Here is a 107,427-nt window from a genome sequence, read left to right as displayed (position 1 = left end):
AGCGCAAGCTGCCATCGCAGATCACCGAGATGGGCTTGAGCGACCTGCGTGTCACAGACTTCATCAAGCCAACGAATTGGCCGACGATTGATGCCCTGCCCTCTTGCGCGAATGCCGCCTTTGTGGAGTTCGCCTCCGCACAGTACCGGCATCTAAATCCTGAATGGTCGTTCTTCGCGGCAGTGTCGCGGTATCTCGATTCACTTCCCGATGATGCCTACGACATGATCATTTTTGATTGCCCGCCTGCCATTGGCTACCAGTCGATGAACGCGGTCTTTGCGGCGGATGTCCTCTATATTCCGTCCGGCCCGGGATACTGGGAGTACGATTCCACCACCTCCTTTATCGGTCAGTTGTCCGAAGCACTGGAGGATCTTGAACGGTTTGGTGGAGCGGTTCCCGGAGGGACATTCACCTTGCCAAAGGTGTTTGCCGATGTGCGTTTTCTGATCACGAGGTTCGAGGCCAACAACGATTTGCACCGTGCGATGCAGCAGGCCTTTGGTAAGGTCTTTGGCGATAGGCTTGCCGAACACCCGATAGAGATGACCCGCGCGGTAGAGCAGTCAGGCCGGTTTCTTAGCTCGATCTACGAGACAGATTACCGCGACATGACACGCGAAACATGGCGGCGGGCACGGGCATCATTCGATCAGGCGTATGACGAATTCAAAGGGCATCTGATTACAGCGTGGGACACCATCTGAGCAAGGTTGGGGAGTATAAGGCATGAGCAAGAAAAAACGCGTTTTCGACATTGATTTTGAAGAAGTCGATGTCACCAAAGAAGCAACTGTCCCCGCGGGGACAGAGCGGCGCGGCCCGATGGCGGCGGCGATCACAGAGAATGCAGAAGCGTTGAATGCCCGCCAATCGGCGGAGGCTGCCATCCGGCAGGAAAACGACGCGCTGGCGCACGAGCATGTAAGGTTAAAGAAGGCGGGTTTGATCACCGATCTTGTACCGCTTGATGCCATCCGGACCGACAAGCTGGTGCGCGACCGTGCACCCGGCCGTGACCCCGAGATTGACGAGCTCAAGCAGTCGATCAAAGAGATCGGGCTGAGCAACCCCATCAGGGTTGAGCAGGTCGGCGATGTTTTTGAACTGATCCAGGGTTTTCGCCGTTTCACCGCCTACGCAGAACTGTTCGAAGAAACCGGCGACGAGGCATTTGCGCGCATCCCTGCGGGGATCAACGCCAAAGGCGAAAACCTGCTGCGTCTTTACCGCAGGATGGTCGATGAAAACCTGGTGCGGCGCGGTGTTTCCTTTGGGGAGATGGCACAGCTCGCGATCAATTACCGCAAACAGGCATCCGATATTGAAGGCTACGATCACGCGGTTGAGCTTTTGTTCGCCTCATCAGGCAGGCAGAAGCGAAGCTATATCAAGCATTTTGTACGGCTGCTTTCAGCGACCGAAGGGCGGATCCGACACGTTGACGCGATCCCCCGCGCGTTGGGGCTTCAGCTTGTCCGGCGGCTGGATGAAGATGCGGATGCCGGCAGCATGCTCAACCGGATGCTCGGTGCGGAGGAGGGACGCACGGCAGAGCAGGAGCAGGCATTGCTGTCGGACTTCGCGGCGCGGTATGCAGCACCGGCGGCAAAGAAAGTTTCGCTGACCCCGAAGGCGCGTGCGGCCAAAACAACTTTCCGGCTCAACCGTCCCGGTGGGGACGCGAAATGCACGGTCGCTGATGGCCGGATAGAGCTGCGGCTTGAGCAGGATTTCAGCGGTGTTGAGCGCAAAAAGCTCGAAGCGGCGGTTGAGGCATTTCTGAAGGCTCTGGATTGAGTATCTGCTCTGTCCCCGCGGGGACAGAGCAGCTTTCCTAATTTATTTCAATATCTTAGCGAATTTTCTGCTGAAGAAACGCCAAGATCGGGGTCAGGACGGTCCCTGCGTCCTCTTCATGGGCGAGGTGGCCCAGTTCCGGCAGGGTCACAACCTCGGCGGCAGGCATGATCCCCGCACATTCCAACGACGTGGAGGGGGGAACCGCTTTGTCCCTATCGCCAACGATTAGCAGAGTTTCAGAGGGGTGCTGATGCAGCTTCCGCAATAGGGGATCGAGGTTCCATTGCGCCATCATGCCAAGGGTCCCGTCGACATGTCCGGCGTCACCGATCAACGCTTGATACCAAATCAGGTCTTCATCCGGTAACGTTGAGCCGGTTCCCTCAATCAGTCGTTTGATTGACCCGCTACGGGAGGTGGATGCCGTGAAAAACCGTGCCACCATGGGCGTCATCGCAAGAGCCTTGGCAATAAGCGGAAATAGAAGTCCCGCAAGGCCTTTGAAATTTCCCAGAGCCGCGTTGATGCCGATAACTGGAGGGGCAGGGGTCATGTCTTGTGCCATTTGCAGCGCCAGTGCACCCCCAGCGGAATGCCCTATGATCGCTGCCGGAACCCACTCCTGATCTGCACAAAGTTTTGAAATGTCCTGAGCTATTGGAATGAGCCCCAGTCGTTGTTGTGCGCCACATTTTGTGAACCCCTGACCCGGTAAATCCATCGCAATCACGCGATAGTTCTTCGCAAGGAGCGGCATCAGGTGTCGCCAGCTCTGCACGCCTCCGCCCGCACCATGCAAAAGCAACAACAGCGGACCTTCGCCCATCTCTTGCACGTGCCAGCGGTGCGGTTTGCACAGGATGAATTTGGAGTGTTGCGCGTGGGGCCAATGGCCCGAATGTTTGTCCCAGTCCATGGGTCAGCTATCGAGAGCGCGGTTAACCGTCGCGGAGAGGCTTTGCGCATCTGCACGGGGTAAAGATACATACCGTCCCCGCAGGGACAGGGCTAAATCGTTCAGGCTGCGGTCAGGTCGTTTGCCGGTATCAATCACGATGCTGTCGATGTTCTGTGCCGCAATTTGTGCAGCGATCGTTTTCGCGTCCAGACCAGCCTTGTGGCGGTCGGGGGTTCCATCAAGCGCGACGTTGGCCCGGCCGTCCGTAAGTAAAACGATCACCGGGCTCAGCCCCTTGCGCTTTACAGTCATAGCAGTCTCTAATCCGCACTTCAGACCGTTTGCGAGGGGCGTTCCGCCCCCGCCAGGCAACGCCGCCAAACGTCGCTTTGTCTGTACTAAAGATCGCGTAGGCGGCAAAAGAACTTCTGCGCTATCGCCACGGAAAGATATCAGCGCAACGTGATCCCGGCGGGCGTATGCTTCGGCCAGCAATAGCTCAACGGCCCCTTTCGCTTCTGAAAGACGGGCGAGGGCGGCTGATCCGGACGCATCCACAGCAAAAACAAGGACCCTGTCAGACAGGTCTTCGTATCGTTTGAAGCGTAGGTCAGTTGGGAAAATGATCGGCCCCAGACGTTCGGGCTGGTTTTTGCGGCGTAGCATCTGCCAAGGAATGCAAGCCCGCAGTGTTGACACAAGATCAATCCGCGCATCGGGTGGCCGTGTTCCTGCATCACGGGCGGGGAGGGGTCGTCCGCGTCTGTTGCCTATCTGCTTGTTTCCGGAACCGCTTCCTGTGCCGCTTTTAGTCTGATTAGAGCCTGCTTTTTTCAGGATGTCAGGGGGTAGTGCCGCGAGTACAGCCTGCAAGATGATGTCTTGCGGAATTGTCGCGCTGCCCGACTGATCGGTCGTTGCATCATCCTCCGGTTGCTCTGACCGAGCTGTGTCTTGGATTGCTTCTTCCTGTGGCTGTTCAGGAAAGCGGGTGGCGCGGGGTGCAAGGACCAGTTCAGCCGCGACCGCAATATCTTCTGGCGCTACAAAATTCCGCCTGTTTAGAGCCGCATTTGCCTTCGCGGCAGAAAGTGCAAATGAGGGCGCGCGCAGGCTTGTGATGCCAAGGCTGACAGCAAGGGTTACCAAGTCTTCGACAATATGATCCGACGCGTGGACCGTGATCCTTCGCGAAGGCAGTTTGATGTCTTGTATCTCGGATATCTCTCGCAGGCTCGTATCTTGCAACGAGACGGAAAACGCGAGCCTGTCAGTCAATGCAGCAGGCGGTGGGTCCTCGCCTTCGGTATGCTCGTCCAGGGCGACAACCCAGTTTCCGCTGCCACAATCCAACGTACCAGCCAGAACGTTTGACAAAAGCGGGGAGGCGCGTTCAGCCATGGTCAATACAAATCCGGAATGTGATCTGTCCAGCAGGCCTCGTTGACGGGCAAGTGTGCCATCCGTGAGGCTTGCAGCCACATCGATGCCGCCGGTGAGTGTCTCTTGCGACATTGAGGGGTGCAGGCGCATGGATGTGGCGGGTAGCAGCGCAACAAATGCGTCCCTAACAGGGCCGGCGCGGGCGTGCAGGACAATGCCGCCAAGACCTTCGGGATCAATCCTGAGCAGCGTGAGGGCAAGGGTGGCGCGTTCCCATGGGGTCACCCCAACACATCCTCGACAATGCGCACCACGCGTGTACCCGAACCAGCCTCGTCCAGCGGATCGCGGCGCAACCTGTGGCGCAGAGCCATGGGGGCGATATCGCGAATATGGGCGCGGGTCAGAGCGGTATCGTTTCGCAGGGCCGCGTAAGCTCTGGCAGTCTTCAGGAGTGTCAGCTCCCCCCTGAGCCCATCAGAGCCGAGTTTTATGCACAACTTGGCCACATCATGCAGAGTGGTTTCCGGCGTCTTCAGCTTTTTCAGGGCCTTTCGGGCGGCCAGTATCTGGTCGCGCAAGGCGGCGTCCTCGGCTTGCCAGCGCAGCATGAAGGCTGCGTTGTCATTCTCGAATGCATCGCGCCGTTTGATGACCTCTACCCGCTCTGAAATATCGTTGGGGGAGGTCACATCTACAGAAAGACCGAACCGGTCGAGCAATTGCGGCCGTAGCTCACCCTCCTCGGGATTGCCGGAGCCAACGAGCACAAAGCGCGCAGCATGGCGGATAGACAAGCCTTCACGCTCAATGACGTTCTCGCCTGATTGGGCGACATCGAGCAGCAGATCAACGATGTGATCCTCAAGCAGGTTCACCTCATCGATATAAAGATATCCACGATTGGCAGCCGCTAGCAAACCGGGTTGAAACGCCTTTTCGCCCCGTGTCAGAGCCTTTTCTATGTCCAATGCGCCGGTCACGCGGTCTTCGGAGGCACCCAGCGGCAAATCGACAACAGGCGTTGGAATTTTGTGGGTTGCGTTGCCGGTGACGTTCGCCCAGTCGGGGCAGTCTTTGAACGTTTCGCTGTTCACCGGGCAAGCTTTGACCGCCTTGATCGGGGGGAGCAGGGCGGCAAGGGCGCGGACGGCGGTTGATTTGCCGGTACCACGATCGCCAAACACCAGCACACCGCCGATTGACGGATCAATTGCAGTCAAGAGCATAGCTTGTTTCATCTCGGTCTGGCCGACAATCGCGGAGAAAGGGAAGGGGTTTTTCATAAGACCTCTATCGGTTTGAGAGGGGATTCACCGCCCCACGTGCCTTCATCGTCAATGAGCGTGAAGCGGGCGTAGAGTTCTTCGCGGAACCAGTCTTCTTGCCGTACGCTTCGGATAGCGTCCGCATGTGGCCCCGTCCGCGCGAATGCACTCATACTAGCGGCGTCCGGCCAGATCGAAAACGTGACCTGATGCAAAAGCGGCACGTCGCCGATACCAATCTTGAACAAAACGTTCGGATCATTCCCGATGACGTTGGAAATGTCGGGTACGCGCCCCCAAAAGCGCGCCATTGTTCGCGGCTTCACGCTTGCCCGCGTTAGGATTGCGAGTGGGCCTTTGTGGGTATCGGGTGCTGCATTGAAAGGCATGGTGCCTGACCATTGGCCCCGGACGCTGTCGGTGTTGAGATAGACGGTCCAGCTTTCGGCGGCGCACTTGCGGTAACGTGCAAACAGATTGTGGGTACCTTGAATACGCTGGGCGATTTCGAGATCAGGCCAGGTTGTGAGGATGGCAAATACGTTGATGTTCGGCCTGAGATTAAAGCCCTCACCGGACCCCGATCCGCAAAGTTTCCAAAAACCGATCTCGGGGATACGTGCCAGGACGGGCCGCGCAAGCCCCATCATCGCGAAGGCCCACGTCCGCGCCATCACGCTGTCAAAGCGGTAAAAACTTAGGCTGACCACCTGATTCACTGAAAACGAGTCCCCTTGGCTGTCAGATCAAGCTTACACTTTGGGCCGCATTTGGGAAGGGGTTCGACAGGAATGTTGTAAACTAAACTAGACAGTAGTACGCTTAATTCACCTGACAGGATGAGTCTCATGCAAAACCTATCCCACGCGATTGTTATTGGTGCCGGCCTTGGCGGGCTGGCCGCGGCGATGCGATTGGGTGCTAAGGGCTATAGCGTTACGGTATTGGACCGACTTGATCGCGCGGGCGGGCGCGGTTCTTCAATTACGCAAAACGGACACCGGTTTGATTTAGGCCCGACAATCGTGACGGTCCCGCACGTTTTCGAGGGTCTTTGGAAAGCCTGCGGGCGTGACTTTCATAAGGATGTTGATCTGCGACCGCTTGATCCGTTCTACGAGGTGCGATGGCCGGACGGTACATCCTTCAAGGCGTCGTGTGACGATGAAAAGATGTTTGCCGAGGTCAGTAAAGTCAGTCCGACCGATCTGAAAGGATACAAGCGGTTCCTGAAGGATTCCCGCGCCCGATATGTTGTCGGGTTCGAGGGTATGGTCGCCAAACCGATGCATCGGTTGTGGGAGACGATAAAGGTCCTGCCAAAATTTGCCGCCCTGCGGGCTGACAGATCGATCTACGGGTTGGCAGCGGCGCGTGTGAAAGACGAACGCTTGCGGATGGCGTTGTCGTTTCATCCGCTGTTCATAGGTGGCGACCCTGCGCATGTCACTTCTATGTACGCGCTCGTCGCGCATCTCGAAAAAGAGTACGGCGTGCATTATGCCATGGGCGGTGTACAGGCGATTGCCGATGCGATGGCCGATGTCGTCCGCGGGCAAGGCGGCGTTATCCGGCATGAGACGAATGTTGATGAGATCCTGGTCGAGGACGGTGCCGCAAAAGGTGTACGCCTGAGCGACGGCACACAGCTGGATGCTGACGTCGTCATCAGCAATGCGGATGCGGGATACACCTATGACCATTTGCTACGCAACCATGCCAAACGCCGCTGGACGGTGCAAAAGCTCCGCAAGCGGCGGTGGTCGATGGGTCTGTATGTCTGGTATTTCGGGACGAAAGGCACCGCTGAAATGTGGCCTGATCTAGGGCATCACACGATCCAGAACGGTCCACGATTCAAAGGTCTGCTGCGGGACATTTTCATCAAGGGAAAGCTATCTGATGATATGAGCCTTTATGTGCATCGCCCCTCTGTGACGGACCCGACAGCTGCGCCAGAAGGTGATGATACATTTTATATTCTGTCGCCGGTTCCGCATCTGGGATGGAAAGATGCGGTGGACTGGGAGCGTGAGGAAGCAATTTACCGCGAGAAAGTGGCGGCGGTTCTTGAGGGCATGATGCCGGGCTTTCGGGAGCGGATCACAACCGAGCTTGTCTTTACTCCGGAAACCTTTCGGGATCGTTATCTGTCGCCTCATGGCGCGGGGTTTTCGCTTGAGCCGCGCATACTGCAATCGGCCTGGTTCAGACCGCACAACGTCAGCGAAGAGGCGCGGGGGCTTTATCTGGTTGGCGCAGGAACCCATCCCGGTGCGGGGTTGCCGGGGGTCGTATCAAGTGCCGAAGTTCTGGGGAAGCTCGTGCCTGATGCGCCTGTTCGCGCAGCACAATCACGCATGGCCGCAGAATGATCCGCGCTGACGATATGGACCATTGCCGGTCGGTGATCCGAACAGGGTCGCTTTCGTTTCATACGGCGTCTAGATTGCTGCCTGCCAAAGTGCGTGATCCTGCGCTGGCACTTTATGCGTTCTGCCGGCTTGCCGATGACGAAGTCGATGAAGGCAATCACAAAGCGCGGGCTGTTCTGTCATTGCGCGACCGGCTCGATGACGCTTATGCTGGCCGTCCGCGCAACGCGCCGGAAGATCGCGCTTTTGCCGCCATCATAGAAGAATTCGAAATGCCGCGCGCCTTGCCCGAAGCGCTTTTGGAAGGGTTGGCTTGGGATGCGGCAGAGCGGCGCTATCAGACCCTGTCAGGCGTTACAGACTATAGCGCGCGCGTTGCCTCTGCGGTTGGGGCGATGATGTGTGTGCTGATGCGGGTGCGCGATGCGGATGCACTGGCGCGTGCCTGTGATCTGGGCGTCGCCATGCAACTGACCAACATCGCGCGGGATGTAGGAGAGGACGCAAGGGCAGGGCGGCTCTATCTGCCGCTCGACTGGATTGCCCAAGCAGGTCTCTCGCCGGATGAGTTTTTGCAGCAGGACAGCGCGACGATCGAGACACGGCGGATGGTGCGCCGGTTGCTTGCGGAAGCGCGCAGGCTTTATCTGCGTTCGGAGGCCGGTATTTCGGCGCTGCCACTGCAGGCGCGGTCAGGTATCTATGCTGCGCGTTACGTCTATTCGGGGATTGGCGGTTGTGTGCGGCGCAATGGCTACGATTCAATCACCCTTCGGGCGCATACATCCAAATGGCAAAAGCTCGGGTGGGTCATGCAGGCAGGATTGCGTGCGGCCGGTACAATGGTCCTGCCGCAATCGCCGGTGATCTATGCGGCCCCTTTGCCTGAAGTCCGCTTTCTGGTAGAGGCGGCAGCGAACGTGCAAAGAGGCGCAACTCAAGGGCGCACGGCGGCGCTTCTGGATGTGTTGTCTGATTTGGACGCGCGGTCTCAGTCTTCTCAAATAGCGGCTGAATAGAGCCGCGTCAGGATGCGGTTATGAACTTCTACTTGTTTGCACTCTTCCTTCTGGCGTGTTGCGCTGCGGGCGCGACCGGTGCGGTGTTTCAGCCGGGCGCATGGTATCGGCGCCTTGAGAAACCTGACTGGACCCCGCCGGACTGGATGTTTCCGGTGGTCTGGACCTCAATCTATTTGCTGATCTCCTTTGCGGGTGCACGTGTTGCTGTGTTGGAGGGCAACGCCTACGCGATGGCGTTCTGGGCGATGCAGACGTCCTTTGCGACATTGTGGACGCCGGTTTTTTTCGGGCTTCGGCGGCTGAAGGGGGCACTGGCTGTGATGGCTCCGCTCTGGATTGCTGTTGCGGGGTGCACATGGACGCATTTTCAGCTCGACTTTTGGGCCGGTGCCGCATTCGTGCCGTACCTTGTTTGGGTCACTGTCGCCGCCGCTCTCAACTTCTCTGTCTGGCGTCTGAACCCTAATGAAGCGCCGCTGATCCCCTCGGACACCTGACGGAAGTATAACTGGCCGTAGGTATGTCGCGTCAAAAGCGCCACTTGGCGCGGCGCGGGACGCGTACAGCAAGCATCGGTTTCAACAAGGGTGACGCATAGCGTTCGAGATCGAGTGCCTCATGCACGCCTTGTGTCTTTTCGCCGTTGATAGACGTCTCAACGACAGACCGGGAATAAAATGGCGCATCCAGCATCGGTTTGACCTGACGCGGAGTGGTGCCGTGGTCGGCGCGGGTCTCGCGGCGCAGCGCCCAAAGCGTGCGTTTGAAGCCGGTACGCGGCGGGGCTCCCGTGACAGAAGCATGGCCGTTTGTGTCAAAGGCAATGGCGGCGTCCAGTGTAGTGCCGTCACGCCGGTCTGCATCGTAAAAGCATGTAGCGCCAGCCTTGGTGGGATATCGGCCCCACGTCCAATAGCTGAAGTCGGTTTCCAGCGGGCGGGTGCCGAAGTTACTGTCGAAATATCCATGGCCGTCGAATTGCCACCCTTTGGCTTCGAGGTCGACTTTGATGCGGCTAACCGGCGCAAAGGGGCGCCAAATGTGAGCGCCATCCGGGGTCAGGGGAAGCTCAACCGACGTGATGGCAGACGGGGTGACGGTTATCCGTCCCCGCACACGTGACACCAGCGGGAGCGATGAAATTTCATTGATGTCGATGATCAGGTCGTTGCCTGTCCATGTCATGGAAGACGGGCCAACGGTGAATTGGTCGGGGGACGTGCGCAGAGCAGAGGTTCCTCTGTCGGTCATCGTGAACCGCCCGCCTTTCCCGTAGGTTGCGACGTTGATACAGCAATGATTGGCGGGGGTGTGGCGCCCTGACCATGCGTACCAAGGCGAGAATACCGAGCCTATGAAACCGATCACCGAAACCGCGCGTTTTCCGTCATCAGAAAGGCCATCGACATACCACCAAGCATACCCGCCTGCGGGGACGTCTAAGTCAAAGAATGGTCTTTCAAGATCGCCTCTGCCGCATGCATCGCGCAAAGGGTTGCCATCGGAATGCCCGCCCCCGGATGTATCCCACCGCCGACCAGATACAGGCCTGTGATCTTGCTGCGTACGGTCGGCCGGTGGAAGGCCGCCATCATCCCGTGCGGGGATCGCCCGTAGAGTGCGCCGTTCGAGGCGGGAAACAGAGCCGCGAAATTCTGGGGCATCGTCAGATTGTTTGCAGGCGGTCGCGGGCTGAAGTGCAGACCGAAATGCAGCAGGCGTTCCATTATCGACGTATGGCATTCTTGTCGCTCCTCTTGTGAGATGGCCGCTGTATCCGCGACCGGTGGCGCGTTCATGATAAGCTCGAACCGTTCCGGCCCTTCGGGGATGGCACCGCCGAACCTGTCTTGTGCGCAGACATAAAGGGTTGCCTGGCGCGGTGTGTTCCCTTGCGAAAGCGGGCCGAATTCTTCGTGTGGATCATCGCAGAAAAATACGTTGTGTCCGGCAAGCGGTATGCCGGTGGCGGTTGCTGCAAAACTGTGGACATAGGCCGAAAGGCTGCGTGGTTCCGTACCGCTATCGGAAACAGCATGGCGGATGTCATTTCCCAGCATACCCTTTTGCAAGGCGCGGGGGTCGCCATTGAATAACACCGCGTCTACCCTGACCCGACCTTTGTCGGTGACGACAGCAACCGGTTTGCCGGCTTCTACGTCTATCCGTTCGATATGGTGGTTATAGTGGAACACTGCGCCACATTCTTTGGCGCGGTCGGCGATTGCCACGGCCAGCTTGTGCATGCCCCCTTTGACGTACCAGACACCCTGTGCTTCGGCCTGCCAGATCAGGCTAAGCAGGGCAGGGGATGCATCGGGAATGCCGCCCACGTAAGTCGCGTAGCGGCCAAACAGCTGGACAAGCTTCGGCTCCCTGAACTGATGGGTGAGGTTGGTATCGAGACTGCGAAACACATCCATCTGGCGGATCAGGGAGGGGCGGCGCATGGTTTGCGCAGAGAGCGTCACGAGGGACGGCGCGGCCGTGCGCATCATCGGCCCTTCAAATGCGCTAAATAGATTTCTGGTCTTTTCCGTGAATGCGGCGAAGGCCGATGCGGCATCCTTGCCAAAAACCTGCGCGACATTTTGCTGGCTTTCGGACGGGTCCCGCATCAGATCAAGGGTCGTGCCATCAGACCAGAAGTGCCGCGCCAGAATATTCTCTTCTTCAAGCGTTACGTGGTTCTCGATCCGGCTACCTGTATCGGCAAACAGATCTTCGAATACACGCTTCATGGTCAGGACGGTCGGTCCTGCATCAACTGGCCCCGCGACCGAAGGTGCGGTGCGCATCTTGCCGCCCGGCTCTGCGTGGCGCTCAAACACACTGACTTTTGCGCCGCTATGAGCGAGCCTTAGCGCTGCGGCAAGCCCCCCGATGCCGGCACCGATAACGGCAATATGAGGACGTTCTTCTGTCATAGCGATCAGACGTTGAGTGATTCCATGTGTCAAGTTTAGTTGACACATGGCCCGTCATCAATAGACTACACTGAAAGCAGCATGGAGAGTCGCGCATGGATTTTGCCTTACGGATCGATACGGCCATCACAAAAGCCATCCGTCAGGGGCAGGCGTCTCCCTCCCCCGCCAAGCTCGCATCGGCGCTGCATTACACGGTCACGCCGGGCGGTGCGCGGATCAGGCCGTCGATCCTGATGGCGGTCGCCGCAGCTTGCGGAGACAGGACGCCGGCATTGTCCGATGCCGCGGCAGCAGCGCTTGAATTGATGCACTGCGCTTCGCTGGTTCACGACGACCTCCCCTGTTTTGACGATGCTGACACCAGACGTGGCAAGCCGTCGGTGCACAAAGCGTTTGGCGAGCCGCTGGCCGTGCTCGCGGGTGATAGCTTGATCATCATGGCGTTTGAAGTTCTGGCGAAGGCCGCGCTGCACGATCCGGAGCAGGCGGCGAAGCTTATCGGAATTCTGTCTAACCGGTCCGGCATGCCAAATGGTATCTGTGCGGGGCAGGGGTGGGAAAGCGAAGATGACGTCGACTTGCGCGCCTACCACCGTGCCAAGACCGGCGCATTGTTTATGGCGGCGACACAAATGGGCGCGGTCGCGGCTGGCGAAGATGCGGAACCTTGGGAAGAGTTGGGTGCGCGTATTGGCGAAGCGTTTCAGGTCGCCGATGATTTGCGCGATGCGCTTTATGACGAGGATACTCTGGGTAAACCTGTCGGGCAGGACGATCTGCATGGCCGTCCCAATGCAGTCACCGAATTCGGCATTCAGGGCGCGATTGCCCACATGCGCGAAATTCTGACGGGTGCGATTGCCTCCATCCCGAAATGCCCCGGTGAAGAGATGTTGGCAAATCTTGTGAGGGCGCAGGCCGAAGTTCTGACCCCGATCAAGTGGCGTGCCGGTCAGCAGCCCAACGACACACCGAATGGCTGACAGCCCGGCCCCCGAGGAACAGGCTACTGGCACTGGGCTGCTTCCTTCTCTCAACAATCTGATTGCAAAGCGCGGTTTCCAAAAATGGGCTGCGCGGTTTCCGTTCACGCGCAGACGGGTGCGGCGTGAGGGCGAAGCGCTGTTCGATCTGCTCGCGGGGTTTTGCCATTCGCAGGTTTTGCTGGCAGTGGTCAAGCTGGATATACCCGCGCGCCTGATGCGGGGGCCGATGGACTGTGGTGCCCTTTCGGCTGTCACTGATGTACCGGTTGCGCGGATGGAGGTATTGCTGCGGGCAGCGACTGCGCTAGGGCTGGTGAGGAGAAAGCGAAACAAGAGATATGCGCTGACACAACGCGGTGCGGCGCTTGTCGGCGCGCCGGGATTGCAGGAAATGATCCGTCACCATGATGTGCTTTATCGTGACCTTGCGGATCCCGTTGCCTTCTTCCGAGGTGAGACGTCACCCGAACTTGCGGGGTTTTGGCCCTATGTGTTTGGAGGTGATGTAGATCCGGCGCTGGCGCGTACCTATTCGGAACTGATGGCGCAAAGCCAGTTGCTGGTCGCAGATGACACGCTTGATGCTGTTTCATTAAAGGGCGTGCGCCGTTTGATGGACATCGGCGGGGGAACGGGTGCTTTCCTTGCTGAAGTGGCCAAGCGGTACGACACGCTTGAACTGACGCTGTTCGATCTGCCGCCTGTGGTGCCCGAGGCGACCGAGCGGTTTGCGAAGAATGGATTGACGGCCAGAACCAAAATCGAGGCAGGCTCGTTCCGAACCGATTCTCTTCCCATGGGCGCTGATACGATATCTCTGATACGGGTTTTATACGATCACGCGGACGAAACCGTGGCCCGCTTGTTGACTAAAATATTCGAGGCGCTGCCAGCTGGCGGGCGGCTGATTATTTCTGAGCCAATGAGTGGCGGTGAGACACCGACAAAGGCCGGAGATGCCTATTTCGCGCTGTATACACTCGCGATGGGAACCGGCAAGACACGTAGCGCCGCGCAGATCAAAGCGCTTTGTCTGACCGCTGGTTTTCAATCGGTCGACCTTGTTCGGACGCGTCGTTCTTTCATTACGTCCTGCGTGGTGGCGCACAAAGCCCAAGAATAAGTGTCCATTTTAGTTGACACAATATACTGTCAGTTTTAGCTTACATTAAGACGCCACCTGCTGAGCGAGTCCCTTCGGGCCGCATTGCAGGCGGGTGATGAGGGGGAGCTTGATGGAAACCACCGCAGTTATTCTGAACGGACCTCACGACCTGAGCCTTGATTGTCTCAAGGTGGTTGCTCCGTCAAAGAATGACATTGTGGTTGCTGTTGCCCACTCGGGGATCTCTACCGGTACTGAAAAGCTGTTATGGTCCGGCGACATGCCGCCCTTCCCCGGAATGGGGTATCCGCTGGTGCCGGGATACGAGGCCGCAGGCGAAGTGGTCGAGGCGGGTGCCGCAACCGGATACAAACCCGGCGACCGCGTCTTTGTGCCGGGGGCGAATTGTTTTGATGGTGCGTTTGGATTGTTCGGCGGGGCGGCATCCTTGCTGGTGTCGGACGCAGACCGCGTCACCCGCATTGATCCAGAATTGAAAGCCGAAGGCGCGCTGCTTGCGCTGGCCGCAACCGCGCGTCACGCAATGGCCGGACAGGGCAAGGCTGTGCCGGATCTGATTGTCGGTCACGGTGTTCTGGGTCGCCTGCTGGCGCGTCTTACGATTGCTGCGGGTGCGCCTTCGCCCACGGTCTGGGAGATTGATCCGCAGCGCAGTGCCGGCGCCGAAGGTTACGAAGTGATCCACCCCGATGCTGACACGCGCCGCGACTATACTTCTGTCTACGATGCTTCGGGTTCCGTGCCCGTGATCGCCGATCTGATTGGCCGCATCGTAAAAGGTGGCGAGATTGTTCTGGCGGGGTTCTACGCACAGCCGATCAGCTTTGCCTTTCCACCTGCCTTTATGAAGGAAGCCCGTTTTCGTGTGGCCGCCGAGTGGACCCGCGATGACCTGATTGCCACGCGGTCGTTGGTGGAATGCGGTGCGCTGAGCCTTGCAGGGCTGATCACCCATCGGATGGACGCGAAAGAAGCACCCCGAGCCTACGAGACCGCATTTAGCGACGGCGATTGCCTTAAAATGATACTCGACTGGAAAGGTCACGCATGACACTTGATATCCCCAACCTGAAGGACGGCGGCACGATCAAGGATTTTGATCAGCGCTTGCGTGACGAGGCGAACGAAGACTTCGCGGACATCGTCACCGAAGAGCCGAAGTCGAAAACCCAGATTATCGCGATCTACGGCAAGGGGGGCATCGGCAAATCCTTCACGCTGGCGAACCTCAGCCACATGATGGCAGAGCAGGGGAAACGCGTACTGCTGATCGGATGTGATCCGAAATCGGATACCACATCGCTGCTGTTCGGGGGCAAGGCATGCCCAACGATCATCGAAACGTCGACCCGCAAAAAGCTGGCGGGCGAGGAAGTTCAGATCGGTGACGTCTGTTTCAAACGCGGTGGCGTGTTCGCGATGGAGCTTGGTGGCCCCGAAGTTGGTCGCGGCTGCGGCGGGCGCGGCATCATTCACGGTTTCGAGCTGTTGGAGAAACTTGGATTTCATGATTGGGATTTTGATTATGTACTCCTCGATTTTCTCGGCGATGTTGTCTGCGGCGGGTTCGGCCTGCCGATTGCCCGCGACATGGCGCAGAAGGTTATCCTTGTCGCGTCAAACGATCTTCAATCGCTTTATGTGGCGAACAACGTCTGCTCGGCAGTTGAATATTTTCGCAAGCTTGGCGGGAACGTGGGCGTCGCGGGGCTGGTAATCAACAAGGACGACGGGTCTGGTGAGGCAGCGGCTTTTGCCAAGGCGGTCGATATTCCGGTGCTGGCGGCGATCCCGCAAGACGATGACCTGCGCAAGAAATCCGCAAATTATCAGATTGTCGGCACGATGGAGAGCCAGTGGGGTGCGCTGTTCGCAGAGCTGGGGTTGCAAGTGCATGAAGCACCGCCCGTACGGCCAACGCCGCTTGATCAGGACGGGTTGCTGGGATTGTTCGACGCGTCGGAAACCGGCGGCGATGTCGTGCTGGAACCTGCGACCGATGCCGACATGCGCGGCAAATTCAACAAGCCCAAAGTTTCGCTTGAGGTTATATACGAAGATGTCTGAGCGCGTGGGATATCATGTGTCTTATGATGATGCGGGGGCGGTCGTGATCGATGACGCCTCAAGCGGTGTTGATCTTGAGCCGGTAACCTCCGATGCGCCGCAGGACGGGACGGGCTGTCATTCGGGAACCACGATGGCGCAGGCAGCGCGCGATGCGGGCCAATCCGAAATGATGGACCAATTCGCCAAGGATTATCCTACCGGCCCGCACGACAAGCCGCAGTCCATGTGTCCCGCGTTCGGGTCATTGCGCGTGGGTCTTCGGATGAAACGGGTGGCAACAATCCTCAGCGGCTCCGCCTGTTGTGTTTTCGGTCTGACGTTTGTGTCGCATTTCTACGGGGCGCGGCGGTCGGTCGGTTATGTGCCGTTTAATTCCGAGACGTTGGTAACAGGAAAGCTGTTCGAGGATATCCGCGAAGCCGTCCATGACGTGGCCGACCCTGAAAAGCTCGACGCGATTGTGGTGACGAACCTTTGTGTGCCGACGGCGTCGGGTGTGCCGTTGCGGTTGTTACCGGACGAGATTGACGGCGTGCGTGTTGTTGGGATCGACGTGCCCGGATTTGGTGTGCCGACCCACGCAGAGGCCAAGGATGTTCTGGCTGGTGCGATGCTGAACTATGCCCGCCGTGAGATTGAAGCAGGCCCGGTGGCCATGCCCGCAAGCGGGACCTCTGATCGACCGACAGTGAGTTTGCTGGGTGAGATGTTTCCGGCAGACCCGATGATGATCGGCGCGATGCTGGCACCTTTGGGTCTGGCCGCTGGTCCGGTTGTGCCGTGCCGCGAATGGCGCGAGTTATATGCCGCACTTGATTGCAGTGCGGTTGCTGCGATCCATCCCTTCTATACCGCTTCGGTACGAGAGTTTCAGGCCGCAGGTCGCCCCGTCATCGGATCTGCTCCTGTTGGTCATGATGGCACGGCGGCGTGGCTCGCCAACATCGGGGATGCGTTCAACATCGGAAAAGACCGGATCGCGGCGGCGCAAAACGCGTTCCTGCCTGCGATAAGGGGCGCGCTTGCGGCAACACCGATCAACGGAACGATTACGCTGTCGGGCTACGAAGGATCGGAATTGCTGGTTGCACGGTTGCTTATCGAAAGCGGCGCGGACGTTCCTTATGTCGGCACGGCGTGTGCGAAATCTTCTTGGTCTGCGGATGATGCGGCATGGCTTGAGGCCAAGGGCGTGAAGGTGAAATTTCGCGCATCGCTTGAAGACGATTGCGCCGCGATGGAAGCGATACGGCCTGATCTGGCTATCGGCACTACGCCTGTTGTGCAAAAGGGCAAGGAGCTGGGCATCCCGTCGTTGTACTTTACCAACCTGATTTCCGCACGGCCCCTTATGGGGCCAGCCGGTGCCGGTTCTTTGCAAGAGGTCGTGAACGCGGCCATCGGCAACAAGGACCGCATGGGCCGAATGAGAGCGTTTTTTGAAGGTGTGGGTGCGGGCGACACAGCCGGTGTCTGGGAGAGGTCGCCGAATCTGCAACCTTCGTTCCGTGCCCAGAACCTCAAAAAGCTGGAGCGTCAGGCCAAGGCTGCCAAAGCGAGCCAGATGATATGAAGACCGCATGGGTTCATAAATGCGATCACTGCCCGATGGAGGTCGCGTCATGCTAGTGCAGGACCACGACCGCGCTGGCGGATACTGGGGTGCGATCTATGCTTTCTGCGCCGTCAAAGGGTTGCAATGTGTAATCGACGGTCCGGTGGGTTGCGAGAACCTACCGGTGACTTCGGTCCTGCATTATACCGATGCGCTGCCACCGCACGAATTGCCGATTGTTGTCACCGGACTTGGCGAAGGTGAAATGGGATCGGGCACCGAGGAGGCGATGAAACGCGCCTGGGAGGTGCTGGACCCTGCGCTGCCCGCAGTCGTTGTGACCGGGTCAATTGCCGAGATGATCGGCGGCGGTGTCACGCCCATGGGCACAAACATCCAGCGATTCCTGCCGCGCACGATTGATGAGGACCAGTGGGAAGCCGCAGATCGGGCGATGACATGGATCTTTACCGAATTCGGGATGACCAAAGGCCGGATGCCACCCGAGAAGAAACGCGAGGAAGGGGCCAAGCCACGCATCAACATTTTGGGTCCGATGTATGGCACGTTCAATATGCCATCCGATTTGCACGAAATCCGTCGTCTGGTCGAAGGGATCGGGGCAGAAGTGAATATGGTCATGCCGCTAGGCAGCCATGTGGGCGAGATGCGCAATCTGGTAAATGCGGATGTAAACATCTGCATGTACCGCGAATTCGGACGCGGCCTGTGCGAAGTGCTTGGCAAGCCCTATCTGCAAGCGCCGGTTGGCGTCGATAGCACGACGAAGTTTCTGCGCACGCTGGGTGAGATGCTCGACCTCGATCCGGAACCCTTCATCGAGCAGGAAAAGCATTCAACGATCAAACCTGTCTGGGATTTGTGGCGGTCTGTTACGCAGGATTTCTTTGCCACTGCCTCTTTCGGGATTGTGGCAAACGAGACCTACGCGCGTGGCATCCGGAATTTTCTTGAGAATGACCTGGGGTTGCCCTGCGCTTTTGCGGTCGCCCGTACGCGCGGGAAGAAGACCGATAATGATCAGGTGCGTGCGATGGTGCATGAAAAGCGCCCGCTGATCCTGATGGGGTCCATCAACGAAAAGATGTATCTGGCCGAAATGAAAACGGGCTTTGGTCCGGCTCCTACGTTCATTCCGGCGAGCTTTCCCGGTGCCGCTATTCGCCGTGCAACCGGCACGCCGTTTATGGGCTACGCAGGGGCGACATATATTGTGCAGGAAGTGTGCAACGGTCTGTTTGACGCGCTCTTTCACATCCTGCCGCTGGCTTCTGAAATGGATGCCACGCCCGCCACACCGACCCCACTCAGACGTGATTTTCCATGGGACGCCGATGCACAGGCGAAGCTGGACGAGATCGTCGCAAGCCATCCGATCCTGACACGGATTTCCGCCGCCAAAACCCTGCGCGATGCCGCTGAAAAGCGTGCACTTGATGCCGGGGAAGAGCGGGTTGTTCTGGAAACGGTGCAAGGACTGCAACCTGCTTCGGGAGGAGCCAAACCATGACTGACATGACAACTGATACCCACGTCGCATCCAGTGGCCGCGCCAAACACGCCGCCCCTATCCGCGAGTATTACGTCTATTTCGCAGTGATCTTTGCAGCGACGCTGCCTTTGACCTGCCTGACATGGACCCTGACCGCATTGCGCCGGATGGAGTTGCCTGCACGCGGCCCCGTCAAGGCGGCGTGGTCACAGGCCCGTATCATAACGCCACGCATCTTTTCCGCGTGAGCCCGTTGCCTGCGCACTAGCCCCGCGCAGGCAACCGAAATTCGGGAGCCTCCCCGAGAAAGAGGTTCATCACTCCCCCCCGGGGTGGTGGATTAGAGCAGGGGATGAGCCCCTGTTGTAACCCCGCCGCGGGGGGTACGCGGCGTCGGCACTTTTTCTAAGGAGAAAAACATGGCTGATAAAAATGACCTGTCCTTCACAGGTTTGACAGACGAGCAAGCGCAGGAACTGCACTCGGTCTATATGAGCGGCTTTATGATCTTCACGATCGTAGCTTTGGTTGCCCATTTGCTGACGTATTTCAAACTGCCTTGGTTCGCTTGGTAAACGAGGAGATCTGAAAAATGGCACAGTTTTACAAAATCTGGCTGATCTTCGACCCACGTCGCGTTTTCGTGGCGCAGGGCGTTTTCCTGTTTCTGCTTGCAGCGATGATTCACCTCGTCCTGCTCTCGAACCCAGAGACGAATTGGTTCAACCGCGCCTTTGGCACGGAAGCAGCAGAGTAAGCGATCGGCTTTACGACAAAGCAGTGGGCAACGGTACCGCCGTTGCCCGCCGCAAACCAACACATTCACGTGCTGCGTTTGCGTAGCGCAAAAGGAGAAAGAAGATGGCACAGCTCAGCTTCGAAAGAAAATACCGGGTCCGGGGCGGGACGCTGGTTGGCGGAGATCTGTTCGACTTCTGGGTGGGGCCTTTTTACGTCGGCTTTTTTGGCGTCACGACGTTCTTTTTCGCCGCACTCGGCACGATACTGATTTTCTACGGCGCGGCCCTTGGGGATACCTGGAACCCATGGCTGATATCGATCAATCCCCCTTCGCTTGAGGTGGGGCTGGGGATGGCACCACTGGCCGAAGGCGGTTTGTGGCAAATCATCACCATGTGTGCGACGCTGGCCTTTGTCAGCTGGGCACTGCGCGAGGTCGAGATTTGTCGCAAACTTGGCATGGGGTTTCATGTGCCCGTCGCCTTTGGCGTGGCCATTCTGGCCTATGTCACGCTGGTAATTATCCGCCCCTTGTTGATGGGGGCCTGGGGTCATGGATTCCCTTACGGGATTTTCAGCCACCTCGATTGGGTGAACAACGTCGGATATGCCTACGGCAACTTCCATTACAATCCTGCGCATATGGTCGCGATCACTTTCTTCTTCACGACCTGTCTGGCGCTTGCGCTGCACGGTTCGCTTGTTCTGTCAGCGGTCAACACAGGTGGCAAACAAAACAACATCGTCACACCTGATCACGAAGACACCTATTTCCGCGATCTTATCGGCTATTCAATCGGGCCGCTCGGCATCCATCGCCTCGGATTGCTCTTGGCGCTGAACGCGGGGCTATGGAGCGCGATCTGTATCGTGATCTCGGGCACGATCTGGTTCGACCAGTGGTCTGCTTGGTGGGATTGGTACGCTGATTTGCCCTGGTGGGCTGACCTGTAAGGAGGGTATGAAAAATGGCTGAATATCAGAACATCTTCACACAGGTCCAGGTGCAGGGACCGCCCGAAATGGGGGTAGACCCGCACGGGCTGCTGAACCGGGAGCGCACCAAGAACGCCAGCTTTTCTTCGCTGGCGGGATTGTTCGGCAACGCACAACTGGGCCCGATCTATCTGGGCACCTTTGGTGTGGTGTCGCTGGCAACGGGGTTCTTGTGGTTCTTTATCGTCGGCATGAACTTCTGGTGGCAGGTAGATTATTCGCCCGCCCTGTTCATGCGCGAACTTTTCTGGCTGGCGCTGGAGCCACCCGCCGAAGAATACGGGCTTGGCATTCCGCCGCTGATGGAAGGCGGGTGGTTCCTGATTGCCTCGTTCTTCTTGTTGGTGTCGGTCATCAGCTGGTGGATCCGCACCTACCTGCGTGCCGAAGAGTTGGGGATGGGCAAACATGTTGCTTGGGCCTTTGCCTCTGCCATCTGGTTGTTCCTTGTACTGGGCCTGTTCCGTCCGATCCTCATGGGCAGCTGGTCACATGCGGTGCCCTACGGGATTTTCCCGCACCTTGACTGGACCAACCTGTTCTCGTTGACCTACGGCAACCTGTTCTACAACCCGTTCCACGCGTTGAGCATTGTATTCCTTTATGGCTCTGCACTGCTGTTTGCGATGCATGGCGCGACGATCCTCGCGGTCAGCCGTTATGGCGGTGAGCGTGAGATCGAACAGATCGTGGACCGCGGCACAGCATCCGAGCGTGCGGCCCTGTTCTGGAGATGGACCATGGGGTTCAACGCCACGATGGAAGGCATTCACCGCTGGGCTTGGTGGTTTGCGGTTCTGACAACGCTTACAGGCGGCATCGGAATTTTGCTGACCGGCACGGTCGTGGACAACTGGTTTGTCTGGGCACAAGAGCACGGCTACGCGCCGCTTGATTGATAGGAGAGAGACTATGACGGACAACAACGACTATCTCCGCACCGGCGACAGCACCTTCCGGCTTCGGGCTGATGTCCTTGCGCTGATGCTGAAAGGGGCGGGATATGCTGCGCTTTTCTGCTTCGTGGTCGGGTTCTTTATCTGGGTGATTTATGCGGTCGGATTGCTGCTACCAGAGGAATCAAAGGAAGCCGACGATCCTACGCCCTATTCCTACAACCTGACGGTCGGAACTGACCAGCAGGCCTGAGAATTGGCAGGGCCGTGCGCGGCCTTGCCCACCCGTTCCGATCTGGTCATGTCCCTTGACCCTATCGGATACCGTCGAGAAGAGGCTTTCTCGACATGTCCTGTTGGCTACGGGAACCGGGGGAGACAACGTCGTACCCGATGCTGTCTCCCTCAATCCCGGGCCAACGGGCACCTTGCATTCAAAAGGAGCCTGCACATGTCACATTCCGCTACCCCTTTGCTCGACCGCATTCGTGATCCGAGTGACCTTAAGGGCCTGTCGATTAGCGAGCTGCGCAGCCTTGCGGATGAATTGCGTCACGAGGTGATTGGCGCAGTGGCGCAGACTGGCGGCCATCTGGGATCTTCACTTGGCGTGGTTGAACTGACGGTTGCGCTGCATGCGGTGTTTGACACGCCTCGTGACAAGCTGGTCTGGGACGTCGGCCACCAGTGTTACCCGCATAAGGTGCTGACGGGGCGCCGCGACCGGATGCACACGCTGCGGCAGGAAGGTGGGCTTTCCGGTTTCACCAAACGCAGCGAGTCTGAATATGACCCGTTCGGTGCCGCGCACAGCTCTACATCGATATCTGCCGCGCTGGGATTCACCGTGGGGCGTGATATGGCGCAGCCGACAGGTGATGCGATTGCCGTGATCGGTGACGGCTCCATCAGCGCTGGCATGGCCTATGAAGCGATGAACAACGCAGGAGCCGAGGGGCGGCGGATGTTCGTGATCCTGAATGACAATGAAATGAGCATCGCGCCGCCGGTCGGGGCCATGTCGAAATACCTCAGCGGCCTTTACGGCTCGCCCTTTGGCGGCCTGCAGCAGGTTGCCGAAGGGTTCGAGGCGGCATTGCCCGGCCCGCTGCGCGATCATGCAAGACGGGCGCGCCAGATGGTGACAGGTGCGGTTGGTGCACAAAGCACGCTTTTTGAGGAACTAGGCTTTCAATATGTTGGTCCGATCAACGGGCATGACATGGAGCAATTGATGACCGTTCTGCGTGCATCGCGTGCGCGGGCGACGGGGCCGGTCCTGATCCATTGCTGCACGGTCAAGGGCAAGGGATATGCCCCGGCAGAGCAATCGGCAGACAAGTATCACGGCGTTGGCAAGTTTGAAGTCGCAACTGGCACGCAGGCCAAGAAGCGGCCAAACGCCCCGAGTTATACAAAAGTGTTCGGCGATGCGCTGAGCCGGATGGCTGAGGATGATCCGAAAATTGTGGGCATAACAGCAGCGATGCCGGGTGGTACGGGGATGGATATCTTTGCCAAGGCGCACCCCAAACGGATGTTTGATGTCGGTATCGCCGAGCAGCACGGCGTCACCTTTGCCGCAGGTATGGCAGCTTCGGGTCTGAAGCCTTTCTGTGCGATCTACTCTACGTTTCTACAACGCGGCTACGACCAGATTGTACATGACGTTGCCTTGCAAAACCTGCCTGTGCGCTTTGCGATTGACCGCGCGGGTCTTGTCGGTGCCGACGGGGCAACCCATGCGGGTGCCTTTGACATCGGGTATTTGTCACCGCTGCCGAATATGACGGTGATGGCGGCAGCGGATGAAGCGGAGTTAGTGCATATGGTCGCCACTGCTGCTGCTCACGATAGCGGTCCGATTGCCTTTCGCTATCCGCGCGGCGAAGGCGAGGGGGTTCCACTGCCGCAGGTGGGAGAGGTCCTTGAGATTGGCAAAGGTCGGGTATTGCAGCTGGGGGCCGATGTGGCGATCCTGTCGTTCGGTGCCCATCTGGGAGAGAGCCATAAAGCAGTGAAGGTTCTTGAAGGTGAGGGCCTTACAGTTACCCTGGCCGACGCGCGCTTTGCCAAGCCGCTGGACCGCGATCTTTTGCACAAGCTGGCCCGCAACCACCGCGCGTTAATCACGGTGGAGCAGGGCGCACGCGGCGGATTTGGCGCGATGGTGCTGCATGATCTGGCGCAGGAAGGATTGCTGGACGGCACGCTTGCCATTCGCACGATGACCCTGCCGGACCGCTTTATCGATCAGGCAGCGCCCGATGCGATGTACGCGGATGCCGGTCTGACTGCGACAGATATAGCGGCAACGGCTTTGCAGGCGATGGGCCGTGCAAAGGTATCAGGCCGCGTGATCTGAAGGGGGATCATTGTGATCCGAGGATCATATCCGCGTGTTGTGCCAGATAGATGCGCAGCCATGGCGTAAAGACATCGGGGTGGGCTGCAATCTCGGCAGCGAGGGCATCCGGCGCGATCCAACGCGTATCCATAACTTCATCCGGGTTCGGCACCAGCGGCATGTCTGATGGCGCGTCGGCAAGGTAGACTTCGACCACCTCGTGTTCGGTTAGACCGTTGCCGACATCGGCGCGGTATTCGACTTGCCCGCGGTGGGATAATGCAAGACCGGTGATCCCAAGCTCTTCGTTCAGGCGCCGGTCTGCACAGGCAAGTGGGTCTTCGCCCCAGGCGGGATGGGTGCAGCAGGTATTCGCCCACAGCCCCGGCGTGTGATATTTGCCAAGGGCACGTTGCTGGATCAGGATCATGCCGTCGCGGATCACGAAAACCGACACGGCCAGATGCCGCAGCCCCCGCTGGTGTGCGGCAAGCTTTTCAACAGGCGTCAGCGCGCCGTCGACCCATGCAGGGATCATGATGTCAGTGGGGATCATCCCGCCGTCCATTGCCGTTCCTCAGACGTGGTTTTCTGACACAAGCCCTGACAGATGCGCAAGGTTCTTGATGCCGATTTTGAGGTGCGCCATGGGCCGCGCCTTGACCAGCCTTTTGTTCATATAGGCCTCGAACGTCAGGGTTTGAACATCGACGTCATGACAAAGCGAGACAAAGCGTTCGCGGCGCATGTCCGATTTGTAGTAGGCGTTCTGCATTGCGCCGAGAACTTTGAAGACCTGACCGTGTTCGCCCATGAACATCTTGCGCGCGAGTTTCAGGTCCTTTGCCATACCGGTGCGCAGATGGCGGGCTGTGGCAAGTGCGACCGCGGTGCCGCAGGCCATTGCGTAATAAATCCCTTCGCCGGAGGACGGTGCCACGACGCCCGCCGCATCACCGGTCAGGATCACGTCTTTGCCGTTGTCCCAGCGGTCCAGCGGTTTGAGTGGAATGGGCGCACCTTCGCGCCGGATGGTTTTGCACGCCGCAAGGCCCGAGGCTTCGCGCAGATCTGCCGTGGCTTTTTTCAGGTCGACACCATCAACGCAGGTGCCCATGCCCACGCTTGCGGATTTGCCGTGGGGAAAAACCCAGCCGTAAAAGTCCGGACTGATCCTGCCGTCATAGATCACATCGCAGCGCAGGGGATTGTAGTTTTCGGTTGTCGCTTCAGGCGCTTCGATGATCTCGTGATAGGCGATGACATAAGGGATCTTCTCGCCACCGGGGACTTCTGCCGCCGCAATCTTTGAACGGGCACCATCGGCACCAATCACCATGCGACAGCAGAGCGAAAGTGTCTCTCCGCTTGTCTTGTCACGGTAGTGCACATGGGTGCCCTGCGCGTCGCGGGTTATTTTGGTATAGGTGCCGGTCAGGCGCGTGGCTCCGCTTTGGGCGGCACGGACGCGCAGATATTCGTCAAAGTTTTCGCGGTCGACCATGCCGACATATCCATTTTCGATCGGGATATCGACGTGGCGACCGGTGGGGGAGATCATGCGGGCGGTTCTGATGCGGGCGACGATCTGCGTATCGGGAATATCGTAGTCCTGGATCATACGCGGCGGCACTGCACCGCCGCAGGGTTTGATCCGGCCATCGCGGTCCAGAAGCGCTACAGCATAGCCGCGCGTGGCAAGGTCAGCTGCTGCCGTTGCACCCGACGGGCCGCCACCAACAACAACAACGTCATAAGTTGTGTCCGACATAATTATTCTCCGGGAACGAGGGCAGCGGTGTTGCTGCGTTTGGTATCCATGATGTGCAAGGCCATGAAAGCGGCAGCGATGAACAGCGCGGCTTCGGCGGCAAAGACGATGCCAAAGGCGGTCGCATCCGGTTGAAAACTGCGCATGATATCGACAGCGGCGGCACCGGTCAGACCGCCAAAACCGGCAGCGATGGCTTGCGCGGCACCCCATAGACCCATGCGGGTGCCTTCGCGCTGTCCGCGACCCTCGGCGGCAAGGGCCATCATCGAGCCGATGGCCGCCACCGCAAACATGCCGTTGAAAAAGCCCAAGGCGATAACCAGTGGTGTCAGGGAGAAGGCTGCGGAAGATATGGCGATGAGACAAAGGGCCGACCCCAAGCATCCCGCGATTATCCAACTGCGCAGGGCACCACGTTTGAATCCGGTTGCCACAATGCCGACAGTCAGCATGCCCAGAAAGACGCCGCCGTTCTGTGCACCCGAAAGTGAGGTCGATTGTCCGGGCGTGAAGTCCCAAACGAGACCGGCGAACGGCTCCAGTATCAGTTCCTGCATGAAATAGGCATTCATCGAGAGAAAGACGAAGATGGTGAAGTTACGTGCTTTGCGTTCGGCCCAGACTTCGGCAAGCCCTTGCATAAAGGGCATAGGATCGGGGGAACGTCTAACCGTGACCCGCGCTTCGATGCCGCGCACGGCAATGACGGTAAGCAGGCAGGCTAGCGTCACGACGATTGCCACAATGGTCAGCAGGCGGGCGGGTGAATAGGGGTCGAGAAAGCTGCCCGCGATACCTGCGGTCAGTGCGATGCCAAAGATCATCATCAGCCAGGTGATCGTAGCGGCGGCTGCACGGCGTTCGGGCGCGGTTGCCGTAGCGAGTAGCGCAAGCAGCGATGTGCCCGAGGCACCGACACCGATACCGATAAGAGTATAGGCTATGACCGATAGGAGGAGACCACCCCAGAAGCTGGTAGCAAAAAGTGTGACGCCGAAGGCAGCGAGGAAGCCGCCAAGGCCAAGAATGAACATTCCTGCGATTATCCATTTGGTGCGATTGCCGCCGGTATCGGACAGAAACCCCCAGCGGGGTCTGGACAGTTGTATGCCGTAGTGCAAACCGACCAGCATACCCGGCAAGACAGCGGGCAGCGCGAATTCCACAACCATCAGGCGATTGAGTGTTGACGTCGTGAGCACGACAATTGCACCCAATGCCATTTGAACAAGACCCATGCGGGCGATTTGTGACCACGACAGGGTCATGCGAATGCCCTTAGGGCAAAAGCAGCGATCATCATGCCACTGACATAAAGGGCAACGCCTGTACCGTTGTACCATGGCGTGTTCGCTTTAGGGTCGCGCAGCAGCACACGCATGGCGGCGAATTGAAGTGCGAGGACAGCGACAATGCCCAATGCGTGCAGGGGTTGGCCCCACGTGGTCAGCAACAGAATGACAATGATCTGAGGGACGGACATTCCCCAGCAGGCAACGCGCGCGGCGCGTTCGGGGCCAAGTGTGACCGGCAGTGAGTTGATGCCGGTTTTCCTGTCGCCCTCCAGCGCCTTGAAGTCATTCAAGGTCATAATGCCATGTGCACCCAAAGCGTAGAGGGTCGCGATGACAATGGTTTGCCATGCGGGCGCACCTGCCGCAAGAACTGCGGCACCGGTAATCCACGGTAATCCCTCGTAGCACAAGCCGACAAGCCCCGGCCCCCACCAGCCGGATTTCTTCAGGCGGACCGGTTCGGCAGAATAGGCCCACGCGGCGAGGACACCCACGACCGTGGCACCAAATCCCCAAGACCCAAGCTGGGTGCCGACGATAAGAGCCAAAGCAGACATGGCGAGGGCGATCCAAAGACCCCAGCGGCCTGGAATACGTCCCGAAGGGATCGGGCGGTGGGGTTCGTTGATGGCGTCCACATGCCGGTCGCACCAGTCATTCGCGGCCTGCGACATGCCACACACAATCGGTCCGGCCAGAAGAACCCCAAGCAGGATCAGGGGCCATTGGCCCGACAGCGCCATGCCGGATGAAACGACGCCGCACATATATGCCCACATCGGAGGAAACCATGTTATCGGTTTAATGAGGCGCAGCATTGCCGAAAGCTCGGGCAGCCGTCGTGGTGTAATATCAATCGCTGTGCTCATAATGTAAACCTAGCCTGACAGTACGCGAGTCGACAAGTGTAATGTTTAGTGGACATAGTGCCGACAGGCGTGCGACAAGATGGCATATGCGCAAGTTTTTCGTCCTAAGGCTTTTTCTTTCAGCGGGACGGGCTACGTGTGCAGTCGATCAAGACAAAACGGGAGAATAATATGAATACGTTGAAAGCTGCCGCAGTTGGTTTTGCTCTGGTTGCTGGTCCGGCGTTCGCCGATGGTCACGCAACCGGCGACGCGGAAGCGGGCGAAGGTGTCTTTAAGAAGTGTAAGGCATGCCATTCGATCGTTGATGGCGAAGGTGAAGTAGTCGTCAAAGGTGGACGGAACGGGCCGAACCTTTACGGCCTCTATACCCGTGTAGCCGGCAGCGACGAAGATTTCGCCAAGAAGTATGGTGATTCACTTGTCGAAGCAGGCGAAAACGGTCTGGAGTGGGACGAAGGAAACTTCGTATCCTATGTTGCTGATCCACGTGCATTCCTGCGCGAATACAACGACGACAAAAAAGCGCGTTCAAAGATGTCATTCAAACTGGGTGACGAAGAAGATGCCAAAAACGTCTGGTCTTACATCGTGTCGGTCGGACCGGCACCTGAGTAAGTTTCTCAGCGTCTGACAAAAGTTAAATTACGGAAGGCAGTTGCGAGAGAAACGCAGCTGCCTTTTACTTTTCGGACGGCAGCAGGGTATCCCACATGGCGTCCAGCGCTTCCATCGCCTCGTCAAAATCCGATACAGCCGCGTCGACGTGCATCAGCTTGATATCTTCTGTCTGAATGGCCGCGGGATTGCCGCTTACCAAAATCCGCGCGTTTGGCACACTGATGCGGAGTGCCAAAACCAGACGGGCGAGTTGTGGCACCGTGTGTAACCCACCGCAGGACAAGCCGATAAGCAAGTGACCGCTTTTCTGGATCGATTCAATGAGCGTGTCGTGATCCTGATTCAGTTCGACCTGAACCTGCCACCCCGCTTTGCGAGCAAGATCGGCAGCCATTCTTACGCCTAGCGTGTGATCTTCTCCGGGTAGGGCGGCAAAAACTGCCGATTTCTGTTCCGGTAGAAAAGCGGGCTTTTGCTTGCTCGCGAGCGTGCGCATGATCGCATAGATGCGGCCCGTGCCAATTGTGACTGTGGTAAAGTGGATCTCGTCGCTTTCCCACATCTCACCCAACTTTCGAGCAGCCGGGCCAAGCAGATCGAGGTATAGCTCTTCGATCTGGGCACCTCTTTGCAGGTGCTGTTCGATCAGCCGGGGGGCCGCTTTGGGGTCCGGCCCGATCAGCGCGTTACTCATGGCATCCACAGATTCGCTATCCTGTTTTGAGGCCTGTTCCGTCTTGGCCAATCGGGTAATCACCTCGCGAGCGAGAGCGGCGACAGCCTCTTCGGGCAATCGCGTTTGAAGGCGACTGAGATCATTAAATGCCTGATCAAACAAGGTGTTGCTGAGTGACGGCATCATTCCTCCAAACAATGAGCGCAAGAATTCTGTGAACACAAAGGTAAACCGTTAACCCTACGTTACATAGCACAGTCAGGTATTTGTACAAAGTTTAGGCAGAAATTCCACATAAATTTCAATGACTTAGTGTAATATACCGCTGACACTTTAACTGTCAGAAAATACTGACATGCCGATTTTTCTCTGCACTCTCAGATTGTTGACCCCATATTTTTTCATCTTTGGAATGTGAATATGGGGTGTGGATGTTTCGGCAGGGCGACAACTTGGCGCACGCCGGAGTGAACCATACGAATCAAATCGGTCCTCACATCCGTTATCTTCAAGCCCAAAATATTTGAGCTTGAAATAAAAGAGCCGCTCAAGTAGCGTTTTTGACAAATAGACGTTCCATTCAGCGACACAGCGTCACAAGATGGACCAAGAGGTGCGGCCAATCGCACCCATCAACTGGGAGACGATACATGGAAGTAGGTTTTACTAGAAAATCATTCGGCTTGCTTGGCGCGACAGCGGCTGTTGCCCTCGCTCTGGCAGGCGGTGCTTTGGCAGAAGGCCACAGCAAGCTGAAGGTTGGTTTGATCACAACGCTCACGGGCGGTGGTGCTGCCCTTGGTGTCGATATTCGCGACGGGTTCCTGTTAGGCATCAAGCAGGCGGGCGATGTCGGGATCGACGTGGTTGTAGAGGACGATCAGCGCAAACCGGACGTGGCCGTAAAGGTCGCGGACAAGATGTTGCAGTCAGAGAAGGTCGATATCATGACCGGTATCGTTTGGTCGAACCTTGCGCTGGCTGTGGCGCCTGCAACCACGGCACAGGGTAAATTCTATATCTCGCCCAACGCGGGACCTGCGCAGCTTGCGGGGCGTGGCTGTCACGAGAATTACTTCAACGTCGCATGGCAGAATGACGGCCTGCACGAGGCGGCCGGTGCCCACGCCAAAGAGCTCGGGTTCGAAAAGCCTTTTATCCTCGCGCCGAACTATCCTGCGGGCACGGATGCTCTGACAGGGTTCAAACGCACCTATGAGGGTGAGCTTGCCGGAGAGTTGTTCACGCAGTTGGGGCAGACCGACTATGCCGCCGAGATCGCACAGATCCGTGCGTCCGGTGCTGACGGGATCTTTTTCTTCCTGCCCGGCGGCATGGGGATTTCATTTCTAAAGCAATATGCGGATAGCGGCATCGGCCTTCCGGTTGTTGGCCCCGCCTTCAGCTTTGACCAGACCATCGTGGGTGCTGTCGGCGATGCGGCTTTGGGTATTCACAACACCGCCCAGTGGAGCCCCGATCTGGATAATGAAGCCAGCAAGGCGTTTGTTGAAACCTTCAAGGCAGAGTACGGACGCATTCCGTCCATCTATGCACAACAGGCGTTTGATACAGCCAACCTGATCGTGTCTGCATCTGCCAAGGCGGACATCAAAGACAGCGATGCATTCCGCGAAGCACTGCGCGCGGCTGACTTTGTATCGACCCGCGGCGATTTTGAATTCGGCAACAACCAGCATCCGATTCAAGATTTCTATGTGCGCGAAGTGGTCAAGGACGGTGACGTCTATACCAACAAGATCATCGGCATCGCGATGGAAGACCGTCAGGACGTCTATGCAGCAGAGTGCAAGCTCTAAGCACTACTTCAGTCTCCGGCAGCGTTTGTTGCCGGAGGACACCTGAAAGGGGTGCTCGATGACGACAATTCTACTGTTCGAGCAGATCCTTAACGGGCTGCAATTCGGCGTAATGCTGTTTCTGATGGCAGCGGGGCTGACCCTGATCTTCGGGGTGATGGGGTTGATCAACCTCGCACATGGCTCGCTTTACATGGTCGGTGCGTTTGCGGCGGCATCAGTTGCAGGCTGGACCGGAAACTTCTTTCTGGCGCTGGTGGCAAGCCTGATGGCGGCGGCCATCGTGGGGGCCATTGTGGAGCTGACGGTGATACGCCGTCTCTATAAACGCGACCATCTGGATCAGGTACTGGCGACCTTTGCGCTGATCCTGATCTTTTCCGAAGGGACGCGTTGGATCTTTGGATCTTTCCCGCTGTTTTTGAATATTCCCGACGCGCTGAAGGGCTCGATCATGCTGCCTGGTGGCATCCAGTATTCGCTTTACCGGCTCACTATCATCGGTATCGGTCTGGCTGTGGCTGTAGGATTGTTCCTGCTGATCTCGAAAACCCGCGTTGGCATGCGCATCCGCGCCGGTGAAAACGACCGGGAGATGATCGGCGCATTGGGTGTCGATATTTCGGTTCTGTACACGATGGTGTTTGCCCTGGGGGCGGCACTTGCCGGATTGTCGGGTGCCTTGGTCGGCGCGATCCAGTCAGTTGAAGTGGGAATGGGCGAGCCGGTGCTGATCCTTGCATTTGTGGTAATCGTCATCGGCGGGATCGGGTCAATCAAGGGGGCGCTTGCGGGTGCTATTCTGGTAGGTCTCACAGATACCTTGGGCAGAACCTTGCTGCCCGTCCTTTTCGGCACATTCATGGAACCGTCAACCGCTACCACCATCGGTTCTGCGCTGGCTTCCATGCTGATTTATATTCTGATGGCGGGGGTTTTGATCTTCAAACCCACCGGCCTTTTCGGGGCAGCTTGAGATGATGCAGGAACGTACCCTTAATCTGATCGTGCTGGTTTTGCTGGTCCTTGTCCCGGTCTATGCGGTTTTCACGGATGAACCTTTCACCATCACGCTTGCCACCCGCGCTGTGATATTTGCCTTGGCTGGTGTCGGGTTGAATATCGCGCTGGGACAGGGTGGTTTGGTCAGTTTTGGCCACGCCGCGTTTTTTGGCATGGGCGGTTATGCCATGGGCATTCTTGCCAGCCACGCGCAAAGCTATACGCCGATTATGCAGTCCCCCTTCCTGATTGAAGGGACCAATTCAATGCCGGTGATTTGGCTGGTGGCAAGCATCGCCAGCGCCTTGCTGGCGCTTTTGATCGGGGCGCTAAGCCTGCGAACCAGTGGCGTCTACTTCATAATGGTGACGCTCGCTTTCGGGCAGATGTTCTATTACTTCACCATCAGCTGGCCCGCATATGGCGGTGAGGACGGGCTGTCGATCTATGTGCGCAACCAGTTTCCGGGGCTGAACACACTTGATCCAATCCAGTTCTTCGGTATCTGTTTCGTGATCTTGTGCGCGGTGCTGTTTCTGGTCGACCGCTTGAACAAGTCACCCTTCGGTCTGGCCCTGAATGGTGCCCACCAGAACGAGGAACGCGCACTGACTGTCGGTATCAATGTACCCCGCGTGCGACTGGTCGCTTTTGTCATTTCAGGGGCTATTACCGGTCTTGCCGGTGCGCTTTTTGCCGACCTCAACCGGTTTGTCAGCCCGACCATGTTCAGCTGGCAAATCTCGGGCGAAATTATGATCTTTATCATTCTGGGTGGCGTGGCACGGTTGTTCGGACCCGTTGTCGGAGCAGCGGTCTATATCATGCTAGAGCATTTTCTGGGCGGATTGTCGGATTACTGGTTCATCTATCTTGGGGCGATCTTGCTGTTTGTGGTGTTGTTTGCAAAGGGCGGCATCATCGGTGCGCTGAGCAAGAAGGAGCATGGTCGTGCCGGATAGCATTCTGACAGTGACGGACATTCACAAGAGTTTCGGTGCGCTAAAAGCCAGCGACGGGATATCTCTTGATCTGCGTGAGGGCGAAATTCACGCGCTGATCGGCCCGAACGGTGCTGGTAAATCAACGCTCATCAAGCAGATTGCTGGCGGACTGAAACCTGACATGGGCAGTGTCCACTTTGAAGGGCGCGATGTGACAGCCTTGTCCGTGGCGCAGCGCGCACGTTTGGGATTGGCCCGCACCTTCCAGATATCCGCGCTGGCAATGGATTTCACAGTGCTGGAAAATGTCGTGCTGGGAGCGGTTGGTCAAAGCGGTGGAGCCTTTAGATTTTTCAAGCCGGCGATGAAAGATACCGCGTTTTTGGCACGGGCCACAGATGCGCTGGCGCGTGTTGGACTGGATGCTGCCCGAGATACTAAGACGGCCGAACTGTCCCACGGACAGCGGCGCCAGCTGGAAGTGGCGGTTGCGCTGACCCTGACGCCCAAGGCATTCTTGATGGATGAACCAATGGCGGGCATGGGCGCGGAAGGCTCAAAAGAGCTGACCGGTTTTCTGAATGATCTAAAGCAGGAAGCACCGATCCTTTTGGTCGAGCATGACATGGACGCGGTCTTCGCGCTCGCCGACAGGATCAGTGTGTTGGTTTACGGCAAGATCATCGCAAGCGGCAGTGTCGAAGATATTCGGAGCAATCCCGAAGTGCGCACCGCTTATCTGGGTGAGGAGGACGCGGCATGAGCCTGTTGGCCCTCAAACAAATCACCGCAAGTTACGGCGCCTCGCAAGCGCTGTTCGGTGTAGATCTGACCATAGAAGAAGGGCAGGTGCTGGCGCTGATGGGGCGCAACGGCATGGGCAAATCCACAACGATCAAAGTGATTTGCCGGCTGCTCCAGCATAGCGAAGGATCGGTGGAGTTTGCCGGAAAGGACATCGGCGGCTTGCCTGCGCACAAGGCTGCGCGCTTGGGTTTGGGACTGGTGCCAGAAGGACGTCGCTGTTTCACAAACCTGAGCGTTTACGAAAACCTCTATGCCTCTGCGCGGCCCGGTCTGTGGGATTTTGACAAGGTGCATGCATTGTTCCCGCGTTTGGCGGAACGGCATGACCAACTGGCCGGATCGCTTTCGGGTGGAGAGCAGCAGATGCTTGCCATCGGGCGTGCGTTGATGACGAACCCGCGCCTGCTGATCCTTGATGAGGCGACAGAGGGGCTTGCCCCTGTGGTGCGCCAGGAAATCTGGGCAGCGATATCGACGCTCAAGAAGTCGGGTGATCTGTCCATTCTGGTGGTCGACAAAACATTGAGTGAACTGCGCCAGATTGCAGATCAAGTCGTCGTGCTTGAGCGTGGCGTGTCGGTCTGGAGCGGCACAATCGACGCGCTGAGCGGTGATATCAGGGACCGATATCTGGGTGTGTAAACAGGTGAGGCATCGTGACGCCCCACAAAAAAGAAGGAAGTAAGATGCCACATGACGTAATTCAGCCCGAAGGCTGGGCCAAGGCAAAAGGTTATGCCAACGGGGTCAAAACAGATGACAACCAGTTGTTTATCGGCGGGCAGATCGGCTGGACGGCAGAGCAAAAATTCGAAACCCATGATTTTATCGGTCAGATGGAACAAGCCCTGCGCAACATCGTCGATGTGCTTGAGGCCGCGGGCGGCAAGATCGAGGATCTGGTGCGGCTGACTTGGTATGTGGTGGACAAGAAAGAATATGTTGCGCGACAGCGCGAAGTCGGAGAAGTCTATCGCCGCGTTTTGGGGCGGCATTTCCCAGCGATGACCATGGTGGTCGTTGCAGGCCTGGTCGAGGATGAAGCTTTGCTTGAAATCGAGGCAACTGCGGTGCTTTGACGCGGTTGTTATAGCGACACGCAGGCTATCTCAATTCCAACCCCGGGGGGCGTTTTGACCAAGGAGAAGACAATGCGTTTCGTTATGCCGCAGAAGGTGAAGTTCAAACACTGCGATCCGGCAGGCATCGTATTCTATCCGCGTTATTTCGAGATGATTAACGATTGTGTCGAGGCGTTCTTTGATGACGCCCTCAATTGCCCGTTCGAGACGCTGCACGAAGATGGGGGTGTGCCGACAGCAGAGATTTCGGTGCAGTTCACTGCACCAAGCCGGCATGGGGATCACCTTGAACTGGCGCTTATTTGCACCCGTATCGGCAGATCCAGTCTGGGGATCACGACCGAAGCCACCTGCGAGGGGGAGCGGCGTTTTCTGGCAACGTCTACGTTGGTTCTGACCGACGCGCACGGCAAATCAACGCCGTGGCCGGATGACCTGCGTCAGCTTATCGAGATGCGGATCGTGAAAGACGCAGCTTGAAGAAGGGTTATTCTTCGGTGTCGTTTGCGGCCGCCCATTCATCATAATCAGGTCGGGTCATTTGAAATTGGTCCGTCGTGCGTGTGTACCAACCCGACCCATGCGTGCGCCCGATAAGGTTCATGGCAGGCGCGTCGATGTAGCATTTCTCAGCATCCAGAACGAACTGATCCGCGACGTGAATGGCCTGCACCTGTCCGATAACGATGGCTTGTTGTGGGCTGGTGGTCACGACGGTGTGGGTCGTGCATTCGAATGACACCGGCGCACCGGCGATGCGAGGAGGTTTGATATGCGTCGACGGCGCGGATTGCAGACCGGCGATCGGCATCTCACTCACCTCGGACGGGGCATTCATGCACGTCAGGTTCATCGCCTCGCCCATCTCTTCCGTCACCAGATTGACGACGAATTCGCCGGTATCAAGGATATTGCGGGCGGTGTCCTTCCATCCCTTTTCGGGGTCCGCCAGAATGCCGATGGCAACCGTGGGCGGTGTGTGCCCCATGGCATTGAAAAAGCTATAGGGTGCGGCATTGATTATGCCACCTGTCGAAAGGGTCGACACCCAGGCGATCGGGCGCGGCGTCACGCAAGCCGCCAGCAGTTTGTAGCTGAGCTGCGGCGTGGCGGGATCAAGGTCGAACCGCATTCAGGTGACTTTCTGGATAGAGCGCGCGGTTGCCTCAACCAGTTCTGAGGCGGGGTCGGACAGTGTGCCTGTGATATCGAAGTGATTGTACTTGGGCATCGCGATGGTCTGAACCTGCATCGCCTTGGCCGCGCAGGCATCGTGGTAAGCCGCAGTTTCGCGCAAAAAGCCGTCGCGCTCCTGCCCCCCGACCGAAAGTATCAAATCGGTTTCGCTTGCTTGAGGGATATGCCGGATCGGAGAGAGCGCCGCGACAGTCCCCATGTTCATATTCATCCACGTGTTGACCTGCGTGTGAAGAAGCGGCTCCAGATCATATATCCCGCTGAGCGCCAAGGCCGTGCCGATCACATCTTCGGGCAGGCCGTAGTCCGACCGCCACCCGTCTGCGATGACAGCGCCGGTCAGGTGCCCGCCAGCAGATGATCCGCCAACATGGATACGACGGGCGTCGAGCCCGTAGAGATTACCCTTGCGGTGTAACCAACTAACAGCGGCGCGAACCTCGTGCACGATCTGTTCAAGGCTCACCGCAGGTGCGAGCGAATAGTCCATGACAGCAACAGCGATGCCGTGATCCACCAAACCGGGTGCGGCAAAGGCATTGCCTTCTTTGGTGCCAAGCCGCCAATAGCCCCCGTGTATCCACAAGAATACCGGTCTGCCCGGCGCAATGCCGTAAAGGTCCAGTTTTGAGCCGCTTTCGCGGTCGAACACAATATCCGCTTCGCGAGGGAGGTCTGCCATCGCCTTGTCGCTTAGCACCGTCAGCTTGCCGAATTCATCGTCGAAAGATGCCACGCTTTCGCGGGCATTGAAGTCGTGGTCAATCCGGGGATTGATGGTGCCTGCGTTCATTTGAACTCGGTCGCGTTGATGACGGGATGGCGGATCGTGCCAATGCCTTCGACATGCGCTTCCATTACATCGCCCGGCCAGAGCCATTCTTGCGGATCACGCCCCGCGCCGACACCTTCGGGGGTGCCGGATGCGATGATATCGCCCGGCTCCAGCGTGATGCCGCGGCTGACATCCGATATCAGCTCATCAACCTTGAACAGCATCTTGGCGGTGTTCGAGCGCTGTTTTTCCACACCGTTGACAGTCAGCCACAGATCAAGCTGCTGCGGATCGGGGATTTCGTCTGCGGTCACGATGCACGGCCCGAAAGGTGCGTAGCTGTCCATGCCCTTCGAGAAAATCCACTGTCCCGCGCGGCGGTTGTCGCGCGCCGAGATGTCGATCATGACGGAATATCCGAAGACATGTGCAAGGGCGTTTTCACGCTTGGTCTGGCTGGCAGTGGTGCCGATAATGACGGCCAGTTCTACTTCCCAATCGAGTTGCTGGGTCATACTGGCGTCATGGCGTACCGGATCGCCGGGCCCGACAACAGCGGTGGGCGGTTTCGAAAAGACGACAGGTTCTTTGGGCAGTGCGTCATCGGTATCAAGCGCCTTGGCGCTTTCGGTGATGTGATCAAGGTAGTTCAGGCCGATGCCGAAGATGTTTTTGCGCGGGCGCGGGATAGGGGCCAGCAGTTTGACTGTTTCAACCGGCAGGGCGAGCGCATTGCCCCAGTCACCATCCGCAGTATGCAAAGCGTTACGCAACTGGCGCACGGCAACCGGCCCCAGATCGATAAAGTCGAGCATACGGTCCGGCAGATCAAGGCCCACCGCTTCGCCAAAGCCTGCAACATCCACAACAATGCCGTCTTCGATGACACCCAGCCGGGCGGGGGCTTCGACGTGGGCTTTATAGGTGACGAGTTTCATATCTGTCCTGTCTTAGGTTGGTTGTTGGCCGCCGTTTTCACCCAGCGCTTCCTCACGGTAGAGGCCAAGGGCGCGGATCACCGGCAAGTCATTGAGGCAAAAGAGCACGGCATCGTCGCTGGCAGAGGCATTTGCATGTTCGTGCCACGCCCATGAGGGCACGCAAAATATGTCGCGTTCTGCCCAGTCGAACCGTTGCCCGTTGATGATGGAGTGGCCCGAGCCTTTGGCCACTTGATAGAGGTAGCTTCCGGTATGCCGGTGCGCTTTGGTCGCTTCACCGGGGGCGAGGCGCTGCATGCTGGCACCAAGTGTTTTCATCACGGGGCCGTTGGTCGTGGGGTTCACGTATTCCATCAGCGTGCCATCAAAGGGCGAGGGATCGGAAGCATCAGCGTAGGCGTTCAGCGCGTCATAGGTGCGATCCCATTCGTATTTGAACATCGGCGAATAGCCTTTATCCCATGCACCCCCACCGGGGGTCAGACCCGCGTTGCCCCAAGTCTTGGTCATATCATCGACAGGATATGCAACAGGCTCGCTCAGGTCTGGATGCACCTCGAAAAAGTTTGCCTCCATCGCGTTTACGAATGGGATATCGAGGCCGTCCTGCCAGATGCATGGCGTTCCGGTTTCTTCGACGGCGTGTTCGTGCCACGTGCCGTTGGGGGTCAGAACAAAGTCATTGCGCCCCAGTGTCATCTTATGACCATCGACAACCGTATAAGCACCGCTGCCTTCCATGATAAAACGGATCGCAGAGGCGGAATGCCGGTGCGCGGTCGCTTTCTCACCGGGATTCATCACTTGCAGACCGCCATAGATCCACCCCACTGCCGCCGATACATCCGTTCGGCCGGGGTTGTTGAAATAGATCACACGCCGGCCTGCCTTTTCAGGCGTTACCAAGTCAACGGAGCGCAGCACTTTGTCCCGCAAATCAGCGTAGCGCCACAGCACCGGGACGGAGGCCGATTTCGGCTCCCATGGTTCGATCTTGTTGGCAACAGTCCACAGTGCACCAGTGTTGAAGCCATCAAGTTCGTCATAATAAGCAAGCAGTTCGGGCGTATCTTCGACATTGGCGCGGCCAGCGACGTTCTCGCGGTGGTTTTCCCGTGTCATCATATAGCTCCCGTTGGGCGATTGATCGGGTAAGCGTAAAATTGTTTGAGCTTAAAGTAAATGTGCCAGGGCAGCTTATTTGCTCTGCGCTTTGCGGTCTTCGGCGCGGCGCAGCAGATCACGGATCATGTCGATTTCTTCATGCCCCAAGGTCTCAAAGATATCGTTAACCATCTTCTCGTGCCCCACGGCTTGCGCCTGAAACGTAGCCCGTCCCGCGTCTGTGAGCGATACCTTCACCACGCGACGGTCTTTCTCTTGGGCCTGCCGTTCAACAAGGCCGTCTTTCTCCAACCGGTTCACAACCGTCGAGGCATTCCCGTTCGACACGAGCAGCCGTTTGCTGAGCTCCGACATCATCATCGGCTCTTCACTATTATATAGTGCCGCCATCACATCAAAGCGGGGGAGGGTGGTTTCATGCGTCAGCCGCAGGTATTCGCGCAGGCGGTTTTCAGTCGCACGGGTGACGCGCAGCAATCTCAGCCATGTGCGCAGGCGGCGGCGGGACAGTGGTGTTTCATGGTTCATGGTAGTCCCTTTCACAACGGTCCCCTGTTGGACGGTGAGCGCACAAGGCTATTCAACCAACACATCCGCGACGAACCCACCGTTGCGCCATGCATCAAGGGCGGCAGCAAAGTTCGGTCCGCTGCGCCCGTCGACGACACTGGTGTAGTATCCAGCGGCTTTCAGGCGTTCCTGAACAGCCGAGATTGTATCACGCGACCAGTCTGATGTGGCCTCTGTCATCTGCCGGATGCTTTGCCCGGCGTCTTCTGCGGCACCGCGCAGTAACATATTCGCGGCGGCATCCGGATCACGAGGTGCGATGCGCCCTTCGTCCAGCAGAATTGCGCTGGCCAGATATGCTCGGGTTTCACCGGCAGTGATGGCGCGCTTGAAGTAATCCAGCGCCTCTTCGGGCTTGCCGGTTGTCCCGTCACTTGTCAGCACACCGAGGTTGTAGGTCGCGAGGGCCGATCCAAGATCAGCCGCTTCTTTCAAAAGCTGCACAGCTTTCTCGTCGTTTTTCTCAAGACCCGCACCTTCGAACATCGCGACGGCCAGATTGATCTTGGCGTCCGCACTACCAAGATCGGCAGCACGCTGATAAAGCCTGAGCGCCTCTGTCTGTGAGGCGGGAACGCCGCGACCGGATTCTGTCATCAACCCAAGGCTCACCATTGCCCGCAGATCGCCGCGTGTCGCGGCCTCGCGGTAAAGACGGATCGCTTGATTGACGTCACCCGCGGCGACCGTGGACCGCGCCAGAAGAGCCGTATAATGCGGCAGGTCCGGATTGCTGCCCGCAGCGGCAAGGCAGGCTTGAATGGCCGCGATGGCGTTTTGTTGAAGCTTGCTGAATGGAACGCCGGCGTTGGTCGCCGTGGCATCACGCGGATGGGTGGCCAGCCGTTCACACAGGCGTCCGGCCCCACCTTCGTCCTCTGATGGCAATGAGCTCATCAAGCGCTTGGCATCGGCCGCATGTGTGCCTTCGGGATATTTCTCCAGATAGAATTCGACCAACGGGCGCATCCGCGCACGCCGCGCCAATTGCCACAAACGGTCTTCCTGCGCGTCGCGTTCCTGTGGTGTGTACTCGCGCGATAGGACGGACCCACCGGCAAGGGCAGGGTCAAGAAATGCCATGACTTCCTGAGTGTGTTTGCCTTGCGGATACCGCTCTGCATAAAGCTGCATCAGTTGCGGATCGCCGGCGTTGGCTGCAACTTGCCACAGCAAAGTCTCGGCCGAGATCGTATCGGGGCGCGGGTCAAAACGGAATTGACGTGTCAGCGACGAATTTTCCCAAGGGATCTGCCGTCCGCCCGTTGCCGCCAGAACATCCTTGCGAACCGAAATCATCAAATCCGAAATATCCAGACCCGGTGTGTAAATATAGCTGAGCAGGGCCTCGGTAAAGAAACTGTTCCGGCCCGTGCCATCATAGGCCACGTTATCGGGCTGCGTGGCGAAAGAGATCATAAAGTCAGCCGCGTTGCCGACACGCGCCAATCCTTCGGAAACAGAGGCAAGCGTACCTTCGAACGGATCGTTGCGACAGGCATCGAGAAACACAAACTTGATGCCGGGGGCCTGCTCCATCTGGTTCAGAATATCATTGAGCTTGATGGTCTGCTCGGTGACATCTGCCGCCTGTTCGATCTTTGCATCTGTCGGAACCAGATAGTTCTGCCCGCCCACCTGAAAGCCGTGCCCAGCGTAGTAGAACAGTGCAACATCAGCAGTTTCGATTGCAGTAGCGAACTTTGCAGCAAGGCCTGACATTTCATCGGCTGTGACATCCAGACCCAGATAGACTTCAAACCCCAACCCTTCGAGGGCGACAGTCATGTCGCTGGCGTCGTTACCGGGGTTATCAAGGCGTGAAATCAGGTCGTAATCCGAATTTCCGATGATCAGCGCCACACGTTTTTCATCCGTGATTTGCGCCAGCGCCATCAGCGGCCATCCAAGCGCGAAGAAACCAACCAAAGCCAGCAACATCAATGATCTGTGCAGCAAAGTACCGCTTTTGATGGGGGCAAATGATATGTTCATGACTGTTTCCATTGTATCGCCATCAATGACAGGTCGCAGGCATATCGGCCATGCACGCCTATGTCGCGGACCGTACGATACGCATACGTATATACAGGTATGATCGTGTCCTCCACCGGCAATGACCGGATCGCTGACCCGTTATAGCTTCGTTTCAGCATTAGCCTGCCGCCAAAAGCCCTGAATTGCAATGTTTATGCCCTGCCCACCGCGATCTGTGGTCCGGTGTAGCGGGCAACCATATGGAAAAGTCTTGCAATGAAATGGCTGGTGGTCTTCACTCTGATCATGGCTGCCACCTGAATATTATTTTACAGAAGCCAATTTGATGCAGCCGGGCCGCAATTGTTGTGGAGGACGACGCAATGGCAATCGAAGGATTGACCCAGCAGCAGAGTGATTTTGTCGAACGCTTTTTGAAAGTGCCGAAGGTGTTCAACCGCAAAGCCGCCAAAGCACGGCGGCGCGAGGCGGCGGAACAGTTCCGCCTGTTCAATGCCGAGTTTAATGAAGTTCGCGCGCAAATTGCAGCACTCGATGATGCGGCATTACAATCGGTCATGATGGCACAATTGCGCGCGGCAGAGCATGCCATTGAGCGCGATCCAAAGAACCTTGATTTCGATGCAGGGCACGCACAGCTTGCGCAGGTCGAAGTTGCGGTTGCACTCCATAATCGCAAGGCAGAAGCAACCGAGGCCCATGCACGGCTATCAGAAGCCCTTGCCGCATGGGAAAAGGATCATCCGCCCGTTGCCCAGCAGTCCAATGCGGATGCGCAGAGCGATATCGCCCTGACATGGACATATATCGAAGACAAACTCGCCTCTGGCACCGCGACAAACAATCTTGATGAAATTGAAGCAGCCATCAGGGGAATGACCCGGCTTGAAGGGATGCTTGAGACAGCAACAAGTGCTGCGAAAGACCCGTTCGAGACCCGCGTAGATGCATTGGGAAATGTCAAAAGATCCGCTGAAGAAGGGCTCGACCCCCGCGTGCTGGATGCGCGGCGGCGGTTGTCGGATGTATTTAACCAGTTGCAGGCGTTGCGCGACAAACTGGCAGTACAGTTCGGCGCAGAGAAAATTCCGCTGGATTTGCGGATGGAATGCACCTCGACGCAAACCAAACTTGATACGGCGATGAACGCAACGCCTGGCGATTTGCCGGATTTGGCGGAGGATGCCGAGGACAATTTTGCAGCAGCGAACAAAGCGGCGACAGCGGTTATTGATGCCGCACGACTTTGGGATCGGGATCATGACGCATTCAAAGTGCGGTATGAGGTTATGCTGGCACATCCTGCCGCGGCGGCCGATCTGGTCGTGCCCGAGTTTGAAAAGGTCACGACCGCCTATAACATCGCCCGTGAAAAGGCCGCGGCTCACAAGTATCTCGAGGCCAGTCAGGATATCGGTGTTATCCGGCATGACCTGAAAGATGCACTCGACTTTGCCGATGATTACGCGAATTTTCATGCGGTTTTGGAAGAGCGGCGTAAGTTATTGCAGACCTTGCCGGACCCGAACAGCTATCCCATCCCGCAGCTGAAAACCGACCATGACGATGCGCTTGATCTGTTGGTGCAGGCGGAGGACGCTTACGATCTGGGGCAGATTAGCGGGGCTTTGGCCCTACTTACGCAGATCCCCAAGGCGGTCGCAGATATTCTTGAGGCGCACCGGTTCGCCAAGAATTTTGTCGAGATGCGCAGACATTTCAAGAGCTGGCTAAAAGAGATTAACAGCAACGCAACCGCGAAAATCGGACCCTTGATCGCCGCCGAGATTGCATATGCTGAAAGCGAACGGGACGCCGCACAGACTGACGCAGAGCAAAACGCACTGCGCCGCGCGTCGGGGCGCATGTCTTCGGCCACGGAATTTCTGGTAAGCCTGTCCGCCAAGGTCGATCTGATATTAGACTACCACGTTGAGAGTTCGGCTTTCACGGCCCGCCGCCGCGAAACCCGCGCCCGAAAGGGGCCAGAAGGGCGCATCGCGATTGAAGCCTATTATCAGGATTTGCTGGCTGATGATGGCAAGCGCAAGACTGCTGAGGCATCAGGAGATTACAAGTTGGCACATGCCATGTGCGTGCGGCTTAAAAACCAGCATGCCGATATGATGGCGCTCGCGGACGATGCGAAAAAATACCTTGTGCAGGTTACGCATTTCGATGCGGCGCTGGCCAAATTACAAAACGCCACTTCGGTCGATGCAAAAGAGGCGCGTGACACCGCAGAACTGATGCAGATGAACGCAGTTGCCGCGACCGCGCGGGGCAACTGGATGGCCGCCGCCAGCCTGTTGGAAAACGCCAACCTCGAGATTGCGCGTGCAGTCAGCGATGCAGAAGCCGCAGCGGTTATTGATGGCCATCAGGGCGCATTGAAGCTCACATCCGATACCGAATTCAGCACAATCTACGAAAGCTTTGCCAAGATACTCGCGCATGTATCTGCACTGGATGACAAGGGTGCGTATGCCAAACAGTTGAAAGCCGCGGACACCAAAGCGCGTTCTGCCGAAGCTATGATGGAGAAAGACCTAGCGGGGGCCGAGGCGACCTTGAATGAAGCCGCAGATGCCTGCCGCGCGGTCGCGTTACAGATATCAGCCGCCGCAAGTTATATCGCGCAACTCGACACGACCAATGCGGTCCTGACGTCGGCCCGTGCTATTGGCGCAGACGGCGTGATCGACGAAAAGCTGGATGCGGCGGACAAGCTGGTGAAGACCGCCAAGAAAGCGGCCAAGACGCAGGATTTCTCTGCGGCACTTGCCTCGTTGGCACAAGCTCAAGCGCTTGCCCATCTGGGGCTGGATACCATGGCGACTTATACCGATCACATCAAAGACACACGGAAGGCGATGAAAAACGCGATAGCCGCTTTCCGCGACCCTGCTGTGTCACCGAACCTCGACACCGAGGCGGAACGTTTGCAGGCTGTGCTGGACGCGATGAATGGCGCTTTCAACAGTGGCAATTTGTCCGAGGCGGTTGCGCGTGCTGGAGAAGGTGTGGCGCTCGCGGATACCTCGGCGGGGGTTTGTAAGGCGTGTAAAAAGGCGGTCGATATTATCGACAACTATCTGATCGGGCATGACGGGATCGAGAAGAACCACGTCACGACGGTGTCGGATATGGCGGAACTCAAGACATTAACCGACGCAGCCGTCGAAGCCATGGGAAGGACGAATTTCAAAGTCGCTTACCGCTTGGCATTGCAGGCCTATTGGCTTCGGGAAAATGCGCGACAGAAAGCCGAGCGGTTTGACCTCTATCTTCCGCAAAAGGTGCGTTGCCAAAACAGGCTCGACGCCCTTGAAGCGCGAACCAATGTGGATGCGGGGCCCGGACACACGGCTGTGGAGGCGTTGCGCAAGAAGTTTGATGGCGCTGTCGCGCAGGAAGCTCTGGACAACTACTCAGGCGCGGCCAAGCGGCTGGACGGTTTTGAAGCGGCCTGCGATCTGGCGGCGGAAAAGCTGGATGCTTTTGACCGCTATATCCTGCATAGGACGAAGGCACAGGAGGCACTGTCAGAGCTTCAGGCGCTTGGATCAGATGCTATTGAAACCCTTCTGAAAAGGCTAGAAAATAAGGACCGCAATGCGCTTGCCAAGGGGCAGGCTTTTGAGTTCGACATTGCAACATCGCTTTATATCGAGCTGAAAAACGAGTGTTTGCTGGCCGCCAACACGGCAGGCGCCGCGGCTGATTTTGTATCGATAACCGAAGTTATCAAGGATCTTGCCCAAGGGGACGATCAGGATCTGCTCGCGGCGATTGCACAGGCAAGCCAGACGTTGAAATCCCTGCAAACCCGCCCTGCGGCCTTGTATGTGCACGAAGATATGGCGACCTGCCGCACCAGTCTGGATCAGGCAGAACGCATGGCGGATGATGCATTTGATGCTGCGCGCGACAAGGTCGAAGAGGTCATGGACATGTGCGTGCGCATGACCTTGATGATTGCACAGTACGAACAGCTGGACGAGGCTTCGGGCGTTGCCAAACGCCTGGCGCAGGATCAACTGAAACGGGGCGTCGAAGCAGATTTCGCACGATCAGAGATTTCCGGTCGCGTGCAGACGGTTGATGTGGCGATGTTCGCCGCGCGGCAATCGCCAAGCAATCGGGCCCAGACCCATCTGGATGTCGAAGCCGCAATCGCAGCATTGCGCGATCTGCGCCGCATCATCGATGCACAGGAAGCTTATCTGAAACATCGGCTCGACATTGAAGCAGAGTTGATGCGTCTGGAGAAAAGCCAGCAGCGGCATCTGGTTCGTGACGATCTGGTTGCTACACGCAAATTGCTGGACACGGCCGCCACCCATGCAAACGATCGCAAGCATAGTGCCGCAGAAAAGACGCTTAAATCTGCGGCGCTTCAGCTTGAGGTAGCCGAAATGCGCGGACAGCTGGCCGATAACAAGACGCCCAAGCCGGCAGATGTGAAGGCACTGCTGGATGCACCGGGCGGCATGAAATTGCTGGACGACATCATCGACACGCTCGAAGCATCTGTGCAGCGCGATGTGATGGCGGTGGTGTTTGAGGCCCGATACGGCTGTGTACTTGAAGTCCAAAAGCCCAGTGATGTCCAAACGGATGCGGATGGTAATCCGGTTCCTGTTCCCGAAGACCAGATGGGCCTTCCTGCCGTGAACTTGCGCCGTTTCTACAAAGAAATGCAAAAGTTGCCGCAGGACAACACTCTGGACAACGACAGTATGCTGACTTTTTCGGCCATGAGCGGTGAACAGACCGGCTCCGCCTACGATCCGGGTAAAAAACAGGTGCTCATGCGCGAAGGGGATGAGGCGTCCTCGCGTATTTATGCGATCGCTGTCGCCCATGAGATAGGCGAGCTTGACCCTTCAGCGGTGCCTAAACCGGGCGAAGAACGAACCGCGTTCAGTTGGAATACCCTGCACGAGGTCGGACACGCAGTGGATGACAAGCTGGGCTATATGAAAAAGCACGGAGAGCGGCTGGCGGGTTGGAAGGTCTACGGTGCCAATGTTAAAGAACCCGCATCCGAGATTGCGAAGGCGTTTGATTTTGATGCCGACTACGTCGCCGAATATATGATGAGTTCGGCCGGGCGGAAATTGCCGATGCCGCAACCGGTGGGCTGTGGCCCCGGTGAATGGCAGCGCCGCATGGAGGAATGCCGCAACTTCGTTGACCGCGCGCGGAGCGGCAACAATCCGTGGAACTCAGCAAGCGTCGCTGCGGCCTGTGTTGTCGGGAATTACACATATGTCGAAAGTTACGAGGGGGATTGGGCACGTTACCGCACGGCAGAGCGCAAGTTTGCGGTCTCGGGCTACCAGTTTCGGGCGCCCGGCGAATGGTTCTCCGAACTTTATGCGGCAATGGCGTCTGACAGGTTGAACAGCAACCATCCACACCGCGACGAAATCGCGGCCCTGTGCATGAAAGAAGGTGCCTGATGTCTTTGTTTGATCTGACGTCGATCCACTGCCCCGCTTGCGGAACATCCAGTGATTTCCAGGCCGCGGGCAGTGTGAATGCAGACCGCCGGCCTGATCTGCGACAGGAAATCCTTGACGACACCTTCCAGACTGTGACCTGCACTTCTTGCGGTGAGGTGATGCGTCTAGAGCCTGTTGTGAACTATCTGGACGTTGAATTCGGGCTTTGGCTGGCTGTCTATCCACCGCGTCAGATCGGTGACTATCAGGCATTAGAAGAGACTGTGCAGGGGCTTTTCAACGACAGTTATGGTGATGCGGCTTCTCCCTCAGCGCAGGAGGTCGGCGCAATTCTGAAGCCGCGTCTGACCTTTGGCTGGCCGGCGACACGAGAGAAAATTCTGCTTGCGACAAAAGGGCTGGATGACGTTGCCATTGAGATGCTCAAGCTCGATCTGCTGCGCCGTTTGCCTCGCGCACCCCTGCGTGCGGGCGTGGAGCTGCGCGTTGTCGATGTGACAGAAGATTCACTTCAGATGATCTGGGTTGAAACCGCGAGCGAGAATGTTCTTGAGAGCTTTGAGGCCAATATCCAGTTGTTGAAAGCGATCACGGATGATCCGGAGCCTTGGGCAGAGATAAGGGAAAGCCTGACGGGCGGAGTGTTTGTCGACATTCAAAAGCTCTATCTCGGTGCGGGCCGCGACGCCGCGTGATGCCTACTGCGCTGCGGTTGTCACAAAGAAATAGACCCATTCGCCTTTGAAATCTGCTGTTGCTTGGCGCGCGTTTTCGACCTGACCCTTTAACCACGCCAAATAAGGCTCGGCTGGTTCGACGAGTGGACGGTTGCCGGAGTAGAGCGGCACAGAAGATGCAAAGGCCGCGGCGATTTCTTGACCGTAGGGCGGGCCGATTGTGACAAACAATCCGGCCTCCTGTGCGGTGCGCGCGCCAATCTGCAATGCGGTTTCCGGCTCTGCCTTTTGCAAAGGTGTTTGATCGTTCGGCGACAGGTGGATGACGTTGCCATCCGCATCGAAATAATCAACGTAGATATAGGCGGGATAATCCGGCGCGGTCAGATCGAGCACCAAAGGGTCGCCGGTCACATACCGGAAAGCGCGGGCATGAGTGTCTGCGCCCACAATCATAGGATTGGTGATCTGGTCCGTAGATTGCGGCAATCCGACATTCGCGATCCCCGACAAGGCACCGCATTGCGGTGCAGGCAGCACCAACAGGTTCTCAGCCACTTTGATGTCCGTCCCCATCTGTGTCTCAAGCGCTTTGAGCACCGGCGCTCGGTCAGCGGCCGTGGGGACATGACCCGTCAGTTGCAGTGTCACGGTGTCAGGATCGAATAGAACCTGCATCCTTGCGCAAGGCACGGACAAAGCGGCACTCAAACTGTCGCGCACATCAGAACCGCTGGTCTGGGTGGTCTGGGTAAAGCTTTGGAAAGCGGCGAGTGAGACCGGATCGACGGGGCCGGAGGACGGAAAGGCGAGTGTTGCCTTTCCGGACGTTACTTCTGGCGCTTGCTCTGACAGAGCAGTGCGCGAGGGTTCAAAGCTTGGGGTTGGTGCTGTCTCGGGGGGCTTTGCTATTGCGCTCGCAGGTTCTGGAAGGGTCGGGGCCGTCATGACAGTCTGTGTTGGCAAACTGCTGATCCGGTCCGGTTTGACGGATGTTGTCGCAGAAACTGCGACCGGCAGGCTAAGTGCCGCACTGGTCTGGATGGGTAGACCCGCTGCGACCTGAACATCTGCTTGTGGTGTCGCGACGTTTTCCAACCGCTCTGCGGGGGCCTTTGCAGAAACAGCTGTCAAGGTAGGCAGGCTCTGCGCCCGCGCTTGGTCGGAAGGCGCATCAAGCGGTTCCGCCCGCGATTGAGCGATCTCGCCTGATCCCAGATTGGCGACATCCCCATCCTGCCGCGCAGCTTCATCGGAAGCTGGCGTCTGCTGGGTCGCGTCGGTTCTGGCGACCTCCTGAGCTTCGACATTCAGGCGGCTTTCAGGCGTTGGTTGATCGCTCACCGGCTGGGGCTGCAGCGCTGCCATCAAGCCCACGGCGGCGCCAAAATGCAGCAGGGCAGAAAGGGCCAAGCCAAGAAGCCATATTCCCGCATTGCTTCTCATGGGCTTGCCGGTGTGACTACAAGCGCCACATCACGCGCACCGGATGCCTCAAGCTCCGCAATTAGCGGCAGAACATGTCTAAGCTCAGCGTTGTGATGGGCATTTATCCTGACGAGCGTGTCCGGATTTGTTGCAAGCTGTTCCAGCAGCAGAGGAAGCGGTTCACCGGTTGGCTGGCCATCAACGGCCATTTCTCCTTCGGCACCTACGGACAGTGTAATCCCACCTGCGGGCATGTCTGCACCGGTCACGGCAACAGGTGGCGTCACATCGAAGGGTGCGGTTGCATCCATCCGTCCGATTAGCATGAAAAAGACCAGCAAAAAGAACACCACATCAATCAAAGCGATGATCGTTTCCGGGGTCTGGCGCTGGGGCGGGCGGGTCAATCTCATGGCCGTGCCTCAAGCCGGACAACACGCAGGTTGGTGACGCCTGCAGTCGTGGCAATATCCATAACGCTGACAAGCGCTTGCATGCGGGCCACACCTGTTGGCAGCACCATGACCGATAGCGCGGGTGCATCGGCAACTGCTTGTTTCAGCAGAACCGTCAGATCATCAACTTCAACTGGCTGACCGCGTATCACGGGAACGCCATCTGCGCCGATACGGATGAGGATTGTAGATGCCGATGTTTGCGGAGCAGCTTTTTGGGCGTTTTCTGCCTCGGGGGCCACAGCCGGTATCATGTCCAGATCAAGGTACGTTGACGTGACCATGAAGAAGACCAGAAGGATCAGCAGAACGTCGATCATCGCCACCAGTGAAATCAACGCGCGCGGCGGCCGCGGGCGTTTGAGTGTCAAAGGGGCGGCTTGGATCATCAGGCATGCTCCGCTGTTGCGACTGGATCAGATTGCGTTGGGATTTTCATCAATCAGCATAAGACGGCCCACGGCATTCTCGATCATCTGGGCGGCACTTTCGGCGCGGGCAGACAGCAATGTGGCGCCAACTGCTGCCGGAATGGCAACCAGCAGGCCCACGGCAGTTGTCAGCAAAGCCTGCCAGATACCGCCAGCAAGTACAGAGGCGTTTGCAGCCCCTTCAGCCATTTCAAGCGCCTGAAAAGATTGGATCATTCCAAGAACCGTACCAAGCAATCCCAACAAAGGACTGATCATGGCAATAAGCTCAAGCACACGGATCGACCCGTTCATCCGTGCAAATTCTTCATTCCCTCGCCGCAAAAGCTCGGCTTGAAGAGGCGGGCCCTTGAACCCTTTCGCAAGTGAGGCCATCGCATAGGCCATCACACGGTCTGCGGGGCTTTTCCCATTCGTGACGGCGTTTTGCGCCTTTTCCTTGTTGCCTTGCGCCCAATCAGCAAGGGCTGCTTCACGCATTTGAACGCCTGAACGCGCAGGCCAAAGTTGCACCACTTTGACAACGATCAAAGCAAGCGAAAAGGCAGACAGGATTAACAGAACGGCGATAACAACACCGCCTGCACCCAGAGAGGCCAAATCAAACGACATCTCTATTTGACCAGCGCTACGGGCGCTTTACTGCGCAACTCAAGGATCGGAAAACAGTCCATTTCTTCGGCGTTTTGTGGTTTGCAGGATGTCAGATCATGGAGCAGAATTTCGGAAATATCCTCACAGGCGATTTCGGGAATTTCAAACAGTTTCAGGGTGGTTCGGCTGACGGGCAGAGGCGCCGCATCAATCGAGAGCAAACGGTCGATCACCCCGCTGGTGTCGAGAATCGCCAAAGACATCTCAAATCCGTCAAAACTGTTGTCGGTCCCGTTGCGAAACAGAAAGAATGCGCTGCACCCACCACTGTCAGAGGCTTCGATCTTGTTCAGCTCGACGGTGAGCCCGCCCGTTTCCTGAGCGAGGACAGTGATCGGGACAAAAGCCAGTGCGAGGGCCGTAAACCCGGCGCTCAATCTTTGAAAAAACATAAATACTCCAATCTAAAATCAGGCGGAGAGGGCGGTTTCCACTCCGGCAAGGGCGTTTAATGCGGTGGTGCGAATGGTGGTTGGGGTGAAGCCGTTGTCATCCACCGCTTTGAAAAATTCGGTGTCGAGCGTGTCGCGGTAAGAGGAAATAATGGAGCGCGCTTCGGCCTTGAGGTCGTCTCGAGCAGGGCCGTCCGGCGTCTCGACCAAGTCTTCGAGCACACGCTCCAATGACGTGTCCAGCTCTTCGATATAATCAAGCAAGACATCGGTGTTTTCGGCCAGTTCCTTTAACCCCTCGATGGCATTTGCCTGCGCGTCGATGGTCATCTTGAGCTTGAGGAGTTCGGCCTGCATCCGGTTGCGCGTATCAATCCAGTTGAGCCTTGATTTCGTATAGCGCGCAACGTTGTCGGGAATGGCATTTTCGGCTTCTTCAAGCCGCGCGTTCGCGGCGCTTGTAGCGGCCTCTTTGAGCAGATTAATGGTGGTCGTCGCAGACTTGAGCGCGCTTTCAAAGTCACCCTTCTCTGCCTGTTGAAGTGCATAATTGAAGGCACGGTTGATTGCGTCCGGATCGCCGGTTTTCGCAGCCATGGCAGCGTCTACTTTCACCTGCAGGGGCGCAAGGGTCTTGTCCCATTTCTGTCGGGGCACATCTGACTTGACCTTTGGTTCATGCTCTATCTCGGCAGCGTCGTTTAGCGCCTCTTCCGCCTTTGAAAGCTCCTCATTCGCGGCATCATAGTCTTTGTTTTTCAGCAGGTTAAGCGCTTCGAATAGAAGTTTCTTTGCCTTGACCGTTCCGCCGCCCGGCGCACTATCGAACGCAGAACGAAGTGAGTTCGCCCGCGCCATCAAAGCCTTCGGTGATGCCTCCACCGGCACAATTTCGGCAGGTGCCTCTGTAGATTTAGCCTCTTTTCCCCGTTGCGCTTTGGCCGCCGCTTTCACAGCAGATTCGAGTGTGGAAAGTGATGCCTCTGCGTCTTCCAAAGCGCCGGACTTTATCTGTGCCACGACACCAGCCGCCGCCTTTTTGAGTGGAGCGGCAAGTACCGTCAAATCACCAATGGGAGCCTGTAACGCTTTGAGGCGTGTGGCCAGGTCGGCAGGGTTAATAGCAGGTCCCGCGTCAGCTGCTTCGGGAGTGGACGTTGAAGGAGCATCCTGATCTGCGGACTGGGCGGTCGCAGCAACCTCCGTTTCGTCTTCTTCTTCCAGCAGATTTCCTTGTGCATCCAGAACCTCAACCTTGAAGGAGAAGCCCAGCTCTTTGAGGTACTTGCGGAATTTCTTTGCCAGTCCGGGCAGCGCTTTATCGACGGTCAGTTTCAGCTTTTTGGCATCAATCTCGAAACTGCCTTTGGCAACCTTGGTGCCTTCACCCTCTTTCTTGGCTGTCCGGCCTAGAACGTCGGGATCTTTGAGGCGGTGAATAATCAGCAGATCGGCGCCTTTCGGGCCGGGATTGAAGGCCATGTTCATGGGCCGTTTGCGGCCCATCATGATCAACTGTTTCAGTTCCTCAGTATCCATCGGGACGTAAGCCAAATTACTTTTCCTCGTCTTTTTGGTGGAAAGTGATTGACATGAAATTGACGATAAGGCTGACTATTGGTCAAGCTTGCATTTTGATCCGGCTCTTTTCGGTCGGTACGCAGGCAGAATTTTTTTTATTGTTTTGAACCATTTGCGATTATTATGATATACGTTCTGAAAATGACCCGCTGCCCGCGATCAGATAATTTACGACCAGAGGGGGGACCAGATGGACGTTTCTAAGCTGCTTGAACCCCGCGAGGGCGATGCCGTAAGCGGCGAAAATCTGGAGTATGATCCGGAATTCGTCGAGATGGAGCTTGCCGCCCAGCCCGGTGAAGAGCGCCAGGAAGGCGACAAGATTATCGAGGCGGAAGACGCCGATTTTGCGGAGGTTGTCAAACTTGCGCAGGTCGTGCTGGAGCGCAGCCACGACATCCGCGCGGCCGTGTTTTATGCCGAAGGGATTTTACACACCAAAGGGTTGCCCGGCTTTGCCGAGGCAACAGCCTATATTCGCGGTTGTCTGGAGAACCATTGGGATACCTGTCATCCCGAACTGGACGAAGATGACGACAACGACCCGACGATGCGCATCAACGCAGTGCAGGGTCTAAGCGGTTCATCTACCGTTATCCGTGCGTTGCGACAGGCACCGCTGACAGAGAGCCGTATGTTCGGGCGTATGAGCCTGCGCATGATGGAAATTGCCGATGGCACTGTTACGCCCTCTGCCAGCATGACCGACGTGCCTGATACTGCTGCAGTCAACGCCGCGTTCCAAGACAGCGATACCGAAACCCTTCAGGCGATTTTGGCGGCGGTTGGTGCTGCCAAGGCGGACATTGCGGCAATTGACGCCGTCTTTACCGAGAAAACGCCGGGGCAGGGTCCGTCATTTGATGAAGTAAATAACACACTTAACCAGATCACGCGGCGTATGACCGATGCCATGGGTGTCGAAATCGCCGGGGGCGAAGCTGTCGCAGAGGAAGCGGGCGGTGAGGCAGGTCCGGCAGTTGCCACGGCAAGCGGCGCGATCAATTCGGCGACTGATGTAACCAACGCGCTTGACCGGATCATCAGCTATTACCAGCGCGCTGAGCCATCAAGCCCCGTACCCATGTTGCTGGAACGGGCAAAACGTCTGGTCAGCGCCGACTTTATGACCATCATTCAGGACATCGCGCCGGTTGGCATCGATCAGACAAAGATAGTCGGAGGCATCAAAGACTAATCAAGCCGCCTTTTCGGCTTCATGACGTAATTTATTTCACCGCAGGGTCATGCCTGCATTCTATTATTCAAAGACCAAGGAGCCCCTCATGGCCAGTTCCCAGAAATTCATAGCCCGTAACAGGGCACCACGCGTTCAGATCGAATATGATGTAGAGCTTTATGGTGCCGAGAAAAAAGTACAGCTTCCCTTTGTGATGGGCGTGATGAGCGACCTTGCAGGTAAGTCCGAGGTCGAACAACCCGGTGTTGCAGACCGCAAGTTTCTGGAAATTGACGTCGACAATTTTGACGACCGCATGAAAGCGATTGCGCCGCGTGCCGCGTTCACCGTCCCGAACACCCTGACGGGTGAAGGCAACATGGCGGTTGATATCACCTTCAACAGCATGGACGATTTCAGCCCTGCAGCCATCGCCGCCAAGGTCGAACCGCTGGCGGAATTGCTGGATGCGCGTACACAGCTTAGCAACCTGATGACCTACATGGATGGGAAAACAGGGGCGGAGGATCTGATCAGCAAGATCATGCAGGATCCCGCATTACTCAAAACACTGGCGGCCCAGCCCAAGCCCGGCGCCGCGGCAGAGGAGGAATAATCGATGGCTGAACAAGAAGCCCAAGTCGAAGAAGCAGGTGGTGCAACCGCCTTTGGTTCCAGTGAATTTGAAAGCCTGCTGCAAAAAGAATTCCGTCCGAAATCCGATCAAGCCAAGACCGCCGTCGAGAGCGCTGTAAAAGCATTGGCCGAACAGGCGCTTAGCAACACCGCGCTGATCTCCGATGATGCGCTGCGGTCGATTGAAAGCATCGTGGCACAGATCGATAAAAAGCTGACGGAGCAGGTGAACCTGATCCTGCACCACGAAGAGTTCCAGCAGATGGAAAGCGCGTGGCGCGGCCTGCATTATCTCGTCAACAACACTGAATCAGACGAGATGCTCAAGATCCGCGTGATGAGCATTTCAAAGAAAGAAATGCACAAGACGCTGCGCAAGTTCAAAGGCACCGCCTGGGACCAGTCGCCGATCTTCAAGAAGCTTTATACCGAAGAATTCAGCCAGTTGGGCGGCGAGCCTTACGGCTCTCTGGTGGCCGACTATCACTTTGATCACAGCCCGCAGGATGTTGAACTGTTGGGCGAGATGGCAAAGATTGCCGCTGCCGGTCACGCACCGCTGATTACAGGGGCCAAGCCGTCGCTGTTCCAGATGGACAGCTGGTCAGAGCTGAGCAACCCGCGCGATCTTACGCGTATTTTCCAAACTTCGGAATACGCCTCATGGAAGTCGCTGCGCGAATCCGAGGATTCCAAATATGTCGGGCTGGCGATGCCACGGTTCCTGGGGCGTCTTCCCTATGGTTCAAAAACCGAACCGGTGGAAGAGTTCGCGTTTGAGGAAGATACTGACGGGTCGGATCACAGCAAATACGGCTGGGTGAATGCGGCTTATGGTATGGCAGTCAACATCAACCGTTCCTTCAAAGAATATGGCTGGTGCAGCCGTATCCGGGGCGTTGAATCCGGCGGTACGCTCGAAAGCCTGCCCTCACATACATTCCCGACAACGGATGGCGGCGTGGATCAGAAATGTCCCACTGAGATCGCCATTGATGACCGGCGCGAAGCGGAGCTTGCCAAGAATGGCATGATGCCGCTGATCCACCGGAAGAACACGGACGTTGCAACCTTTATGGGCGCTCAGTCTCTGCACAAACCCGCAGAGTATGACGACCCGGATGCGACGGCCAACGCAAATCTTGCAGCTCGTCTGCCATACCTGTTCGCCACGTGCCGCTTTGCACACTACCTCAAATGCATGGTGCGCGACAAAGTCGGCTCTTTCAAAAGCCGGCAGGCAATGGAGCACTGGTTGCAGGATTGGATCAACAATTACGTTGATTACAATGCCGACATTTCGTCGGAAAACGAGAAGGCGCGGAAGCCTCTGGCGGCGGCAGAAGTCGTGGTCGAAGAGGTCGAAGGCAATCCTGGATATTATACGTCGAAGTTCTTTCTGCGACCACATTACCAGTTGGAAGGACTTTCGGTTTCATTGCGGCTTGTATCCAAGCTCCCTTCTGAAAAAGGCGGCTGATCCCACGTATTATTTTGGGGTAGGCCTGACGACTTAACGAAACAAACTTATTGAAAGGAATAGCACAATGGCTGCTAACATGTTCATTCAAATCTCCGACATTCCAGGAGATGCAACTGAAACAAACCACAAGGAGTGGATTGTAATCGAATCCGCCACGTTCGAGCTCGAGCGTGCCGTCGACATGACGGACCTTGGTTCAAACCAGCGTTCCCACGCGAACACAAACTTCCAGAAAATCGAAGTGACAACCCAGATCGGCAAAGCATCGAACAAGCTCGCGCTGTCGGTTGCCAACGGCACGGTACGTCCCGAGATCAAGATGGAATGGTGCCGCTCCGGTGACGTCTCTGCCGAAGGTCTCAAGGCATTCTCGAAGTGGACGTTCAAGAACGCGATCATCGACAAATACAGCATCTCCGCCAGTGCGGACGGTATTCCTGAAGAGACATGGGCAATCGCCTACGTTGGCGTAGAGCACGAGTACCACAGCACAAACCAGGCCACAGGTGCTCTGGCAAAAGAGAACGATTTCCTCTGGAATCTGCGCACTGGTGTGTCGGAAACCTTCAGCGGTTAATCTTGGTACGCACGCGGGCAACCGCGTGCGTCACCCATACCCGCCACTTCTTATTCTCCTCGCATCCTGACCCGAGCGGAGGCTGTCCTATGACGCCCGAAGAACATCTTAAATCCGGCGATCTGACTGCAACCCTTGCCGCGTTGCAGGATAAAGTGCGCGCTGATCCTGCGTCCGCACCCCTGCGCATATTTCTGTTCCAGCTTCTGTGCGTTTTGGGTGATTGGAAGCGTGCGATTACGCAGCTCAAGCTCAGCGCCGAGATGGATCCCTCGGCGCTCATGATGGCCCAGACCTACCGCGAGGGGATCATCTGTGAGGTCTACCGCGAGAAAGTTTTCAAGGGTGAGAAAGACCCGATGATTTTCGGCGAGCCGGAGCCGTGGCTTGCCCTCCTTATCGAAGCACAGAAATTGCTAGCCAGCGGGGAGCCTGAAAAAGCTGCCGAACTGCGTGGTAAAGCGTTTGAGGACGCCCCGACAACTTCGGGCACGATCAACGGCACGCCGTTTGAATGGATTGCGGATGCGGACATGCGTCTGGGTCCTGTACTGGAAGTTATTGTAAACGGGCGCTATTTCTGGCTTCCGTTTTCACAGATTTCCAAGCTTGAAATTGAACCGCCCGCCGACCTGCGTGATGCAGTCTGGACAGCGGCGAACCTGACGCTCAGCAACGGTGGAGAAATCGTTGCGCTGATCCCGACGCGCTATGCCGGAACGCCTGATAAGGGCGACGACAGCGCAAAACTGGGTCGCAGCACAGATTGGCAGGATGCAGGCAGCGATACATTTACCGGCATCGGCCAACGCCTTTTTGCGACCGACAGTGATGATATTGCCTTGCTCGATATTCGCGAACTTGTGCTGAACTCCGAAAGCTCCGAGGCCGCTCAAGATGTCTGACAATATGCTGGCAGAACGGTTGCAGCCGTCGCTGCTGGACAGGCTGACCGATGACGCGCCCAATGACAAAGTCGAAGCCCGCAGCAATCGTGCGATCGATCTTTCGCGCCTGCGCGATATTATCAAACGGGATCTGGCGTGGTTGCTGAACACAAACAGCATCGAAGGTCTTCTGGATCCAAAGCTATATCCCAACGTCGTAAAATCTGTACTGAACTACGGCGTGCGCGAGGTGGCTGGCGAATACTCTACATCCGTGCGGGCCGAACTGATACGAAAGTCGATCCAGAAAGCGATTTCCATCCATGAGCCGCGCATTATTTCCGGGTCAACGGCGGTGGAATTGCGCAGCGAAGACAAGCACGGCGAGATGCAGATTGCGTTTGATATTCACGCCGACATGTGGGCACAGCCGGTTCCGCTCGAGCTTTATCTGCGCAGCAAGGTGGATGTGACGACGGGCGAAGTAACGCTGGACCGGGTGGGATAGCGGCGATGGATACCCGTCTTCTCAAGCATTACGAAAACGAATTGGCCTACATGCGGGACATGGGTGCCGAATTTGCCGATGCCTATCCGAAAATCGCATCGCGGCTGGGGATGGAGGGCGTTGAAGTCCTTGATCCTTATGTGGAGCGGTTGCTTGAGGGGGTCGCCTTTCTTTCTGCACGCGTTCAGCTTGAACTGGAAATGCAGTTTCCGGTTTTCACATCGCATCTGCTTGAGATTATCTATCCGCACTATCTGTCGCCCACGCCGTCGATGATGATCGCTCAGTTGATGCCGGATCTGGCGAACGCGGGCCTCAAGACAGGGTATGTCATCCCCCGCCACAGCACGATCCGCAGCAGGCTGCTCGACGGGGAACAGACCGCATGTGAATTCCGCACGGCCCATGAAATTACCATGTGGCCGATCGAGATTTCGGAAGCGGAGTATATCGAGAGCCGCGGCGGTTTGATTGCAGCGGGTGTGGGCAGCAATACCTCTGCACGCGCAGGCATCAGGTTGCGGCTCAAGCGTGTGGACGGTGATCCGATTTCCGAGCTGAGCATGGACAATCTGACACTTTATCTTGAGCGTCAGTCAGGCCGCAGCTGGCAATTGCATGAACTGATTTCAACACAAACCGTCGGCCTTGCAGGTCGGTCCGCCGACCGGCGGGCAGATTGGACCCTTGAGCTTCCCGACGGGGCAATGAATCAGGTCGGGCTAAGTGCTGAAGAAGCATTGCTGCCCACACCACGCCGTTCGTTTGACGGCTACCGGTTGTTGCAGGAATACTTTGCAATGCCCGAACGGTTTTTGTTTGTGAACATGTCCGGCCTTCAGCCCGCACTGAAAAAAGCAGTGGGCGACGAGGTGGACATCTATATCCTGCTCGACGATGGCAATCGCGATCTGGCCCCTGCCGTGACACCAGCAGCCTTCGGATTGAATGTGGTGCCCGCTGTTAACCTTTTCCGCAAGCGCTGTGACCGTGTCCACGTTAACGGGCGCGATATCGAACAGCACGTGGTGCCAAACCGGACCGCAGGTCTGGATTTTGAGATTTACAGCATCGAAAGCGTCACAGGGATCAGCGGCGACGGAAGCGAGGATGTGAGCTTTCGCCCGTTCTACTCCGCGACCGATTTCACCGCTGCCGGTGATGTGCATACCGCCTACTTCACGCAAAGCCGCAAGATGCGCCAGCGGAGTGAAAAGGAACGGCTGCGCGGGGTTCGCACCTCTTATCTGGGGTCGGAAGTGTACCTGCAAATGGTCGACCGGACGCAAGCGCCCTATTCCTCAAAACTCGACCAATTGGCTGTCACAGCGCTATGCACCAACCGCGATCTGCCGATGCTTTTGTCGGTGGGTGACGATAATGTCTTTCATCTGCCCGATGGCGGTCCGGTCAAGACGGTGCGCACACCCATATCGCCGACACGCCCGCATCCCACGCTGGCGCAAGGCGACACAGCATGGCGTTTGATCAGCCATCTGTCGCTGAACTATCTGTCGATTGCGGATTCAGAGGACGGCAGCTCCGCAGAAGCGCTTCGTGAATTGATCGGTATTTACGCGCCGCTAGGCAACCGCGTGACGGAAAAGCAGCTTGAAGGGATCACGAACGTCTCTAGCCGGCCGATTGTGCGCCGGATGAGCGATGAAGTGATGTCGACCGCGATACGCGGGCTCGAGATCACCATAGAATTTGACGAAAGTTTTTTTGAAGGCACCAGCGTCTATGTGCTGGGTGCCGTGATGGAGCGGTTTTTCCGCAAATATGCCACCATCAATAGTTTTACTGAAACCGTTCTTAAGACAGAACGACGGGGAGAAATCGCCAGATGGCGACCGAAAAACGGGCTGGGCCAGATACTTTAAGCCATCTCGCAAAATTGATGGAAGAACCTGAAAAACATCACATTTTTCAGGCGATGCGTGTCATTGATGCGGCCTATCCCGATGCGCCCCGACTGGGTGACAGCCGCCGCCCCCGTGAAGACCGTGTGCGTCTGGGCCAAGAGGCAGAGCTTGCGTTTCCACCCTCCACCATCAGCGGCTTCAAGCCGGGCACTGACGGCGCGCCGGGCAAATTGACCAACCGGTTTTTCGGATTGTTCGGGCCGCAAGGACCCTTGCCCCTGCATCTGACCGAATTTGCCCGCAACCGCCAGCGCAACCACCGCGACCACACGTTTGTTGCCTTTGCCAACATGCTGACCCACCGCATGATGAGCCTGTTCTACCGTGCGTGGCGCAGTGGCCAGCCAGCAGCAAGTTTCGATCGCGAGGACGATCCGTTCCAAAAACGTGTGGCGGCGCTGGCCGGTTACCGTGACGAGGGATTGCAAAGCCGTGATGCCCTGCCCGATTTGTCGCGGCGCCATTTCGCGGCACATTTATCGCAAGGCTCCAAACATCCGGACGGATTGATCGCGTTTATATCTTCATTCTTCGGCGTGCAGGTCGAGCTTGAGCAATTTGTCGGCTGTTGGTTGCAGCTGGAGCCTGACGACTGTTGGGAACTTGGCGGTATGACCGGATTGGGCCAGACGACCAGCGTCGGCGTCAAGGTCTGGAGCCGCTCCATGAAATTCCGTCTGCGCGTCGGCCCTTTGACGCGCGATGCTTACGAACGTTTCTTGCCTGGCGGCGAAAGTTTCGCCCGACTGGAGGCTGTGGTGCGCAGCTATGTCGGTGACAGTCTGGACTGGGACGTACAGCTGATCCTCAAGGGGGACGAGGTGCCGCGCGCCGTTCTGGGCGGCAGCACGCGACTGGGACAGACTTCTTGGGTTGAAAAGAAACGCACCGATGACACACCGCGCCCGGATGCGGGGGATCTTTTCCTCGCACCGAGCAACAATTTGAGCACGCCCGCATGAATTTGAAGAAGGGAACACCATTATGACCGAGATCAGCAGAGTCGCCCTGTTTGGAAAACTGAACAGTATTGGCTACAAGGCCGTCGAAGGTGCCACCGTCTTCTGTAAAATGCGCGGCAACCCTTACGTCGAGGTCGTGCATTGGCTGCACCAGATCCTGAACGGGCAGGACAGCGACATTCACCGGATCATTGACCACTATGACCTGGATGTAGGCAAGATCGCCACCGAAATGACGCGCAATCTGGACGGGCTGCCGCGCGGTGCCTCTGCTATCTCTGATTTGTCGGATCATCTGATGGATGCGATGGAGCGCGGCTGGGTTTACGGCTCGTTGCTGTTCAGTTCAAGCAATGTGCGCACGGGCCATCTGTTGCTGGGTATGCTCAAGACGCCCGCGCTCAAGAACATTCTGGCGTCGATTTCACCCGAGCTGGCGAGCATAAAGCCCGATGATCTGGCCGAAAACTTTAACGACGCGACAGATGGATCACCTGAAGAGCAAATGGGCGCGCAGGACGGATCGCATACGGGCGGTGGCGCAGAACCGGGCGAAGCGTCAGGTGCGATGTCGCCTGCCCAGATGGGCAAAGGCGAAGCGCTTGAGCAGTTCTGCACCGATTTAACCGAACAGGCGCGTAACGGAGAGATCGATCCGATCGTGGGTCGTGACGAGGAAATCCGCCAGATCGTCGATGTACTGATGCGGCGCCGCCAGAATAACCCGATCCTGACGGGTGAGGCGGGTGTGGGCAAGACCGCCGTTGTGGAAGGCTTTGCCCTGCGTATCGCACGGGGCGATGTGCCACCTGCGTTGCACGATGTGCGTCTGCTGGTGCTGGATGTGGGTCTGCTACAGGCCGGTGCGTCGATGAAAGGCGAGTTCGAGAACCGTTTGCGTTCCGTCATTGATGAAGTGCAGGCAAGCCCGACGCCGATCATCATGTTCGTCGATGAAACCCATACGCTGGTCGGCGCCGGTGGTGCCGCAGGCACGGGCGATGCAGCAAATCTTTTGAAACCTGCTTTGGCGCGCGGCACGCTGCGCACAATCGGTGCGACGACTTGGGCCGAGTACAAGAAATACATCGAAAAAGACCCCGCACTGACGCGTCGTTTTCAGGTGGTACAGGTGGATGAACCGAGCGTGCCCAAGGCGATCATGATGATGCGCGGCATCGCGTCGATGCTTGAGAAGCACCACAAGGTGCAGGTGCTGGATGAGGGCATCGAGGCAGCAGTTGCCCTGTCGGCCCGCTATATTCCAGCCCGGCAATTGCCGGACAAATCGGTGAGCGTTCTGGACACCGCCTGCGCCCGCGTTGCTGTGAGCCAGCATGCCGTGCCTGCACAAGTAGATGATGCGCAGCGCAAGATTGAATCTTTGGAAACCGAGCTTGAGATTATCGGGCGCGACGAAACCGCGGGGTTCGATGTTGATGAACGCCGCGCGAAAGTCGAAGCGGAAAAGGCAGAAGTCACCGAGCGTCTGGAAGGTCTGCAGGCCCGCTGGGACGCCGAAAAAGAGATCGTTGCCGAAATTCTAGACCTGCGCGCGCAGCTTCGGGCAGGGGGCGCACCGGTTGAAGAAGGATCGGAACTGGCACCCGAAGGGGGCGAGGATGCACTTGACGATGCAGCCCGCGCAGAGGTGATGGAAAAACTGAAAGCAGCCAATGCCAAGCTGCATGACGCGCAGGGCGAAAGCCCGCTGATCTTGCCGATTGTCGATGAGCAGGCGGTGGCGTCCGTGGTTGGCGACTGGACGGGCATTCCGGTCGGCCGGATGGTATCCGATGAACTTGCGACCGTGCTTAGCCTTGAGGAACATCTGGGCAAACGTGTCATCGGTCAGGATCACGCGATGGCGATGATCGCCAAGCGTATTCAGACCAGCCGTGCGGGCCTTGATAATCCTAACAAACCCATCGGTGTCTTCATGCTCGCCGGTACGTCTGGCGTGGGTAAAACAGAAACCGCCCTTGCGCTGGCCGAAGTTCTTTATGGCGGTGAGCAGAACGTGATCACCATCAACATGTCCGAATATCAGGAAGCGCATAGCGTCAGCTCCCTGAAAGGGGCGCCTCCGGGCTATGTGGGTTATGGCGAAGGTGGTGTTCTGACCGAAGCGGTGCGGCGCAAACCCTATTCCGTTGTCTTGCTGGACGAGGTCGAAAAAGCGCACCCCGATGTGCACGAGATTTTCTTTCAGGTGTTTGACAAAGGCGTCATGGAAGACGGCGAAGGGCGCACAATCGACTTCAAGAACACGCTCATTCTGCTGACCTCCAACGCGGGGTCCGATCTTATTATGGATTTGTGCAGCGACCCTGATCTGCTGCCCGAACCCGAAGGTATCGCAAAAGCCTTGCGCGAGCCATTGCTGAAAATCTTCCCCGCCGCCTTGTTGGGTCGTCTGGTGACGATCCCCTATTATCCGCTCAGCCCGCACATGATTGCAGAGATTACAAAACTGCAACTGGGCCGGATCAAGAAACGCGTCGAAAGCACCCATGACGTGCCGTTCGAATATTCCGATGCCGTGGTCGATCTGATCGTTGATCGCTGTCAGGAACTGGAAAGCGGCGGACGTATGATTGATGCGATTGTAACCAACACCATGCTGCCCGACATTTCGGCCGAATTCCTGCGCCGGATGATGGAAGGCAAGAAGATCGAAAAAGTAGCGATTGATGTAGAGGACAGCACGTTCACCTACGCCTTTGACTGATACCGGGACCCGCACAGGCAACACGCGGGTCATCCGGCCCCCAATCCCAAGGGTGCCCCTTGTCAAAGGTTGAGCGAACGGACGGATCAAAGGAAATGCGGAGACCAAGAACATGGCAGAACTAGACAAAACAAAAATGAGCGCTCAAAGGCGCAAAGTGTATGATCTGGTCGAGGCCACCTGGTTCAAGAACGCCATCATGGGCGTCATCATTTTCAACGCTATCGCTTTGGGTCTCTCCACGTCGGACTATATGACGCACCGCATTGGCGGCTTGCTGTCGTTTCTAGACAATGCTGTCCTGACCATTTTCGTGGGCGAGCTGTTGCTCAAATTTTATGCCTACCGGATGTCATTCTTCCGCTCGGCCTGGAACATTTTTGATCTGGCTGTCGTCGGCTTGGGCCTGCTGCCAAGTCAGGAAGGGCTTTCCGCGCTCAGGGGTTTGCGCGTTATCCGCGCGATGCGTCTGTTGTCGGTTGTCCCGCAAATGCGAAGCGTTGTGCAGGCCTTGCTGGACGCTTTGCCCGGCATGGGTGCGGTGATCGTCATGATCTCGATCGTGTTCTACGTCTTTGGCGTGATGGCCACGCTGATGTATGGCAATTCCTTTGATGAATGGTTCGGTACTCTGGGCCGCTCGCTCTATTCACTGTTCCAGATCATGACGCTGGAAAGCTGGTCCATGGGGATCGTGCGCCCTGTGATGATCGAATACCCGTCAGCCTGGGCGTTCTTTGTCCCCTTCATCGTGGTCACCGCGTTCTCTGTCCTCAACCTGTTCATCGGTCTGTTGGTCAACACCATGCAGGGCGCTGTGGAGGACGACACCGAAGCCGAATTCGAAAACCTGCGCAAGCTGGTGCGGGATGAAACAGACAGCGTCGACAAGAACGTACTGGCGCTGATGCAAGAGGTTCGCGCCTTGCGCGAAGAGCTTCATGCAAGCAGGGACAAGGGAGGAAACTAAGCCGCAATGGCAGAAGAAAAGGGCACAACAAGTTCTGCACTGGACGCCTTGCGGTCGATGGCCCCAAAGGACGAACCGGTCGAGGACAAAACAGCGTCGGCGCTTGATGCGCTGCGTGCTGTTGCTGTGCCTGAGGAAAAACCGGACGACAAAGCCGATGTGCTTAAAACGCTTGGGGCAATCCCCGCTGCTATCGAAGAAGCGCCGGACGATGGCACCGCAACGCTCGACGGTTTGCGTGCGGCCGCGCCAGCGGATGCTTCACAGGACGACCGCTCGTCGCGTACTTTGGACGATCTGCGTCAAGCAGACATTCCAGAAGATGACATCGATGAAAGCACCGACACCTTGGAAGGGTTGCGCAAAAACGCAGTAGAAGACGGGCCGCAACCGGACGAGAGTGCAGACGCATTGGATGCATTGCGCAACACCAAGCTTCCCGAGGTGGAAGCCGAAACAGGCGAGGTGGCGCTCGAAGAACTCAGAGCGGTGGACGTAGAAGAGCTGGAGACACCTGATCCCGCTGAAGCGCTTGACGCACTTCGATCAGCTGAAGTGCCTGAGGAAGCGCAGGGGGATACCACCGTTGAGGCGCTGGACGCCTTGCGCAAAGAACAACACGAAGAAATTGAGGCGCAAACGGATGATGGAGCCTTGGATGCGCTGCGCGATCTGGAGGTGCCCGAAGCCACAGAGGATGCATCTGGCGAGGCACTCGATGCCCTTCGCGCGCAGGAAATTGTAGAAGCCGATCAGGCGGAACCAAGCGCGGCCCTTGATGCCTTGCGGGCAGTGGAAGTAGCCGATGAAGCGCCTGTCGAGGATGCCAGCGCAATCCTTGCAGGTATCGAGGTCACAGAAGAAACAAATGATGCGCCGGACATTGATGCCGCACTTGCGGGCATTGAAGCATTGCCTGACATGGACGAAGCCGGAACCAGCGCAGCAGATGTGCTTTCCGGTATCGAACTGTTGGAACAGGACGCACCCGTAGAAGACGCGGCGACAGTTCTTGCCGAAATCGAGCATGTCGATGAAGTCGAGGACGAGGACGATATCGAAGCAGCACTTGCTGGCATCGAAGCGCCCGATGCGGCCGTTGAAGAAGTGGACGCAGCGGATATCCTTGCCGGTATCGAAGTCGCGGAAGAGCTCACAGCGACCGAAGATGATCTTGATGACATACTCGCCGGCGTAGAAGTCACTGAAGATCCTGCCGAGGAAACCGGTGCCGACGACGTTCTCGCCTCCATTGATATTGTAGCACTTCCCGAGGCGGAGACCGATAATCTGGATGACGTTCTGGGCGGCCTAGAAGTGCAGGGGGAGCCTGAGATCGCAGACGACCCGCTCGACGCGTTGTCAACTTTGGACGCGCCTGAAGAGGAAGCCGCCGCTGATGATCTGGACGACATCCTTGGCGGGTTGGAATCTGCTGATCAGGTTGCTGACGACAGCAGTTCTGATGATGTACTCGCGACACTCGACGCTCCCGTGGCCCAAGTCGAAGACGAGGAAAACCTCGACGCGCTCTTAGATGGACTGGCTGCCCCTGCTGAGCCGGATGCGACCGACGACCCGCTCGACGCGTTGGCAGCGTTGGACGCGCCTGAAGAGGAAGCCGCCGCTGATGATCTGGACGATATCCTTGGTGGTCTGGACACATTGGAACAGAATGTCGAAGACAGCACTTCAGCGGATGTGCTCGCGACCCTAGATGCTCCTCTGCCCGATGCTGCAGAAGCCGAAGATTTGGATGCGTTGCTGGATGATCTGGCCGCACCCGTAGAAACGGAACCGACTGAAGATCCGCTCGACGCGCTTGCCACTTTGGATACGCCGGAAGAAGAGACTGCGGTTGATGATCTCGATGATATTCTTGGCGGGATCGACGCCGTCGACGCGCCACCGACTGCGGATCAAGCGAATGATGCCCTTGCATCGCTGGACCTGTCAGAACCGGAAGCCCCATCTTTTGATCCTCTCGACGACATTCTGGGGGATCTGGACCAACCCGAAAAATCCGAGACAGAGGCGGACGATCTCGATGCGCTGTTAGATGGGCTGGAAACACCTGATCAAACTTCAGCGGCCCCTGACGATCTTGATGAATTACTAGGTGATCTTGAAGAAGTCGGTGTAGCGGAACCCGATGAACCCCCCGCTCTGGAAGAGCCGCCGGAACCTGTTGCCGCCACAGAGCCATCTCAGGCCGAGGCCGGTCAAGATGCCGACGATGAGGGCGAAGATCTGGAAGCGCTGCTTGCCAGTCTCGATGACGACATTACCGCTCCCGATGAAACTCCACCGCCCGATCCGCTGAGCGAACTGGATGATCTTGACGCGCTGTTGGCGGGTATCGAAGAAGAGGTGGTCGAGGACGAAGCACCTGCGGCAGTGGCTCAGGACGAAGGGGAAGACGACGTGCCCGATGATGTGATTGATGCCCTGCTGGCCGATCTAGAAGAAGAGATCGCAGAAGGCGTGCATGATGCTCCTGATCCTTCTGATACCGCATCAGAAAAGGGTGCTGCCGGTGAAACGGACACTGTTGGAATTGAACCGGCTTTCGCATTCGGGACCATGAGCGGCGCACGCCCAGAGGCACAAAGGCTCAACCGCAAGCGGTTCAGACTGGCGATTATGGGAGATTTTACCGGTCGCGCCGCCAAGGGTACACTTGAAGTCGGGGATGCATTGGCCAACCGCAGGGCGATCCTGCTGGACCCCGACACAGTAGAAGACGTGATCGAAGGATTTGCGACCACGCTTGTCTTGCCCATCGGAAAAGACGGCGCGGGGGTAGAGGTCAAGCTGGAGAACCTCGACGATCTGCATCCAGACGAGCTTTTTGAAAAGGTCGAGATATTCTCGGCGCTGAAAGACCTGAAAACCCAGCTTAGCCATGGTGGAACCGCGGAGGCAGCAGCGAAGTCCTTGAAAGAGTGGGGTGCAGCGCATGGGCGGCCGGTGGCACCAGCATCTAGAACATCGGGCGGCAACACTGTGCGCGCTAACCTCAAGCTGACCGATTTTCAGAAGCTGATCGGCGACACACGTCAGACCCTCGCGCAACCCTCGCCCGTTGATGACCTGCTCGCGCGGATCGTCGGCCCGCACATCCGCAAACTGCCTGATCCGGATGCCGCCGCGATGACGCAGGCGGTGGATGATGCGATATCGGGTGCGATGCGGCTTATTCTGCATCATCCAGAGTTCCAGTCCGTCGAAGCGCAATGGCGTGCGATTGATCTGATTTCGCGCCGGATCGAAGTGGACGACACACTCGAAGTGATGCTTTACGATATTTCCGCCGAGGAAATCGCGGCTGATCTTACCCAATCGGATGACCTGTCCGAAAGCGGCTTTGCACGGCTGCTGACCGAAGGTCCGATGGACGAAGAGACCGGGCGCGGCGGCTATTCCGCGATGATCGGGATGTACACCTTTGAAGAAACACCCCCACATGCGCAGCTTCTGGGCCGGATTGCGCGGGTGGCATCGCATGTGGATGCACCGTTTTTCGCCGCGATAACGCCTGAGTTTCTGGGTACCGCAAAGAAGGACCGGCATCCGCTGGTGGCCGCAGAATGGGACACACTGCGCGCCATGCCTGAGGCGGGGCATCTTGCCCTTGCGACACCCCGTTTCCTGATGCGCAGGCCGTACGGTGCCAAGACCGAGCCGATTTATGAATTCGAATTTGAGGAATTCACCCAATCCGCGGGTCTTTCGGGTATGTTGTGGGCGAACCCTGTTGTGCTTGTCGCAGTCCTGCTGGCGCGATCTTTCAAAGAGAATGGCGCGTCGATGGGGTTGGGCGAGATCATGTCGCTTGGCGATATGCCCTATCATTTTGTGCTGGACAGATACGGCGATCAGGTGGCGCTGCCATGCACAGAACGCAATCTCACGCTCGACAAGGTCGAGACGGTTCTTGGACGGGGGTATCTGCCAATCATCTCTGTCAAAGGACGGGATGAGGTACGGCTGGGGTCGTTCCAGTCATTGGCAGGGGGCGATGTGCTGGGTCCCTGGTCAGGCGTTGCACCGCCGCCACCGTCACCAGCCAAACCACCCAAACCTGCGGCAGACGCAGGGGCCACGCCCGAGGCCACAATGGAAGATCTGGACGACCTGCTTTCAGGTTTTGATCTGGATAGCGAAGACGAAGACGATAGTGGAAGTGAAGAAGACATGGATGCCGAACTGGCAGCGCTGCTGGCCGACCTATGACACAGGGAAATTACGCCCTGATGCGGCCGCGCATTTTTAGAGGAACTTTTGATGACAGTTAGTAAGCCAAGAGAAGAGGCCTCGACATGGATGTCGGGGACATACACAACGGACAAACTTCGGCTCAAGCAGGCCGTGGTAAAAGAAAAGCTGAGCACCATCACGGAAACCACGCTGGAGTTTCTTGCCCGCAAAACAGAGGTGAAGCTCAAGGACTTCGTGGGCAAGATCATGACCGTTCACGTACATCTTGAAGACGGAGATAGCGATAAAGAGCGGCTGTTTACCGGCACCTGTATCTCTGTTGAGGCGATGGGGATGCGCGGCGGTGATGACCACTTTGTCGCGCAAATCAGGCCGTGGTTCTGGATGTTGACGCTGGCGCGCAACACGCGCGTTTTCCAGAACAAGAACGTGAAACAGATCATCGAAGAAGTGTTGGGCGATCACGGGTTTTCGGACTTCGAGATCAAGACCACCGAAACGTACGACGAGCGTGAATACTGCGTTCAGTACCGCGAGACGGATTTCGATTTTCTGTCGCGGCTGATGGAAGAAGAGGGCCTGTATTATTATTTCGACCACCGTGACGCACTGGAAAAATATGAAAAGCTGGTGATTTGTGACGGCCTAACCGCGCACGAAGCAGTTGAAGGCGACAGCAATCTAACCTTCAAGCCGCGCGACGGGGGCGATTCAAAAAGTGGTCAGACGATCTCGGAATGGGCCGCTGCGCAGAATGTCACACGCGGCAAGATCAGTCTGGTCGATTACGATTTTGAGAAGCCGTCCGTGCGCCAGCTTGAAGTCAGCGAGATGAAGAAGGGCGATCACACACACACGCAATACGAATATTACGATCTGCCTGGCCATTACCGTGGCGATAAAGATCTGGGTCAGAAACGCGCGCGGATGCGCAACGAGGCAGATGCGATCAAACATAGTGTCTGCCGTGGGGCAGGCGACGTGCGCATCTTTGGCACAGGCTTCCGCTTCAGTCTTGTCGATCACCCCGAAGAGCTGAACAACAAGGATTATCTGATTACTGAGTGCGTCCACTTTATCCGAGATTCAGAAGAAATGGCGGATAACGAAGACACATTCTTTGCGCTGGAGACCAAAGGCGCGGAAATACCGGACGAGATTGTAAACGACTATTCTTTTGCGTTCGGTGCTATTCAGGAAGACCTTCCGTTTCGCGCGCCCTTCGTCACGCCCTGGCCGGAAATTCCCGGTATCCAGATCGGCGAAGTTGTCGGACCGTCGGGTAAGGAAATCCATACTGACGAATACGGTCGGGTCAAAGTACGCTTTCGGTGGGATCGTCACAGCCCCGAAGATGATACCGCATCCTGCTGGATCAGGGTGGTCACCCAATGGTCCGGCACCAACTACGGTCTGCTCTCAATTCCGCGCATCGGGCAGGAGGTCGTCATCCAGTTCGAAGATGGCGATCCTGACAGACCTATTGTCACCGGGATGATGTATAATAAGGATAAAATGCCGCCCTACGTCGATCCGCAGCAGCCAACCCGAACGGGCATCATGACCCGATCATCACCGGACGGGCGGGAAACAGACTACAACGCTTTGGTGATGGAAGACGAAGCGGGCAGCGAATATGTCCATTTTCAGGCGCAGAAAGACTATCAGATGGTCGTCAAGGACAGCGCGCAGATCACGGTGGGCGATGACGGGCTGAACGTGGACCCCGGTGGTCACAATGCAGAAGCGGGCAGTCTGCTCCAAACGGTTAAGCAGAATGTCACGGAAGTGGTACAAGAGGGGGATAAGTCCGAAACCGTCGACAGCGGCAAGCTGGACCTGACGGTTGAGGGAAACATGACGGAAGTTGTGAGGTCGGGCGATATGAGCCTGGACGTACAATCCGGCAAGATCGAGATCGACGCCGCAGGCTCGATCGACATCACCTCCGGTTCGACCATTACCATGGAAGCTGCGCAAAAGATCACGCTCAAGGTCGGTGGTAGCAAAGTCGAGATCACGCAGTCCGGCGTGACCGTCAAAGGGACGGGGACCGCCAAAATGGAGGCTCCCGCAGTGACCGCTCAGGCTTCAGGGTTGTTGACCCTGAAGGGCAACCTGACCAAGATCAACTAAGGCGGTATGATGGGAAATCGATTCACAGATATGGTCAAGGTGCCGAAGGAGCCGGTGGCAAAGCTTTTGTCACTTGCCAACACGCGCCTGGAAACACCTGTAACGGCCCCTGTCGCTGCCATGGCGGATGAGGTGCTTGACGAACTCGACAGCAAGGGGGCACTGATCGATGTGCTTCGTGTGTTGTCGATTGTGCTGCCTGCACGCGAACGGGTCTGGTGGGCCTGTCTTGCCGCGCGCGATTATATTGGCCCCAAGACAGAACAGGACCCCAAATCACTCGTGGCGTCAGAGGACTGGGTGTTCAAGCCAACGCCGGAAAACCGCGAACGGGCCCGCGTCTCGATGGATGATGCATATATCGACGATGATACCGTGAACATTGCGATGGCGGTTCTCTATTCGGACGGCACGCTTGGCCCCGCCGATCTGGCAGAATTCCCGGCGCCTGCCGGTGCCGCGGAAACATGTGCTTTTGCAATGAATCTCGTGGCGCTAGACAAAAATTCTGATAAGTTTGAAGAGTATGGACAAATGCTCATTGACCGGGCCGTGGACATTGGACGCGGCGGCAGTGGCAAGATGGGGAACAAGCAAGACGTGAAGGAGGCGACGCCATGACATTTCCTGCCGCCCGCGTCAGCGACATGCACGGCTGTCTGGTTCCCGCACCTCCGCCTGCGACACCTGTGCCACCGCCAGGCGCGCCTGCGCCCATTTTGCCACCCTGCGCTGCCACTGTTCTTATCGGCAATCTGCCTGCCGCGCGCATGGGTGATCTGGCCACCGCGGCACCGCCACATCCTATCGTCAAAGGGTCTGCCACGGTTTTGATTATGAACATGCCAGCGGCAAGGCTGATGGATAATTGCGCCTGCGGTGGATTTATTCTGCCGCCCTGCTGCCCAACCGTGCTGATTGGAGGCTAGCGGCGGTTATGGCGGTCAAGCTGTCTTTTCAGTCATCGGGTACGATGCCGGGCGATGTAGGCCCAATGCAGATGCCGTCTGGCGGTTCGCTCAGTATCGGGCGTGGTCCGGCGAATGACATTGTGTTGCCCGATCCCGACCGCCAGCTTTCAAAAAGCCATTGTGTGGTCGAAGATCACAACGGCAACGTGGTCGTGATCGATTTCTCCACCAACGGCACATACCTCAATTATGCCAAGGCGCCGCTTGGGCGCACGCCTACGCCGCTGAACAGCGGGGACATCCTGTCGGTCGGTCCTTATGAATTGATGGTGGAAATTGCTTCCGCTCTTCCACCCCCGATCCCCGATCCGATGGGCCACGACCAGGTCTCTCACGGCGTTGCGGACAACGCCCCCGATCCACTTGCCTTGCTGGATGATGCCGCACCAGGCGGTGATTTTCTGGACGGCTTGCTTGGTTCTCCCGAAGGGCCGAAAGGTCCCGGTCAGATCAAGACCGTCGATCCCATCGACGATCTTTTGCCGCCTTTGGGCGAAGAGGAAGACCCTTTCTTCCACAAGGCTGAAGACGCGGCGAACGAGGATCTCGGTGCCAGCCAGTCGATGCATAACACCTCTGCCAGTGATAGTTTCCGCCCGGCGCAAACCGGCGGTGGTGGTGCAATTATTCCCGATGACTGGGACGATGATTTCCTGTCGCCTTCCAAACCTGAGCCGGCACCCGCGCCGCCGCCTGCACCGGCACCGGACCCTGTAGCGCAAGAGGCACCACCGGAACCGGCAGCCCCTGAACAACCACCAGCGGCACCGCTACCTGCTCCCGCCGGGCCTGTTGCAGAAACCGCCCCCGAACCTGAGCCACAAAAGACCGAACCGGTGGCGGCAAAAGAACCCGCGACTGTACCGCCTTCTGCCGAGGCACGCGTGGTCGTAACCGGCGATCAAGCGGCCGCTCACGCATTCCTTGATGCGCTGGATGTGGACGAATTGAAAATCGACGACGACGATCTGCACACCACCATGGCGCGGATGGGCCGGGTGATGCGCACCATGATTACCGGTTTGCGCGAAATCCTGATGACCCGCACGTCGATCAAATCGGAATTCCGCATTGAACAGACTATGATCAGCGCGGGCGGGAACAATCCGCTCAAGTTTTCCATCAGTGCAGAGCAGGCCATCGAAGCCTTGGTGAAACCGAAGTCCCGTGGTTATCTGGGATCGGAAACCGCGACGGAACAAGCGTTGAATGATATCAAGGCGCATGAAGTCGCGATGGTCACAGGAATGGAAGCAGCGCTGAAAGGCATTCTTGCCAAGCTCGACCCGGAAGTTCTGGGTGCACAGATTGAAAGTGGCGGCGGCATTGGCGGCCTGCTGAAAGGTAAGAAGGCCCGTTATTGGGAAGTTTACGAAAAAATGTATGGCCAGATATCCGATCAGGCCGAAAACGATTTTCACGAGTTGTTCAGCCGCGAATTTGCACGCGCCTACAAAGAGCAACTCGACAAATTAAAATAATCTCAGGCTCCGTGCGGAGCAACTGAGGCGATACAGGGAGAATTACGTGTCCTGGGACAGTAAAGTGCTTTGGACGGAGGGGTTGTTTATTCAACCGCACCATTTCCAACAGGCGGACCGCTATAGCGAAGCAATGGTTGCCGGATTGGCGCGCCGTGTCAGACCCTATGCATGGGGTCTTAACGCGCTTGAGATCGACGAAGAAGTTTTGAAGGTCGGGCAATTTGCGCTTAAGGGCTGCGCGGGTCTGACCCATGACGGCATGGTGTTTCGCGTGCCGCAAACCGATGACCACCCGCCAGCACTTGAGGTGCCGGAAACCGTCAAGGATTGCGTTGTCTATCTGACCGTTCCGCAACGCCGCCAGGGTGCCGTTGAGGTGGACATGACAGGCGCGGAGCAATCTGTCAGCCGTTTGCGCCCGTCCGAGCTTGAGATCACTGACACCATGGGGCGGGATCAAAAGCCGGTCACTATCGGAGTCGGCAAGATGCGTTTGCGTTTTGCGCTGGCTGTGGATGACCTTGCCGACATGCTGGCAATCCCGATTGCGCGGATCATCGAGGTTCGACCTGACAAGGAAATCATCCTCGACCGCAGCTTTATTCCTGCCTGTATTGATGTGCGTGCCGCCGCCCCGCTGGAAGGGTTCATCCGCGAAGTTGAGGGATTGCTGTCTCACCGTATGACCGCGCTTGCCGGTCGCCTGTCCGAAGGTGGCGCGGCAAAGGCCGTGGCGGAAGTTTCCGATTTTCTGCTGCTGACGGTCATCAACCGGTCCATCCCCCTTTTCCGGCATCTTAGCACTGTCGAAAACCTGCATCCCGAAGACGCGTATCGCCACTGCATCGCGCTGGCCGGCGAGCTTTCGGTCTTTATGACAACCAACAAGGAACCGCCGGACTTTCCGTCATATAAACACGATAATCTCTCGGTCACATTCGCGCCGGTCATCCGCACGTTGCGGCAATATCTCAGCTCTGTTCTTGAACAGACTGCGATCTCTGTCCCGCTTGAAGCACGCAAATATGGCGTCAGTGTTGGGGTCATCACCGACCGCAAACTGATCAGCACCGCCGGTTTCGTTCTGGCGGTTCAGGCGGACATCCCCGCCGAAGATGTGCGCCGCCATTTCGCAGGGCAGGCCAAGATCGGACCGGTCGAGGAAATTCGTCAGCTGGTAAACTCGGCCTTGCCGGGGATCACTTTGCGGCCAATGCCTGTTGCGCCGCGCCAGATTCCCTATCATGCTGGGGTGGTATATTTTGAACTTGCGTCCGACAGCCCGTATTGGGGCAAAATGACAACGTCTGGGGGCATCGCGGTACATGTATCAGGGCAATATCCCGGTTTGAACATGGAGCTTTGGGCGATCCGCAACAGCTAAATCGAAGAAGAGGCGCAGGCCATGTCAGACGACAACCCGTTTGCAGAACCCGATGATACGGACAAGACGGTCATCCGCCCCAATCCGGGAGGACGACGCACGCCCGCGACCCCTGCAGCACCGCCGGCTGAACCGATGGCCGCCCCTCCTGCCGCCGCCGCAGATACAATGGGTATCCCTGCTGCTGCCAGCGCACCCCAAGCCGCCAAGCGTGACGGCCCGCAAGAAGTAGAAATGGTTTTGACGGGCATGAACCAGCTGACCGCTTGTGCGGCACCGCTGTTTTCACTGATCAGCCGTATCCGCAACCGCGCGCAACATATGGATCCGGACAAGCTGCGCAGCTCGGTCGTTGCCGAAGTACGCGCCTTTGAAAACCGAGCTTTGCAGGCGGGCATACCGGCGCAAACTGTGAAAATTGCCCGCTATGCGCTTTGCGCGACGCTTGATGACGTGGTCCTGAATACACCTTGGGGCGGGCAATCAAGCTGGGGACTGCAATCAATGGTCGGTACGTTCCACCGCGAAACGGTGGGCGGCGACCGCTTTTATGATCTGCTCGCGCGGCTTGAAAAAGAGCCTGCAAACAATCTCGATGTGCTCGAATTTATCTACATGTGTCTGTCACTCGGATTCGAGGGGCGTCTGCGGATCGAACAGGGCGGGCCGGACAAACACCTGCAAATCCGCCAGGGCCTTGCCCGCATCATCCGCGGCCAGCGTGGCGATGTGGAACGCGATCTGTCGCCCCATTGGGAGGGTGAAGACAAACCTTACCGTGCGCTTTCCGCCTGGCGTCTGGTCTGGATTGCGTTAGGAACGACCGCTGCCCTGCTGGCGCTTCAGTTCACCGGCCTCTCTTATTTATTGAGCAATCAAACAGAACGATTGATCGGCCAACTGTCTGTGATCGACAGTGGCCCCGTCGCCGCTCTACAGCGTCGCGCACCGCCACCACCGCCAACACCACCCGATGAGGTGCGTCTGCAGAAGGTGGTGACATTCCTGCAAAAAGAGATCGACGAAGGCATCGTTAACGTCTTTCAAAAGGGCAATACGTTGGTCATCCGCATCGCGGGGTCCAATATGTTCGGTTCCGGCTCTGACAAGCTGACGGACAGCTTTGCCGAACCGATTGCACGCGTTGCCAATGCCCTGAACGACGAGCCGGGTCCGGTCATCATCACAGGCCATTCTGACAACATTCCGATCAAGTCGTCGCGCTTCCCGTCCAATATGCATCTTAGTCTTGCGCGTGCGAAATCGGTTATGGCGTCAATGGCAAATACGATCAAAGACCCCTCGCGCCTCACGGCAGAGGGGCGGGCAGAAAAAGAACCGATTGCGGACAACAGCACACGTGAAGGCCGCGCTGAAAACCGTCGCATCGAAGTATTGCTTGTGCAGGAGGCCAGCTGATGTTCCTACGACGGATCTTACGTCTGATCTTCAAATCGATCTATTCGATCCTGTTGATGGTGGTGATCGCACTGTCGCTTTGCGTCTGGTATCTCGCCCCGTTTATCGCCACCGAAACATGGGCACCCTTCGACAGCATCATGTCGCGTGCGATCTTTATCGGCGGTTTGTGGTTCTTCTTCCTCGGCTTGATGCTGTTTATCTTCCTGCGCCGCCGCCGCCGCGACAAGGCGATGACAGAGGAGATCGCCGAACAGATCGACGATTCCGAGGATGATGTCACCTCGGTGGAGCTGGGAGAGTTGCGCGACAAGCTAAAGACTGCGATGGCCGAATTGCGCAAATCCAAGAACGGGCGCAAACATCTGAACGAACTGCCGTGGTATGTAATGATCGGTCCTCCGGGTGCTGGCAAAACCACTGCGATTGTGAATTCCGGTCTGCAATTTCCACTGGCCGAAAGCATGGGCAAAGGCGCGATTGGTGGCGTGGGCGGGACACGCAACTGCGACTGGTGGTTTACCAATGAAGCGGTTTTGATCGACACTGCTGGCCGTTACACAACCCAGGAAAGCGACGCCGAAACCGACAACGCGGGCTGGCTCGGCTTTCTGGGCCTGCTCAAGAAGTACAGGAAACGCCAGCCGATCAACGGGGCAATGATTGCGATCTCGCTAAGCGATCTGTTGATGCAGGACGAAATTACCCAAGCCAGTCACGCGGTCGCCGTGCGCCGCCGTTTGAACGAACTGCGCGAAAAACTCGGAGTCCGTTTCCCCGTTTATGTGCTATTTACCAAGGCCGATCTGATCGCGGGCTTTAGTGAATTCTATGACAATCTGGGCAAGGAAGACCGTGAACAGGTCTGGGGTTTCACCTTGCCGCTGGACAATAACAAGGGCGAAACATCCCCCGTTGCCGCGTTTGATTCCGAATTTGCGCTGCTACTGGGACAGCTCAACGCGCAGTCGCTTGAGCGCATGCAAACCGAAATTGATCCCCAACGCCGCTCGCTCATCGCCGGATTTCCGTCACAAGTCGCAGCCATGCGGTCTGTCGCGCGCAACTTTCTGCAAGAGGTTTTTCAGGACAACCGTTATGAAAAACGCCACATGCTGCGCGGAATCTATTTCACGTCCGGTACGCAGGAAGGCACGCCAATTGACCGCCTGATGTTGGGCATGGCGCGCACCTTTGGCATTGGCCGTCAGGCCATTGGTACGGGTCAGGGGCAGGGCCGGTCCTACTTCCTGACACGTCTGTTTGAAGCTGTGATGTTCCCCGAAGCAGGTCTGGTCTCTGCGGATGACAAGGTAGAACGCCGCTACCGCTGGACCAAGCGCGCCGCCATTGCCGCCACCGTTGTTATTGCCTTGGTGACCGGTGCTTTGTTTACCCGCAGCTATCTGGGCAACGAAGAACTGATTGAGCAAGCCTCGACCTACGTGGACAGCTATCAACAACTCAGCGCCCCACTGCCCGCCAGCCCCATCGGGGATACCGATTTGCCGCCGGTTGTGGATGCCCTGAATGTCCTGCGCGACATGCCCACCAATCCCGCCCTTGGTGACCCGCGCCCCGAACGCCGCCTGACCTACGGGCTGTACCAAGGTGAGGTGATCGGCACGCAGGCCGCCCAAACTTACCGTGCGGCGCTAAACCAGCGTCTTTTGCCACGTCTGCTGCTGCGGCTCGAAGAGCAGATTACCGGCAACGTGAATAACCCCGATCTGCTTTATGAAGCGTTGAAAATCTATCTGATGCTGGGCCTCGAAGGGCCCATGAACACCGAACTCATTCGCGAGTGGATGGATATCGACTGGTCAATTACCTATGCTGGCCCCAACCGCGCTGCTTTGCGCGATGATCTGGCATTCCACCTTGATGCGTTGCTGTCGCAGCCGATGGAAAAAATCGCGTTGAATGGACCGCTTGTGGAACAGGTGCAGGGTGTATTGTCCGAAATGCCATTGGCGCAGCGGGTCTATAACGGCATCATCAACAGCGCCTCTGCGACTTCACTGCCAAAATGGCGGATCACGGATGTCGGCGGCCCTGCTGTGAAACGTGTTTTGGTGCGTTCATCCGGGAAGGCGCTGAACGATGGTATCGAAGGTATCTTTACCTATGCGGGTTTCAACGATGTGTTCCTTGGCGAAGCATTGGGCGTGGCAAAGCGCATCCAAAGCGAAAGCTGGGTACTCGGCCCGCGTGGCATCGCGGAACAATCCGATGCGGCGCTGACCGCGCTCAGCCGCGATGTGCTCGATCTCTATTACAACGATTACATCGCCCGCTATGACGCCCTGCTTGGCGACATTGACGTAACACCGCTGGAATCTCTTTCCCATGCGGTTGAGGTCACAAATGTTCTATCCGGCCCAACCTCGCCAATTGTGAACATCCTCACGGAAATCTCCCGAGAGACGAGGCTGACCGAAGAGCGAAATGCCCTTGGCCTCGATTCAAACGAGCTGAACGAGGGTTTAGGGCAGATTGCGCGCATCGAAGCGCAGTCGTCATTGAGCATTCAGGGCGAAATCCTGCTGCAAGCGCTCCAGAACTCTGCAGGCGCGCAAGCTGACGGGTCGCCGCCAAAGGCCCCCGGTGCCTATGTCGAGGAACGGTTCTCATGGCTTCATGAACTGGTGGCACGTCCAGAAGGGCAGGACAGCCAGCTTGATCTGCTCATCCTGACACTGCAGGAAGTCTATCAGGAGCTGAACAAGATGTCGTTCAGTGGTGTCGCCGCAACCGCAGCGGAAGGCGGCACTGCGACGCAACGGTTCCAGCAGATGGCCAGCCGCATTCCCGGCCCGCTTGAGCGTTGGGCATCCCAGATCACCAGCAGTTCAACCGGCATTACCGCCGACGGTACGCGGTCTTCGATCAATGCACAGTGGCAGTCAACGGTGCTGCCTTTCTGCACACAAGCGCTTGAAAACCGGTATCCCTTTAACCGTCGCGCACGCGCCGATGTGGCGATGGCGGACTTCCAGAAACTCTTTGCGCCCGGTGGCATGATCGACAGTTTCTTTGGCACCAATCTGGCCAAATTTGTCGATACCGGCACCCGACCGTGGTTGTGGAAAAAGGTGAACGACGTCGATCTGGGCATATCTCCGGCAGTGCTGTTGCAGATGCAATATGCCGCCGAGATCCGCGACGCTTTCTTTGGCGGCGGCACCACACCGTCGGTTGCGTTTCAGATCACACCGGAAGCACTGGATCCCAAGGCAGCCTCTGTGCAATTGACCATTGGGTCACAGAATGTCCTGTTTGAAACCCAACGTCCCAATAATACGCCTGTGGCAATCACTTGGCCCGGCGAGGTGGGTCTGGCCGGTGTCGTGTTCCAGCCCAACCTCAGCAACGGCGAAAGCCAGCTAGCAAAAGACGGGCCTTGGGCATGGTTCCGGCTGCTTGATGCCGCGGAAATCAGACGGACAAATGTATCCGACCGCAAGCGCGTGATCTTTAACGTGTCGGGCCGCATCGCGATCTTCCAGCTTCAATCGGGATCAGTGGTAAACCCCTTCGCCTTGCCCGCGCTCTCCAAATTCAACTGTCCCAAGACGTTCTGATGGAGCAGGGTTTCGGAGCTTTCGGGAAGATGCCCGCCTTGGGTGACTTTTTTCACATCAACGCCCCGTCGGGTTTCATGCGTGTTTGGGACGACTGGTTGCAGGGCGCGATGATGACTGGTGCGCAGGCGGGCGGTGACAGATGGGATGCGCAGTATATGTCTGCGCCGATCTGGCGTTTCACCCTTGCCCCCGGATTGGCAGGAGCGGCCAAAGTGATGGGTGTTCTCATGCCTTCCGTCGACCGGGTAGGGCGACGCTTTCCGCTGTCGTTGATGGCATCCGTGCCTGATGATGCGCCTGCGTCGCTTGACCATCTTACCCATGACGAAACCTTCGACGCCTTGGAAGATGTCGCCCTTGCTGCATTGGAGGACGGGATGGACCGCGATCGGCTTGGCGAATTGCTGGGGCAGATTAACACCGGCGCCAAAAAGGACTGCGCGCCCTTGCGCCGTGCGGGTCAGACAATCGTATTGAACGGCGCGGACGGCAGCAGCCCCGCGCCCGAGCTTGCCGCAGGATTGATCGGGGCAGGGGGCATCAGTGCGCCAAGTTTATGGACCGCCCTGATTGAAGACAAAGGACACACCATGATCTGTGACGGACTTCCCGGCACCCATGAGGCGCGTGCGCTTTTTGATTTGAACGCCCCTTTGTGGATGGATGCGAGGGTGCCTGCATGACCTTGAGAACCCGATACTCCGTCCAGACTCACGTCGGTCACAAGCGTAAGGTAAACGAAGACGCCGTTCTGGCCCTGCCGGAACTCAATGTCTGGCTGGTGTCGGACGGGATGGGCGGTCATGCGGCCGGTGACTATGCCAGCCGCTTGATCGCGGACATGGCCGCCGGAATTCCGCTCAACCTTGAACCCGCCGACCGCATTCAGGCGCTTCGTGACACGCTTCAGGAAGCGCACCGCATTATTCGTGCAGAAGCCATATCGCGCGGCAATGATGTGATCGGTGCCACCGTTGTTGGCCTGTTGCTGGCCGAGGGTCATTTCGCAGCACTTTGGGCTGGTGACAGCAGGCTCTACCGGTTGCGCGATGGCGAGATCGAGATGCTGACGACGGATCATTCAGTTGTTGCGGCATTGGTCGAGGCAGGCCAGATGAGCTGGGACGAGGCGGAACACCACCCTCAATCAAACGCCATCACGCGTGCGGTGGGCGTGGGCGATACGTTGGAGCTTGAGAAACGGCACGGTGAAATCGCGCCGGGCGACAGGTATCTGCTTTGCTCTGACGGGCTTACCAAATATGCGACTTTCGACATGCTGCGCCGTGCCCTGACCACACAACCGATCGAACTGATCTGCGATCACCTGATACAGATTGCATTGGCCGGTGGCGGCGCCGACAATATCACGACAGCGGTTGTCGATATCCTGTAGCGCTGCGGGCTATTCCGACGTTGTCAGAATAGCGGAATCCAAAGTTTCAATCATCTGGTCTGCCGCACGTGCGCTTAGCGCTTCGGTATAGGCGACAGCAGATTCCGTTGTCGGGCGCATTTGTCTAAACAATGGCGCAAAGGAGTGGATCACCAGTATTTTGCTTTTACCCAGAGAACTATCATCAACACTGAAAGCAATACTGCCCTCAGGGCGGTCTTCGTTCAAACCATAGGCCACGCGCAATGCGACCTCACCACTTTGACCATCGCGCAGGGTTTCAACCGAATTGTCTGTGCGCCCGACATTTGGCAGAAGATGAAAGACATTCCCTGACACATCCAGGACCGAAACCGAAATGTATCCGGTTGTCAGACTGTCCGGAATAATCACGTCAATCACCGGGTTCTGGCCAACCTTAAAGTCGCCGGACGTCACATCCTGACCCGAATTTCCGTCTTTGAATTCTACCTGAATATCGCTTGAGGGCGCTTCGGGCAGGTAGTTCTCAACCAGACAGAGTGTCGGATTAAGCAAGGTCGCGTTAATGACAACAAATCGGTCATCGGCAATGTCTTCCAACGCGTCCTGCAAGGTATCGCGCGTTTCTTCGCCAGCCAGTGTGCCGGAAACAAGAACCGGATCATCGGGACCGTATCCCACTGCGCCGGGGTTGTTCACTTGCGTCAGCGGACCACAGTCAGCGTATTGTGCCAGCAGATTGTCCACCTCAGCCGCATCCAGGAAAAGCGAGGTCAGCGCCACATCTATTGTACCGCTCAAACCTCCCGGCCAGTTAGCAGGATACTTTTCGGTCAGGCTGGCCAGAAGGCTGGCGTCAGAGGTGCTGCCAGAGATGCTCGCCGTGTTGCCGGTGACCGAAAGTTGCCAGTCATCCAGCTGTTCAATATCGTCCAGAACAGACAGAACATCCACATTCCATGTCGGTGCGATGTCACCGGATGCCAATGTCAGATCGGCCGTCCCGCCCAGATCATTCATACGCCCGACCAGGGTGTTTTGCATCTCGGGGTCGGGGACAAATCCGCTGGCCGAGGTCGGCAGATTCTCGGAATTGGCGATAACAAGAGAGTAAGGACTGACAGGCGGAAACTCCGGCCCGCCCCCGCCGATAAATCCGCCGAAATATGCACCGGCTCCGGCCCCAATAACGACTACAGCCGCTACAGCAGCAATCAATCCGCCCGATCCGCCACTGCTTTTGGCAGTTTTAGGTTTCGATGGTTTGGCTGCCGCAGGTGGCGTTGGAGGAGGGGGCGCTTCGGCTTTGACTTCAGGTTCAGACTTGACCGGCGGCGCGATGATTGTCGCATCCGACAGCACCTCTTCGGCACCGCCGCTTTCAAGAAATGTCAGCACCTCATCCATCGACTGGAACCGCGCATCCGGATCAGGCGCTGTCATCCGGTCTAGCAGTGATTTCAATGGTTCCGGCACACCGGAGGTATCGAGCGGGTCGTTCTTTTTCTGCACAACCTCCATAGGGTTGGCACCAACATCAGGCGATTTGCCCCTGAAGTTAGCCAGCATCAACGCACCGAGCGAGTAGATGTCGGATCGCGCATCGGTCTTTCCGCTCAGTTGTTCGGGAGCGGCGTAGGCATATTTTCCGGCAAATTCGTTTCCGACAATTGTCTCCGCACCCGGATTGGTGTCCTTGGCGATGCCGAAATCAATGACGACCGCCTGGGCCGGATCACCGTCACGTAGAATGATATTATCGGGGGACAGATCGCGGTGCACGATGCTGCGGTCATGTGCAGCTTTCAACCCTTCGCCCACACGTTTGCACAGCACAAGCAGATCTTCGGCCGGCATCGGCCCTTCCTTGAGCTTTCGGTCGAGGCCGGGACCGTCAATATAATCCATCAACAGATAGACAAGACCGTCCGACGTGCGATGGTTTTCGGAATAGCGCACAATCGCATCATGGCGGATCTCGCGAATTTCCTCTTCGCGGGTCATCAAAACAAGATAGTCGTCATTCCCCGAGAATTCTGCCTTGAGCACCTTGATGGCGACAAGCCTGCCGGAAATTTCGCTGCGCGCACGGTAGACGTCAGACGTGCCACCACGTCCCAGCAACGCCTCTATTCGGTACGTGTTATTTAACACGTCACCTGTTTGAAACGCGTCACTGGGGCGTTGTTCGGTCATGATGTCATTCCAGTCAAAAAGGCCAAGTTGCGCATACCGCGCTTAGCCAAGCGCCTGAAACTCTACCCTGCGGTTCGCATCACTGCGTGGATCACTTGGGTCGAAAGGTGCGCTTTCGCCCAGACCGATTGCTTTCAAACGGTTTTCTTCAATCCCGCAGCTCGACACCATGTGGCGCTTGACCTCTTGGGCCCGCAGTAGGGAAAGGTTTTCGTTATAGGCGGCAGAACCGGAGCTGTCCGTGTGTCCGATAATCTGGAACACAGCCACATCGACCGCTTTCATCGCTTCGCACAGGCTGTTGAGCCGTGGCTTCTGATCTTCGCGCAGTGCTGCGCTGTCAAAATCAAAGCTGATCTTGACGTTTACCTGATCGGCCTTGTCCACCGCAGTATATTCTTCCGCAGCGACAACTTCGGTTTGCGGCTGGGTCTGCGCCGTTTCAGTCGCGGCCTGCCCCGAGGGCACAATCACAAGTCCGCGAGTCTTTTGCTTGTTAAAGGCGTCCTTGATCTCGTCCGCAGTAAGGTCGGATTGCGCCTGCGCGCCATGGCCGACCAATGTCAGCAATGCAGCCGTAGAGGCCGCTGTGAGGATACGCATGAAAAACATATCTCCTCCTTTCGTATAATAGGTTCATCAAATCAACTGAGGTCAAAGTATACGACACAGACAAAGGTCACAACGGTTTTGACGCGCAGGGGTCCTTTCGCCTAAGCTATACCCATTACAACAAGCGATTTTATGAGAGCGGCCCTTAAATGAAACTGATCCCGGCCCTTATTCTGGCCTTTGCCATCATTCTGGCACCGATACTTTGGTTTGTCGTACCGATGGTGATCGGACAACCCGGCCGTGGCACCGGACCGGCAATCGATTCGCAAGCGCGGATCGAAATCGAAATTCTGAACCAGCAGGTCGAGGATATTCGCCTGAGGATGGAAGACATCCGCGAAGGGATGGCCGCCTTGGGTCAGGAAGTGCGCAACCGTCCTGCATTCCAGCCGCAGCGGCCCCAGCTTTTGCAGGCTCCCGAAACTGACGGCTCCGAGATTTTCAGCCAGAACGGGACCAACGATATCATCGACGCCTACGCGCAGGTGGTCCTGATTGCTGATCGCAGGAACGTGAACAAGGGCCTCAAGATCGCAGGCGGGCGGTATCTGACCGAAAAGCTGGGCCTGCCGCGCCAGAACTTGAGCGACAAATGCGAATCCATGACCAACCCTCGGCTGAAATCCAAGCTCAAGACAACGCAGGTTGGTCCGATCCGCGTGACAATGCTGCAGCCTGCGCTGGATTCACTCGCCCGCGTTTTCGAAGCCGTGCGGATCACCGACCCCGATCTTTACGCCCGCATTAACACCGCTGGTGCACTGTGTGTACGTCGCATCAGGGGAACCACCAATCGTGTATCGACCCACAGCTTCGGACTGGCCGTTGATCTCAACATTGACGGCAAACTTGATACGCTCGGAGACGGACGCACACAGCTTGGCCTTACCATCCTTGCGGATTTCTTCAGAACCGAAGGATGGGTATGGGGCGCATCATGGCGGCGCGAGGACAGCATGCATTTCGAAATCAGCCGCAAACAACTGGATGAGTGGCTGGCGCAAGGGAAGCTGTAGGGCCGCAAGCCGCCCAAGTTTAGAATGTGCCGTTGCGCGCGCAATTAGCCCTGTAAGTCAGATTATGTTAAATCTATTCTGCTTGAAGTGATTGGAAACCCGCACCGCAGGTTACTCATCTGTGTCTTTCTTTAGCAGGTCGTATTTGCGCAGCTTTACGTACAAGGACTGGCGTGACAGGCCAAGCATTTCCGCCGCGGCCACGCGGTTGTTTGACGTCAGCTCAACCGCTGTCTCGATGCACATCTTCTCAATCACATCTGTGGTTTTTGCCACGATACCCTTGAGCGTCTGACTGCCGATCAACTCGATAACCGACCGCATGTCGACTTCGGTGATTTGCTGGTTGGACTTGCGCATCATCTCCGCACGACTTGCGTCACGGATCACCAAAGCAAAGACCTGATCAGGCGCGCTATCCAGCAAGGTTGTCGCGATCTCTACCGGTACTTCGACACCATGCTCCCCAATCAATCGCGTTGCATAAAGCCGCATCGAACCGGTGCGGCTGGCATTTTCACGCACCACATTCAGGTCAACAGATCCGCGACCGAGGAAATCGGAAATGGACCGCCCCTTGGCGGCACGACTGTGCACCACATCGGTCAGACGCAGGAATGCGTCATTGGCACTAAGGATGTTCCCTGCCTTATTTACGAAGACGATGCCATCCGCGCCGCGCTCGAACATACTGACAAGATGCTCTTCCAACGCGTCAGACCGCAGCGAAGCGCCCTGTATATCGGAAAGCTGGCACAGCAACATCTGCTCTCCCGTGGCACGGAATATAGTGGGCCTTAGGCTCAGCTCGCGACCCGCTTTGGTTTTGACAACAATTGCAGAACCGTTTTGCGCACTTGCCAGATCAACAAGCACGTCAAGCAATCGACGGCCATTGTTCGGCAACACATAATGGCTGATGTCCTGACCCATTACGTCTGATCGGGTAGCCCCCAAAAAGGACACCGCTGATGCATTGCAATCCGTGATCTCTCCGGTACCCGCAGAAACGAACAATGTCCCTTCACTCGTGGCACCCATAAGCACTCGCAGGCGGGTGTCATACTCGCGCTGTGCTTCATAATCCTTTTCCAATGCAATCTGCGCGGCAACCAATTGTTGCTGCATCTCGGCGACAGGACGCAGATCCTGACCCAGCATCAAGAGCGCACCGTCAGTTCCGATCCGGTGAAAGCTGTAGCGCACCGGAAACCCGTCGCGCTCGGCGGAAAGCACGTGGTTCAGCTCGACAGGGCGAACAACGGCCCCTTCATTGCGCATAAAACCCGCGAGGCGTTCCTTGAACTTTGGAATTGATTCAGTGGCAAGCTGGTCGGTCAGCGGCTGACCTTCCCAACGCGCAAACGCATATTGCAACTTGGAATTCGGATTGCTGAGCACGCCCAGAACGACACCAGTGCCCGAAACGACCAAAGCCAGATCGGCAATTCGCGAAATGATCTCTGATACGATCTCCGGCTCGATCATCGGGATCAGACCGCTGGTCCAGGTCATTTCCCCTTGCGACATCATTGTTCCGGGCTTTCAGTCTTGAGAGGGCTTTCCAGTTTCATGACGCATCCCTTAACAGGGGTACCCGCATCCGCGACGGAACAGAACCCGCCTCGCAAAATTGCAGAACCTCTTGCACGTCCGACGTCACCAGGTCTGCCCCGGTGATCTCGCGTATCGCATCAGTGTGTTCCAAAATTGCCCCGCCAATAAATACCGGCGTTTTCCGGCTTTGTTGGTGCGAGATATCTACCAGAATGCGCAGGAAATCAAGGTGTTCGGGGGAAGAAGCTGACAGCAAAACGCCGGAAAGTTCCTGATTGCGCACATATTGCGCGATATCCGTGGCAGTCAGTTCAATGTCCAGATGGACTGACATGCCACGATGGCGAAGTTGACCCGCAACAATCGTGGCACCCAGCGTATGCTGAACACCGGCGGGAACCCCCACCAAAAAGGCGGGCGGACAGTGGTGTCGTTTTTCGTGCGGGACAGCCCAGTCATTTTCAAGTTTCCACAAAATGCCCTGCAACCGTGCGCTCGCAATCGTGACCGCGGCAAAATCCAAGGTATCATGCAACCATGCCTCACCCAGACGACGGGCAACCACAGGGACATACATCTCGGCTATGATGGCGCTTTCAATCCGCGCGCGCCGCATCTCTTTTATGACGCCATACAGCTGCCCGGGCTCTCGCGCCAACACCGCCTTGTACATCTGGCCCAGATAGCTTTCGAAAGGTTTACGGCTGCGGGGGTCGCAGGGGTGGGCCGGCGCAATCGTCGAAAGGACCTGCAAGGCAACCCGATTGACCTCGTCCGGGCCAGACTTCTGATCTGCGCAGTTACCTGAGGACATAGCAGTCTCCCTGAGCGTTTTTGCACCGGAGTGGCACCGCTATGCAAAAAACTGCACTTATCGTCCGCGAGGTCACCAAAAATGTCAAACTAAATTGACATTCGGGTCGTCGCATTTGCTTAAACCCCTACTATTCATACGCATTAGGCACTCAACGGGAACCGTATACAGATTCCTATTGTGTAAATGAAAGTTGACACATTGCATTCTACCTGCCAGATTTTAGGGAGTTCAGCCAGCCAAGGGGGGAGCCATGGCCACGCACCACACCACGACCCAAGGCGCCAATCCGCTTTACACGCCCGCGCAGAAGATGCGCAGGGATCAGACGATCTGGACCCTCGTGCAAGGCATCTTGGCCCCCCTCCAATTCATCGTTTTTCTGGTCTCGCTTGTTCTGGTTTGCCGCTACCTCTTGAGCGGCGAGGGGTACGCCGCGGCAAGCTGGTCGATCGTGGTAAAAACCGGGTTCCTTTTCCTCATCATGATCACCGGTGCGATCTGGGAAAAAGTCGTCTTCGGTCAATGGCTTTTTGCGGATGCGTTCTTTTGGGAGGACGTCTTCAGCTTTGCCGTCATCGCTCTGCATTCCCTTTATCTCTATGGTTTGTTTATCAGTGGCATGGCCCCGATGACCCTGATGGTGATCGCGCTGGCGGCCTATGCGGCCTATGTGATCAATGCAGGCCAATTTATCTGGAAACTGCGCATGGCGCGCCTTCAATCGGAGGCCGCAGCATGACGGATCAATTCACGCCACCACCCGCCCTTGGATGCCGCACGTCACCAGTCCTCAAACAACGTGGCCAGCGGGAGGTTTTTTGTGGTCTGACCGGCATCATCTGGCTGCACCGAAAAATTCAGGACGCATTCTTTCTCGTTGTCGGCTCGCGCACCTGTGCACACCTTTTACAAAGCGCCGCCGGGGTGATGATCTTTGCCGAACCTCGATTCGGCACAGCGATTCTCGAAGAATCGGACCTTGCCGGCCTTAATGACACCCACGCCGAACTGGATCGCACGGTGAACGAGCTGCTCTCTCGCCGCCCTGACATTCGGCAGCTCTTCCTGGTCGGCTCCTGCCCCTCCGAGGTGATCAAGCTCGACCTGAGCCGCGCCGCCGAGCGCCTGACTCAGCAATTCGCGCCCAAAGTACGGGTCTTGGAATACTCCGGTTCCGGTATTGAAACGACATTCACGCAAGGCGAGGATGCCTGCCTTGCCGCGATGGTCCCCGTTCTGCCCGCTACAAATGAGCGCGAGCTTTTGGTTGTCGGTGCTCTGCCTGATGTTGTCGAAGACCAGATGCTCAGCTTGCTGGACGGTCTGGGCGTTGGACCGGTGCGGGTATTGCCCGCCCGTTCGGTTGATACGGAAATGGGTGTGGGCGAAAATACTGTCTATGCGCTGACCCAACCCTTTCTGACCGAAACGCACGCCGCCCTTGAACGCCGCGGCGCACACCACCTCGCCGCCCCCTTCCCTTTTGGCGACGAAGGTACAACCGCATGGCTGGCTGCAATCGCAGCCGAATTCGGGGTTTCTGACGAGAAATTTAAAGAGGTTACCGAAGCCCCCCGCCGCCGCGCCCGCGCGGCCATCGCCCAGGCGTCACAACCGCTGCACGGACAATCGGCTTTCTTCTTCCCCGACAGCCAGCTTGAGGTCCCCCTCGCCCGCTTCCTGACCCGCGAATGCGGCATGACCGCAATCGAGGTCGGCATGCCTTATATTCACGATGCGGTGCACGGCCCCGATCTGGACCTGCTGCCGTCTGGCCCGCAAATCTCCGAAGGACAGGACGTGGACATGCAGCTTGACCGCTGCCGCGCCGCCCGCCCCGACCTGACGGTCTGCGGTCTGGGCCTCGCAAACCCGCTTGAGGCCGAGGGCCTCAGCACCAAATGGGCCATCGAACTGGTGTTCACGCCGGTGCATTTCTACGAACAGGCGGGCGATCTGGCCTCCCTCTTTGCGCGCCCCCTGCGCCGCAAATCTATTCTGGGGGTCGCCGCAGAATGACCCTCCCCCCTCTTTTCTCTTCAAATATCCCGGGAGCGCGAGGGCTGGCCCTCGCACCTGTCCGAACAAACACACGCAGGCCTTTTAAATGAAGCTCACCGTCTGGACATATGAAGGCCCGCCGCATGTTGGTGCCATGCGCGTTGCAACCGGCATGAAGGGTCTGCACTACGTCCTGCACGCCCCGCAGGGTGACACCTATGCCGATCTGCTGTTCACTATGATTGAGCGGCGCGACCATCGCCCGCCGGTTACCTACACAACATTTCAGGCCCGTGATCTGGGGTCCGACACAGCCGGCCTGTTCAAACGCGCCTGCCAAGATGCCTATGACCGCTTCAAACCCGAAGCGATCATTGTCGGTGCGTCCTGTACGGCCGAACTGATCCAGGACGATCCCGGCGGTCTGGCCGAAACCATGGGCCTTGATATCCCTGTGATCCCGCTTGAATTGCCCAGCTATCAGCGCAAGGAAAATTTCGGCGCAGACGAGACGTTCTTCCAGATCGTCAGACACCTCGCCAAACCGATGGAAAAGACCGCGCGCATGTCGTGCAACATCATCGGGCCGACGGCTTTGGGCTTTCGCCATCGCGACGACGTTCAGGAAATCACCAACCTGCTTTATGAGCTGGGGATCGAGGTCAATGTAACCGCGCCCATGGGAGCAACCCCTTCCGACATCGCCAAGATGGGTCAGGCCCATTTCAATGTCCTGCTCTATCCCGAAACGGGCGAACAAGCGGCACGGTATTGCGAGAAGAAATTCGATCAGCCTTATACCAAGGTAATTCCTATCGGCGCTGGTGCCACCTACGACTTTATCGCCGAGGTGCGCAGTCTTTCAGACTCAATCGCACAGATCGACACAGACAGGCTGCGCCAGACATGGTGGTCGCGCTCCGTCGACTCAACGTATTTGACCGGCAAGCGTGTATTCATCTTTGGGGACGGCACCCATGTTCTGACAGCAGCGCGCATTGCGCGCGACGAGATGGGTTTCGAAGTTGCAGGCATGGGATGCTACAACCGCGAACAAGCCCGCCCCGTGCGTGCCTTGGCCAAAGAATTCGGTTTGGAAGCGCTGATCACCGACGACTACCTTGAGGTAGAGCGCACCATCGAAGCACTGCAGCCCGAGATGATCCTCGGCACACAGATGGAGCGCCACATCGGCAAGCGTCTGGGTATTCCCTGCGCCGTCATATCTGCGCCTGTCCATGTGCAGGACTTTCCCGCCCGCTATTCCCCACAGATGGGATTTGAGGGTGCCAATGTGATTTTCGATACCTGGATCCACCCGCTGGTGATGGGGCTGGAAGAGCATCTGCTGCACATGTTCCGAGAGGATTTCGAGTTCAATGATGCGGCGGGCCCGTCCCATCACGGGGGCCACGCGCCTGCAGCGTCCGCCGGAGGGGCGCAAGCGCCCGTGAGTGATAGTGGAAAGATGAAGCCGGAGGTTCAGCCCACCGGTGAGGTCATCTGGCTGGATCAAGCGGAGCGGGAGCTCAAGAAGATACCGTTTTTTGTACGCGGCAAGGCGCGGCGCAATACCGAAAGCTATGCGGCGGACAAAGGTCTGCAAGAAATTTCAATCGACACCCTGTATGAGGCCAAAGCCCACTTTGCGCGATGATGTAACCCATAAGCCTTACAACGTCGTGTTGCTGACGTTGGACCGCCACGCAGCGGGTCCTGCGGCACGGGTTGCCCCGCGTCTTGCGCAGGATTTTGACGGCCTGCGCCTCATCATCCACGCGGCTGCCGAATGGGAGAAAAGCCCCGCAGCGCTGGAGGCGGCACGTGCAGATGTTGCGCGTGCGGATATCATCGTGACGTCGGTGATCTTCCTCGAAGATCAGGTGCATGCGATTTTGGACGATTTGAAAGCTCGGCGTGACGTTTGTGATGCGATGATCAATGTCATCGCCGATCAGGAAATCGTGCAGCTGACGCGCATGGGCGATCTGGATATGTCGCGTCCGGCATCCGGCGTGATGGGGCTTTTGAAAAAGCTCAAACCCTCCGGCAAGTCAGGATCATCCGGACGTGACATGACCAAGATGCTGCGCCGGTTGCCGAAAATTCTGAGACTGATCCCGGGCAAATCCCAAGACCTGCGGGCTTGGTTTTTGGCGATGCAGTATTGGTTGGGTGGCTCGGACGAGAACATCGAAAGCATGGTGCGCTTCATCCTGTCGCGCTACGCCACCTCGCGCCCCGAATGGCTTGGCACAGATGCGGCTCTGCCCGTGGAATATCCGGAAGTGGGGCTTTACCACCCTGATCTTCCCCAGAAGGGGATCGTCACAGATCTGGCCGATATGCCCGTTTCGGGCGATGGTCCAACCATTGGTCTGCTGATGCTGCGCAGCTATATCCTCGCTGGTGATACCGCGCATTACGACCACGTGATCCGCACGTTTGAGGCGCGCGGCATGCGGGTGATCCCCGCTTTTGCCGGCGGGCTTGATGGCCGCCCTGCTCTTGATGCCTACTTTGGCGGCATTGATGCGATGGTCTCGCTCACCGGATTTTCTCTTGTTGGCGGTCCGGCCTATAACGACAGCCCCGCTGCCGTTGCAGCGCTTGAGGCATTGGACGTGCCGTATCTGTCGGCGCAGCCCCTCGAATTCCAGACGTTGAATCAATGGGCGATCGGTGACCAAGGGCTCAGCCCGATTGAATCCACCATCCTGATCGCACTGCCCGAGATCGACGGCGCAACCAATCCGACTGTTTTCGCAGGCCGTCACGGCAGCGACGGATGCAGCGGTTGTGCGCACAAGTGTCAGGCCATAGGCAACGACAAAGCCATGTCCCCCTGTCTGGAGCGTATCGACGCATTGGCGGACAAGGCTGAACGTTTGGGCCATCTGCGCCGCAAAGCAAACGCAGACAAGACGCTCGCCATCGTACTGTTCGGTTTTCCGCCCAACGCAGGGGCGGTGGGCACCGCCGCGTACCTCGCCGTTTTTGAAAGCCTCTTTAACACATTGCACCGTCTGGCGGACGACGGGTACGACCTTACTCCGCCCACGAGTGTCGACGCCCTGCGCGAGTACATCCTGAACGGCAACGCCAAAACCTACGGCCAAGAAGCCAATATCGCCGCCACCGTTAGCGCCAATCAGATTGTGCAGCGCACGCCATGGCTGGAAGAGATCGAAGCAGTCTGGGGCCCTGCCCCCGGCAAGAAACAATCAAACGGGCGCGAGGTCTTCATCCTCGGGGCGCAATTCGGCAAGGTGTTCGTCGGCGTACAGCCCACCTTTGGCTATGAGGGCGATCCGATGCGCCTGCTGTTCGAAGGCGGATTTGCCCCGACCCATGCCTTCAACGCGTTTTACCAGTACATCAAAGACGATCTACGCGCTGATGCCGTCCTACATTTCGGCATGCACGGCGCGCTGGAATTTATGCCCGGTAAGCAAAATGGTCTTTGCGGTGCGGATTGGCCGGACCGGATGATAGGCAATCTTCCCAACATCTACCTTTATGCCGCGAATAACCCGTCCGAGGCGACCCTTGCCAAGCGCCGCAGCAATGCTGTGACCGTCACCTATCTGACTCCACCTTTGCAAACCGCTGGCCTTTATCGCGGTTTGGCCGACCTCAAAGACAGTATGCAGCGCTGGCGTGCGATGCCTGGCGGCGATCCGGCTCGCGGCGATATCGCGGACCTCATTGCAGTGCAGGCTGACGCCGTTGATATGGATGGCACCGATCCCGACACCCTCTGGCTGCAACTGCTGGAGACCGAAGACGCGCTGATCCCTGACGGCCTGCACATCGTTGGCAAGAAGCTGTCGGCAGAAGAGCGCACAGATATGCTTAACCTAATGGATTTCCGCGACGCTCAGCATCGCGCGGATACCGATAAACTGCTGTCTGATGATCACGAGCTGCCTGCCCTGATGCGTGCGTTGAACGCTCAATTCATCAGCCCCGTGCCCGGTGGCGATGTGATCCGCGCGCCCGAAATCCTGCCCACGGGCCGCAACATACACGCATTCGATCCGTTCCGGATGCCGACGGCATTCGCCATGAAGGACGGTGCCGTTCAGGCCCATGAATTGATCGAAACGCACAAAAGCCTTCCGCGGACGGTGGCATTGGTGCTGTGGGGCAGTGACAATATCAAATCGAACGGTGTGCCCATGGCGCAGGCGCTCAACCTGATGGGCGCAAAGCCACGGTTTGACCGCAACGGCCGTCTGTGTGGGGCTGATCTTTTGACCCTCGAAGAGTTGGGCCGCGCCCGCGTAGATGTGATCGTCACACTCTCGGGCATCTTTCGCGATCTGCTGCCCTTGCAGACCAAGTTGATGGCCGATGCTGCACTACAATGCGCCATGGCTGACGAGCCCGAGGCACTGAACCCCATCCGCCAGCACGCGCTTGCCTACATGGCCGAGCATGGATGCGACATGAAAACCGCCGCTTTGCGCGTGTTCTCGAACGCCGAAGGTGCCTATGGCTCCAACGTCAACCAGATGGTCGATAACTCCACTTTCGAGGACGAGAATGATCTGGCCGATGCCTATCAGGCCCGCAAAAGCTTTGCCTACGGCACCGATGGTGAAGCCAGCCAGCAAAGCGATTTGTTGCAGAACACACTGGCCAATGTGGACCTTGCCTATCAGAACCTTGAATCAGTTGAGCTGGGCGTCACCACGGTCGACCATTATTTCGATACGCTTGGCGGCATCGCCTCTGCGGTGAAACGCGCCAAGGGCAGCGATACAACACCCATCTACATCGGTGATCAGACACGCGGCGGTGCCACGGTCCGCACCTTGCAAGATCAGGTCGCGCTTGAAACACGCGCCCGCAATCTGAACCCGAAATATTTCGAAGGACTGCTAAAGCACGGCCACGAGGGGGTCCGCCAGATTGAGGCGAACATCACCAATACCGTCGGTTGGAGCGCAACCACCGGCAAGGTCGAACCTTGGGTCTATCAACAGCTGAGCGAGACTTTTGTGCTGGATGACGAAATGCGCAAACGTCTGGCAGACCTCAACCCGCAAGCATCGATGCGTATGGCCAACCGGCTGCTCGAGGCCTCAGACCGCGATTACTGGCAACCGGATGAAGCGACACTTGAAGCGCTGCAGAACGCAGCAGACGCCATCGAAGATCAACTAGAGGGCATTGCAGCCGAATGACCCGTCACACCGGATAGAAAGGGATAACCTCATGAGCCCACTGGATAAAGGCATACCGCATCTGCGCGGTCAGGACGGAGAAGGCTCCGTTCAGGTGCATCAGGATGACGATGCCAAGATCGAAGGCGCAAAGGTCTTTGCCGTCTATGGCAAGGGCGGGATCGGTAAATCGACGACATCATCCAATCTGTCCGCCGCGTTTTCCAAGCTGGGCAAGCGTGTGCTGCAAATCGGCTGTGACCCCAAGCATGACAGCACCTTTACCCTGACAGGCCGCCTTGTGCCGACCGTCATCGACATTCTGAAGGAGGTTGATTTCCACCCCGAAGAGCTGCGCGTCGAGGATTTTGTGTTCGACGGCTACAACGGTGTGAAATGTGTTGAGGCAGGTGGCCCCCCTGCGGGCACAGGTTGCGGCGGGTATGTCGTGGGCCAAACCGTGAAATTGCTCAAACAGCATCACCTGCTGGATGACACTGACGTGGTGATCTTTGACGTGTTGGGTGATGTGGTTTGCGGTGGTTTTGCCGCCCCTCTGCAACATGCGGATCGGGCGTTGATCGTGACGGCCAATGATTTTGACAGCATCTATGCAATGAACCGGATCATTGCGGCGGTTGAGGCGAAATCGGCAAATTACAAGGTCCGCCTGGCCGGATGTGTCGCCAACCGGTCCAAAGACACCAACGAAGTCGACCGGTATTGCGATACCGCGGGTTTCAACCGTTTGGCCCACTTACCTGACCTTGATGCCATCCGCCGCTCGCGTCTCAAGAAGAAGACCCTGTTCGAGATGGATCTGGATGACGATATCGCCGCCGTTCAAAAGGAATACATCCGTCTGGCCGAGACGCTGTGGAACGGCACAGACCCGCTGGCACCAAAGTCTCTGCCCGACCGTGAAATTTTTGATCTGTTGGGATTTGATTGATGCTTGATGGTGAAAATATGCCTCAGCCCGGCAAAGCGTTCAGCGGCAGCGACGGTTATATCCGCACCCGTGCGCGGGTTGAGACCTATTTTGACAGTACCGCCACGAAAGCATGGGAACGTCTGACCTCGGATGTGCCCGTTTCTGGTATCCGTGCGACAGTCCGTGCAGGCCGCGACCGGATGCGCGATGTAATCCTGAGCCAGCTCCCTGCTGATCTCAAAGGGGCACGCATTCTCGACGCCGGTTGTGGCACCGGCGCGCTCGCGTTCGAGATGGCCGAGCGTGGGGCCGAGGTTATCGGCGTGGATATTTCCCCTCAACTCGTTGATATCGCGCGCAAACGCACGCCCAACAGTCTACATGACCGGTTGACCTTTCGTGCGGGTGACATGTTGTCCCCTGCCCTGGGCTGCTTCGATCATGTCGTCGCGATGGACAGCATGATCTATTACACAGCTCAAGATATCGCAGAAATCCTGCATGGGCTTGCCCCGCGCCTGCGCCAGAAGATGATCTTTACTGTGGCACCACGAACACCGCTGTTGATGGCCATGTGGCGGATCGGGAAACTGTTTCCCCGCAATGACCGCTCCCCCACGATGGTCCCTCATTCCACTGCGGTTCTGGCCCATAGCCTCAAATCAGGTCGCCTGCGCGACGTTGAGCGTGTGACATCGGGTTTCTATATCTCCAACGCGCTGGAATTCCGCCCATGATCCTGTCGCGCAACCATATCAAGTCGCTTGGCCTTGGCATGTTGCCCTTCTCTGACGCCGTGTCTGAACAGCTGCCACTGCGCCAGCTTCTACGGCTCTCGCTTTTCCAGATCAGCGTCGGCATGGCGAGCGTGATGCTTTTGGGCACGCTTAACCGCGTGATGATCGTCGAGCTGGGCGTGATGGCATGGATCGTCGCGATCATGATCGCGATCCCTGTGCTGGTTGCGCCCTTCCGTGCGCTCTTGGGGTTCCGCTCCGACACCTACCGCTCCGCGATCGGGTGGAAGCGTATTCCCTACCTCTGGTTCGGCTCCATGTGGCAATTCGGCGGTTTGGCGATCATGCCGATGGGCCTGTTGCTTTTGTCCGGTGATCAGGTGGCCGGCCCGTCTTGGGCTGGCGAAGTCGGGGCCGCCTTGGCCTTCCTGCTGACGGGCCTTGGCATGCACATGACCCAGACCGCCGGTCTGGCCCTCGCTGCCGACCGTGCGACCGAAGAAACGCGGCCACAGGTTGTCGCCCTACTTTATGTTATGTTCCTGATCGGCATGGCGTTTTCGGCAATCATCATTGGCACCTTGCTACGTGATTTCAGTGCCTTGCGGTTGGTGCAGGTCGTGCAAGGCACCGCCGTCGTGACGATACTGCTGAACGTCATCGCCCTGTGGAAACAGGAAAAAGTCGCCCCAATGACGAAGGCGGAGCGTGACGCGCCCAAGCCGCTTTTCCGCGATGCCTGGGCGGATTTCACGAGGGACCGCGAAGTGACACGCCTTCTGGTCGTCGTCTTTTTCGGGACGCTGGCTTTCAACATGCAAGACGTGTTGCTGGAACCTTACGGCGGTGAAATCCTCGGACTTTCGGTATCTGCGACAACACTACTGACCGCGATGTGGGCGACGGGTGCGCTGATCGGTTTCGCCCTCGCGGCGCGCTGGCTCAGAAACGCGATCAACCCGCACCGTATGGCCGCGCGTGGCATCCTGATGGGTGTCATGGCGTTTTGCGCCGTGATCTTTGCCGCCCCGATGAATTCAGGCGTGCTGTTCTTCGCCGGGGCTTTCGGCATCGGCATCGGCGGCGGCCTGTTCTCTGTCTCGACGCTCACCTCGGCCATGTCGCTGAATGTGCAGGGCACCGCGGGTAAGGGTCTGGCCCTTGGCGCTTGGGGGGCGGCACAGGCAACGGCGGCGGGTGTATCCATCTTCATCGGCGGCGCGCTGCGCGACATTATCAATGTCGCCGCGCTGAACGGCACGCTGGGCGAGGGTCTGAACTCTGCCGCGACCGGCTATTCGGTCGTCTACCACCTTGAGATCGGGTTGCTTTTTGTGACCCTCATCGCACTCGGGCCTTTGGTCCGGTCGCGCCCGCTGAATGACACGACACCGCAGCCTATGGGCCTCGCGGAATTCCCTACCTGAACACATTCGAACGCATCCCACGGAGGCATAATAAAATGGTTGGCACAGAATTCTTCGGTAACTTCGATCTGGCATCTGCCGCGATCTGGCTATTCTACATCTTTTTCGCGGGGCTGATTTACTATCTTCAGACCGAGAACATGCGCGAAGGGTATCCTCTGGAAACCGACGATGGTCAGGTTGCGCCAAATCAGGGTCCGTTTCCTGTTCCCAAGGACAAGACATTCGTCCTCCCGCATGGCCGTGGTGAAGTAACCGTCCCCTCCGGCCAGAACCCCGACCGCCCCGTGCTGGCATTGCAACGCACCTCCAAGGCAGCAGGATCGCCCTATATGCCGACCGGTGATGCGATGATGGACGGTGTCGGGCCTGCCTCATGGGCACCGCGCCGTGATGTGGCAGAGCTGGATGCACATGGTCACGCCAAAATCCAGCCGATGTCGGCACTCGTGGATTTCGCTGTTTCGGCTGGCACTGATCCACGTGGCAAGCCTGTTGTTACGGGCGACGGTGAAGTCGTGGGGCGCATTACCGATATGTGGATCGACGTGCCGGAACAACTGGTGCGCTACCTCACTATGGATGTGAATCCCGAAGGGTCGGGCAAGATCCGCATGATCCCGATGAACTTTGCCCGCATCAAATCAGACCGTGTCGTCATCCGCTCGCTTTATGAGGCCAACATCGACGGCATCCCGACAATCAAGGGTGGGTCAGAGATCACGTTGCTCGAAGAAGAAAAGATCATGGCCTACTTCGGCGGCGGCACGATGTACGCCGACCCCAAACGCGGTGAGCCGGTTATCTAAGAACATTTACCGGACCTGTCAGCCACAGGTCCGGCACTAAAACAAGGGATAGCACCATGCACCATGACGATTTCAAATTCGAACCCATCCCCGGCCTTCCAGAGGCTCTGCCGGAAGGGGAACATATCCTCTGGCAGGGACGTCCCGACAGCCTCCGCCTGGCGAAAGAAGCTTGGAAGATGAATTGGGTGCTTGGCTATTTCGCGCTGCTGACGGTTTGGCGGATTGGTGTGTCTTCGACCACCGTGCCGCTGTCAGAGGCGATGTTGCATGGCGTCCCCTTTTTGCTGGCAGGCGCATTGGCGGCTTTGATCCTTTTCGGGTTGGCCACCGCGCAGTCGCGCAGCACGGTATACACGCTCACGAACAAGCGTGTCGCGATGCGGATCGGTGCAGCGCTGACCATGACGCTGAACCTGCCTTATGTGCAGATCGGCAATGCGGGTCTGAAGCTTACAAAGAACGGTATGGGAACGCTTGCGTTTGAACTCTTGGGCGACACACGGCTGAGCTATATGATGACATGGCCGCACGTGCGTCCGTGGCATTTCAATCCAAGCCAGCCTGCCTTTCGCGCCATTCCGGATGCCGCACGCGTCGCGGCCGTCTTTGCCGATGCGGCAGAAACGCGTGTAGCCGAACCTGTTGTCACACGGACGTCCACCGCCCCGGACGCGATTGCGGCGGAGTAGACAGATGGCTGAATATACACATTCCCTCGCCAACCAGATGAAGATGCGCGACCGCGAAATGGTCCCGCGTATCCTGGTCATCGCAATGTTCGGCCTTATGGCTCTGACCCTTGCCATCGTCACTTTTGCACGGCTGACCGAGCAGCCGTTGCGCGGCGTCCCCGCAGAAAGCGCAATCGTGGCCGAACGGCCCATCACCCTGATCGGTGCCCGCAGCGGCGGCGTGACGGTTGAGGATGCAAACGGCACTGAAATCGCATGGTCGTTCAAAGACAAAGCCGGGTTCATCGACGTGATTTGGGTCTCCGTTGCGCGCGAACGCAAAGTTCAGGGCATAACGGGCAATCCACCCCTGCGCCTTGTGCGCCGGGCAAACGGTCATACCGCCATTATCGATCCCGCAACCGGTTGGTCCATCGAACTGATCGGATACGGACAAGATAACATCGCAGCTTTCGCCAGGCTGCTCGACTAACGCGTTTAGCCAAACGCTTCATTTTAACAAAGGGACTTCAAACATGGGACTTCTAACCAGAACCAAGGAAACCGCCCCCTGCACCGTAACCATCTCGCACCGCTTTGAGGAGCTTTCGGCGCATGTGAAATTCAACAACGGCGCTGTGGTGAACCCCGGCGACAGTGTGTTGGTACACGGAGCCGAGATTATGGCCCCTTACGGCGAGATCATCGAAGAAAACCGCACCGCCACCATCACCCGCGCTTCCAAGATCGAACAGATCTGGACACGTCTGACCGGTGACTTCGAATTCATGGAACTGTGCGAATTTTCCTTCTCCGAAGAGGTGATGTCATGAACGCCCATACCAAAACCCCCGTGACACATTCTGCCTATGCCGCAACAGCGGACGAGGCGATCGCCGCGCAAGATGCGCTTGATAGCGGCATGATCACATCAGAGCAGGCCACCGAAGTCGCAATGCAGAACACGCTGCTGACGCCCCGCTTTTACACGACTGATTTCGATGAAATGGACGCAATCGATGTCAGCCCTGTGCGCGAAGACTGGGATGTGCTCATCAACGCGATGAAAGCAGACCCTAACAAGGGGCACTTCAAAAAGAACGAAGACTGGGGGACCGTGGATTGGGACGGGATGGAGCCGAAGCTGCGTGCCGAATTTATCGACTTTCTCATCTCCTCCTGCACCGCCGAATTTTCCGGCTGTGTCCTCTACAAGGAAATGAAGCGGCGCGGCTCTAACAAGGATATCACAGAGCTGTTCCAGCTGATGGCGCGGGACGAAGCGCGGCACGCCGGCTTCATCAATGATGCCCTGCGCGAAGCAGGCATCCGTGTGAACCTTGGGTTTCTCACACAGCAGAAGAAATATACCTACTTCCGCCCCAAGTTCATTTACTATGCGACCTACCTGTCCGAGAAGATCGGGTATGCCCGCTATATCACCATCTACCGCCATCTTGAGGAAAACCCAGAGATGCGGTTCCATCCGATTTTCAAGTGGTTCCGCGAATGGTGCAATGATGAGTTCAGCCACGGCGAAGCCTTTGCCCTGCTGCTGAAAACAGACCCTAAACTCACCGAAAGCTTTGCAAACAAGCTTTGGATCAAATTCTTCCTGACGGCTGTTTATTCGACGATGTGGGTACGCGATCACCAACGCCCGCTGTTTCACGAGGCCCTTGGTGTTGATGTCACGTGGTACGGGCAGGAAGTGTTCCGCAAAACGTCCGAGATTTCCAAGCAGGTGTTCCCGATGACACTGGACATCGACCATCCGCGCTGGCGGCCAAATCTCGACCGGATGGAAGCTGCCTCGCGGCAGGTGGCCGAGGGCAAGGCGCGTGGTGGTGTAAGGGGCACACTCACTCGTGTCAGTGGTATGGCGAAAGCGGCCTATGCCTTTGTCGCGCTCTATACCATTCCCGCCAAGAAGAACGCCGTCCCTGTACGGCCCCACCTTGCGCCCGCGTACTAGGAGCAAACCACGAGCATGACCTTCACCTCCCCTTTCATCGCTGCTGTAACAGCTGTTTTTGCCTGGTGGTTTTTCACCGGTGCGATCCTGCTGGTGGTGCGGCGGGCGGACGGCGGGGATGCTGTGGCCCACGGCCGCAACGTCTTTCTGTCGATCCCCCTGCTGGCGCTTGGCGCTGCAGGTCTGGTTATCTCCTCGGTCGAGCAGTCGGTATTGAATGTCTATGTGGCCTTCATCAGCACATTGTTGATCTGGGGCTGGATCGAGCTTGCCTTTCTGGCAGGCGTCATCACCGGCCCCGAACGCCGCCCCTGCCCCGCAGGATTGACTGGCAGAGCACGGTTTGCCCGCGCATGGCAGACCGTCAGCTATCATGAGTTACTGCTGCTCGCCGGTTTCCTGCTGATCCTGACCGCAACGCGAGGCGCAGAGAACCACGTGGGTTTCTGGACCTACACGATCCTCTTTACTGCGCGCATTTCTGCCAAGTTGAACCTGTTTTTTGGTGTCCCCCGCATTAATACCGAATTTGTGCCGCAGCCCTTGCAGCACCTCAAAAGCTATTTCCGCCAAGGGCCTGTCACCATGGCCTTTCCCATCGGCGTAACGTTCCTGAGCATAAGCGCCGTTTGTTTTACAGAACGCCTCATTGCCTCCGGTGCCACCGCAGCCGGCACCGGCTTCGCTCTTCTGACGGCGCTCGCCGCGCTTGCGACACTTGAACACTGGTTGATGGTGGTTCCGCTACCCGATGCCAAGCTTTGGCGCTGGATGCTGCCAGAGACGACAACGACCCTAGCCAAGGACAAGACCCATGAACTTTGATGCCCTCTTCCAAAACCAGATCGACACCCTGAAGTCCGAAGGCAACTACCGCTATTTCGCCGAGTTAGAGCGCAATGCGGGCAAATTTCCACGGGCGTCTAACCATGTGGACGGCGAAGTGCGCGATGTGACGGTCTGGTGTTCCAACGACTACCTTGGCATGGGCCAGAACCCTCTTGTGATCGACGCCATGTGCGAGGCGGTCAAACGCACGGGCACTGGCGCGGGCGGCACGCGCAATATATCCGGCACCAACCACGACCACCTGCTGTTGGAAGCGGAACTCGCAGACCTGCACGGCAAGGAAAGCGCGCTTCTGTTCACCTCCGGATATGTCTCTAACTGGGCGGCTTTGTCCTGTCTGGGCAGTCGCCTGCCCGATTGTGTAATCCTCTCCGATGCAGGCAACCATGCCTCCATGATCGAAGGTATCCGTCATTCACGTGCGAAAAAAGTCATCTGGAAGCACAACGATGTGAAAGACCTTGAGGCCAAGCTGGCCGCCCTGCCCGCCAATGTGCCCAAGATCGTCGCTTTCGAGAGCGTCTATTCGATGGACGGTGATATTTGTCCGATGAAGGAAATTGTCGACGTGGCCGAAAAGTATGGCGCGATGACCTATCTGGATGAGGTCCACGCAGTTGGCATGTACGGCCCGCGTGGCGGCGGTGTATCCGAGCGTGAGGGGTTGGCCGACCGCATCACCTTGATCGAAGGGACGCTTGGCAAGGCGTTCGGCGTTGTCGGTGGCTATATCACCGGCTCTGCCGCGCTTTGTGATTTCATCCGCAGTTTCGCATCCGGATTTATCTTTACGACCGCCCTGCCCCCTGCAGTCGCTGCTGCGGCACGTGCATCCGTTATTCACCTCAAGGAAAGCACTGTTGAGCGCGAACGCCAACAGCGTCAGGTCGCCAAACTGCGCGAACTTCTGGACCGCGCAGGCATCCCCCATATGCATAACACCAGCCACATCATTCCCGTCATGATCAAAGACCCCGTGAAAACGCGAATGCTGGCGGACTATCTGATGGATGAATGGGGCATTTACGTACAACCCATCAACTATCCGACCGTACCCAAAGGAACAGAGCGTCTGCGCTTTACCCCCTCCCCATTGCACACTGACAAGGATATCGCCTATCTTGTAGATGCGCTGTCCCATTTGTGGAAGCAATGTGCGATCAGCCACGCAGTCGCGTAATTGGCTCTTAATTGTTGTTAAGCCATGCCTTTGGCCGCGCTTTCAAGGCAGGTTGGTACGGAGCGTTCTGATGTCCATCGTGGTCCCATTCCGCACCACGTTGCGCACCGGCGAGGCCGTGCTGATCCGTGAAATCGGCCCGGCGGACAGGCCGCTTTTGCGTGACGGTTTCACCAAGCTTTCCAACCAGTCGCGTTTTTTCCGCTTTCTTGCGCCACATAAGGCGCTAAGCGAAGCAGAGCTTGATCGATTTGCCGCTGAAGGCACAGACAATCATTTTGCCATCGGGGCTGTGTCTATCGGGACGGACGCGGACATGCCGCTTGGCACGGCGCGGTTTATCCGGACAGACGCGGACCCCACCGAGGCAGAGTTCGCCTTGACGATCATCGACAGCCACCAACGCGCGGGACTGGGTATTCTGATGTTTCATGCGCTGGCACAGGAAGCGCAGAGGCGTGGCGTCACTTGCCTGCACGCGCTGATCCACAGTGACAACACGGGGATGCAAAAATTGCTGGAGAAGTTCGGCGGATACCGGCACGAAGAAGCCACAGAAGCGGAATGGCATCTGCCCCTACCGCTCTCTTCCGAAGTGACTGCCAGCCTGCCCAAAGGGTTTTTCGCCATTCCACCCGCGACTGCGCAAGCGGAAGCGGTATAGCGCATTCAGCCGCTATTGCCGCCAGTCAAAGAACGCAGGCCCAGCCTGCCCCAACAACTTCTCGGCCATCTCGCGGCCCGCATCCGGTCCATCCTCAATCGGGCAGCGTGACGCGTCATCTATGGCCTCTGATCCGTCCGGCCTCAGGACCTCACCACGCAGCCAGATGTCGCCACCCTCCAGCACCGCCAGACCGGCGATAGGCGTTTCGCAAGAGCCGTCCAACGCCGCCAGAAACGCCCGCTCTGCCGCTAGACGCTGACCGGTTGGTGTATGATGGATGGCTTCGAGCATCTCGGCCACGCGCGTGTCATTCACACGCCGCTCAATTCCGATGGCCCCCTGCGCAACTGCGGGCAGCATTGTCTCCACCTCGATCGCAGTTTTTGGCACCTCGTCCATCGCGAGACGGTTCAGCCCCGCCATGGCAAGAAACGTCGCCTCTGCCACGCCCTGATCCAGTTTCATAAGCCGCGTTTGAAGGTTGCCTCGAAACTCGACCACTTCCAGATCGGGCCGCCGCAATTTCAACTGCGCCTTGCGACGCAAGCTCGACGTACCAACAACCGTACCGGAAGCCAGTTCATCCAGCCCCTTGGACCGCGGAGAAATAAACGCATCGCGCACATCTTCACGCGGCAAATAAGTCTCTAACACAAGGCCTTCGGGTTGTAGCGTCGGCATGTCCTTCATCGAGTGGACCGCAATGTCGATCTTGCCCGACAACATGTCGTCTTCGATTTCACGGGTGAACAGACCCTTACCGCCGATCTCTTTCAGCGGACGATCGATAATCTTGTCCCCTGTTGTTTTGATCACCACAATCGTAAAAGCCTCAAACGGCAGGTCAAACGCCTTTGCCAGCCGTTCACGTGTTTCATGCGCCTGCGCGAGCGCCAGCGGAGAGCCACGGGTACCAATATTGAGGGGTGTCAGCGGGGTAGGAAGATTCAATGTCATGCCCTTTCGTACCTCTGTAAACTTCGCCTGACAACTCTTGTATCGAATTCCCGAAAAAAGCATGATGCCCCAGAGATTTTAGCCAGAAAGACCGAATATGACCAAAGACAAAACCATCCTGCGTGCGCTTGCCGGTGAAACGCTGCCGACGCCGCCCATCTGGATGATGCGGCAGGCCGGTCGCTACCTGCCGGAGTACAAGGCAACCCGCGCGCAGGCCGGTGATTTTCTGTCGCTCTGCTACAACCCCGAACTAGCCGCCGAGGTTACGTTCCAGCCGATTCGCCGCTACGGCTTTGACGCGGCAATTCTGTTTGCGGACATTCTTTTGATCCCCCAGGCGCTTGGCGCCGATCTGTGGTTCGTCACTGGAGAAGGGCCGCGTTTGTCCACGATCACCACACAGGCCGAAGTTGACGCCCTTAAGCCGGTCGATGCGATACATGACACGCTCAGCCCGATCTACGAGACTGTCAAAATCCTCGCGAATGGCCTGCCAGAGGAAACCACACTGATCGGTTTTGCCGGGGCACCATGGACCGTTGCGACTTATATGATCGCCGGTCAGGGCACGCCGGATCAGGGGCCAGCCCATGCGCTCAAATCAGAGAATGTCGGCGTGTTCGATGCCGTGATGGAGCGGATTACCGAGGCGACGATCCTCTATCTGTCTGAACAGATCAAGGCCGGTGCGGAAGTCGTCAAGATTTTTGACAGCTGGGCGGGATCACTTCAAGGCGCTGATTTTGAGAAATATTCTCTTAAGCCGATGCAGCGGATCACCTCAGAAATCAAAGCACTTCATCCCCATGTGCCTGTGATTGCCTTCCCGCGCGGCGCGGGAGAACGGTACAAGGGCGCACATCAAGCCATCGGTGCAGACTGCATCGCGATTGATGATGGTGTGACAGCGGCATGGGCTGCCGAGAATGTGCAAACCGGCGGTTGCGTGCAGGGCAACCTTAAATCGTCCCATATGGTAACAGGCGGCGATGCTCTTGTATCAGAGACGCGTGCCATCGTGGATGCATTGTCCGGCGGTCCGCATATCTTCAACCTTGGCCACGGGATCACGCCTGACGCGGACCCTGAGAATGTCCAACTGATGATCGACACCGTTCGCGGCAGTTAATCGACGATCTCGATGGCGCTGACCGTCGGGTCCACCTCTTGGCAGGCCCGCAGAAGAACGCCATCCAGATGGGTCTGCACGTAGGCCGCGTGAAAGCGACTGGGGGCCTTCAGGGTCAGACGCCCCCCTGCCCTGCCCGCGCGGTCCAATGCCTGTAGCCATGCCCCGAACCGGCCTGCGTCCTGTGCAAAAAGCACGGCGCGGGCCAGACCCCATTCTGTCGTGTCTGTCATATCGGGTGCGGCTGCAGTTCCCTGGACCGGAAAAGGCACAACACTTTCATTTTGTGGTGCATCGACCCTGACAACAAAGTCCGGACCCACATCGGCCCAAATGCCGCGTGTGGCCGCCATCATGCAATCGATATCGAACCCGTAAGTAGACACCCGTCCACGTGCCCCCTGACGCTTCACGATCAGCCATCCAAGTGCCCGCAGTTTTGCCAGCTCCCGTTTGACCGTTCGCTCGTTGCATGACCACAGCCTCGCAATTTCCTTTTGTCCCATCGACAGCTCATCCCGACCCCAGTTGTACCGCGCGGTCATCAAAGTGATCAGTCGCAAGATCAAACGCTGGTCATGCTTGTCCAATGAAAGCGCATGAGCTCCCAGAGCGGTGATCAGATCATATTTACGCGCGGCAGCACCCGGCCCCGCCAGTTTTTTATGGAGCATATTCCTGCCCGCCTCTCGCTGCACGTGTTGCTGTGCATATCCTCGATACCTGAGATCTTTGTCCCAGTTTGATTGCTGTCTGAGAAACTCAACGCTTTTCAGCAGCCATGCCTGATTTGCGTCCAAAGCTACGATTCTGTCAAGGGCCGTGATCAGAATAGCCTTCGCGATCATCATTCTAAAAATGAAATCTTTGGTAATATAGGTTAAGGGGGACACCTTGGTTGTCCCTCATTAGGCTCAAGTTGTCCCCTAATAGTCTCTGAGAACGTTTTGCCTGTCCCCTATTCGGAGGCCCTGATCCCGTGCGCTTACTAAACCAAAGGGGACGCTCCGATTCGGAAGGAGCCCTATAAAACAACGCCATTCTCATAATATTCAGATTTACTTCTTTATCAAGTTAGGCGTAAATCAGAAAAGCGCCGGAATTAGCGTCCTGAACAACAAGGGGCGGCGCTTGAATGGCGTGTCCCCGCGGGGACATTTGAGGAAAACCGAATAATTATAGGCAGATAGCAGTATGTTCACGCACCAAGACCTTGCCCGGCTACAGGCGCAGTCTCTCAAGATGCAGGGGTTTATCCGTCAGCAGACCTTTTCGCCCGAGAACGAGAAGACGCTCAGGCGCTTTTCCAGTTGGGAAGTGGCGGAGCTGATCTTTAAGGTCAACCAATCCACGTTGCGCGGGCGGCTGGCGGCGGATCCTTCCTTGCCTCAGGGTCAGACCGAAGAGGAAGGGCGTCAGCACTGGTATAGCCTCGAAGAGATAAATGAACTGCGGCGGCGCTTGAAGGTGAACCGCAAATCACTGATGCCGGAGCGTCCGAAAGGAAAGCGTGCAATCCGCGCCGCCATTGCCAACTTCAAGGGTGGTGCTGGCAAATCTACCGTGGCGCTTCACTTCGCCCATGCGGCGGCGTTGGATGGCTACCGCGTGCTGGTGGTCGATTTCGACCCGCAGGCTACGTTGAGCCATTCCATGGGTCTCAATGACGTGAACGAGGAATACACGGTCTGGGGGGTCATGGCCCGCGATCTGATCCGCGAGACGGAGCGGATGAATGCGGCGACCCAAGGGGCCGAGAGCGGCGCCGCCCTGCCCC

General features: G+C 57.4%; 95 protein-coding genes. 66 read left to right on the top strand and 29 right to left on the bottom strand.

All coding sequences use genetic code 11. The features are described 5' to 3' along the window. Together Z946_RS0100960 and Z946_RS0100955 are read left to right on the top strand one after the other, a co-directional pair. The coding region (locus Z946_RS0100960) for a ParA family protein (RefSeq protein WP_025053881.1) at positions 1-710 on the top strand (710 nt) is incomplete at its 5' end. A gap of 22 nt (positions 711-732) precedes the next feature. Continuing rightward, positions 733-1,803, top strand: coding sequence for a ParB N-terminal domain-containing protein (locus Z946_RS0100955; protein ID WP_025053880.1), 1,071 nt, complete (start codon positions 733-735; stop codon positions 1,801-1,803). Positions 1,804-1,858: 55 nt separating this feature from the next. Here Z946_RS0100955 and bchO read toward each other — a convergent pair whose 3' ends face one another. Genes bchO through crtA form a run of 4 tightly spaced genes read right to left on the bottom strand, consistent with a single transcriptional unit; the run spans position 1,859 to position 6,074 of the window. Further along, a complete protein-coding gene (gene bchO / locus Z946_RS0100950; protein ID WP_025053879.1) occupies positions 1,859-2,722 on the bottom strand; it encodes an alpha/beta fold hydrolase BchO in 864 nt (287 codons plus the stop codon). A gap of 3 nt (positions 2,723-2,725) precedes the next feature. Then, positions 2,726-4,372 carry a magnesium chelatase subunit D gene (locus Z946_RS0100945; RefSeq protein ID WP_025053878.1) on the bottom strand — a complete coding sequence of 549 codons (1,647 nt, stop codon included), beginning with the start codon at positions 4,370-4,372 and terminating at the stop codon, positions 2,726-2,728. After that, positions 4,369-5,373, bottom strand: coding sequence for a magnesium chelatase ATPase subunit I (gene bchI / locus Z946_RS0100940; protein ID WP_025053877.1), 1,005 nt, complete (start codon positions 5,371-5,373; stop codon positions 4,369-4,371). The genes Z946_RS0100945 and bchI overlap by 4 nt, the downstream gene beginning before the upstream one ends. Then, positions 5,370-6,074, bottom strand: a complete 705-nt coding sequence (gene crtA, locus Z946_RS0100935) for a spheroidene monooxygenase (protein ID WP_025053876.1) — start codon at positions 6,072-6,074, stop codon at positions 5,370-5,372. The genes bchI and crtA overlap by 4 nt, the downstream gene beginning before the upstream one ends. A gap of 129 nt (positions 6,075-6,203) precedes the next feature. On the opposite strand from crtA, the gene Z946_RS0100930 reads away from it, so the two are divergent. The 3 genes from Z946_RS0100930 to tspO are packed head-to-tail and all read left to right on the top strand — an operon-like array spanning position 6,204 to position 9,249. Further along, positions 6,204-7,730 carry a phytoene desaturase gene (locus Z946_RS0100930; RefSeq protein ID WP_241461281.1) on the top strand — a complete coding sequence of 509 codons (1,527 nt, stop codon included), beginning with the start codon at positions 6,204-6,206 and terminating at the stop codon, positions 7,728-7,730. After that, the gene (gene crtB / locus Z946_RS0100925) at positions 7,727-8,749 is read left to right on the top strand and encodes a 15-cis-phytoene synthase (protein WP_025053874.1); all 1,023 of its coding nucleotides are present in this window, start codon (positions 7,727-7,729) and stop codon (positions 8,747-8,749) included. The genes Z946_RS0100930 and crtB overlap by 4 nt, the downstream gene beginning before the upstream one ends. A gap of 20 nt (positions 8,750-8,769) precedes the next feature. Next, positions 8,770-9,249, top strand: a complete 480-nt coding sequence (tspO, locus tag Z946_RS0100920; protein WP_025053873.1) for a tryptophan-rich sensory protein TspO — start codon at positions 8,770-8,772, stop codon at positions 9,247-9,249. Positions 9,250-9,280: 31 nt separating this feature from the next. On the opposite strand, the gene crtC is transcribed toward tspO, so the two are convergent. Next, the gene (gene crtC / locus Z946_RS0100915; RefSeq protein WP_081780744.1) at positions 9,281-10,120 is read right to left on the bottom strand and encodes a carotenoid 1,2-hydratase; all 840 of its coding nucleotides are present in this window, start codon (positions 10,118-10,120) and stop codon (positions 9,281-9,283) included. A gap of 71 nt (positions 10,121-10,191) precedes the next feature. After that, complete coding sequence (gene crtD / locus Z946_RS0100910; RefSeq protein WP_025053871.1) at positions 10,192-11,679, bottom strand: 1-hydroxycarotenoid 3,4-desaturase CrtD; 1,488 nt, start codon at positions 11,677-11,679, stop codon at positions 10,192-10,194. A 95-nt stretch (positions 11,680-11,774) separates the two neighbouring features. Between crtD and Z946_RS0100905 the strand changes: the two genes are divergently transcribed. The 13 genes from Z946_RS0100905 to dxs all read left to right on the top strand — a co-directional run bounded on the left by Z946_RS0100905 (position 11,775) and on the right by dxs (position 23,930). Continuing rightward, positions 11,775-12,665: a polyprenyl synthetase family protein gene (locus Z946_RS0100905; RefSeq protein ID WP_025053870.1), complete on the top strand. Its 891-nt coding sequence runs from the start codon at positions 11,775-11,777 to the stop codon at positions 12,663-12,665. Then, the gene (locus Z946_RS0100900) at positions 12,658-13,791 is read left to right on the top strand and encodes a methyltransferase (protein WP_025053869.1); all 1,134 of its coding nucleotides are present in this window, start codon (positions 12,658-12,660) and stop codon (positions 13,789-13,791) included. Before Z946_RS0100905 ends, Z946_RS0100900 begins: the two co-directional genes overlap by 8 nt. A gap of 112 nt (positions 13,792-13,903) precedes the next feature. Then, positions 13,904-14,845, top strand: a complete 942-nt coding sequence (bchC, locus tag Z946_RS0100895; RefSeq protein WP_025053868.1) for a chlorophyll synthesis pathway protein BchC — start codon at positions 13,904-13,906, stop codon at positions 14,843-14,845. Beyond that, a complete protein-coding gene (locus Z946_RS0100890; protein WP_025053867.1) occupies positions 14,842-15,861 on the top strand; it encodes a chlorophyllide a reductase iron protein subunit X in 1,020 nt (339 codons plus the stop codon). The genes bchC and Z946_RS0100890 overlap by 4 nt, the downstream gene beginning before the upstream one ends. After that, positions 15,854-17,437 carry a chlorophyllide a reductase subunit Y gene (bchY, locus tag Z946_RS0100885; RefSeq protein ID WP_025053866.1) on the top strand — a complete coding sequence of 528 codons (1,584 nt, stop codon included), beginning with the start codon at positions 15,854-15,856 and terminating at the stop codon, positions 17,435-17,437. The genes Z946_RS0100890 and bchY overlap by 8 nt, the downstream gene beginning before the upstream one ends. A 49-nt stretch (positions 17,438-17,486) precedes the next feature. Beyond that, on the top strand, positions 17,487-18,950 hold the full coding sequence (bchZ, locus tag Z946_RS0100880) for a chlorophyllide a reductase subunit Z (protein ID WP_025053865.1): 1,464 nt from the start codon (positions 17,487-17,489) through the stop codon (positions 18,948-18,950). Then, positions 18,947-19,180 (top strand): cytochrome PufQ, encoded by a 234-nt coding sequence (gene pufQ, locus Z946_RS0100875; RefSeq protein WP_025053864.1) that lies wholly within the window; start codon positions 18,947-18,949, stop codon positions 19,178-19,180. Before bchZ ends, pufQ begins: the two co-directional genes overlap by 4 nt. 171 nt (positions 19,181-19,351) lie before the next feature. After that, a complete protein-coding gene (gene pufB / locus Z946_RS0100870; protein ID WP_025053863.1) occupies positions 19,352-19,507 on the top strand; it encodes a light-harvesting antenna LH1, beta subunit in 156 nt (51 codons plus the stop codon). A 17-nt stretch (positions 19,508-19,524) separates the two neighbouring features. Then, entirely contained in the window at positions 19,525-19,689 is a 165-nt protein-coding gene (gene pufA / locus Z946_RS0100865; protein WP_025053862.1) for a light-harvesting antenna LH1, alpha subunit, read from the top strand. A gap of 104 nt (positions 19,690-19,793) precedes the next feature. Further along, positions 19,794-20,627, top strand: coding sequence for a photosynthetic reaction center subunit L (pufL, locus tag Z946_RS0100860; RefSeq protein WP_025053861.1), 834 nt, complete (start codon positions 19,794-19,796; stop codon positions 20,625-20,627). 14 nt (positions 20,628-20,641) lie between these two features. Beyond that, the gene (pufM, locus tag Z946_RS0100855; protein WP_025053860.1) at positions 20,642-21,568 is read left to right on the top strand and encodes a photosynthetic reaction center subunit M; all 927 of its coding nucleotides are present in this window, start codon (positions 20,642-20,644) and stop codon (positions 21,566-21,568) included. Positions 21,569-21,581: 13 nt separating this feature from the next. Next, complete coding sequence (gene pufX, locus Z946_RS0100850; RefSeq protein WP_025053859.1) at positions 21,582-21,818, top strand: RC-LH1 core complex protein PufX; 237 nt, start codon at positions 21,582-21,584, stop codon at positions 21,816-21,818. Between the two features lie 198 nt (positions 21,819-22,016). Further along, positions 22,017-23,930 carry a 1-deoxy-D-xylulose-5-phosphate synthase gene (gene dxs / locus Z946_RS0100845; RefSeq protein ID WP_025053858.1) on the top strand — a complete coding sequence of 638 codons (1,914 nt, stop codon included), beginning with the start codon at positions 22,017-22,019 and terminating at the stop codon, positions 23,928-23,930. A 7-nt stretch (positions 23,931-23,937) separates the two neighbouring features. On the opposite strand, the gene idi is transcribed toward dxs, so the two are convergent. From idi to chlG, 4 genes are read right to left on the bottom strand one after another with little or no spacing between them, the layout of a single operon-like run. Then, positions 23,938-24,468, bottom strand: a complete 531-nt coding sequence (idi, locus tag Z946_RS0100840; RefSeq protein WP_241461280.1) for an isopentenyl-diphosphate Delta-isomerase — start codon at positions 24,466-24,468, stop codon at positions 23,938-23,940. A 21-nt stretch (positions 24,469-24,489) separates the two neighbouring features. Beyond that, a complete protein-coding gene (locus Z946_RS0100835) occupies positions 24,490-25,683 on the bottom strand; it encodes a geranylgeranyl diphosphate reductase (protein WP_025053856.1) in 1,194 nt (397 codons plus the stop codon). A 2-nt stretch (positions 25,684-25,685) separates the two neighbouring features. After that, positions 25,686-26,954, bottom strand: a complete 1,269-nt coding sequence (locus Z946_RS0100830) for a BCD family MFS transporter (RefSeq protein ID WP_025053855.1) — start codon at positions 26,952-26,954, stop codon at positions 25,686-25,688. Then, positions 26,951-27,850: a chlorophyll synthase ChlG gene (gene chlG / locus Z946_RS0100825; RefSeq protein ID WP_025053854.1), complete on the bottom strand. Its 900-nt coding sequence runs from the start codon at positions 27,848-27,850 to the stop codon at positions 26,951-26,953. Before chlG ends, Z946_RS0100830 begins: the two co-directional genes overlap by 4 nt. 171 nt (positions 27,851-28,021) lie before the next feature. On the opposite strand from chlG, the gene Z946_RS0100820 reads away from it, so the two are divergent. After that, positions 28,022-28,468, top strand: a complete 447-nt coding sequence (locus Z946_RS0100820; protein WP_025053853.1) for a c-type cytochrome — start codon at positions 28,022-28,024, stop codon at positions 28,466-28,468. Between the two features lie 64 nt (positions 28,469-28,532). Here the strand turns inward: Z946_RS0100820 and Z946_RS20935 are convergent, their stop codons facing one another. Continuing rightward, a complete protein-coding gene (locus tag Z946_RS20935; RefSeq protein ID WP_160170257.1) occupies positions 28,533-29,330 on the bottom strand; it encodes a cobalamin B12-binding domain-containing protein in 798 nt (265 codons plus the stop codon). Positions 29,331-29,797: 467 nt separating this feature from the next. Here Z946_RS20935 and Z946_RS0100810 point away from each other — a divergent pair, with 467 nt between their 5' ends. From Z946_RS0100810 to Z946_RS0100780, 7 genes are all read left to right on the top strand, one after another. Next, on the top strand, positions 29,798-30,967 hold the full coding sequence (locus tag Z946_RS0100810) for an ABC transporter substrate-binding protein (RefSeq protein WP_052836046.1): 1,170 nt from the start codon (positions 29,798-29,800) through the stop codon (positions 30,965-30,967). A gap of 58 nt (positions 30,968-31,025) precedes the next feature. Then, a complete protein-coding gene (locus Z946_RS0100805; protein ID WP_025053850.1) occupies positions 31,026-31,943 on the top strand; it encodes a branched-chain amino acid ABC transporter permease in 918 nt (305 codons plus the stop codon). A gap of 1 nt (position 31,944) precedes the next feature. Next, entirely contained in the window at positions 31,945-32,931 is a 987-nt protein-coding gene (locus Z946_RS0100800; protein WP_025053849.1) for a branched-chain amino acid ABC transporter permease, read from the top strand. After that, positions 32,921-33,676 carry an ABC transporter ATP-binding protein gene (locus Z946_RS0100795; protein WP_025053848.1) on the top strand — a complete coding sequence of 252 codons (756 nt, stop codon included), beginning with the start codon at positions 32,921-32,923 and terminating at the stop codon, positions 33,674-33,676. Before Z946_RS0100800 ends, Z946_RS0100795 begins: the two co-directional genes overlap by 11 nt. Beyond that, the gene (locus Z946_RS0100790; protein ID WP_025053847.1) at positions 33,673-34,362 is read left to right on the top strand and encodes an ABC transporter ATP-binding protein; all 690 of its coding nucleotides are present in this window, start codon (positions 33,673-33,675) and stop codon (positions 34,360-34,362) included. The genes Z946_RS0100795 and Z946_RS0100790 overlap by 4 nt, the downstream gene beginning before the upstream one ends. A gap of 44 nt (positions 34,363-34,406) precedes the next feature. Next, positions 34,407-34,799 carry a RidA family protein gene (locus tag Z946_RS0100785; RefSeq protein WP_025053846.1) on the top strand — a complete coding sequence of 131 codons (393 nt, stop codon included), beginning with the start codon at positions 34,407-34,409 and terminating at the stop codon, positions 34,797-34,799. Between the two features lie 72 nt (positions 34,800-34,871). Continuing rightward, positions 34,872-35,282, top strand: coding sequence for an acyl-CoA thioesterase (locus Z946_RS0100780; RefSeq protein WP_025053845.1), 411 nt, complete (start codon positions 34,872-34,874; stop codon positions 35,280-35,282). Between the two features lie 7 nt (positions 35,283-35,289). Here Z946_RS0100780 and Z946_RS0100775 read toward each other — a convergent pair whose 3' ends face one another. The 6 genes from Z946_RS0100775 to Z946_RS0100750 form a co-directional block, all read right to left on the bottom strand. Continuing rightward, entirely contained in the window at positions 35,290-35,934 is a 645-nt protein-coding gene (locus Z946_RS0100775; protein WP_025053844.1) for a flavin reductase family protein, read from the bottom strand. Next, the gene (locus Z946_RS0100770; protein WP_025053843.1) at positions 35,935-36,792 is read right to left on the bottom strand and encodes an alpha/beta hydrolase; all 858 of its coding nucleotides are present in this window, start codon (positions 36,790-36,792) and stop codon (positions 35,935-35,937) included. It lies immediately after the preceding gene. Continuing rightward, positions 36,789-37,712, bottom strand: a complete 924-nt coding sequence (locus Z946_RS0100765) for a fumarylacetoacetate hydrolase family protein (RefSeq protein ID WP_025053842.1) — start codon at positions 37,710-37,712, stop codon at positions 36,789-36,791. Before Z946_RS0100765 ends, Z946_RS0100770 begins: the two co-directional genes overlap by 4 nt. 12 nt (positions 37,713-37,724) lie before the next feature. Continuing rightward, the gene (locus Z946_RS0100760; protein ID WP_206537779.1) at positions 37,725-38,837 is read right to left on the bottom strand and encodes a cupin domain-containing protein; all 1,113 of its coding nucleotides are present in this window, start codon (positions 38,835-38,837) and stop codon (positions 37,725-37,727) included. Between the two features lie 75 nt (positions 38,838-38,912). Beyond that, positions 38,913-39,368, bottom strand: a complete 456-nt coding sequence (locus Z946_RS0100755) for a MarR family winged helix-turn-helix transcriptional regulator (RefSeq protein WP_025053840.1) — start codon at positions 39,366-39,368, stop codon at positions 38,913-38,915. Between the two features lie 48 nt (positions 39,369-39,416). Next, positions 39,417-41,405, bottom strand: a complete 1,989-nt coding sequence (locus tag Z946_RS0100750; RefSeq protein WP_025053839.1) for a caspase family protein — start codon at positions 41,403-41,405, stop codon at positions 39,417-39,419. Between the two features lie 365 nt (positions 41,406-41,770). Here Z946_RS0100750 and Z946_RS21640 point away from each other — a divergent pair, with 365 nt between their 5' ends. Together Z946_RS21640 and Z946_RS0100740 are read left to right on the top strand one after the other, a co-directional pair. Continuing rightward, the gene (locus Z946_RS21640) at positions 41,771-46,876 is read left to right on the top strand and encodes a hypothetical protein (protein ID WP_025053838.1); all 5,106 of its coding nucleotides are present in this window, start codon (positions 41,771-41,773) and stop codon (positions 46,874-46,876) included. Beyond that, a complete protein-coding gene (locus tag Z946_RS0100740) occupies positions 46,876-47,574 on the top strand; it encodes a CpXC domain-containing protein (RefSeq protein ID WP_025053837.1) in 699 nt (232 codons plus the stop codon). Before Z946_RS21640 ends, Z946_RS0100740 begins: the two co-directional genes overlap by 1 nt. Positions 47,575-47,577: 3 nt before the next feature. On the opposite strand, the gene Z946_RS0100735 is transcribed toward Z946_RS0100740, so the two are convergent. The 6 genes from Z946_RS0100735 to Z946_RS0100710 form a co-directional block, all read right to left on the bottom strand. Next, complete coding sequence (locus Z946_RS0100735) at positions 47,578-48,924, bottom strand: DUF4384 domain-containing protein (RefSeq protein WP_160170256.1); 1,347 nt, start codon at positions 48,922-48,924, stop codon at positions 47,578-47,580. Positions 48,925-48,998: 74 nt separating this feature from the next. Beyond that, positions 48,999-49,397 (bottom strand): ExbD/TolR family protein, encoded by a 399-nt coding sequence (locus Z946_RS0100730; protein WP_025053835.1) that lies wholly within the window; start codon positions 49,395-49,397, stop codon positions 48,999-49,001. Further along, positions 49,394-49,828 carry an ExbD/TolR family protein gene (locus Z946_RS0100725; protein ID WP_241461279.1) on the bottom strand — a complete coding sequence of 145 codons (435 nt, stop codon included), beginning with the start codon at positions 49,826-49,828 and terminating at the stop codon, positions 49,394-49,396. Before Z946_RS0100725 ends, Z946_RS0100730 begins: the two co-directional genes overlap by 4 nt. Before the next feature lie 27 nt (positions 49,829-49,855). Then, positions 49,856-50,482: a MotA/TolQ/ExbB proton channel family protein gene (locus tag Z946_RS0100720; RefSeq protein ID WP_025053833.1), complete on the bottom strand. Its 627-nt coding sequence runs from the start codon at positions 50,480-50,482 to the stop codon at positions 49,856-49,858. Positions 50,483-50,484: 2 nt separating this feature from the next. After that, positions 50,485-50,916, bottom strand: coding sequence for a hypothetical protein (locus tag Z946_RS0100715; protein WP_025053832.1), 432 nt, complete (start codon positions 50,914-50,916; stop codon positions 50,485-50,487). A gap of 18 nt (positions 50,917-50,934) precedes the next feature. Then, on the bottom strand, positions 50,935-52,470 hold the full coding sequence (locus Z946_RS0100710; RefSeq protein ID WP_152540538.1) for a PTS lactose/cellobiose transporter subunit IIA: 1,536 nt from the start codon (positions 52,468-52,470) through the stop codon (positions 50,935-50,937). A gap of 217 nt (positions 52,471-52,687) precedes the next feature. On the opposite strand from Z946_RS0100710, the gene tssA reads away from it, so the two are divergent. The 20 genes from tssA (at position 52,688) to Z946_RS0100610 (ending at position 80,954) form a co-directional block, all read left to right on the top strand. After that, the gene (gene tssA, locus Z946_RS0100705; RefSeq protein ID WP_025053830.1) at positions 52,688-53,695 is read left to right on the top strand and encodes a type VI secretion system protein TssA; all 1,008 of its coding nucleotides are present in this window, start codon (positions 52,688-52,690) and stop codon (positions 53,693-53,695) included. A gap of 88 nt (positions 53,696-53,783) precedes the next feature. Next, on the top strand, positions 53,784-54,293 hold the full coding sequence (gene tssB / locus Z946_RS0100700; protein ID WP_025053829.1) for a type VI secretion system contractile sheath small subunit: 510 nt from the start codon (positions 53,784-53,786) through the stop codon (positions 54,291-54,293). A 3-nt stretch (positions 54,294-54,296) separates the two neighbouring features. Beyond that, positions 54,297-55,793: a type VI secretion system contractile sheath large subunit gene (gene tssC, locus Z946_RS0100695; RefSeq protein WP_025053828.1), complete on the top strand. Its 1,497-nt coding sequence runs from the start codon at positions 54,297-54,299 to the stop codon at positions 55,791-55,793. A gap of 67 nt (positions 55,794-55,860) precedes the next feature. Then, positions 55,861-56,373, top strand: coding sequence for an Hcp family type VI secretion system effector (locus tag Z946_RS0100690; RefSeq protein WP_025053827.1), 513 nt, complete (start codon positions 55,861-55,863; stop codon positions 56,371-56,373). Between the two features lie 89 nt (positions 56,374-56,462). Continuing rightward, positions 56,463-57,278, top strand: coding sequence for a type VI secretion system accessory protein TagJ (locus Z946_RS0100685; RefSeq protein ID WP_025053826.1), 816 nt, complete (start codon positions 56,463-56,465; stop codon positions 57,276-57,278). Continuing rightward, entirely contained in the window at positions 57,271-57,768 is a 498-nt protein-coding gene (tssE, locus tag Z946_RS0100680) for a type VI secretion system baseplate subunit TssE (RefSeq protein WP_025053825.1), read from the top strand. The genes Z946_RS0100685 and tssE overlap by 8 nt, the downstream gene beginning before the upstream one ends. Before the next feature lie 5 nt (positions 57,769-57,773). Then, on the top strand, positions 57,774-59,651 hold the full coding sequence (gene tssF, locus Z946_RS0100675; RefSeq protein ID WP_025053824.1) for a type VI secretion system baseplate subunit TssF: 1,878 nt from the start codon (positions 57,774-57,776) through the stop codon (positions 59,649-59,651). Then, the gene (gene tssG, locus Z946_RS0100670) at positions 59,615-60,655 is read left to right on the top strand and encodes a type VI secretion system baseplate subunit TssG (protein WP_025053823.1); all 1,041 of its coding nucleotides are present in this window, start codon (positions 59,615-59,617) and stop codon (positions 60,653-60,655) included. The genes tssF and tssG overlap by 37 nt, the downstream gene beginning before the upstream one ends. Positions 60,656-60,677: 22 nt before the next feature. Beyond that, entirely contained in the window at positions 60,678-63,386 is a 2,709-nt protein-coding gene (tssH, locus tag Z946_RS0100665; protein ID WP_025053822.1) for a type VI secretion system ATPase TssH, read from the top strand. A 112-nt stretch (positions 63,387-63,498) separates the two neighbouring features. Continuing rightward, positions 63,499-64,356 carry an ion transporter gene (locus Z946_RS0100660; RefSeq protein WP_025053821.1) on the top strand — a complete coding sequence of 286 codons (858 nt, stop codon included), beginning with the start codon at positions 63,499-63,501 and terminating at the stop codon, positions 64,354-64,356. A 6-nt stretch (positions 64,357-64,362) separates the two neighbouring features. Further along, complete coding sequence (locus tag Z946_RS0100655; protein ID WP_025053820.1) at positions 64,363-68,592, top strand: type VI secretion system contractile sheath domain-containing protein; 4,230 nt, start codon at positions 64,363-64,365, stop codon at positions 68,590-68,592. Between the two features lie 51 nt (positions 68,593-68,643). After that, positions 68,644-70,713, top strand: a complete 2,070-nt coding sequence (locus tag Z946_RS0100650) for a type VI secretion system Vgr family protein (protein WP_025053819.1) — start codon at positions 68,644-68,646, stop codon at positions 70,711-70,713. A 9-nt stretch (positions 70,714-70,722) separates the two neighbouring features. Then, on the top strand, positions 70,723-71,334 hold the full coding sequence (locus Z946_RS0100645; RefSeq protein WP_025053818.1) for a DUF6931 family protein: 612 nt from the start codon (positions 70,723-70,725) through the stop codon (positions 71,332-71,334). Further along, positions 71,331-71,642 (top strand): PAAR domain-containing protein, encoded by a 312-nt coding sequence (locus tag Z946_RS0100640; protein WP_025053817.1) that lies wholly within the window; start codon positions 71,331-71,333, stop codon positions 71,640-71,642. The genes Z946_RS0100645 and Z946_RS0100640 overlap by 4 nt, the downstream gene beginning before the upstream one ends. Before the next feature lie 44 nt (positions 71,643-71,686). After that, positions 71,687-73,165: a type VI secretion system-associated FHA domain protein TagH gene (gene tagH, locus Z946_RS0100635; RefSeq protein ID WP_241461278.1), complete on the top strand. Its 1,479-nt coding sequence runs from the start codon at positions 71,687-71,689 to the stop codon at positions 73,163-73,165. Between the two features lie 46 nt (positions 73,166-73,211). Beyond that, positions 73,212-74,552, top strand: a complete 1,341-nt coding sequence (gene tssK, locus Z946_RS0100630) for a type VI secretion system baseplate subunit TssK (protein ID WP_025053815.1) — start codon at positions 73,212-73,214, stop codon at positions 74,550-74,552. A 21-nt stretch (positions 74,553-74,573) separates the two neighbouring features. After that, complete coding sequence (gene icmH, locus Z946_RS0100625; protein WP_025053814.1) at positions 74,574-75,971, top strand: type IVB secretion system protein IcmH/DotU; 1,398 nt, start codon at positions 74,574-74,576, stop codon at positions 75,969-75,971. Then, positions 75,971-79,555 (top strand): type VI secretion system membrane subunit TssM, encoded by a 3,585-nt coding sequence (gene tssM, locus Z946_RS0100620; protein ID WP_025053813.1) that lies wholly within the window; start codon positions 75,971-75,973, stop codon positions 79,553-79,555. Before icmH ends, tssM begins: the two co-directional genes overlap by 1 nt. Beyond that, positions 79,555-80,241, top strand: coding sequence for a type VI secretion system-associated protein TagF (tagF, locus tag Z946_RS0100615; RefSeq protein WP_025053812.1), 687 nt, complete (start codon positions 79,555-79,557; stop codon positions 80,239-80,241). The genes tssM and tagF overlap by 1 nt, the downstream gene beginning before the upstream one ends. Further along, a complete protein-coding gene (locus tag Z946_RS0100610; RefSeq protein ID WP_025053811.1) occupies positions 80,238-80,954 on the top strand; it encodes a PP2C family protein-serine/threonine phosphatase in 717 nt (238 codons plus the stop codon). Before tagF ends, Z946_RS0100610 begins: the two co-directional genes overlap by 4 nt. A gap of 9 nt (positions 80,955-80,963) precedes the next feature. Here Z946_RS0100610 and Z946_RS0100605 read toward each other — a convergent pair whose 3' ends face one another. Next, positions 80,964-83,132: a serine/threonine-protein kinase gene (locus Z946_RS0100605; protein ID WP_025053810.1), complete on the bottom strand. Its 2,169-nt coding sequence runs from the start codon at positions 83,130-83,132 to the stop codon at positions 80,964-80,966. 42 nt (positions 83,133-83,174) lie between these two features. Next, complete coding sequence (locus tag Z946_RS0100600; protein ID WP_025053809.1) at positions 83,175-83,744, bottom strand: OmpA family protein; 570 nt, start codon at positions 83,742-83,744, stop codon at positions 83,175-83,177. A gap of 149 nt (positions 83,745-83,893) precedes the next feature. Between Z946_RS0100600 and Z946_RS0100595 the strand changes: the two genes are divergently transcribed. After that, the gene (locus tag Z946_RS0100595; RefSeq protein WP_025053808.1) at positions 83,894-84,763 is read left to right on the top strand and encodes a M15 family metallopeptidase; all 870 of its coding nucleotides are present in this window, start codon (positions 83,894-83,896) and stop codon (positions 84,761-84,763) included. A gap of 111 nt (positions 84,764-84,874) precedes the next feature. Here the strand turns inward: Z946_RS0100595 and ppsR are convergent, their stop codons facing one another. Both ppsR and Z946_RS0100585 read right to left on the bottom strand, forming a co-directional pair. Next, positions 84,875-86,278 (bottom strand): transcriptional regulator PpsR, encoded by a 1,404-nt coding sequence (ppsR, locus tag Z946_RS0100590; RefSeq protein WP_241461277.1) that lies wholly within the window; start codon positions 86,276-86,278, stop codon positions 84,875-84,877. Between the two features lie 55 nt (positions 86,279-86,333). Further along, a complete protein-coding gene (locus Z946_RS0100585; RefSeq protein WP_025053806.1) occupies positions 86,334-87,134 on the bottom strand; it encodes a cobalamin B12-binding domain-containing protein in 801 nt (266 codons plus the stop codon). A gap of 253 nt (positions 87,135-87,387) precedes the next feature. Between Z946_RS0100585 and bchF the strand changes: the two genes are divergently transcribed. The 15 genes from bchF (at position 87,388) to Z946_RS20930 (ending at position 103,558) form a co-directional block, all read left to right on the top strand. After that, positions 87,388-87,876: a 2-vinyl bacteriochlorophyllide hydratase gene (gene bchF / locus Z946_RS0100580; RefSeq protein WP_025053805.1), complete on the top strand. Its 489-nt coding sequence runs from the start codon at positions 87,388-87,390 to the stop codon at positions 87,874-87,876. Then, positions 87,873-89,156 (top strand): ferredoxin:protochlorophyllide reductase (ATP-dependent) subunit N, encoded by a 1,284-nt coding sequence (locus tag Z946_RS0100575; protein WP_025053804.1) that lies wholly within the window; start codon positions 87,873-87,875, stop codon positions 89,154-89,156. Before bchF ends, Z946_RS0100575 begins: the two co-directional genes overlap by 4 nt. 88 nt (positions 89,157-89,244) lie before the next feature. Next, positions 89,245-90,795, top strand: a complete 1,551-nt coding sequence (bchB, locus tag Z946_RS0100570; RefSeq protein ID WP_025053803.1) for a ferredoxin:protochlorophyllide reductase (ATP-dependent) subunit B — start codon at positions 89,245-89,247, stop codon at positions 90,793-90,795. After that, entirely contained in the window at positions 90,767-94,330 is a 3,564-nt protein-coding gene (locus Z946_RS0100565) for a cobaltochelatase subunit CobN (protein WP_152540536.1), read from the top strand. The genes bchB and Z946_RS0100565 overlap by 29 nt, the downstream gene beginning before the upstream one ends. Positions 94,331-94,361: 31 nt before the next feature. Next, positions 94,362-95,261, top strand: coding sequence for a ferredoxin:protochlorophyllide reductase (ATP-dependent) iron-sulfur ATP-binding protein (gene bchL / locus Z946_RS0100560; protein WP_025053801.1), 900 nt, complete (start codon positions 94,362-94,364; stop codon positions 95,259-95,261). Beyond that, positions 95,261-95,980 carry a magnesium protoporphyrin IX methyltransferase gene (gene bchM / locus Z946_RS0100555; protein WP_025053800.1) on the top strand — a complete coding sequence of 240 codons (720 nt, stop codon included), beginning with the start codon at positions 95,261-95,263 and terminating at the stop codon, positions 95,978-95,980. The genes bchL and bchM overlap by 1 nt, the downstream gene beginning before the upstream one ends. Then, positions 95,977-97,407 (top strand): PucC family protein, encoded by a 1,431-nt coding sequence (locus tag Z946_RS0100550; protein WP_025053799.1) that lies wholly within the window; start codon positions 95,977-95,979, stop codon positions 97,405-97,407. Before bchM ends, Z946_RS0100550 begins: the two co-directional genes overlap by 4 nt. Positions 97,408-97,442: 35 nt before the next feature. Beyond that, the gene (gene puhA / locus Z946_RS0100545; RefSeq protein ID WP_025053798.1) at positions 97,443-98,216 is read left to right on the top strand and encodes a photosynthetic reaction center subunit H; all 774 of its coding nucleotides are present in this window, start codon (positions 97,443-97,445) and stop codon (positions 98,214-98,216) included. Positions 98,217-98,272: 56 nt separating this feature from the next. Continuing rightward, entirely contained in the window at positions 98,273-98,908 is a 636-nt protein-coding gene (gene puhB, locus Z946_RS0100540; protein WP_025053797.1) for a photosynthetic complex putative assembly protein PuhB, read from the top strand. A 4-nt stretch (positions 98,909-98,912) separates the two neighbouring features. Then, complete coding sequence (puhC, locus tag Z946_RS0100535) at positions 98,913-99,383, top strand: photosynthetic complex assembly protein PuhC (RefSeq protein WP_025053796.1); 471 nt, start codon at positions 98,913-98,915, stop codon at positions 99,381-99,383. Positions 99,384-99,426: 43 nt separating this feature from the next. Then, positions 99,427-99,723, top strand: a complete 297-nt coding sequence (locus tag Z946_RS0100530; RefSeq protein WP_025053795.1) for a hypothetical protein — start codon at positions 99,427-99,429, stop codon at positions 99,721-99,723. Continuing rightward, positions 99,720-100,865: a magnesium-protoporphyrin IX monomethyl ester (oxidative) cyclase gene (gene acsF, locus Z946_RS0100525; RefSeq protein WP_037968973.1), complete on the top strand. Its 1,146-nt coding sequence runs from the start codon at positions 99,720-99,722 to the stop codon at positions 100,863-100,865. Before Z946_RS0100530 ends, acsF begins: the two co-directional genes overlap by 4 nt. A gap of 15 nt (positions 100,866-100,880) precedes the next feature. Further along, positions 100,881-101,690, top strand: a complete 810-nt coding sequence (gene puhE / locus Z946_RS0100520; protein ID WP_025053793.1) for a putative photosynthetic complex assembly protein PuhE — start codon at positions 100,881-100,883, stop codon at positions 101,688-101,690. Further along, positions 101,680-102,894 carry a 5-aminolevulinate synthase gene (hemA, locus tag Z946_RS0100515; RefSeq protein ID WP_025053792.1) on the top strand — a complete coding sequence of 405 codons (1,215 nt, stop codon included), beginning with the start codon at positions 101,680-101,682 and terminating at the stop codon, positions 102,892-102,894. Before puhE ends, hemA begins: the two co-directional genes overlap by 11 nt. Positions 102,895-102,964: 70 nt before the next feature. After that, positions 102,965-103,558, top strand: coding sequence for a GNAT family N-acetyltransferase (locus tag Z946_RS20930; protein ID WP_025053791.1), 594 nt, complete (start codon positions 102,965-102,967; stop codon positions 103,556-103,558). 12 nt (positions 103,559-103,570) lie between these two features. On the opposite strand, the gene hemC is transcribed toward Z946_RS20930, so the two are convergent. Beyond that, positions 103,571-104,518, bottom strand: coding sequence for a hydroxymethylbilane synthase (gene hemC / locus Z946_RS0100505; protein ID WP_025053790.1), 948 nt, complete (start codon positions 104,516-104,518; stop codon positions 103,571-103,573). Between the two features lie 97 nt (positions 104,519-104,615). Here hemC and hemE point away from each other — a divergent pair, with 97 nt between their 5' ends. Further along, positions 104,616-105,650 carry a uroporphyrinogen decarboxylase gene (hemE, locus tag Z946_RS0100500; protein ID WP_025053789.1) on the top strand — a complete coding sequence of 345 codons (1,035 nt, stop codon included), beginning with the start codon at positions 104,616-104,618 and terminating at the stop codon, positions 105,648-105,650. Here hemE and Z946_RS0100495 read toward each other — a convergent pair. Beyond that, entirely contained in the window at positions 105,647-106,324 is a 678-nt protein-coding gene (locus Z946_RS0100495) for a hypothetical protein (protein ID WP_025053788.1), read from the bottom strand. The genes hemE and Z946_RS0100495 overlap by 4 nt on opposite strands. A gap of 520 nt (positions 106,325-106,844) precedes the next feature. Here Z946_RS0100495 and Z946_RS0100490 point away from each other — a divergent pair. Then, on the top strand, positions 106,845-107,427 hold a 583-nt coding region (locus Z946_RS0100490), incomplete at its 3' end, for a nucleotide-binding protein (RefSeq protein ID WP_025053787.1).

This window comes from Sulfitobacter noctilucicola, from assembly GCF_000622385.1.
Classification (GTDB): Bacteria; Pseudomonadota; Alphaproteobacteria; order Rhodobacterales; family Rhodobacteraceae; genus Sulfitobacter; species Sulfitobacter noctilucicola.
The sequence above is the reverse complement of the archived record's forward strand: the minus strand, read 5'-3'. Positions and strand labels throughout refer to the sequence as shown.

Excerpts from the sequence above, each read along its gene's own strand:
- Z946_RS0100955 (WP_025053880.1), top strand. The coding sequence starts at position 733 with ATGAGCAAGAAAAAACGCGTTTTCGACATTGATTTTGAAGAAGTCGAT.
- bchO (WP_025053879.1), bottom strand. The coding sequence starts at position 2,722 with ATGGACTGGGACAAACATTCGGGCCATTGGCCCCACGCGCAACACTCC.
- bchI (WP_025053877.1), bottom strand. The coding sequence starts at position 5,373 with ATGAAAAACCCCTTCCCTTTCTCCGCGATTGTCGGCCAGACCGAGATG.
- Z946_RS0100930 (WP_241461281.1), top strand. The coding sequence starts at position 6,204 with ATGCAAAACCTATCCCACGCGATTGTTATTGGTGCCGGCCTTGGCGGG.
- crtB (WP_025053874.1), top strand. The coding sequence starts at position 7,727 with ATGATCCGCGCTGACGATATGGACCATTGCCGGTCGGTGATCCGAACA.
- tspO (WP_025053873.1), top strand. The coding sequence starts at position 8,770 with ATGAACTTCTACTTGTTTGCACTCTTCCTTCTGGCGTGTTGCGCTGCG.
- crtD (WP_025053871.1), bottom strand. The coding sequence starts at position 11,679 with ATGACAGAAGAACGTCCTCATATTGCCGTTATCGGTGCCGGCATCGGG.
- Z946_RS0100905 (WP_025053870.1), top strand. The coding sequence starts at position 11,775 with ATGGATTTTGCCTTACGGATCGATACGGCCATCACAAAAGCCATCCGT.
- Z946_RS0100900 (WP_025053869.1), top strand. The coding sequence starts at position 12,658 with ATGGCTGACAGCCCGGCCCCCGAGGAACAGGCTACTGGCACTGGGCTG.
- bchC (WP_025053868.1), top strand. The coding sequence starts at position 13,904 with ATGGAAACCACCGCAGTTATTCTGAACGGACCTCACGACCTGAGCCTT.
- Z946_RS0100890 (WP_025053867.1), top strand. The coding sequence starts at position 14,842 with ATGACACTTGATATCCCCAACCTGAAGGACGGCGGCACGATCAAGGAT.
- bchY (WP_025053866.1), top strand. The coding sequence starts at position 15,854 with ATGTCTGAGCGCGTGGGATATCATGTGTCTTATGATGATGCGGGGGCG.
- bchZ (WP_025053865.1), top strand. The coding sequence starts at position 17,487 with ATGCTAGTGCAGGACCACGACCGCGCTGGCGGATACTGGGGTGCGATC.
- pufQ (WP_025053864.1), top strand. The coding sequence starts at position 18,947 with ATGACTGACATGACAACTGATACCCACGTCGCATCCAGTGGCCGCGCC.
- pufB (WP_025053863.1), top strand. The coding sequence starts at position 19,352 with ATGGCTGATAAAAATGACCTGTCCTTCACAGGTTTGACAGACGAGCAA.
- pufA (WP_025053862.1), top strand. The coding sequence starts at position 19,525 with ATGGCACAGTTTTACAAAATCTGGCTGATCTTCGACCCACGTCGCGTT.
- pufL (WP_025053861.1), top strand. The coding sequence starts at position 19,794 with ATGGCACAGCTCAGCTTCGAAAGAAAATACCGGGTCCGGGGCGGGACG.
- pufM (WP_025053860.1), top strand. The coding sequence starts at position 20,642 with ATGGCTGAATATCAGAACATCTTCACACAGGTCCAGGTGCAGGGACCG.
- pufX (WP_025053859.1), top strand. The coding sequence starts at position 21,582 with ATGACGGACAACAACGACTATCTCCGCACCGGCGACAGCACCTTCCGG.
- dxs (WP_025053858.1), top strand. The coding sequence starts at position 22,017 with ATGTCACATTCCGCTACCCCTTTGCTCGACCGCATTCGTGATCCGAGT.
- idi (WP_241461280.1), bottom strand. The coding sequence starts at position 24,468 with ATGATCCCCACTGACATCATGATCCCTGCATGGGTCGACGGCGCGCTG.
- Z946_RS0100835 (WP_025053856.1), bottom strand. The coding sequence starts at position 25,683 with ATGTCGGACACAACTTATGACGTTGTTGTTGTTGGTGGCGGCCCGTCG.
- Z946_RS0100830 (WP_025053855.1), bottom strand. The coding sequence starts at position 26,954 with ATGACCCTGTCGTGGTCACAAATCGCCCGCATGGGTCTTGTTCAAATG.
- chlG (WP_025053854.1), bottom strand. The coding sequence starts at position 27,850 with ATGAGCACAGCGATTGATATTACACCACGACGGCTGCCCGAGCTTTCG.
- Z946_RS0100820 (WP_025053853.1), top strand. The coding sequence starts at position 28,022 with ATGAATACGTTGAAAGCTGCCGCAGTTGGTTTTGCTCTGGTTGCTGGT.
- Z946_RS20935 (WP_160170257.1), bottom strand. The coding sequence starts at position 29,330 with ATGCCGTCACTCAGCAACACCTTGTTTGATCAGGCATTTAATGATCTC.
- Z946_RS0100810 (WP_052836046.1), top strand. The coding sequence starts at position 29,798 with ATGGAAGTAGGTTTTACTAGAAAATCATTCGGCTTGCTTGGCGCGACA.
- Z946_RS0100805 (WP_025053850.1), top strand. The coding sequence starts at position 31,026 with ATGACGACAATTCTACTGTTCGAGCAGATCCTTAACGGGCTGCAATTC.
- Z946_RS0100800 (WP_025053849.1), top strand. The coding sequence starts at position 31,945 with ATGATGCAGGAACGTACCCTTAATCTGATCGTGCTGGTTTTGCTGGTC.
- Z946_RS0100790 (WP_025053847.1), top strand. The coding sequence starts at position 33,673 with ATGAGCCTGTTGGCCCTCAAACAAATCACCGCAAGTTACGGCGCCTCG.
- Z946_RS0100785 (WP_025053846.1), top strand. The coding sequence starts at position 34,407 with ATGCCACATGACGTAATTCAGCCCGAAGGCTGGGCCAAGGCAAAAGGT.
- Z946_RS0100780 (WP_025053845.1), top strand. The coding sequence starts at position 34,872 with ATGCGTTTCGTTATGCCGCAGAAGGTGAAGTTCAAACACTGCGATCCG.
- Z946_RS0100775 (WP_025053844.1), bottom strand. The coding sequence starts at position 35,934 with ATGCGGTTCGACCTTGATCCCGCCACGCCGCAGCTCAGCTACAAACTG.
- Z946_RS0100770 (WP_025053843.1), bottom strand. The coding sequence starts at position 36,792 with ATGAACGCAGGCACCATCAATCCCCGGATTGACCACGACTTCAATGCC.
- Z946_RS0100765 (WP_025053842.1), bottom strand. The coding sequence starts at position 37,712 with ATGAAACTCGTCACCTATAAAGCCCACGTCGAAGCCCCCGCCCGGCTG.
- Z946_RS0100760 (WP_206537779.1), bottom strand. The coding sequence starts at position 38,837 with ATGACACGGGAAAACCACCGCGAGAACGTCGCTGGCCGCGCCAATGTC.
- Z946_RS0100755 (WP_025053840.1), bottom strand. The coding sequence starts at position 39,368 with ATGAACCATGAAACACCACTGTCCCGCCGCCGCCTGCGCACATGGCTG.
- Z946_RS0100750 (WP_025053839.1), bottom strand. The coding sequence starts at position 41,405 with ATGAACATATCATTTGCCCCCATCAAAAGCGGTACTTTGCTGCACAGA.
- Z946_RS21640 (WP_025053838.1), top strand. The coding sequence starts at position 41,771 with ATGGCAATCGAAGGATTGACCCAGCAGCAGAGTGATTTTGTCGAACGC.
- Z946_RS0100740 (WP_025053837.1), top strand. The coding sequence starts at position 46,876 with ATGTCTTTGTTTGATCTGACGTCGATCCACTGCCCCGCTTGCGGAACA.
- Z946_RS0100735 (WP_160170256.1), bottom strand. The coding sequence starts at position 48,924 with ATGGCAGCGCTGCAGCCCCAGCCGGTGAGCGATCAACCAACGCCTGAA.
- Z946_RS0100730 (WP_025053835.1), bottom strand. The coding sequence starts at position 49,397 with ATGAGATTGACCCGCCCGCCCCAGCGCCAGACCCCGGAAACGATCATC.
- Z946_RS0100725 (WP_241461279.1), bottom strand. The coding sequence starts at position 49,828 with ATGATCCAAGCCGCCCCTTTGACACTCAAACGCCCGCGGCCGCCGCGC.
- Z946_RS0100720 (WP_025053833.1), bottom strand. The coding sequence starts at position 50,482 with ATGTCGTTTGATTTGGCCTCTCTGGGTGCAGGCGGTGTTGTTATCGCC.
- Z946_RS0100715 (WP_025053832.1), bottom strand. The coding sequence starts at position 50,916 with ATGTTTTTTCAAAGATTGAGCGCCGGGTTTACGGCCCTCGCACTGGCT.
- tssA (WP_025053830.1), top strand. The coding sequence starts at position 52,688 with ATGGACGTTTCTAAGCTGCTTGAACCCCGCGAGGGCGATGCCGTAAGC.
- tssB (WP_025053829.1), top strand. The coding sequence starts at position 53,784 with ATGGCCAGTTCCCAGAAATTCATAGCCCGTAACAGGGCACCACGCGTT.
- tssC (WP_025053828.1), top strand. The coding sequence starts at position 54,297 with ATGGCTGAACAAGAAGCCCAAGTCGAAGAAGCAGGTGGTGCAACCGCC.
- Z946_RS0100690 (WP_025053827.1), top strand. The coding sequence starts at position 55,861 with ATGGCTGCTAACATGTTCATTCAAATCTCCGACATTCCAGGAGATGCA.
- Z946_RS0100685 (WP_025053826.1), top strand. The coding sequence starts at position 56,463 with ATGACGCCCGAAGAACATCTTAAATCCGGCGATCTGACTGCAACCCTT.
- tssE (WP_025053825.1), top strand. The coding sequence starts at position 57,271 with ATGTCTGACAATATGCTGGCAGAACGGTTGCAGCCGTCGCTGCTGGAC.
- tssF (WP_025053824.1), top strand. The coding sequence starts at position 57,774 with ATGGATACCCGTCTTCTCAAGCATTACGAAAACGAATTGGCCTACATG.
- tssG (WP_025053823.1), top strand. The coding sequence starts at position 59,615 with ATGGCGACCGAAAAACGGGCTGGGCCAGATACTTTAAGCCATCTCGCA.
- tssH (WP_025053822.1), top strand. The coding sequence starts at position 60,678 with ATGACCGAGATCAGCAGAGTCGCCCTGTTTGGAAAACTGAACAGTATT.
- Z946_RS0100660 (WP_025053821.1), top strand. The coding sequence starts at position 63,499 with ATGGCAGAACTAGACAAAACAAAAATGAGCGCTCAAAGGCGCAAAGTG.
- Z946_RS0100655 (WP_025053820.1), top strand. The coding sequence starts at position 64,363 with ATGGCAGAAGAAAAGGGCACAACAAGTTCTGCACTGGACGCCTTGCGG.
- Z946_RS0100650 (WP_025053819.1), top strand. The coding sequence starts at position 68,644 with ATGACAGTTAGTAAGCCAAGAGAAGAGGCCTCGACATGGATGTCGGGG.
- Z946_RS0100645 (WP_025053818.1), top strand. The coding sequence starts at position 70,723 with ATGGGAAATCGATTCACAGATATGGTCAAGGTGCCGAAGGAGCCGGTG.
- Z946_RS0100640 (WP_025053817.1), top strand. The coding sequence starts at position 71,331 with ATGACATTTCCTGCCGCCCGCGTCAGCGACATGCACGGCTGTCTGGTT.
- tagH (WP_241461278.1), top strand. The coding sequence starts at position 71,687 with ATGCCGGGCGATGTAGGCCCAATGCAGATGCCGTCTGGCGGTTCGCTC.
- icmH (WP_025053814.1), top strand. The coding sequence starts at position 74,574 with ATGTCAGACGACAACCCGTTTGCAGAACCCGATGATACGGACAAGACG.
- tssM (WP_025053813.1), top strand. The coding sequence starts at position 75,971 with ATGTTCCTACGACGGATCTTACGTCTGATCTTCAAATCGATCTATTCG.
- tagF (WP_025053812.1), top strand. The coding sequence starts at position 79,555 with ATGGAGCAGGGTTTCGGAGCTTTCGGGAAGATGCCCGCCTTGGGTGAC.
- Z946_RS0100610 (WP_025053811.1), top strand. The coding sequence starts at position 80,238 with ATGACCTTGAGAACCCGATACTCCGTCCAGACTCACGTCGGTCACAAG.
- Z946_RS0100605 (WP_025053810.1), bottom strand. The coding sequence starts at position 83,132 with ATGACCGAACAACGCCCCAGTGACGCGTTTCAAACAGGTGACGTGTTA.
- Z946_RS0100600 (WP_025053809.1), bottom strand. The coding sequence starts at position 83,744 with ATGTTTTTCATGCGTATCCTCACAGCGGCCTCTACGGCTGCATTGCTG.
- Z946_RS0100595 (WP_025053808.1), top strand. The coding sequence starts at position 83,894 with ATGAAACTGATCCCGGCCCTTATTCTGGCCTTTGCCATCATTCTGGCA.
- ppsR (WP_241461277.1), bottom strand. The coding sequence starts at position 86,278 with ATGACCTGGACCAGCGGTCTGATCCCGATGATCGAGCCGGAGATCGTA.
- Z946_RS0100585 (WP_025053806.1), bottom strand. The coding sequence starts at position 87,134 with ATGTCCTCAGGTAACTGCGCAGATCAGAAGTCTGGCCCGGACGAGGTC.
- bchF (WP_025053805.1), top strand. The coding sequence starts at position 87,388 with ATGGCCACGCACCACACCACGACCCAAGGCGCCAATCCGCTTTACACG.
- Z946_RS0100575 (WP_025053804.1), top strand. The coding sequence starts at position 87,873 with ATGACGGATCAATTCACGCCACCACCCGCCCTTGGATGCCGCACGTCA.
- bchB (WP_025053803.1), top strand. The coding sequence starts at position 89,245 with ATGAAGCTCACCGTCTGGACATATGAAGGCCCGCCGCATGTTGGTGCC.
- Z946_RS0100565 (WP_152540536.1), top strand. The coding sequence starts at position 90,767 with ATGAGGCCAAAGCCCACTTTGCGCGATGATGTAACCCATAAGCCTTAC.
- bchL (WP_025053801.1), top strand. The coding sequence starts at position 94,362 with ATGAGCCCACTGGATAAAGGCATACCGCATCTGCGCGGTCAGGACGGA.
- bchM (WP_025053800.1), top strand. The coding sequence starts at position 95,261 with ATGCTTGATGGTGAAAATATGCCTCAGCCCGGCAAAGCGTTCAGCGGC.
- Z946_RS0100550 (WP_025053799.1), top strand. The coding sequence starts at position 95,977 with ATGATCCTGTCGCGCAACCATATCAAGTCGCTTGGCCTTGGCATGTTG.
- puhA (WP_025053798.1), top strand. The coding sequence starts at position 97,443 with ATGGTTGGCACAGAATTCTTCGGTAACTTCGATCTGGCATCTGCCGCG.
- puhB (WP_025053797.1), top strand. The coding sequence starts at position 98,273 with ATGCACCATGACGATTTCAAATTCGAACCCATCCCCGGCCTTCCAGAG.
- puhC (WP_025053796.1), top strand. The coding sequence starts at position 98,913 with ATGGCTGAATATACACATTCCCTCGCCAACCAGATGAAGATGCGCGAC.
- Z946_RS0100530 (WP_025053795.1), top strand. The coding sequence starts at position 99,427 with ATGGGACTTCTAACCAGAACCAAGGAAACCGCCCCCTGCACCGTAACC.
- acsF (WP_037968973.1), top strand. The coding sequence starts at position 99,720 with ATGAACGCCCATACCAAAACCCCCGTGACACATTCTGCCTATGCCGCA.
- puhE (WP_025053793.1), top strand. The coding sequence starts at position 100,881 with ATGACCTTCACCTCCCCTTTCATCGCTGCTGTAACAGCTGTTTTTGCC.
- hemA (WP_025053792.1), top strand. The coding sequence starts at position 101,680 with ATGAACTTTGATGCCCTCTTCCAAAACCAGATCGACACCCTGAAGTCC.
- Z946_RS20930 (WP_025053791.1), top strand. The coding sequence starts at position 102,965 with ATGTCCATCGTGGTCCCATTCCGCACCACGTTGCGCACCGGCGAGGCC.
- hemC (WP_025053790.1), bottom strand. The coding sequence starts at position 104,518 with ATGACATTGAATCTTCCTACCCCGCTGACACCCCTCAATATTGGTACC.
- hemE (WP_025053789.1), top strand. The coding sequence starts at position 104,616 with ATGACCAAAGACAAAACCATCCTGCGTGCGCTTGCCGGTGAAACGCTG.
- Z946_RS0100495 (WP_025053788.1), bottom strand. The coding sequence starts at position 106,324 with ATGCTCCATAAAAAACTGGCGGGGCCGGGTGCTGCCGCGCGTAAATAT.